The organism is Pseudomonas sp. B21-017 (assembly GCF_024749245.1).
In the GTDB taxonomy this organism is placed as follows: Bacteria; Pseudomonadota; Gammaproteobacteria; order Pseudomonadales; family Pseudomonadaceae; genus Aquipseudomonas.
On sequence record NZ_CP087194.1, the window covers coordinates 3,693,274 to 3,808,616 of the forward strand.

The following is a 115,343-nucleotide window of genomic DNA, read 5'->3' on the forward strand; positions in this document are numbered from 1 at the left end:
TATCAAAAAATCGATCAATCGTCTGGTGCCTAGGGACACAGTCGTTTGTTCGAACTTTCACATGGGTGCATGTTAGCGCGGCGAAGGCTGCCCGCCACTTCGAAAAGCGGGCAGCGTGCAAGCAGGCTGTCAATCAGTCCTGAAACTGGTGATACACCTTGGCTATCACCTTCCAGGCGCCGTCAATGCGGATCAACGTCAGGTAATCGTTATAGTCAGCGCCAATGGCGTCCTGCTCCATGTCCACGCGCACTATTGCGGTGGTTGGCGTGATGGCGAGAACGTCCAGTCGAGTGGTGATGTCCGGCGCCTTACCGTTATCACGAACGAATTCGTACAAGTTGCTGATCGAACCGCCCAAAAGCTTGCCATTGGTGAAGCCATACATCACCGCTTGTTCATGAAACGCCTCCTCCAGGCGTTCAGGACTGCCAATACGCAAGCCATCGACATATTTCTCAGCAACAGCTATGACCGCGTTATATTCACTTGTTGCGACCGCTTTAATATTTTTGCTCATGGTTATTTTACCTTCTTCAGACTTTAACGACAGGCATAAAAAATTTCAGCCTACTTGTTTTAATAAAGCGAACCGTGCAGGACTCATGACTTTCATCAGCAACGCTGCGATACACCCGACCACAAAGGAAACCATGACAATCATTTCCATGATTGATGCCGCAACAGCTGCATTGTCGCCCCCGATTAAAGCGGGCAAATTCTGAACCGCAACGATTAAACACGCGACCAATCCGATAAGACCACCAATTGGTGCTACGACAGTATTCAAGACAGGGTGAAATTCAGTGTTCCTTCTAAAAAACACCAGCACAGAAACGCAAGTCAGGGAGAGAATCACCATATATCCGAGTGTTCCCGCTGTTGCACCCCAGGCGTAAATCTGTGTGACTGGATCCATTCCAATGATTGCGCAGACGGCGACAGCCAGTAAGGACATTGTCGTTTGCAATACAGAGGAGACAAACGGTGAGCCGTGTTTCTCATGAACACTGCCAAGCTTCGAATGCAGCACCCCAAAGCGTCCCAACACGTATTGATAACGCACTACTATGTTATGCAGAGACAGCACACAGGCAAACAGGCTGGTCACCAACAACACCTGCATGACATCAACAAAAGCTTTGTTGGTATATCTTTCCACCATAGTCAAATACATATCACCAGGGTGTTCAGTTGCCTGCTGTACGACCTGTGATAGCCCAATACCGTTTACCTGGCACCACATGGATACAGCGTAAAACACGCCAATCAGGAACACCGCAATGTAGGTTGCCTTGGGGATCGTCACATTGGGGTTTCTCGCTTCCTCCCTGTAGACCACAGTCGATTCAAAACCGGTAAAACAATAAATTGCAAACATGATCCCCAGGCCCGGAGAACCTGAAAGAATGGTCGCTGATGAAAAAGGTTCCAGGGAATCCGAACCAATATTCCCACTGCCTATAATCGCCGCATCTACCACCAGCACAATCACTATCTCGAGCACCAGCGCCACGCCCAAAAACTTGCTGCTCAATTCAATTTTCTGATAACCCAAAACACCCACAACTGCCGTAATCACTAACGCAAGCAGCCACCATGAAATATTAATACCCAAGGTCGTCAGCAACAGCTGAGACAGTGCATAGCCTATATAAGCCTCCAGCGCGACCAGTATCATAAAATATGAAATCACTGCCATCGTCGCCGAACCCAACCCTATGGATCGACCCAGCCCTTTCTGGATATATGAGTAAAACGCCCCTGCATTGGTGATATACCTCGACATGTAGATAAATCCTACACTGAAGAGAAACATGATCACCGTTGCAACCATTGCATCAAACGGTGCCGCCGCCCCGTTACCCATCGAAATAATTAACGGGGTATTGGCCACCATGACCGTCAGAGGTGCGGCCGTTGCGACGACCATCAGCACTATCGAAGTCACACCCAAGGATCCGGACAGCCCCGGTTTATTATTAATAATTTCAGGTTCTGTAGTGTGCATATTCGCCCCTATGGATATCGTTTTCCATACAAATAGATCACTGAATATTCCAGACCTCCCTGCCCTGGCGGCGAGTTGGATTTCGTGGAGCGAGCAAAAGGGTTCGACGCTCTTTAAACTTATCAAATCGCCGCTTCAGTAAGTCTGCATATATCTCTATAGCGATGAGGCATTAGAGTCAGGCACTGTTGACCACCTGAAACTTTAGTTATTTGCCTGTCATCCACTTAGACTAATTGCATCGCGTTCATTCTTACGCCTGGGGCGAAGGGTTCGCTATCAAATATCGGCGCGTTTTGATTCATCGTGCCGCTCTTTTTTCAAAGCGCACTAAAATGACGCACCCATGAGCGATGTCTATCTTTTAAATGCGTTGAATGACTCCAGGTTGGAACGAAGATTGCTGCACTACGAGCAGACCTCGGAGATTGCACAATGCAGCAAAGTCAAAATACGACCTATTCGTCTTCGATCCCCGCGAGAGTGGCGTGCGTAAGGTCAAATGATCCGTTTCTACAATCGAGAATTCTTCCCGACTGGGAGCAGGATTACACCCAACTCTCATGTGGCAACTTCGAGGGAGGTGTCGCACGTGCCTCTCTCGGACGAGTCCAGGTATTCCGCGAATGGATCAATCAGGCCATTGACCAACGATCGGTTGCCGACACCGATATTCTGATGATTGGAGTCACCCTGCATCAAGGCACGTGCTCCTGGCAGAATCGAGAGATGCAAGCTGATTCGTTATTCATCATGCGCCAGGGTGAGGAAGCGCGCTTTCGTGCAACCGCTGAATCGGACATTCTCGCTGCGACCATCGACGCCTCGTTTCTCGAAACGCTTTCTCAAGGCCTCTACGGGGTTGGCACAAGCCGCCTAATTAACGGCGCGTGCATGCTCAAGGGGGATGCTCAAGGGATATCTCGATATAAATCCCTTCTGCTGTCGGCACTCGGCTCAGCAGTCCAGCACCCGGAATCGATGGACAGTGAGTCCGCACGGCTACAGCTTTCCGAGGATGTCGCCGTAGCGGCGCTTCAAGCCATAGGGAGCCTGTCGATAACCACAACACACTTACCCAGGGACCATCGAGTTCATCGAGCGATGGTGGACAGGGCGCGGTTGTTTATTTTGAGTCATCAGACAGGCAGCCCGACGGTAGAGGATCTGTGTGAACACTTGCAAATGAGCAGGCGCGGACTGCACAGCGCATTCATTCAAGTGGTCGGGGTAAATCCCTGCACCTACATTCGCCAGATCCGACTCCACGAAGCCAGAAAAGACATCATCAATGGCGCGCCCTCGGTATCCGAAGCGGCCATGCGATGGGGATTTTGGCACTTCGGAATGTTCTCTCAATATTACAAAACCCAATTTGGAGAGTTACCTTCCGAAACGCATCGCAACCCTCCAGGCGTTGCAATGGGAACTTGGCCCCCATTGTCCTGACGCACCACCAAAGCGCAAAAAAAATAAATGTATTTTAACCAAAAACACAATTAATATTTGCCAATGATCAAAGAACTGAAAACATTCATCGCCGTGGCGAGAGAAGGCACTTTTGCTGCTGCCGGTAGCAAAATAGGGCTTACACAAGCGGCGGTCAGCGCACAAATGCAGCGCCTTGAGGCCGAGCTAGGGATCGAGCTGTTTGATCGCAAAGGACGCTCGGCTCATCTGAACCGAATGGGGCATCAGGTTTTGCTGCAGGGGCAGGAACTGGTCCGTCAGTTCAGTAATCTCGGCACTACGACGGTAGGTCTCCCCGCCAGCGTTTTGGTAACTGTCGGAGCCATTGCCTCCGTGCAGCGCTCTTTTTTGCCCGACGCCCTCGCTCACTTTCATCAGCAATGTCCCGAATGCCGAACTCGCGTCATTCCTGGCCTGTCCATGGAATTGGTCAACCAGGTCGATGCTGGCGAGATCGATATGGCTGCAATCATCCGCCCTCCGTTCTCACTTCAAAGCGATTTGCGCTGGACCACACTGGCGCGCGAACCCTACCGCCTGATTGTCCCGGTCGACATGCCGGGAGATGACTGGTCCGAACTGGTTTCAAGCCAGCCTTTCATTCGCTATGACCGATCTTCTTTTGGTGGTCGGCAGGTCGACCGATTCTTGCGACAAACGCATGTGTCTTTACGTGAGGTATGCGAGCTCGATGAGCTGGATGCGATCATCAAACTGGTCGCCAATGGGGTCGGCGTAGCACTGGTCCCAGAAACAGCGACACATCAAGGATGGCCAGCAGAGGTACGCGCTGTAGACTTGAAACAACGTACCTTCCACCGAGATATAGGCCTCGTACACCGCGCACGCAGAAGCCTGACGGAACCGGTGAAGGTGCTTGTTCAATTGATTACCGAACAGGTTCAGAAAAATCAGTGAACACCGTCACGGCTAACTTGCGGTTTTTATACTGGCAGGCGTGACAGTCAAAAGTAATTCACTACTCATCAACGTTCATGAACTCTTTGGCCCACACCTGGAAACGCTCAGGTCGCGTATAAGTGTGGGTCAATTCTGTAGCGCTCAGGTCAGATGTGCTGCGAGTGACATTACGCTGTTCGCGCAAACAGTCATATGTCGCTTTGATCGAAGCAAAATAGGCGGCATGGCCAGCAACGACAATCCGTACACCCAGTGAACCTAGACGTTCGCTGTCGCAAAGTTCAGGATTTCCATAAGTCACCAGCATCAGAGGGAGCGTCATACCTTCGGCAATCTGCTCCAAATGCTCAAAATCCTTCACACCTACGAGGCAAATCGCATCTGCACCGGCATCTGTGTAGGCCTGAATACGGCTCGTCACTTGTGCGACGGATAACGAGCTTGCATTGGTACGGGCAATGATAGCGAGCTGCGAATCAACTCGAGATTCAACGGCCGCTTTGATTTTTCCGCTGCCCTCCTCAATGGATATGAGATCCGTTGATTTACGGCCAAACTGTGCCGGCAAGAGCGTATCTTCGATAGTCAGTGCGGCGACTCCAGAACGCTCCAGCTCAGCGACTGTACGCATGACATTCAGTGCATTGCCATAACCATGATCGGCATCGGCAATGATCGGTAGTTGTGCGACTCGTCCAATCCGCGTCGCCTGCTCTGCAAATTCACTCAGCGTAATAAGGGCGAAGTCGGGCGCAGCCAATACCTGCAGTGAAGCGACTGATCCGCCGAGAATGCCGACTTCAAATCCCAGGTCAGCAGCAATTCTTGCGGACATAGGGTCGAACACAGATGCAGTGTGATAACAGGCACATGATGCAAGCAACTTACGAAATTCGCACCGCAGCTCGTGATGGGAAACTCTGGACATAATCGCTCCTACTGATGACCCACTACAGTTCTGAAACGATGTACAGACTTCAGCGCTGACTGAAAAATCACTATGACCGTACTTAAGGCATAAACCGGAATATCGACGCGGCATATAGCAAAGTTACGTAATTACTCATTTTACGCAATGAAAAATCTATTAAAAAGCTGATATTTTTTTCTCTGATTATCAATTTTATCGATGAGTCAGTTCTGTGATTTTCGACCCGACTGGGCCTGTCGTGGCGAAATGGCGAGACACTGAGCCGGGGGGCTGATCGTATACCGAGCAGGCCCACCATTTGCGGGTGGGTGAAGCGAGAGGGGCAAGGCGCCAACTGATCTTGACACCGCCCCTCACGGCTCCTTATCAGATTTGATTACGGATATGAGGAAGACGTGCATATACCGCAACCATGGGTACAATTAGCAATCCAATCACCGCCTGCTGGCCTGCATAAGTCATCCCCATGCCAACCAGCAATGAACTGAGCACGGTCAGTACCAGCACACCCAAAACCGTCGCGCCGTATCCGCCCGCCCCTCCCAGAAGTGACGTGCCGCCGATGACCACTGCGGCAACGGTGCTGAATAGGTAAGGATCCCCTACACCGACATAACCGCCCCCGGAAAACCCCAGCAGCAGCACGCCCGTAAGTGCTGACATCACACCGGCGATACCGTGCACCGCGGTCCAGGTGCGTATTTCCGATATCTGCAGACGCGATGCTGCAGTCCGACTTCCACCGAGGGCGTAGATGCTCCGGCCAAACCAGGTGTTTTTCATAACCCAGATTATGGTAAGGCTAATAACTAACCAAACAATCACAACGGGTGGAATTGGCAGGCCAAAAAACTTTCCATTAAAAGCCGAGAAGTTCGTGAGCCATGCCGGAACCGGCGCGAAACTATTCCCTCCGAATGCAGAGCCAAGCGCTGTATAGATCTCAGTAGCTCCAACTACCGCGAAGCCCAGACCCAATGACATGATCAGTGCCTGGCCTTGCAATCGATAGCTAAGCAAGCCATTGATGCAACCAACCACCATCCCTAGCGCCAGAATGATGATGATTGCTGCGGCAGGCGGCAATCCGTTATTAAGCAGTCTAGGCAAAAGAATATTGGCGGCGCCGATCACAAATGGAATAGAAAGATCCAATCCACCCAACAGCGAAACCATTGTCTGCCCGATCGACGCCAAGCCCAAGAACGCAGCGAGCAACAGAATCGATCTAGCATTTTGCAATGAAAGAAATCCACTTACCGTCAATGCACCGCACCCTACAAGCATAATCAACAGCGCAGTACCGATGGCGATGGCTCGATTTTCGCGCAGGCTATCGTGCAATCGGCTCGCGGGGGCTTGCTTCAACTGCGGAAAAAGTCGGAACACAGTCATATGAGACTCCTATCGGGCTGGCACCCGGCTGACCGCAAGTACATTTACCAAGAGGGAAATAATCAGGATCAGCCCGAATGCGAGCTTGGTCGCTGACCCCGAAATAGTCCCAAAGTTAAATGTCGCCAGTAGGTTGGCAATCAGGAACATATTCAAAGCGCCAAGGATCGACCCTATCGCCCCACCACGTCCTCCCGCCAAACTTGCGCCCCCAAGAACCAAAGCCGTCACTGCCTGAAGCGAGTAGGTGCTGCCCTGGGTCGGATCTCCAGAAGAAATTAACGCGGTGTAACTCACTGCCGCCAACCCTACAAAAACGCCACTCAAGATGTGAGCACCAATACGTACGGTCTCAATCTTGACTCCCGCGGTATAGGCCATTCTTTCATCGGCCCCAGTCAAACGCAGATGGGAGTGAAAGGCCGATCTCCAGAAAAGGAACCACAGAGCAATAGCCCCTAACAGCACAAAACTCACCGGGGACAGAAGACTGATACCGCCCCCCCAACTCATCATCCAATCAGGCGCCAAACCGCCAGCCCGTTGCATGATCAGTAGATTGACGCCTGTCAATATGAGGTAGCTGGACAACGTAACGATGATTGGTGCGACGCGGACATGGATAATGATTAAGGCTTGTCCTATTTGCCATAAGACCCCAACCATCATGGCCCAGCCAAAAATTGCAATTGGATGAGTGACTCCATTCTTGGTAAGCCAGGCTATCAACGTCACGTTGATGAATCCCATTAACGGGCCCACTGACAGGTCTACGGTTCCCCGTCCTGCCATCACTGTTGGAGTAAGCGCCAGTGTACAAAGGATCAGAGGGGTCGCCACCAGTACCCCCCCCGCCAGACCAATGAACGAAAATAAGTTGGGCGTTCGAAACAACGCCAACACCGCCAAGGCAAAAAACAGTGCGCAAGGCACCGCAAGGTAGCGATACTGCACCAGCAATCGTTGTGAGTGACTCATGCGCTTACGCCCTCCCGACGGCCAGATAGCTGATGCCCGCAGGATTCCTGTCCAAACATCGCTGCCAACATTTCATCCTCATTAATAGAGTTGCCACTTAGGGATCGGAAGACCGTGTTTTTTACAAACACTTCAACCCGGTCTACGAACCCCAGGAACTCCTCCATTTCAGAAGACATGTAAATAACCGCGCCTCCTGCATCGGCAAAGCGTCGTAACTCTGCATAGAGGTCACGTTTCGTACCTAAATCGACGCCTCGGGCGGGATCGTTCAAAACAATCACCCTCGGGTTCCGCGCAAACGCACGACCAATCAACACTTTCTGTTGATTGCCTCCTGACAGCGACGTGATTTTATTCGACGCCAGGCCGATCTTGATGTGCAGACGACTCACCTCGGCCTGGTAGATCTCGTTGATACCAGACCGTCGAATGACTCCAAACGGGCCAAGGCAGCTGCGGTATATTCCGATAGCCAAGTTCTCGAAGATGCTTTGATCGGGGAAAATTCCTTCGCGTTTTCGATCACCTGATACATAGGCCACACCCAACCGCTCGGCGTCCGCGAGGCTAGACAGTCGGGAGGTACCGCCCTCAGCGTGAACCACAAATACACCGCTGTTAGCCACCTCGATTCCTGCGACTGCACGCAAGAACGCATCTTGCCCCTGCCCGTCCAAACCGGTCACACCGATAATCTGTCCTTGCAGGAGTGAAAAGCTGAAAGGTTCGGCCCCCGCCGATAACTTCAGATCATTGACCGACAGAATTCGCGGCCCCTCGATCCTCCGCGCGGTACCCGCCACGTGGCATGCCGAATTCACTTTGCGCTCGTGCGGCGTCATCATCGCCAGCAGATTCTCTTCAGTGATTTGCGACTTTTCAAGAACGCCGATGCTTTCGCCGTCACGCAAAATCGTTGCACGATCAGCAATGCGTACAAGTTCAGCGATTCGATGCGTCACGATCAAAATTGTTGCGCCGTCAGACCGCAAACGATCTATTTCCGTGTGCAACCGAGAAGTTGAATCAAGATCCAGCGCCGCGGAAGATTCATCAAGAATCAGAACTTTGGGACAACGCAAAATAGCGCGGGCAATAACAACCCACTGCTTCACACTGAGAGGCAACGTGCCAACCAGTGCATTTATGTCCACTGGCTGACCGACTAAACGCGCCATCAATTCAGCCGCTGCGCTCTCACGTTCTGCTCGGGTAGAGACTGTTCGAAAAAGCTTGTCGTGACCGACATAAAGGTTGTCAAGAACGCTTGCCTCCTGAGCGACGAGAACCTCCTGAAAAATCGTCGCCAGGCCCGCGTCACCTGCCTCAATTGGTGAACGAGGGCTTCGCCCCAGAATGCTGACCTCCCCCAGGTCCGGCAAAAGTACGCCGGACATGATTTTTGCCAGCGTGCTTTTTCCTGATCCATTCTCACCCACTATTGCATGTACCTCACCGGCACGAGCCTCCAGATCCACTTCTTTGAGTGCTCGTGTTTCTCCGAAGGACTTGGCGACACCCTTTAGGCGCACAGTGGTAATACCGACAATCTGTTCAGTACTCATAGCAGGTCCCTTCTTCCAGGCTGGCTAGTTGAGCGTTAAGCGAATTGGCTTTTGAATTAAGGCTTGGGACGCCAAGTGAGCGGATCCTCAGGGCGCAGGAAGTAACCTGCTGCCACTTCCTTCGGCCACCAACCATCATTCGCCGGCTCTAACCATGCCGTAGAGTTGGGATCACAGTTTTCCCCAAGGGCGGCGTTCACTTCATCAATGCTGTAAGTGATAACCGGGCGCGGAATAGATTGAACCTTGGGACCCTGGCCCTCTAAGGTGCGCATCATTACGTCCCAGACCATGCGAGCTTCGGCGCGAGGAGGCCAGAAATGAAAGCTTTGATCAATGAATCCTGGATTGTTGCGCCAAAAACAGGCCGCTGACGCCTCGCCGCCAAGCACGACCGGCATCAGTTCGCGACCCGACTGCCGCACGGCATTCAAAACACCATTTTCCGAGGCTGACTGCACGATAATGCCATCCACCTTGCCGGGGTTTGTGGCCAGGAATTTTTGTACCTCGACTTGAGCCACCTGATCGGTCCAATTACCCGCTACATTGCCTACAAGTTTGATATCGGGGAATTCAGCCAATACGCCCTTCGCGCCTGCATCAAAGCTGTCTGAGGATGCAAAACCCGGGATACCCGACACCAATAGTACATTACCCTTACCGCCGATTTTCTCGGCCAACCATTTGCCCGCAGCGTAACCGCCTTGGGTGTTATTTTCGGTAACGTTGATGGCATAAGGCGATGTGACATAACCCGAAAAAGAAAATACCGGGACGCCTTTCAAATGGGCATATTCGATCGTCTGGTTGATGGCCGTAACATTTGAGCAGCAGATGATGATTGCATCAACACCGCTATCAACCATTTGGCGCATTTGTTGGATTTGGACTGCGTCTTTCAAGTCGGACTGAGTGACGACCAGTTCCGATATAAGCCCTGCTTTTTGATAGGCAGGCAGAATAACATTGGTCATCTCATCCTGAATGGAGGCTCGCCAAGTGTTACCCGCATATGTCGAAGCATAGCCGATCTTCCAAGGCGGCTGTTTTTTCGCGACAAAATCGCGAAATGCACTGGGCCCCAAAGGAAGTTGAGGATCAACTCGTTGATAAAGCGCCTGTTGATCTGCGGGTAGTTCATCGACTCCCTTAGCACTAACAGCACTCGCCAGCAAAAAAATTACGGGAATTGCCGCATAAGCAAATCGCTTCATTTCATTGTCCGCCTAATATTATTATATTTATTATTGACGCCTGACCTTAATACAAAATCAGCAAACTACTGTATCGTCTATTTTTAAAAAGGCCCCGAATGCGCGCGGGCAAATGTGAGCCCATAATTACCACACCTACAACGCTAAAATTTTTTCGTGTTACTCATAAAGGGTGTTTGCAATCTGCAAACACCCTTCGATAACCTTACTGTCGCAGACCCGCCTGCTTAAGCAAAGGCATGACCCGTTCATTGAAGAAAGGAAGCTCTTCATTATAATCGACCATCGTCAACAGCGTTCCGTCGACACCCGTCTTCTTCAGGTCGATCAATCCTTGAGCGACTTGCTCAGGAGAACCTACAATTGGGAAGCCCCCCCAACCCGCGATAAAACGCTCCTTGAATTTCTGATACATTTCCGGAGAGTGATTTTGCGACTGTACTTGCAAGACCTCAGCGAGGTTATCGCACGCCACCGTGTCTCCCTTCTCTTTAACGTAATAATCATAATATTCACGTGCTTCCTTTTCTGTTTCGCGAACGATGACCGGGCACGAGGTAAACGTGCCCAACTCTCGGCCAAACTTTGAGCGAGCCAGTTCTTTAACATGCTTGACCCAGGCAGCGCCCTTTTCCATGTCTTGCATGAAACCAAAGTTGAAGTCACAGTGTTTCGCAGTGAAATCCAGTCCCTTGCCAGACGATCCCGCGCAAATCATTACCGGGCGACCGGCCTTGTTATAAGGCTTCGGTTCCATCACGGCGTCTTTGGTCTTATGGAAGTCGCCATTGTAATCGACACCATTGCGTTCCCAGAGAGCCGCCACGATGTCCATCCACTCGTCAGCGTATTCATAACGCTGATCGTGCTCCATCATTTCACGGCCAAACATTTCCATTTCCGGCGTAAACCACCCGGTGACCAGGTTGAGGCCGAAACGCCCCTTGGAAATATGATCAATCGTGGTCGCCATTTTTGCGGCAACGATCGGGTGAATGGTCGGTACGTGAGTGGTGGAGAAAAATTGTAGTTTGGTGGTCACTGCGGCCATAGCGGCCGCCCATGTGAATGTTTCCATGTTACTGCCGTTGAAGTTTGTCTCCCCGCCAAATCCACGCCAGCGAGCGATGGGCACCATACACTCCCAGCCTGCTGCTTCAAGCTGCTTGGCGATTTTGACGTTGTGTTCAAATGTGGGCTCAAACGTTGACTCGGCAGTCGTAATAGCACAGGCATTTGAACAGTTAGTTCCGAAAACACCCAATTTAAGCGCGTTATCGTTGAACATCGGATTACCCGTTTCGTGAAAACGTTCCTGCATGTCCATTTTGCATTCCTCTTTTTATTTTTTTAAACGTTGAAGTGCCGTTGGATTAAACGCCCATATCGTCGAAGACTTCCTGTGCCAAACGGAAGCCATCAATGGAAGCTGGCACGCCACAGTAAATAGCCACTTGAAGGAGCACCTCGCGGATTTCTTCTTTACTCAAGCCGTTATTAATAGCGCCGCGCACATGCAACTTCAATTCATGCGGACGATTCAGTGCAGAAATCATCCCCAGGTTCAAGAATGAACGCGTGCGGCGATCCAGGCCCGGACGATTCCAGATAGTATCCCAGCAATATTCGGTTACCAGCTCCTGAACCGGCCAGTTAAAATCAGTCGCCTTTGCAATAGAGCTATCGACATAGGCCCCACCCAACACTTCGCGACGGGTTTTAAGGCCTTCGTGAAATCGCTCAGAAAGTTGGCTTCCGTCGGGTGAAGTGATCTTGGCTTGACTGTTCATTCTATCTTCCTCGAGGTGAGTTATAACCTTCGTAACAATATGGCCACGTAAGTAGCCATCGTGCTAGAGGTTTTACGGTTTAAAAAATCATGTAGGTTTATGCAACCAGGCTAGGTCTTACATATTGAAACTGAAGAGATTTCCTTGCTTTCCATGCAATCAGGTCGGCAATCGAAATAATGATGAGTCCGTTATCACGCGCGAAGATCTCCAGATCTGCACGACGCGCCATGCTGCCGTCGTCCTTCAGGATCTCGCAGATGATGCCCACAGGCGATAGACCTGCCAGTTCAGCCAGATCTACAGCAGCCTCGGTGTGACCGGCTCGTTCCTCAACGCCACCTTGGCGAGCAATGAGCGGAAAAATATGCCCAGGCCGGGCAAGCGACTCAGCCTTGGTTTCAGGTGCGGCGAGTGCTCGGAGTGTCAACGCGCGCTCGGCAGCCGAAACGCCGGTGGTAATCCCCGCGATGAGATCAACCGACACGGTAAATGCCGTTTTCATGGAGTCGGTATTTCGTTCCACCATCAAAGGTAATTCGAGGCGGCGTGCGACAGGTTCTGGCATAGGCGCACACACAATGCCTCGGCACCGACTCACCATGAATGTCAGCGCTTCTGTCGTCGCGAACTCTGCGGCCATGACGACATCACCTTCGTTCTCACGCCCCTCATCATCGACCACGATGATCATCCCGCCAGAGGCAATCACTTTTAATGCGTTTTCAATCGTTGCAAAGACCATAACAACCTCTACTGAACGCTAATGGCATGCCGCTCAAGAGATGACACCAAAGCGCCAGACAACAGCATCATTTGATGGCCGCGGATCTTGCGAAGCCACCGTTTTCGTAAAGCAGCGGGGAGATATCCAGGCGCGTATCGACCCAAAGTACTCTGCCAAAGATCACGTCGTGCGAGCCGATAGTTGTGACCGAACTTACCTCGCACACCAGCGAGGCTTGGGCATCCACCAGCACAGGTACACCGTGCTCTTCGATCCATTGACCGTGCTCGAAACGCTCCTCGCCCTTCAGCTGGCCGCTGAAAATCGGAACGAGATCGACATGGGAGTGATGGAGCATATTGACCGCGAACCGCCCGCTCTCCTCCAACGCAGCGCTGATGGACGCCGAACGGTTAACACAGACCAGAATGGTTGCAGGATCAGTAGTCACTGATTGCACAGCGGTGGCAGCCATTCCGAAAGGCTGCCCGAGGTGGCGGGTGGTGATCAGCGAAATCGTCGAGGTCAATCGACGCATCGCTTGCTTGAAGTCGTTAACCAGCTCTATTTCTTGTTCTTGTTTTTTCATGTCTGCCTCGTCCAAGGAGTCGCATGGGTCATGTGAAACCAAACGTACAGATCGTCAGACAATCTGTCAAAACTATTTTGGCTGATTGACAGATTGTCTGACGATACTTATAAAGAATCTCGAATTTCATTCAACAAAGGACACAGACATGCCACGCACGCTGTTTGGCCACATGAAATCCAGCAATGTCATGAAAGTCGTCTGGCTTATGGACGAGCTGGGCCTCGACTACGAGCGGATCGATATCGGGAACGTCTTCGGCGGGCTTGAAGAAGACGACTATCGGAGCAAAAACCCGACCAGCCTCGTTCCTACACTGGTCGATGACGATTTCACGCTCTGGGAAAGCAATGCTGTGCTGCGCTATTTGTGCAACGCCTATGCCCCCGACAGCTCGCTCTACCCCGCTGACCCGAAAAGACGCGGAGTGATCGACCAATGGCTGGACTGCCAGCAAACTCAGTTGACCCGACCACAAACGGTGGTGTTTTTTCAGTTGATTCGCACACCACTGGAGAAGCGCGACACACAAGCGTTGGAAACAGCCATTCGGGAAGCCGGTAGAGTGTGGAACTGGATAGAAACCCGACTCGGCGAGCACGACTACATCTGTGGCAATGAGATGACCATCGCTGATATTGCCTGGGCCGTGCATGGGCACCGCTGGCTGAGCATGGACTTCGCGCGGGCAGACCTGCCCAACGTAAAGGCATGGTATGAGCGGATGCTGACGCACGATTCGTTCCGCCAGAAATGGGCCGGACCGGTGACTTGATCAGGGGATGACGACAATGGAACTAGAAAACAAGGTATGCATCGTGACTGGCGCAGCCAGCGGCATTGGCAAAGCCATCGCGACGATATTTGCGAAGAATGGCGCCTCGGTCATCGTAGCCGATGTGAACGTCGAGGCCGCACAGGCGACCGCGGATGAGATCGGTGCCACCGCTATTGGCTGCAATGTGGCGATCAATGCAGAGGTGCAAGCGCTGGTCGAAAAGACGGTTGCCCGCTTCGGCCGTATCGATGTGCTGGTCAACAACGCCGGCTTCGGTCTGACCGGAAACGTTGTCACCATTGAAGAGCAGGATTGGGACCGACTGATGTCAGTCAACCTCAAGGGCATGTTCCTGTGCGCCAAGCATGTCATACCGATCATGGCCCGGCAGAAGTCCGGCTCGATCATCAATACCACGTCGTATACGGCCACCAGTGCCATTGCTAACCGCACGGCCTATGTTGCCTCCAAAGGCGGCGTTTCAGCGCTGACGCGAGCGATGGCACTGGATCATGCGGCGGATGGCATACGCGTGAACGCCGTAGCGCCTGGCACCATCGACAGCCCTTATTTCGACCGGATCTTCGCTCAATCTGAAACACCGCAAGCATTGCGGGCCGCTTTGGAGGCACGGGCGGTGATGAATCGAATGGGAAAACCCGAGGAAATTGCAGAAGCCTTCCTGTTCCTCGCTTCTGACCGCTCTCGCTTTGCCACCGGCAGCATCCTGACCGTGGACGGCGGCTCTTCAATTGGCAACCACTTGGTCGAATGACCCTGTACCTGTGACCTTTGGCCCGGTGAGTAACCGGGCTTTTTTTGTCTGTCGAGTCCACCACCACAATAGAAAGCTGACCCGCCCGAGGGCTTAAGGTCAGCTTTCCTGCTGATATTCAGGCCCCCTTCAGCTCCGTCTTGCTTACTACATGCTCCAACCCCTGCATCAGGTACGGTCGGAAGTTATCCGGGTGCTCCGTCATGGGGAAGTGCCCCAACCCCTCCATGACCAGGTGCAAGGCACCGGGAATCAGATGGGCCAGTTTGGCTCCATCCGCCGGGGTTGCGGAATAGTCATAATTGCCTGAGAGTAGCGCGACCGGTGTGCGCGCGGCATCGATACGCGGCGCGGTCTCGGCACCATCGAACTCATCACTGTAAAACGCCAGATCGCCTGGGTAGACACCAGGTCCTCCCTGCGAATAAATCCAACTGGCGCGGCGGCGATCCTCAATGGGACTTGTCGGACTCATCAGGCCTCGAACATAAGCGCCGTTGTGTAGCCCCCCATGTACTTGCACATGGTTCTGATAGGGATTTCGGCGGCCACGGGACTGGAAAGGAGGCTCCAGCGCTACAACACCGATCAGGTGTTCAGGGTGCTCGGCCGCCAGCACCAAGGACATTGCGGCGCCCATTGAGCCCCCGACGACAATGGCGGGGGCGCCTATCACCTGCTCGATAAACGCCGTACACCATTGCTGGTAGCATTCGCTTGTCAGCAAATAAGGGGCACCGTCCCAGTCGCGGGGTGGCATCGATTTACCGTGAAATGGAAGGTCGATCGCATACATGCGAAATTGCCGAGCCATTTCGATATCGGCCATTTGTCCAAAATACTGGCGGCCGTCTGCACCGGCAGTGTGGAGGAACAAGATGGGCACGCCCTCCCCGGCTACTTCGTAATAAATCTCATATTTCTGCCCCAGTACGCTGACAGCAGCATACTGCCCTTGAATTTGCGAAATTGATCGCTGCACGGACAATGCTGGAGCCGCAGGAGTCAGGGTGATCAGTTCGAACAGGCGCTCAAGAAACGGCCGCGCCTGGGCGATCAGTTGTGCATCGCCGCTCACTTCGAAAGCAGGATTGGCAATCTGTAAAGCGGTGAAGCTATGGTAGGTCGCGACAGGCGGTACACGCAGCACATGCCCCCATTGCTCTTCGACGGCCTCGATGCGGATGGCAGGCTGGCCGGAAAAGCCTTTGAACAGATGACCTTCGGCAACACTGAGCCCAGTGCTTTGCGATCCGACGCTGAACTCAACGGTTATTGAGAGCCCCGGGGCGAGCCGGCGCAGTTCGGGGTCGGGGTAAGCGCTAACCAGCCGCTCATTCAAACTGATGAATGCAGTCATTATTTTTCTCCTGCGTCACTCTTGCAGTGACGAGTCATCACGTCAGTGTCTTACAGCCTAAATGGGGCCGTACCGATTCAACCGGTCACGCGCTCTTCCATTGCCTGTCTCGCAAGCAGCACCCGGCGCACTGGCTTACCGGCAACCGGGCAGCAGAATAGAGGCGTAACCACGTCGTGATGAATATCCAGATTTGCAGACAATCTGTCAATCAGACAGCAATGACTCTTCTTGCTCGACGCTTTCCAAATAATTGATTGCTACCCTTGCGGACAACTCGATGTGCGCTCGGCAAGCTTCTGCCGCCCTAGCACCATCTCTCGACTTGATCGCTGTCACTATTTCCTTGATCTCCTTGACTGAGTGCTGGAGGCGACCGGGCTGGGTCATGGATGTGGCGCGCAACAATGTGATCCGGTTATGTAACGTGGTCAGCATCTGGACGATGAAAATATTATTGCTACCTTCCATAAGGCAGGCGTAGAACTGGGTCTTGGCTTCAATCAACGCATCACGCGCAGCCCTCAAGCTATCGAGGTCTCGGTCAGGGTATTGCCAATACTGCTGAGCCCGAAATTCAAATCCCGCAGCGGCTTCCTCAAGGCGACGGATCTGCGCATCCGTACCCCCCACGGCGAATTCCTGTCCCGAGAAGCTTTCCAGAAGTCCGCGTACCGCGTACAGCTGGCGCGTTTCCTCCAAGGAAATTTTGTTCACGGAAGGTCCCTTGTGGGCGTTGCAGGTAATCAGCCCTTCCGCCTCAAGCTGTCTTAACGCTTCTCGAATGGACGTGCGGCCGACTCCCGTCATCTCGCAAAGCTCACGTTCGACCAGTCGTTGGCCAGGACGAAGCACACCGGACGAGATGGCTTCTCGAATCTTGTCTTCCACTAACAAGCGCAGCGTCGCGCCGCGCTTGGGGATCTGGAGGCTTGACTCACTCATCTATGCTGTCTCCCTCATGTCGTTCTCTTTCTACTCAGGGCAATCGTCAATTGAGATCTGACGCAGGTGAAAATGCCTGTCATGAATACCGGGAGCCCCCAGAATTACACATCTCACCCATCAGATTGTCTGATTGTATGCGATCAATCCGCTGTACTGCCACAAAAGACCTGATCCAGGACACGTCGATGCAGAGGGCCGACCGTTGCTCAAACATCGTCACCTGCCTGAAAGCGTTCCGCTCAGGTGCCGATTCATAGGTGAGCCTTAAGCTTAAATCCAGCCAGGAAAGAGTAATGCTCTACGAGGAAGATTGCCCCTTTGGGGACATCAGAGATACAAGGGAGGGAGTTACACTGCGCACGTAAAAAAGCGACGCAAGCCACAGGGCTTGCGTCGCCGTCGTTATTGCTTGCCGTATCAGGCTATTTTATCAACATTGTCACCCCCCTCCCCCGCGGATCTGCCACAGGTTCTGGAGTACGGCCATCGACCCGGATAGCCTGGATATCGCCATTGAAGCCCTGGTTAACCAGGTTGTAACCCTTGGCTTCAAGGTCCTTGGCTAATTGCCCAGTGATCGGGGAGTAAGGTTCCCAGAAGATGGTGTTTGCCGGCAGCAACTGGTGCTGAAAGCGCATCATACCCACCGAGTCCTTGAGGGGTAACTTGTAGTCATAGAGGTTGCTGAGCACCTGGAAGATCGAGGTGAAAATCCGCGAGCCACCGGGAGTACCGATCACCAAGGCCACTTTCCCATCCTTCAGGAAAATGCTCGGGGACATCGAGGACAACGGACGTTTATCCGGCGCAATTGAGTTGGAATCGTTGCCGACCACGCCTAATTGGTTCGGCACGCCAGCCAGCGCGGAAAAGTCGTCCATCACATCATTGAGCAAAATTCCAGTCTTGCTTGCAACCACACCGGAACCAAAGAAGCCATTCAAGCTGTAGGTGTTGGATACCGCGTTGCCCCATTTGTCGATCACCGAGTAATGGGTGGTTTCCGGTTTTTCCGGAAAAGTCACATTCAACCCCGCTTTGATACTAGCCGTGTCAGATAGTCCAGAGGGATTGACTTCAGCCGCGCGCCCCGCGATGTATTTTTCGTCCAACAGTTGTTGGACCGGCACCTTGAGGTAGTCAGGGTCCCCCATGTACTGGGCTCGGTCGGCAAAGACGCGTTTCTCGATCTCTGAGATCAGATGGATGTACTGAGGAGAGTTCACCGCAACTCCCTGAAAGTCTGCCTGACGCGCCTCTTTCATCTTTAACAGCTGAACCAATGCGATCCCGCCGGAGCTGGGAGGTGGTGCAGTGATCACATGAAACCCATTCCAAGTTGCGACTATCGGCTTACGCCAGACGGCCTTGTACTCCTTGAGATCAGCTTCGCTGATCAGGCCATCATGCTCAGCCATATCCTCAGCGATCAATTGCGCCGTTCGGCCCGTATAGAAGCCTGCGGCCCCGTGCTTTGCAATACGCTTGAGCACGGCCGCCAGCTCTGGCTGCTTGAACAATTCGCCCGCCTTCAGATTTCCGAAATACTGGGAAAAGTTAGTTTTTCCCTCGAAGTGGGCTTTGTTTTCATTGACAGCCAGCGTGGCTAGCCTCTCTTCGACCCGAAAGCCTGCCTCGGCATAGCCAATAGCCGGCTCAACCACTGCCTGCCATTTCAATCGACCGAAACGCCGTTGTGCTTCCCACATTCCGGCAACGGTTCCGGGGACGCCGACCGCCCTGCGTCCTACCACGCTGCTTCGCGGATTGTCGGGTGGCAATACCTTTCCGTGCTCGTCAACGAACATGTCACGGGTTGCCTTGAGCGGAGCGCGCTCGCGGTAATCCAGAAAATACGGTTTACCCTTGTAATAAAGGGTCATGAAACCGCCCCCGCCAATATTTCCGGCTTCGGGATAGGTCACGGCCAGGGAAAATGCAACGGCGACTGCCGCGTCAACGGCGTTACCGCCTTTGGCAAAGATGGCATTGGCGGTGTCCGCAGCAAAACGGTCAGGTACGGCAACCGCAGAATGGGTCAACTCAGTGTGTGGGCTCGCCATCACAAGCTGATGGCTACCCATCAACAGAGACGCCACCCACATCACGCATAACAAAGCACAGCGATGTGCCCGGTAGAACAACGAGTCTTTGCACATAAACCACCTGTTTGTTTTTATAAATAAAGGCAGCACATTGGCAACTTCGAGCACTCGGTTCTTTGGTTGAACCGTGTGACTCATGGCCTGAATAAACACAGCACACGAACAGTTATTATCGATATACCAGTCAAAAAAAGCCCTCGACGCGGTTAACGTGGAAGGCTTTCTTATGTCACTGCTTAAGCGTTCTGCTCGACACCTATAGCACTTTCGCGTACGAGGGGCGCTTTTTCCCACTTGGCGATGACCAATGGGGCAATTGCATTACCCAGCACGTTCAAGGTGGTGGTGCCGCTGTCGATAATCCTGAAAATACCGGCTATCAACGCGACGCCTTCCAGAGGCAGTCCGGCTGACGCCAGGGTCGCCGACAAAATAATGATGGCAAAACCAGGCACACCCGCAGCCCCCTTCGACGTCAACACCATCGTGACCACCAGCAGAATCTGCTGAGTCAGCGACAGGTCAATGCCGTATAGCTGAGCGATAAAGATCGTCGCTACGCCGAGGAAGATGGACGCACCATCCAGGTTGAACGCATACCCCACCGGCACCACGAAGCTGACGATTCGTTGAGGGACGCCGTAGTTCTCCAACTTTTTCATCAACTGCGGCATGACCGCTGCGGACGCCGCACTGGAGAACGCCAGAATCAGCTCATCCCTGAAGTACTTGATCAACTTGAAGACGTTTTCACCAATCAGATAGCAAATGCCTCCAAGGCAAATCAAGGCAAAGGCAATCAGCGCGAGGTAAACCACACCAATCAACTTGAGCAACGGTAACAATGAGGCAAAGCCAAAGGTCGCGACGGTCGCACCGATCATGCCGAATACGCCGATAGGCGCATAAGCCATGACAAACGAGACCACCTTGAACATCGCATCAGACAAGCCTTGAACAACAGCAATGACCGGAGCGCTTTTCGCTTTTGGCAGTGTGTTCAATGCCATTCCCAGGAGCACGGCAAAAAACAGCACTGACAGCAACTTCCCTTCCGACATCGCCACAATCACGTTATCGGGAACAATGTTTTGCAGGATAATCAACGCGCCTTTTGAAGGCTCCATGTTGACCGTCGATGTACTGTGCGAGATGCCAGCAATTTCAGTACCTTTACCAGGCTCGAAGAAGTTGGCGAAGCACAGTCCGAGGACAATGGCCAAACTGGTAATCGCGAAGAAGTAAGCCAGCGATTTGGCCCCCATGCGTCCGAAGGACTTGTTATCGCCGCCTCCGGCAATACCGAGGATCATGCAGCAGAAAACAATGGGAACAACAACCATCTTCATCATCTTGATGAAAATGTCGCCAAGGGGTTTAAGAATTTCGGTACTGACCCAGACCTGATTTTGTGGATGGGTATTGAAGTACCAACCGACGAGCACGCCGAGCAAAAGCCCAGCAACAATTTGCCAAACTAATGGGATACGTTTCATGTCTAGCCTTTTTGTTGGAATGAAAGGACTGCTGAGGGCAGTAGCTAGATTCATGAGCTTCCAGCTCATTAAAGTTTCCTGGCGCCATATTCGTGCGCCAGGTTATTTATTACTTAGCGAAGAGCTGGCTCATATCCTTGAATGCTTTGAACTCAAGCGCGTTACCACACGGGTCGAACAAGAACATCGTGGCTTGCTCACCGACCTGCCCTTTGAATCGAATGTAGGGTTCGATAACAAATTCAGTACCGAAGGACTTCAGGCGCTCGGCCAGTGCTTCCCATTGCGCCCATTCCAGAATGATGCCGAAGTGGGGAACCGGTACGTCGTGGCCGTCAACCGGATTGCTGTGAACGCTTTCTTGAGAAGCGGTCTTTGGATGCTCATGGATAACCAGTTGATGACCATAAAAATCGAAATCGACCCATTGAGTGCTGGAGCGCCCCTCGGAGAGTCCAAATACTTCGCCGTAGAACGTACGCGTAGCGGCCAGGTCGTAAACAGGAATTGCCAGGTGGAAAGGAGAAAGACTCATCAGGACTCCGAATGCAGTTTTTATAGGTTTATGAAGTCGGACAGCACGCTTACTGTCCGACAGCTTCTTTGAAGATGGATTTATGCTAAAGCGGCTCCACCGTAAATAAAATCAATATATATTTTTCATAAACACAAATTATTTTTATCAATTATTCAACGCAAAACACACCGCTCGTTACGGCGTATCGGAGTACTTATGCCCGGTTTAGAAGGCTCCCGACTTTCCTACTGGTCCCAACCTGCCTGAATAGCGCGGGTGATTTCGTCGACGAATACGCGAGTTTTGGTTGGAACGAGTCGCCCCGGCGGCATCAACGCGTAAATCCCGCCACTCTCCGAGCCCTGCCATTGCGGCAGGACAGGCACAAGCTCACCATTGCGAACCGCGGGCCCCGCTAGCCAATCCGGAGTAAGGATGATGCCGACGCCTTTAGCAGCCGCTTGAAGCAGTGACTCTGAATTGTCCGAAATCAACGGGCCAGTTGGCCGTACCGTCCGGTGCTGACTGCCGTTTTTCAGTACCCAGTCTGGCCAGCTTGAGTGATTGCTGAATCCCAGGCAGGCATGTTCAGCCAACGTTTCAGGCGTCTGAGGTTGACCGTGCAAAGCGATATAGCCTGGGGATGCATAAAGCAGGTTGCGAAATGGCGCGATCTGCTTGGCGACGAGCGTGCTATCGCGCAACACCCCCACGCGGATAGCCACGTCAAACCCCTCCGCCACTACGTCGACGTAGCGATCGGAAAAACGCGCATCCACTCGGATTTTTGGATGCTGTGCGATGAACGCGGGCAGTAGAGGCGCCACCCATCTGCGTCCAAAGGTGACGGGGATCGACACCCTGAGCAATCCCTGAGGACTGGCCGCGAAGTTACTCGCCTCTTGGCCGGCGCTGTCCAGTTCATCCAACAGTGCACGTACACGTTGATAGTAAAGCGTTCCAACTTCAGTCAGAGAGACGCGCCGCGTGGTGCGGGACAACAGTCGAATTCCGAGTCGCTCTTCCAGTTGCCCGATCCTTCGCGAGATGATCGTGGCGTCTCGTCCTATAACCTTGGCCGCATCTGTGAAGCTGAGGGCCTCCACTACCGCCACGAAGGCCGATAGCTCGTCCAGGGTCACGCGACCTAACAACTCCTGCATATTATTCATGACGTTTATTCATTCAGACCTGACTTCCCAACATTGTGCGTCTATTAAATTTTTTCGGAAATCAGTCGATCGAAGAGGACACACTCATGAAACGTTGAAAGAGCATTGGCGGCGACCCAGGTTTCGGATTCGCCACCGCCCGAAAATTCGCGCGCGAACGTATTCGCGTCTCGCCAAGTAAAAAATCACTAGAGGAGAACTATGTAGCTCAAGATGATGAGCTTCTTCCCCGCCAAATACAGACAGGAGTCGGTAGTGCTCTTCTCCCTGGTGCTCTATCGCAAGCCGCAGTTCTGGAAGATAGATGTCGATACGCATCCTTCCCAGCCACTTCGGGGATGCCTCTCGAAGTACCTGATTATCGGGAAAGATATCTCTGATGAAGCCGTAGAGAGCTGACTCACGTTGCCACCGACTCAAGCCAAGGATGTCGGCCCGACGCTGTGCATCGCTCTTCGAGCAAACGCACGAACATGGTCAGGCTTTGCGACACCGTCCCCCGGCGCCACACCAGCCAGGTTCGCAAATAGCGAAAGGACTCCGACAACGGCCACACACTCACCGTGATGCAGCCCGGCATGCTTTCGAGCATGCTGCGCGGCATCAGCGCCAGGCCAGCACCGGAGCTGACACAGGCCAGCATGCCGTGATAGGACTCCATTTCGAAAATCTTGCCGGGCACCGCAGCATCCTTGGCGAACCAACTTTCAAAGTGATGTCGGTAAGAGCAATTGGAGCGAAAGGCGTAGATGTTTTCGCCGTTCACATCCTGCGCACGGTGGATCGGCAAATGGTTGAGCGGCGCGATCAGTACCATCTCTTCCTCGAATGCCGGCACGCCCTCCAGTGCCGGGTGCAGCACCGGCCCGTCGACAAACGCAGCGGCCAATCGACCCGATAGCACTCCGTCGATCATGGTCCCGGAAGGACCGGTGGACAGGGCCAGTTCGACCTTGGCGTGTTTCTGGTTATAGGCGGCCAACAATTCAGGAATACGCACCGCCGCCGTGCTCTCCAGCGACCCCAGGGGAAACGATCCTTGCGGCTCTTCCCCGGCAACCGTCGCGCGCGCCTCCTGGACCAGATCGAGAATGCGTCGGGCATAGTCGAGAAAACTCCAACCGGCCGGCGACAGCCGCAGGCGGCTTTTCTCGCGGATAAACAGGTCAACGCCCAGGTCCAGTTCCAGTTGTTTGATCCGCGTCGTCAGGTTCGACGGCACACGATGGATGTGCTGAGCGGCGACGCTGATGCTGCCGTGCTCGGCGACCGCTTTGAAAATCTCCAGCTGAACCAGATCCAAGTCATTCTCCATACGTGAACGATACGGTCAGCATTATTCAGTTTTAAGAAACCAAAAGCCACCGTAGTCTGAACGCATTCCCACCCCGCAGGACGATGCCATGACCAACATTTCCAGCCTCACTCATGCCATTTCGATCAATCCCGTCAACGGCGAGCAAATCGGTAACTACCCTTTTGAATCCGAAGCGGCGCTGCAAACCGCACTGTCACGTGCCACGGCCGGGTTCCGTGTCTGGCGTGGCACACCGGTTGCGCAACGCGCGCAACGGCTGATCGCCCTGGCCAACGTCTTGCGCAACAACGCAGAAACGATGGCGAACATGATTACCCTGGAAATGGGTAAGCCGATCACTCAAGCACGTGGCGAAATCGAAAAGTGTGCGCAGCTCTGCGACTGGTACGCGGAACACGGCCCGGCCATGCTCAACGCTGAACCGACATTGGTTGAGGGCGGAAAAGCACGCATTGAATACCGCCCACTCGGCTCGATTCTCGCGGTGATGCCGTGGAACTTCCCGATCTGGCAGGTCCTGCGCGGCGCCGTTCCGGTATTGCTCGCCGGCAACACCTACGTGCTCAAACACGCGCCGAACGTGATGGGCAGCGCTTACCTGTTGCTGGACGCCTTTGAGCAAGCCGAATTTCCTGAAGGGGCTTTCGAAGTCATCAACGTCACGCCGGAAGGTGTTTCCACGGCGATCAAAGACTCACGCATTGCAGCCGTCACCCTCACCGGCAGCGTGCGAGCCGGCATGGCCATCGGCGCGCAGGCCGGTGCGGCGTTGAAAAAATGCGTCTTGGAACTGGGCGGCTCCGACCCTTTTATCGTGCTCAACGATGCCGACCTCGACGATGCGGTGAAAGCCGCCGTGATTGGCCGTTATCAGAACACCGGGCAAGTCTGCGCGGCGGCCAAGCGCCTGATTGTCGAGCAGGGCGTTGTCGAGGAATTCACGCGCAGATTCGTTGAAGCCACGCAAAAACTGGTGGTCGGTGATCCACTGGCCGCCGCCACGTACATCGGCCCGATGGCTCGCTTTGATCTGCGTGATGAACTGGATCAGCAGGTGCGCGACACTCTGGAGGAAGGTGCTACGTTGTTACTGGGTGGCAAGAAGGCCGAGGGTAGCGGTAACTTCTACGAGCCAACGGTTTTCGCTGATGTCACCGACCAGATGACCTCATTCAAGCAGGAACTGTTTGGCCCGGTCGCTTCGATCATCACCGCACGCGATGCCACCCACGCCATGGCACTGGCAAATGACAGTGAGTTCGGCCTCGCCGCAACGATTTATACAGGCGACGTGGAACGTGCCCAACAGATGGCCGCTGAACTGGAAACCGGTGGTGTATTTATCAATGGTTACTGCGCCTCCGATCCGCGTGTCACCTTCGGCGGTGTGAAGAAGAGCGGTTTTGGTCGCGAGCTTTCGCACTTCGGGGTACGCGAATTCTGCAACGCGCAGACGGTGTGGCTGGATCGGCATTAAGTGCATGGACGAAGACCGAGTGCGTTGGAATCCAAGCCTATCTCGGTTTTCAATTCGTCCAGCATGTTTTCACACACCCTGGGTCGTCTGTTGACCCTACTTGACCGTCCGCTTGTGGCCCAGAGTGTGTAAAAACGCTCATGACCTTATCTTCCTGGAGCATCGACGTTCGTTGGCTGTGCGATCGCACGGTCAATGCTGCGTGTTGCATCGGTCGCGACCTGGAACACGTCAGCGCTGTTTTTACAGCCTCTGGGGTGGGCCAAAGTCAGCCTTTCTTAGGCTGACAGCGCTTTCATCAAACCGTTGGCACCGATGATTTTTATGACCCGTTTCAAGTTGTAGGCGAGCACATTCAAGCTCATCTCCGCACTCACCCCGGCCAGCTTTCGCGTCAGGAAGTGCGTCGCACCCATCCATTGTTTGAGCGTCCCGAAGGGATGCTCAACCGTCCGTTTTCGAACTCGCATCATCTCCGGGGCTTTGCTCAGCCGAAGCTGCATGTCCTCCAGCACCGCTTCATGCTCCCAGCGTCGAACTCGTCGTTCCGTGCTCGGTGTGCACTGCGATTTCAACGCGCAGCCCTGGCATTTTGAACTCCAGTAACGGTGCAACTTCAGGCCTTTTTCAACGTAGGAATAGTGCCAGATCAGCGCCTCTCCTGCCGGGCAAATGTATTCGTTTTTAGCCGCGTCATAGATGAAGTCATCGTTGTTGAAACGCCCGTCAGCCTTGGCTCCAGAGGTCATCGGCTTGGGCACATAGGCGGTGATGCCTGCATCGTGACAAGCCAGGATTTGTTCGCTTTTGAAGTAACCTCGGTCAGCCACCACCGACAACGTATCTGACGCCATCGCCTCGCGGGCCTGCTTGGCCATCGAGCTGAGTTGATCGCGGTCGGAACCGACGTTAGTCACCTCGTGAGCAACGATCAAATGGTGCTGAGTATCGACCGCTGTCTGCACGTTGTAGCCGACGATTCCCGTGCCGCGCGTCATCATGGAGCGGCTGTCTGTATCGGTCAGTGAGACCTGTTTATCCGGCGATTCATTGAGCTGGATTTCGATCGCCTGAAGCTCTTTCATTTGAGTTTTGAGCTTGGCGATTTTCTCTTCCAGCCGCACGGTACTGGGCTCGGAAGCTGTTGGTTCTTGCCGATCGGCAGCATCGAGTGCCGTCAGGTAGCGGCCGATACTCGATTCAATTTCTTCCATTCGCCGCTTCAGTTTGGCGCTGGTGAAATTGCGGTCGCGGTTGTTGACTGCTTTGAATTTACTGCCGTCGATGGCAACCAGATGTTCTCCGAACAGTCCCAACTGCTGACACAGCACCACGAACTGGCGGCAGACGCCTCGGATAGCCTTGCTGTTGTCTTTTCGGAAGTTAGCGATGGTCTTGAAGTCCGGCATCAAACGTCCGGCCAACCACATCAGTTCGACGTTGCGTTGAGCTTCTCGTTCCAGCCGCCGGCTCGACTGAATGCGGTTGAGATAGCCGTAGATGTATATCTTTAGCAAGATCGCGGGGTGGTAAGCAGGCCGGCCAGTATCGGCTGGGATCGCACCTTCAAAACCCAGATTGACCAGGTCTAGTTCGTCGACGAAGACGTCGACTACGCGCACCGGATTGGTATCGCTGACGTAGTCGTCGAGGCTCTCAGGAAGTAAGGTGCCTTGGCCTCGATGTTCACCTTGGATAAAGCGCTTCATGGGCGATCCCTGCGATGAAATCCTCAGAAATCATAGCAAGGGTTCGCAAAAGCGTTTACACACTCTGGGCCAATGCAGTCTCTTATGAGAGGTGACTATCAACCCAAGGCTGACCCTGCTCTCGCGAAACGCTGGGTCGGAGTTATCTGATCTGGAACAGGCGGGAGATCGCGGTTATGGCCTTGTCTCCGTCAGTTTCATAGAGACCGAACAGGCGCGTTTGGTCGCTCAGACGATGAAGCCGAAAATGGTTATAGAACGCTTGGCCTAAGCGCTGATTCTCGAATGTTCCGCGTTCCCAAAGAGTTAAAAACTCTTGATACGCAACGCGCTCAATTTCCAGTCTCGGCATGTTTTCCATATACACATCCATTTATGTCAGCGATGACCGAATCCTACTGACGCCGGACAGATGCGGCAATGCGCGTTTTGCCGAGGCAATCGTTGCTGCATTCTGAAAACGTGTGGTTAGTCGACAGACCTGAATCTCACATGGAACGCGACTTTTAATCATCCGAGCTGGCTTTGGAGTTTTTACACACTCTGGGCCAAAAGGAGCCAGTCGCAAGTGTCCGAATCGGTGAGTAAACTTGATCGTCTCGTTCACGGTTTATCTGTCGAGCTTCCGCCGTCGTTGAAGAAATCGTCCACTGCGACCATGCCGAAATTGTCAGTTAATTTGTCCTTGTCGTCTTCACTGAACATCGTTTGGGTACGCCTTTCCTGCTTAAGGCTGGCAACTGCCTGGAAAAAGCAGCGTTCACACAGATGTATCTCGTAGCGCTCACCATCGTGGGCGGAACCGTATCCCCAGTGGGCCTGCAAGATGGCGTATTGGAGGCTATGACCCTCGACGCGAGTGCTTTCGAGGCAGACATCGCACAGGATGTCGCTGACGATCTCAACTTCTTTCTTTTCTTTGATCTTCATCATCACCTCCCATAGCCCTAAACAAACCGACCTACGAAAGCATAGTAGACGCTGCACAACGACAAAACACTGCCCATGGGAAGTCGCATGCGCCGCCTTCTTTCCGGCTTAGTCCCCTTGGATCGTTGTTATGGCTTAGCCAGCCGCGATCGGCCAAAAGCGGTAACTCACCACAGGCACCGGCCCACTAGCGATCACTGGGATGCGCCTGTCCCAAATGAAGGGGGAAGGAGTCTATTCCTCACATCTACATGCAAGCTCGTTAAGTACTAAGCTAATCGACGTGCATGGCCATCTGGTGTATCAACGTGCTACATCGCGTACCGGATACATCGCTATCCCAGTCAGACAGCATCGGAATGGTGCGCCTCATCTATAAAAACGGTCACAACTAGGAGGTGCTAGTGATTTCGATAGGAGACATCTACGATAAGGACGTTAATTTTCTGTTTGGTTCGGGGGCTTCATTCGGGCTTCTGCCCACACTTCAGCTACAACTACAGAGCGGTAATGGCAGGTACACACTAGAAGAACTGGCGACCAAGTTTGAGCACGACAAGGACCGACGCCTGATCCCGCTGTTCATGCACTACTACAACGAGTGCATCAGACCTGCGGAGCAGCTAACCATCCAGACTGCGACCGCTACCGACAAGGGGCGAAAGGTCATCGACAACTACCGCACCTTCCTGTCGACAGTTCTTGAGATGGTGAAGCGCCGAAAGGCGTTAGATCGTCGATGCAACGTCTTTACCACGAACTACGACGGGTGCTTTCCTCTTGTAGCAGACGAGTTGCTGAAAGAAGGCAACACAGACTTCGTACTCAATGACGGCGCACGCGGTTTCACGCGGCGTATTTTGCAGGCCAGTAATTTCGGATCCTTTCTCTGCCAAGCTGGCGTCTTTGGCCGCTACCAGAGCAGCATCCCTCAGATCAATTTGATTCATCTGCATGGGTCAGTTTACTGGAACAAGATGCAGGGGGCTATCCAGGTCCGATACGACCTGTCGGAGCGGCCTTCGCTGATAGATGCCGATGCGCTGGTTGTGCTCCAACAGTTCTCCGCGACGTTGGCCAACCCTGATGCGACGCTGACAGACTTAAAGGATCCTGGGTTCTCCGATGAAACGCTGTGGGAGTTCTGGGAGAAGTACGAGCAGGCTCCCATCGTCAATCCGACCAAGTGGAAATTCCACGAGACGGTGTATGAGGAGCACTATTACCAGATGCTCCGACTGCTGAGCTACGAACTCGAGAAGCCGAACGCCGTCCTAGTCACCTTCGGGTTTTCGTTTGCCGACGAGCACATTCTCAACTTGGTCATGCGCTCGCTATCCAATCCGGGTCTTCAGGTGTTCGTCTGCTGCTTCAGTCAGAACGGTTACGAGGCAATGCACCACAAGTTCAAAGGCAATCGCAACGTCAAGTGCATTGTTCTCGAAGACGGTGTGCTCGATTTTTCTGCATTCAACGAGAAGGTTTTGACTTGGCCTGAGACACTAGGGCCGTCGACGGCAGCAAAGCCCGCGACTGCCCTGCCTTTAACGGTTCTTGGCGACGCCGCGGGAGGCGTACCCGCAGCAGACGTAGCGAACGACCCGAAGGAACCAGCATGAGTATCCGCGTTGGTGAAGTCATCGCCGTTCATGGCACCAAGGTCATTCTGAAAATCGACGAACAGTCCAGTAAGGAGACGCTCTTTCACGATGGAGAGAAATACAAAGGGGTGTCGATCCGGGAGTATTTGTCGATCCAGCGAGGCTTTCGCGACATCATCTGCATGGTCGAGGGCGAATACCTGGATGAATCTCGGATGGAGACGCAGGGCGGTAAGCCAATTTATGTCCGGAAAGTTGAGGCCAAGCCCATAGGATTCTTTGACAGAGCAGGCTTTACACAGGGCATCAAATACTTGCCAATGATTCAGGATCCGGCATTCCTTCTATCCGAGAAGCGCATCCGATCCATCTTCGACCGCAAGGAGCAGGACGATTTCAAGATTGGCAACATGCTCAAAGAGGAGATCGCTGTTGGGCTTCCTTGGAAGCGCCTATTCAATAGTCACATTGGCATCTTCGGTAACACTGGCAGCGGCAAGTCCAATACGCTAGCAAAGCTCTACACAGTCCTGTTCGATCAGAAGCTGCAGCTCATTGCGGGTAAGAGTCGCTTCATCATCCTCGATTTCAACGGTGAGTATGGCGGTGAGCAACTGGCGCCAGCAGTCCACAAGATGGTCTATCCGCTTTCGACGATGAGCAACCCAGATGTCAACGATGTCAGCTCCAGGTTTCCATTGGCACCGTCTGAGTTCTGGGATCTTGAGACACTTTCCCTGTTGTTTCAGGCGACCCCCAACACGCAGCGACCTTTCCTCAATCGGGTCATCGTGGGCAAGCTGAAGTACGGGGCGAACCCGGCATCACTAGCGGCATATGCGAAGAGCAAGTTTCGCCAGTCGTTCTGTGCCGGAGAGGTCAAACCCGCCACGCTGGACCTAATGCGAACGGTTGCGAGACGCATGAACAACCAGGCTGTTCAAGATCTACTAGGTGACGTCACTTGGTATCGCAACGGGCGCTTCAACTATAGAGGGGCGTTCATCGATCCAAACGGCGGTGCATACACAGCACACATTGAGCAAACCGTCGACACGCTGAATATCCAAGGCCTTGACGAGTTCGACCAGCTCGTTCTTCGCGTCAATCTGCAGTTGATGTCTGACCTGAATGCCGGCCATGTGCAGTTCGAGCATATCCAACCGCTACTTAAGCGCGTCGAATCATCGCTTACCAGCCTGCGAAGGGTGTTGGTTATCACTGATGCGCCGCAAGTCGAGAAGCTGCTAACCGTCATTTCGCTTCGCCGCTGCAACAACGAGGTCAAGAAGGTCCTGCCGCTACTTTTCGCTAAACACTACTACAACGTGCACAAGTCCACTGTGGCCACTCCTCCTGATCGCACCGTTCACATCATCGTCGATGAAGCCCACAATATCCTTTCCGAACAGTCAAAGCGCGAAAGTGAAAGTTGGAAGGACTATCGACTTGAACAGTTCGAGGAGATTATCAAAGAGGGTCGCAAGTTCGGCATGTTTGTTACGATTGCCAGCCAGCGCCCCGCCGACATCTCCCCGACCATCGTCTCTCAACTCCACAACTTCTTCATCCACCGGCTAGTCAACGACAGAGATTTGTTTCTCATCGACAACACAATCTCGACGTTGGACGGCATGTCGCGCAGCCTGATCCCCGGGCTGTCTCAGGGGTGTTGCGTTGTAACGGGAACGGCTTTCGATCTCCCGATGGTGATCCAGGTAGACCGATTACCCCGTAACAAGCAACCGGCAAGTGAGGACGTCGACCTCGAAAAACTTTGGTGCGAACCAACTACTGACGGGGCGGCAGCTTCTGATTGAAAAACTGAGGGTTTTTCCTTGGACTGCACGCGTTGCATGACTCTACAGTGCGTTCACCGCCATCCCCCGTGGCAGCAAAAAGCATCAGCCGCGCTGTCGGATACCTTCTTCCTTCCTGATACCGTTGCCAGGTTCTATGGTTGGCAGTTATGGGTCGTATTGCAGTCCTCCACGACAGACAGCAATCGGCCAAAAGCAGTCGTTGAGAAGGTTGCGTTAGTACTGGTAATGGCACTGAACTATTAGCTAGGCTTTTCGCTTTTATGGAGCGCAGTAGATGCCTGTTTTTGAAATCTCACCACTCGAAGCCATTGGTCCCGTGCGGCTTGGCGTACCACGCGCTGTAGCGAGGCAAACAATGGCTGCCATTGGATTCCCACTCGAGAACTCCCACGACGGCGTTGATTATTTTTGCGAATCCTGCATGCAGTTTTCCTACGGGCCAAGCGATGAAGTCTGGTTTATTGGTGTCTGCGGAAACCCGAATTTCACGTTCGTGTTCAAGGGCATCGATGTCTTCGCGCGCTCTGCCACCGAAGTGTTTTCATTGATGGCTGCTTCAGATAATTCTGGCCCTCATGATTTCACCTCATATGAATACTGGTTTCCAAACCAAGTTCTCTCACTGTGGGATGCGGATGAACAATACGACCGCCAGGAAGGAGAAAGCCGCGAGGTCTGGGGTCAGATCGGAATCGGAAACAGCGCTTACATGGCAGCCATTCGCGCTATTAAGAAAAAGGCGTGATGGACCATACCTTTACTTTAAATGAGATGGTTTGAAGGACAGCTTTGGGTCGATTTCTACCCTTCGTGACAGGTAGAAATCGGCCAGAAGTAGACGTTGGCAGCAGGGTGCCGCAGCGCCCGCTACTGCCGTAATCCGCCTCTCCTACTTGTCGTCCCTCATGGCTCCATCAGCCGGACTTGGTCTTGCTTTTTTCCACCTTCTACGGTGCCCATGTAAAATGAGAGTTCTGGGTACAGCAGTGTCTTGTTAACTGTCAGTATGAGCATTGATGCTGCGAATGATTTGAAATGACTGAATGGATTTGTATCTGGCCATTGAAACCGAACCAGTTGACGTTGGCCTGCCACTTCAGGGTAGGCCGAATCCCTGCCTGCCTGATCAATGTATGCCAACAAGCCATCTTCAATACTGAGAACCATATTATGCTTGTGTCGCTGCTCGACGTCGGGCTCATATAACTCGTCAATGAATAAGGCAAGTCCTTCCAACTTGAAGTCGAGTTTCTGACAAATCAATATTGTGGGGATCAGATCGTGTGGGTCATGCAGTGGGTCGAAGCCAGTGTGGCTCTGCTTGTAAAGCACTCGAGGGTGCGAGATCCTTTCGCTGAGGGCCTTTGTCCTCGCGAGCTTATTCAGTGATTTGCCAAACTCAGCGCGCGACAGGGTCGATTTGACCTCGGCAACGCAGAATACGGTCTCGACTGGATAGAAGCGGTGTCGATCGCCCTCCTGAAATAGTGGGGTCATCCGCGGATCGAACACCACTACATCACATTGTGTGCTCACGTCGTTCATCGAGGTGATGAGAAATCCTGTAGAAAGATCGAGCGATCCTGGGATCAGGAACCTCAAGAAATCTTTGACAATGTTCTCGCGGTACATGCCGTACTCGCCTGAATGGCGAAGACGACCAGCCTCAGGATTGAAGAATACTTCAGTAGCCAGCGTCGAAAACGCTGACTTGAAAACACTGATCTTCTCTCGAAGCAGCGCGTCGAAGATATCGTTGCTCATGTCCCTCCCATCGAGATGCTCACATCAAACTGCTTTATATATAGCTGCTCATACGCACGCGATTGCGTGAGGGCGATGGCTCACACATTAGCTCCTTGTCGAGAATCACACCAGCCTAGGGGCATGATCGCAATGGGTCCAGGCTGTGTGAAAACGCACTGAATACGTCGAAAACGGAGAGTTGCGCGCGTTGCCTGCGAAACCAGCAGACGGAAGCGCGAATTGCCTTAGTCCGCTACATAGGCGTTCGTAAATGCGGTTTAGGCCGCGCCAGCGGCCCAAACCGCCGCTCACGGACAATCATGGGCTGGATTCACGACCTGATCGCTTCAAGCAATCCTGCGATGCCAAAGATGTTCATCATTCGCTTGAGGTTGTAGGCGAGCACGTGAAGGCTCATCTCAGTGCTCACTTTCGGCAGTGTTTTGGTCAGGAAGTGGGTGCTTCCCATCCAGAACTTGAGCGTTCCAAAAGGATGTTCAACGGTCTGTCGACGAACCCTCATCATCGCTGGATCATGTTCTAGCCGAACCTGCATTGCGTCGACTACCGCTTCATGCTCCCAGCGTTTCACACGGCGCTCCTTACCCGTCGTACATTGCTTGTGCATTGCGCAGGACTGGCAGCCCGAGAAGTAGTAACAATGCAATAACATGCCGTCTTCCACCGACGAATGCCGCCTGGTCAGTAACTGCCCCGCAGGGCATCGATACTCGTCCGATGCAGCAACGTAGATGAAGTCCTGCTTGCCAAATCGGCCTTCGGCTTTGCTGCCCGAGGTCAGGGGTTTCGGTACGAAGGTGGTGATGCCAGCCTGCTCGCAGGCAAGGATTTCCAGACCCTTGTAATAACCTCGGTCGGCTACCACCGTCAGCGACTCAGCGCCGATCTCTTCACGCGCGTGGTTCGCCATATTGCTGAGTTGCGTCCGGTCATTGCCAACATTGGTCACCTCATGGGCAATGATCAGATGGTGCTTGTCGTCGACGGCTGTTTGTACGTTATAGCCAACCGTTCCGGTGCCTCGGCCGCTCGTGGCCATTGAGCGTGCATCTGGATCGGTAAGAGAGATTTGCTGGTCCGGACTGTCATGAAGCTGCGCCTCGATGTCCTTGAGTTTCTGCATCTGCTGTTTCAGGGTTTCGATTTTTTCTTTCAGCCGCTCGGCCTTGGCCTCGGCCACTTCGGGCGTTGCCCGATCCGCCGAATCCATCGCCGCCAGATAACGGTCAATGCTCTGCTCGATCTGCTGCATGCGTGCCTTCACCTTGCCCTGGGTGAAGTTACGGTCACGATTATTGACGGCTTTGAATTTGCTGCCGTCGATGGCGATGATCGATTGAGAGCAGAGATTGAGGTTGCGACAAAGCACCACAAATTGCCGGCAGACACTGCGAATAGCCTTGCCGTTATCCTTGCGAAAGTCGGCAATGGTTTTGAAGTCTGGGGCCAAACGCCCCGTCAGCCACATCAACTCGACGTTACGCTCGGCCTCCCGTTCCAGCCGGCGGCTGGACTGAATCCGATTGAGGTAGCCGTAGATATAGATCTTCAGCAAGATCGCTGGATGGTAGGCCGGACGGCCCGTTGCAGCAGGATCAACGCCTTCAAACCCAAGTGCACCCAGGTCGAGTTCATCGACGAAAACGTCGACCACGCGCACTGGATTTTCTTCGGCTACGTAATCGTCCAGACACTCCGGCAGCAAGGTGACTTGCGTCCGAGCCTCACCCTCAATGAATCGCTTCATGATCGCCCCCTATACGATCTAGACGATCAGAAGGTTAGACAATCACTGGCGTTTTCACACAGCCTGGACCCTTAGCTGCCGGTGGCGAAAGGAAGAAAACGGCCAGGAGCAGGCTTTTTAGGCTGGGCTAATTTTGCCACATCCAACAAGCTGTTCGGCTAAACTCCGTTGTTTAACCTCGTCAAGCAAGCTCGTACTGTTCGGCCCTTGAACCTCTAAGTGATTACCATGAACACTGAACTTATAAAAAAAATCATAGACGACCTTGAGAAATCCGGGTTTAGCACAGAATTACAGGCACGAAGAATATTTCAAGATTCCGGCTGGTCAGTCAATGCAGGTTATGGATATCTTGACAAGGATGAAAACAAATCACGTGAAATCGATATCCTTGCTACTAAGGTCAAAAGCAGCAAGCATAATGGCAAGTCATTCGTGCATAGTGAGTTTCATGTTTGCGCTGAAGTAAAAAAACCGAAAAGCCTTGGGTGGTTTTTGATCAGCAAACTAATCCAGCTCTGCTTGGGTGCGCATGGAATAACTTGATATCGGCAATCAATCTACCAGCCCCCTTTCCAAAATTTGCGAGCACTCTACAAGAGTGGTCGCCAATTAAAATTAACGGCTGGGTTGCCAGTGGATTACATGAGTCTTTTAAGAATCCCGATCAACCTTCACGGTGGTACAGTTCATTTGTGTCAGCAGCCAAAGCCTCCGAATTCTTCTTTGAAAATTGCCCTGAAGGAGACAAGCAAACCGACGATATTCTTAAGAATCCATGTGAAATCCATTTCATCCAACCATTAGTAATTCTGAGCGGTCAGCTTTATCGAGCAACTATGGCGCAAGATGGCGAAATTGAAATCACAGAGATAAAAACGGCATCGTTTCGATTTGACTATCGTTCTAAAAACTATGAGCGTCAAAGTTACCGAATTGACTTGGTTACACTTAGCGGATTGGAAGTCTATCTGGAAAACTTGAAAAATCGGCAAGATATTTTTTCGAAAAAGATCGAAGATGAATCTAAGTTTACCTGAATTTATCATTTGATTGACCTCTCTACCCTTAATCTGGTTTTCCGACTTAAAAAGATTAAGGGAGGCGACGATAATAGCTCCTATCTGCATTATCTGACAGTCGCCATCTGGCCAACTGCTGGCTTCCACGAAGGGCGGTTTTCTGCCGATAGCTGACCTTTGTTAATCGGTGAGTGCAGACGGGCATTGCCATAAAGTGTCTGAAAGATTTCTGGGTTATCCCACATGCCGAATACGGAAACACAGGATGAGGCGTCGAGTACGACATCAGCGGGTTGAGGCCGCATCCTGCATCCCCCCAAGTGCATTGAGCTGGCCTCCTCCAGCCTCCTGGCCCTGTAAAAGGCTAATTTTGAAATTGTGGTTTTATCATCTGGGTAGTATTTACATCCGAATTTTTTCGACTGTATAGTTAGCTTATAAACCAATTACAAGGTCGCAAATGACTAAATTTGCCAACATTCAAACACTCATCGAGTTTGCTGAGCACGTCGCTACCACCAGCAACAACCGCAGATTCTCCAGCCACGCCTATTTCTATCTGCAGTTTCAATCACAGATTCGGACGATTGTTGGCGAGACAGCCTCCTTCAAAACGCTGTCGGTCGCTTTTGCATCCCAGGCACACCTTTTAGGTTGGGCAGCGCACAACCATTTCGACGTGCAGGATGTCTGTGCTGAGATTTCTCGAAGCGAAGCACTACGGCTAGTTGGTAGCAACAATTCCCCTCGGATTTACCGCGGTCAGGTTTTCATTTGGGTAAGGGCCAGTTCGAACAAGTACAGGCAGGCTTTTCTGGCTGAGCTTGACAGATCACGAATTGATAAAACAGCCGAAACTGCCCAGAGAAACCACGGATATGCAGCAGAGTATTGCAACGACATCATCAAGGCACTTAAACAAAAACTAATTCGAAAGTACGTCTCCGATGCGAGGAGATCGCAATTGATCAGCGGATTCGAGTCATTGTACAATGAATTTATTGAAGCATCTAAGTGTCCAGTACTTGCGATTAATGACCGATTTAAGCTTGAGCTTCTAGATCGCGTGGTTGACGCTGACCATGTGGTGAACCGAAAATCTCTCACTGAGCTTCCCGATGCATGGGTAATGCTTGCCCCGGTGAATTCAACAACAAACCGAAAATTCGGTTGGATGATCGAGCGCTATATTGAAAAAGCGGACAAATCGACCATCAGTATTAAACTTGATCCAATCATGGCTTTCAAACTCCACGCTGCCACCCTACCCAAATGCCCTGTCGAACTACAGACGGCTCTTGAAGTCCATCGGAAGCACTATATTCCAAATGATTGCTTTCCAATTAAGCAAGAATTGGCAGATGCAGAACTAATCATAAAAGAGGTTGTCGCCGGCACGAGGAAGACAATCATCCGATAAAACAGACGGGCCAGTGGCCCCTTCCTTGTGAATTAATTCCATTTTCAAAGTTTCGGACCGGACATTTTCACCAATTTTACGTTGAAGGTATAGTTCGGCGACCTTTAGCGTCGCTCTCCCTCCTCAGCTCCTTCCGCATAACGATCCAAAGCTCAAGGCATTCATCGGTGTTGCTCACCGTCCGTGCTAAGTTCAAACGCATCATGTCTTGATCCATCTCTGGGATGCTCTCAAAGCATTCTAAGATGACTGAATCGCACCTAGTTTTGTAGAAACTGAGCGACTGCTCTTGGCCGTTCTCTGCCCATCGCGAGACGCAGAAAACGCCCCGAGCGGCCTTTCATCGCAGGCAGAAATCGGCCGATTCTGTTGAAAAAGCCGGCCGTGGTTTTAACGGCAAAAAAGTACGCATCTGAGATTGAAATCCTTACTTTCGGCAGAGGCTCCGGGCTCAGATTTCACGTAGCATCATCCAAAAATGGCAACTTCACTGATCAATAGGCGAGTGATTCTGTCAACCGACTTTTTCAACACAATCGGCCAGGAGCAGGCGTTCAGAGTTGCGTACTAAAGCGGAAGCGGTTCATCTAGAAATACACATGACAATACAAGAAGAGCCCTAACGATCAACACACTTGCTCAACATTTATAGGCCCCAAACTTCGATTACGTCTTAATACAAATCAAAGAAAAGATCTGTGTGGGACCGGGGGAAAGTTTTTGCCACGTTTGGGTTGCTATTGATGCCTGAGTCTGCCCGGCCACTGCTTAGCTGAAGCTTAGTTTCAAATCAGAGCAAATTGATGATAGCAAATTAATAGATTAAAACTATCGTTAAATCGTGATTCAAAAGCGAAGCACTTCCGCCACGCTAATCTACACTTTCAGCGTCGATGGCTGTCGGACATATTAAACTCCCGTCGCGACCCTCGCCCTGGCCCCGCTGACGACGCCGACCATTGAGCATTCGGGTTCGCTGCGCAGTACCTATACTGAGCCCTGGATCCACGGCAGCAACTTGTACAGCGTTCAGTGTCTTGTTGCTCGGCAGCCCAAGTAATGGGGGGAGGAAAAAACTTCGAAAAAAAAGATAAGTGCTACTTAACTTCCAAACAATAGTAGGCAGACGAGAGATCAGGGGTAGCCATTATGACATACGCAAACGATTGGAATGTATTGGTGCCCGAGGCAAATTGCTTGATGACACCGAACAAGAACTCACGCAAGCCGGCTGTCGCGACACCCACCCATATAGTGATTCACGTAACCGGGACGAACAGTTTGCCCGCGGTGAAGAAGACATTTCTTACAGAAAACTCTGTGAGTGCCCACTACCTCATCACCAAGGAAGGAGAGATCTATCAGTTTGCCCCGGATGCTTTTCGCGCATGGCACGCCGGAATCGATTCCAATACTAGAAGGCTCTACAACCAAGGGACCGAAAAATGGATAAAATATCTGAAGTATTTCAACTGGTATAAAAACTACCCCAATGATGCGATTTACGTTGACGGCGACCTCAATCCTGTCTGGGATAAAACCGAGGCGGCATTCGTTGCCCGAGCGGATGCTCAGGCGTGGTCCGAGTACGATTATTTTAGAGCACGCTGGCCTGGCCTCGATGTTCCAATCAACTTCGCTGTGGATCCTGATCCGAACAACTACTCCATTGGCATCGAGACATTAGGTTTCGGGGCGAAGAGCGCCGATGCGGATGTCTACACCGACGCTATGTACAAAACCCTTGAGCAACTCGTCGCGGATCTGTCAGATAAATATGCGATCCCACTGGAGAAGGGCTGGATAATTGGCCATGAGGACGTCAACCCCATAGGCCGCTTCGGCTGGGATCCGGCACCAGGCTTCGACTGGTCGATCGTATATAAGTCCTAGGGTCTGTACGTAAAAATACCGAACTGCGATTAGATAAGGCAAATACAAGTGAGGAAAGGGCCGGGATCCTGCTCGATTTTACTGGCTTTAAATGAAAATTCCGATTCTGTTTTTAATGCGGTACGATCGACGCTCAGGAACTTTCCGTATAGTTTCTATCGGCTGGAGATGCCACATATGCATATATAGAAATCGTCTAACTATCGGAGATATAAGTTAAATTCATTAGTATGGCGAGAATAGGTAAGCAATACCGATTGGAGCTCTAATCACCTACCTGCTCAATTTTTCACGCTTTGACAGTGCCGTGAGGCGCTGCCGGAGCTAAAGATTGAGAGAAAAGCATACAGTTCCTCTTGCTTAGATTCTCACCAAAAACGAGCTTTAATTATATACTTAATAAATACTTACTCTGTATAAATATTATCACCAAAAAAGAAGCGGCGATTTTTATAAAAACTGGAATCTGAGAAGTCAGGATCAGTTATTTTCTGTTGTCAAGGGGCGGCATGCCCCGTAATTTCCCACCTTGGCAAAGCCGGAGCAAGAGCGACCAACTTTTGGTAATCGTCAGTAGAGCTGATCCGACGAACAGAGCCATTTTTCAACATACATTGCATATCCTCTAAAGTCCTCTCCTCTTGTGATGTATTTATCTAAAGGGATAAAACCCTTGCCTTCTACATACCGATCTTTGCATGTGCGATGGTCGCAATTGGCATTTGTGGCAGTTCTAGCAGCCATATAATCAACTTTTAGGGGGGCAATGAAATCAGTAATGCGGATAGGTACAGTTGGAATCAATTGTTGACCATCTTCGTTTTTTCGGTATTGCTCATGCCATCCATATAGCAATCCACCCACCAGAACTTTGTACGAAATATCAGGCCTCAGCGCGAGAGAAGGGTTTTTATAGAGTTTATCTCCCATGCCTATCTGCTTGCCAACCCATTTATATCGGTCAGCGTGGGTCAATTGCCCCCACCCTCGACCTTGATAGGTCATGTGTGTGACGGGGTCTTTGATCCAGTACTGAGGTAGCACTTTATTTTTATTCGGAGGGAACTCTACAGTATCAGGAGCAAGATCCTTGCTAAATGTTTCAGTCATTACAGTTGCCATAACGGTAGAAACTAAAGGAATGGATGTCAGCCGCTCATCCTTTGCAATCATCGAATACAGCAGACTAAAGTTCCCCCAGCGCCGATCACACACGGAAACATTTCGGCCACAATAGACTTTTTTAAAGTTGGCTTGCATAGCTTGTGGCAACTCAACGGGTGGATGTTTTCCTGGACAAGTCGGAAGTTGCTCGGCCGCAACCGATACTGTGATCGGAGATATGAAGGCTGCAAAAATTATTGCATTGGCACCGAATTCATAAATAAGACGCATTGAGAATGCTCCAGTTCAGGTGGAAGAAACTCGCTTATTCTTCAGTCCGAAGGTATCACTACATACGTGATGGGGTTGATTGTACACCTTGAGCGGCATTTCAAATCCACAACCTAGTGCGACCTTTCACCCCGATATTCCTATGTGACTGAATCATGCGATATGCCGCATTGAAATAGCGTATTGACTGTAAGCGGACTTAGGCTAGCGTCTACTCACACTAGCTCATATTAGTCATGGTGGTTAACATTGCAATCACAATTCGACTACTAGCAATGGTGTATATCGAACAAAAGGATCAAGTAGATTTATAAGCCCCCCCAAAAAAAGACTCGCGGTTTTTTTCACTGCGACTCATATCGAAAATACTGTAGGTATCCTCTCAGCGCCCCCTCTAAGTAACCGCAATTTCAGGTAGTCGGCTTTCTGGTATTTGATAGTGTCGGTAAAACTGCAATAGCCGCTCACGAACTCTATCGTTCTTACGTAGACCAAGAAATGTACCAGCGTTGCCAGCAAAAAGTCTATCCAGCATTGTTTGAGAGAAACCGATACGGTTTTTGAAGTATCCGTATATTTGTTCCGTGTAGCCTTCATAAGCCTTGTCTAACCCCAGCATCATCCAGTCCGTGCCGAACATTAAGTGCCGACACTGAGGATCGAATTTTCGTACCCAAGATCTGACTACTTCGTCGTATTTTTCTTGATCAGACGGCCCGCGCCCCACATTTTCCACTAAGTAACTGATATCAGCGAAAACTGGAGAGTTTGGATTGCTTTGCAAGAAGCGTCCGAGCGTCCACTCCCACGAAGCCTCAGCACCGGAAGCCCCACGAGGCTTCCCGATAGACTCAGCATTGAACGACCCGAAATGAGCTAGTGTGACGTGGAGTGTCGGCCAACGTTCAAAAACCTGTATCCAATAGTAGGGGTCAGCACGATGACTAAAATCGATGTTCGACCCATTACTGTCGTTAGTATGCGCCAAAACGACTCCATCCTCCTTTACACACTCGTCGAACAACCTGGTCATCGCCGAGTCTAACTGGTGTCCCAATGTCGGTGAGCCACGGAGTGGGCGAGGATTGCATTGTAAAGTGGTGGCGGTATCGTCGGGAGCAAGTGCAAGGAGTTGCTTAACGACTTGGTTCTTCTCACCTGGGTACGTCTGACATGGATCTGCATTACCCATAGCTCTGAAACCCATTGGAGGGTATAGCTTGACCCCCAGAAAGCCTTCCTCGCGAAGTGCCTTGCGAACTAACGCAAGCGGGTCATAATCCTTGAAAATACCTGCGTCAAAAGCGACCTGACGTAGAGGATCAAAACCAACATAACCGTGTACTGTTGGCCCCGTTTTGCGGCGAGAGATACGCCCCATCGCAATGACCTGATCGGGTAAAGGAGAGGCATACTTACCCTTCATGTGTTCACCAAGCCAATGGTCATAGTCCACCAGTGCTGGACAGATAAGCGACACAGCAAACCCTTGTTTTTCGTGATCACGCGCAAGCTGTTCAGCCAGTGAGTATCGGTACCGGGTAAAAAGGCCAAACCAGCGAAGCACCAAGCCCAAGTCATACGAGTAATAGGCGTTAGACGCTATCATAGTAGCTGCGTCCGCATCGCTTATACTTTCGCTAGATACGCTGATCTCACTAGCTTTTCCCGCTTCTTTTATCGCTTTTTTTATTTTTTCGAGGCTCTTGGAACTACCATCCTCGCTAACAGCCACACCCTGATCCTGTGTGAACATCGCAAGTGCACGGATCATTGCCTTGTCATTTTCCGAGGGATCGGCGTTAGCTGCGACCAGTCTTTGCTCACTATCCAGCACCTTCACTTCTTCAAACGCCGTCGGCGCACGAGTACTTCCTACTAAATACGTAAACAGTTGAATTAGCTGATCCATAGAGTCGGGATCATCAATATTTAAAACACTAACTGCCTGTTTAGGGTAGTGCTTTAGAAATACGATCTTGATGAACCGTACAGCTGGGAGGTCGCTTGCGTTGAACACGTGCGCGTGGACATCAATCAGCATTGGCCGCTGACGGCTTGATGTATGTGGGACCATGCGCGATATAGGATCGCAAGCAGCAATGATCGTACTGGCACTTACTAACAGCATAAGATCGCGTCGCTTCATTGCATGGGCCTCCCATGGTTCACTGGAGTTCGGTCAAAGGTGTTCGGGCGACAAGCTGGCGCACAGCAATAAGCGGCCAGTTTTGTTCGATCACTGTTTTCAGAGGTTCTATGCGGCCATCAGAAAGGATTTCATGTGTTGCCGAGAACGCCACACTGGCACTAGCCTCATCGATCACTTTGCAGGGGCTCTGTACCTTTTGAGTAAGTAGTCCACCATAGAAATATGAGACACCCTCTGTGCGCTTTAGAGCGAACATGTCCTCTACACTTTTTTCAATTTGACGTTGTTCATCCTTGCACATCAATGGCGCCATACTTCGAATCGAGCCAAGCAGTCGACGAACTGTGCCGCCATCCTCTACTTCAAGATCGTCTTGAAACCATAACAACGCACGAGGGATGTTTATTTTTACTTCAAACGCAGTTTCTCGGCGCTCGCTACTAGGAAGTAGATCTCCACTCACTACTAACCGGTTCTTCAGTGTGGCCGGACGGGCTTTTATCGCAATAGATCTCAGGAGACTGGCACCGAAGGTTATTTTGGGTGCCGCCTGCGAAGTGCCACTCATGGTCACAGTTGGTTTATCGTAGGCGATCCAGGAACTGATTCGGCAGCCTGGGGCAGCCATATCCACAGCTTGACCGCTTCGATTACTGAACTTGGTCAGATGATCGTTGCTATCAATAGCCGCTACTGTAATAACGTTGGATCTATCGATGCCACCATAGGCAGCGGGGAAGATCCCTCGATCGCGAACATCTACTCCATTATTGTTGCCCGCTGCTACGACAAAAAGGGAGTTCGTTGCCATTTCGAACAGATTTCCGTAGCTAGGACCTACCCGTCGGTCAGCACGCCCGTCATGCGCTATAGACAGATTTACGATTCGCCAAGCACCATCTGCCAGGAACCGGAACAGAAACTCATAGGCTCCTTTAACCAAAGTGCGTTTTCCGCGCCCCACATTAATTACGGTTATAGAGGCCCAAGGTTCAGACCCAAGCTTATCTAGATATTGGCTAAATGCTGGTCCACCAAGCATCAGGCCTGTGACATGAGTTCCATGACCACTGTCTAGGTTCGGTTCAACATAACCATAGTTCAGCGGATGTATGGTCTCTCCAAGCACCATAGGAGAGGCAATGGTGTAATCAGGATCAGATTTGAAATATGCGCGTTTGAATGGACTGCCTTCGAACGGATCTATGCCGGTAGAGAGAGGGTGGGCGCCGAAGAAGCCATTATCCACAACTGCAAGCTCAGCACGTCCCCCCGCTACGTTAACGTCATCTTTAATTGCTATTGACTTCGAGAATCGATATGCATGTACGATTGCCTCGGCGTCAGCCAACTCGGGAGCACCCTCACAATCTCCACCGGCCGCTGTGGCGCCATCCGACATCCCTAATATAATCTCCCCCTCTACACTCGGAGGGTTATCTCTAACCATCTTGCCCTTTGGATCAAGCCTGGTTATTTCCATCAAAAGTTCGTTTGTCTGACCATTACGGGCAGTGATCGGTACTGTTCGAGTAAACGCAGGTATTTTTAGGGTCGTACCAGGTTGTATCCATTCGAGATCACGAATTGGTGTATCAAAGAACCGTGCAATTGCCTTAGGCGAGCCACCTCCCCCTGTATACGCTTGATACAAGTCATAAGCCGTATCTCCTGACTTTACCTCGATCTGTTCCGGAGTAGAACGCACATATAAGCAGGCAGGCCACTTAAACGAATTGGCTTTCTGCCCGAGCGGTTCGTCCAAGGGTAAATTTGTCAGACCATTGGCTCGCGCAACTTCCGTTACGTAGACGTCGCGAATGCCGCCGCACAGCTGGGTTATAATATGTCTAGGAGTGCTAGTCTGATCGTCGAAGCGCTGTGAAGCGTTCAGCACCACCGGCTCTGCCAGTTCAGCAACGCGTTGTATAATTTCGTCTGTCACATGCGGTCCGACCGCCCGCAACGTAAAGAAACGATCTTCTTGCTCACCTTGAACGGCTACGGGTAATACTGCAAAAATGGCGCAGGCAACTGCGGCGTAGCCTAGTACCTGCATTGCCGTTCTCCAGCCCGAACATTCAGCCCACATATTTCGGGGTTGAATTTTGCGTTTTTTGCCAACCAGCGATCGGCCCAGTTTCGAAAAATCGTCGTACCTGTTGCGGCAATACTGGAGATGAACACATCTCCAATCACCGAAAGACTTGAGTTCACTCCACGGATACGTCGAGGGTGGTTGGCATGTTCTGCTGTGATACCGGACAGCAACGGCCCTCCGGAGTCTCCGGGGCACAAAGCAGGCTCAACATTCGCCTTCGAGCGAATGGTTACATACGCCGGAGCCCCAGGAATGGAGTCCGGTCCTTTATCAATTTCTACATCCCCTAATCGAAGTTTCCCATCTGCTTTAGTACCTTGCGGTCGACCATCCACAATCCGCAAACTTTCACAGCCGTATCCAGTCAAGAGGACCTGCGAGCCAGGTGTCAATTGAGACTGGGTGTCAACAACCTCAAACTGCATTGCTTTGAGAGCTTGTGGACGGTTGCCATTATCATCAAGAACGCAAAGTGCAAAGTCCGCACTTCCCCTCGGCGAGTACGCCATCCGAGGACGATCACGGTAGTCAGGATGCATTTCGCATCGAAAAGGAATCACACGATCACCAATACGAAGGGATGGTATCAGTGGGGTAACGTCGTTGAGATCCCCTCCCTTGGGATCTACACAGTGTGCTGCCATGAGAGCAACATTCGGCCCAACCAACGACGCTGTACAGCTCCCTTGACGCCTACCAAAGATAGTTTGCTCCTCAAACTTGGCAATGATAAGTGCCGGCCAATCGCTTGCTAGCACTTCTATCCCGTTGGCTACCTGTACGCTGGACTCGTTAAGAACTGTATTTGCCAATTCAAATGTAATAGTAGTTTCTTCCCTCTCGCTCGATGACGTTGGGCTCGCCAGTGGACCACTCAAAATGGGTAAAGGAACCAATAACAGTACCCCTGCAAGCACCCGTCCTATCACGCTGGCGCCCTCCATAACTCTCTACGTTTTTAGTTTCGTCAGGAATATTTAAGCAGAGAGCAGAAAAATGGCCATTGAACGTTCCAATTTATTAGGAAATTTTCAAGCGTGGAAACACATTCTCAAATCGCGTCTACTCTAACCTCAGGGCGTGTCGGACAAAGCCACATAGTATGCAGAGGACTGCAGCATGCAAGGCAAACGGATGCTTGTTTCATTAGGATTGATCATAGCTCTGACCAGCTGCGCTACTGTAACGGAGAGATGGGGCCCATTCCCTAACGTTGAGGAGTTGGAATCCTTCGACAGCAGATGGGAATCGGCGCCCAAAACCCCAAGCAACCAAATTACCCAGTTACAACGAGAGCTCGTCAAATACCGCGACGAGATTTTTAAGCGCGCCCTTGAGCGTAGCAAACTCGAGTATGAGTCGACTGGAGTTACCACTTATGGAGGACTCGCAGCGGTTGCGGGAGCGTTGGCAGATCAGACTGGACTTATGAACACCGGCGCAGGCTTAGCAGCTCTTGGCCTCACGAACTCAAGTCGCTACCGATTCAGCGAGCAGACTCAGATTTATAGAGTCGCTCTTACGAAACTCGCCTGCATCACCGGCAAAGTAAATTCGACAGATGACATTACCGTTGCACAGGCGAGCTACTCCAGGGATCCGGCAGCTCAGGACGCTGCAAAAAACTTCACCGCCAAGGTCGTAACCGCGGTGGATGCAGTTCGGGTGGAGTACACCAATTCATTGCTTGGGTTGACTCCGAATGCCCTAAGTCAAGATGAGCTGCGTGCCTTGATAACCAAGTACCGGCCTGCTGGGCTCGCAGTTTCGGCAGAGGATGAGGATCAGCAAGTATACGACGCAGCCGGTGTCTTGGTCTTAAACCTAGTTATGGCAATACAAACATGTGCGAAATAAGTAACCGTCCGGGCAACACACCTTCCTGATGCCATCGCTTAAGGCGATGGTGTCCACCTAATTTAAGTGGACACCATTTTTAGCCTTTTTAATCGGACGCCCATGCCACAAGAACGCCGTTCCTATTCCAAGTCCTTTAAGGCTCAGGTCATCGCCGAATGTGCGCAGGCTGACACCTCGATTGCCAATGTCGCCTTGACCCACAACCTCAATGCCAACCTCGTCCATAAATCGATTCGGGTGCATGGGCAGAAAAACCTGACACTGCAAACTGCCTTTATTCCGGTCAAGACATTGTCTTCGACAGCGGCCCCTCAAGTTCTTCCGGCCACGATTCGAATCGAAGTGACTCATTCAAAAGGCGTAGTCGTGGTGAGCTGGCCAGCAGAAAATGCAGCGACATGTTCCGCTTTCCTGCGAGACCTGCTGCGATGATCCGCATCGACACCATCTGGCTCGCCACCGAGCCCATGGACATGCGCGCCGGTACCGAAACTGCGTTGGCCCGCGTGGTTGCGGTATTCGGTGCGGCGAAGCCGCACTGTGCTTATCTGTTCGCCAATCGCCGTGCCAACCGGATCAAAGTGCTGGTGCATGATGGCGTGGGCATTTGGTTGGCTGCCCGGCGCTTGAATCAAGGTCGTTTCTTTTGGCCAGGCGTGCGGCACGGTTCTGAAGTTGAGTTGGATGCAGATCAACTTCAAGCCTTAGTGCTCGGTTTACCTTGGCAACGCGTCGGTTCCGGAGGAGCCATCACGGTGCTCTAACTCGTCTGCTATGGCGCGCTTGCCAGCGCAATTGGCCCATCAGTCTATCGCCGCCACTTGCCCTCTCTGGCAAAATCGGCGGCATGACTTCGCATCCGAATCTCGATCAATTAAACCCTGAAGAACTGCGTGCCTTGGCGGCGCAGTTGATCCAGCGCGTCGAGACGATGGACAAGCAAATCACTCATCACAAGTCGGTCAACGAGAAACTGGCCCACGAGATCGCGCTGCTCAAGCGCTTCAAGTTTGCCAAGCGCAGCGAGCAGTTGAGCCCGGATCAAGCCAGCCTGCTCGACGACTTGATCGATACGGATATCGCCGCTATCGAAGCCGAACTTGAGGCTCTGCAACCGGCACCTGTCGAAGCCAAAGTGCGCCTGCAACCCAAGCGCACGCAGCTGCCACCGCAGTTTCCTCGCACGCTGATCCATCACGAACCGGACAACAGCCACTGCCAGTGCGGCTGCGCCCTCAAGCGCATCGGCGAAGATGCCAGCGAAAAGCTCGACTACACGCCCGGCGTGTTCACCGTCGAGCGCCACATCCGTGGGAAGTGGGCCTGCGAACAGTGCGAAACGTTGATACAGGCGCCGGTACCGGCGCACGTCATCGACAAAGGCATCCCGACAGCGGGCCTGCTGGCCCACATCATGGTGGCTAAGTTCGCCGACCATCTGCCGCTGTATCGCCAAGAGAAAATCTTTGGCCGCGCCGGACTGCCCATCGCCCGTTCGACCTTGGCGCAGTGGGTGGGCAACTGCGGCGTGCAACTGCAACCGCTGGTGGATGCACTGCGCGAGGCGGTGCTCGCCCAGCGGGTCGTGCACGCCGACGAGCCCCCGGTGCAGATGCTGGCACCGGGTGAAAAGAAAACACATTGGGCTTATGTCTGGGCCTACTGCACAACACCGTTCTCGGCACTGAAGGCCGTGCCAAGCCGTGCTGGCGAACACGCCCGCAACTTCCTGGGCACGTGGAACGGCAAGCTGGTCTGCGATGACTTCGCGGGCTACAAGGCCGGCTTCGAGCAGGGCATCACCGAAATTGGCTGCATGGCTCACGCCCGGCGCAAGTTCTTCGACTTGCACGCGACCAACAAAAGCCAGATCGCCGAAAAAGCGCTGCACTACATCGCGGCCTTGTACGAAGTTGAACGAGAAGTCTGCGAGCTGGAACCGAGTGTCCGACAGCGAATACGTCAGGAAAAAGCAGCGCCGATCATCGACGCACTTCATACCTGGATGATCGCCCAGAGGCAGCTTGTACCCGAAGGCTCGGCCACGGCCAAGGCCCTGGATTACAGCCTGAAACGCTGGGTAGCGCTGACGCGCTACCTGGATGATGGTGCTGTGCCCATCGACAACAACCAAGTCGAGAACACGATTAGGCCTTGGGCACTTGGTCGCTCGAACTGGCTCTTCGCAGGATCGCTGCGCAGCGGTCAACGCGCGGCAGCGATCATGAGCCTGATCCAGTCGGCACGCATGAACGGGCATGATCCGTATGCGTATCTCAAAGATGTGCTGAAGCGCTTGCCGACGCAGAAGGCTAGTGAGATAGGGCAATTGCTACCGCATCAGTGGGTGCCGGCCTGGTTTACTCAACGAGAGTTTTGAATGGACGACATTTCGAGAATCCAATCGATTATCTCAAGTGATCCCGTTCGTTGGCGTTTACTTGAAATTGTGCACTCGCTCAAATTGCCAGATTGCTGGATCGGAGCAGGTTTCGTTCGAAACGCGGTTTGGGATTATTTGCACGGGCGCGTTTCGTCTCCAGTATCAACAGATGTTGATGTCATCTGGTTCAATGCTGAACGTTGCACCCCCGAGGAAGATGCAGCATTGGAGGCCGTCCTTAGCGGATTAGAACCGACCGTAAAGTGGTCTGTGAAAAATCAAGCACGAATGCATATTCAGAATGGTGACGAACCATACTTGTGTGCGATCGACGCAATGCGCTATTGGCCTGAAACCGCAACGGCGGTGGCAGTCAGGCTACGAGACGAAGGCTCATGCGAGATCGCTGCCCCGCTGGGAGTTGATGACCTTTTGGGGTTGGTCATCCGGCCAGCTGGTAGGTTTGTCACGGAAAAAAATACGATTTATCAAGACCGCTTCAAGTCCAAAAACTGGATGAAGATATGGCCGCAGCTCAGTCTTGCGCCCATAGCGGTACCTCCTACCCCTTCCGAAAAAGCAACTTAGCCGGACGCTACCTTTAGGAGAGAACCGCACATAGATGGATCGAGGCCAATAGCAGTCACCCACGCTTTGACTATTCGAGCGTACTGAGCGTACTGTCTGGTGGAGAGATGGGGTGAGTGGTGCAACCGAGTCGGAAACAAAAAGCTTTCGCTGCGAAGGTGGGCCTGTTGCATCCAAGCTTCTAGGACCGTTCGAGTCTGCTCAGTGATTTCAAACTGTACTGGACGTTGGGTTTTCTGCTGCATCACGATGGCCCGTGAAGACACATGGTCCCCATGAGCAATGTCCCGTACACGCAGCTTGGTTAAGTCGCAGGCACGCAGCTTGCTGTCGATGGCTAGGTTGAAGAGAGCCAGATCCCGTGTCCTTTTCGCAAGCTGGAGCCTTACCCGGATTGCCCAGATATCTCTGACTCGAAGCGGGGCTTTTTGCCCAACAAGTTTTCCCTTATTCCAAGGCTGATGGTTGTATCTAGCAATAGTGTCCATGGCTGGTCCTCACATTAAGAGAGGACAAGGGTGAGTCAGATACGGCGTTTGGTCGCTATTCGACCCAAAGCGGTCGTCAATGTGAGGGGGCTAGGTACAGCTGCGCGGCCTCGGCATCGGCATCGGTACCTACCCACCATACTGTGCGATCAAATTCTCAGAAGTTCAGCCGTGATACGCCGTTCTCACCTGCCCATAGCCCCCAAAGGGGCGCTAGCATGTTTGTGGGTCTCTGCTATACCAAACTGTAAGGCGGCCCTTCTAAAGTCGTGTAGGACCATACGCAGCGTAAACCTCGCTTTAGAGGAAATAGTTATGGCGCTTTCACGTCGCGAGATGCTGGTTCTCAGCAGTGTTGTCCTCATTGCTCCGCGGTTTAGTTTCGCTACAGGAACCAACTGGGCAGCGCTCGCCCAAGAGGACACTCAACTCCCTGAAATTCCGGAACAGCTGGCAGCATTCAAAGACCAGCCCTCCCTCAACCACGGTGTGCTCACTGGCTACATGCAGATGGGGACAAAAAAACCGACACGTGCTGAAGAATCGCTAGGGAAAATAGTATTGGATGGAGTTCCAAAAAACTGCACTCCGATTGAAATCGCGCTGTACTTCCACGATGTAGGCCAAGGGAAATACGGCAACGATCGCAAGCCCTATATCACAGCTTGGCCTGAGCGTTGGAATCCGGTGATTGTAGAGTTCTTCAACGCCACCAAATTGCAGCCGAGTGGTGATACCACATCATGGTGCGCTGCTTTCATGAACTACTGCTTGATGACGTCGGCTATTGGCAAAACCATGCCAACAGGCGCTAGCCCCAGGACTCAAAGTGCTGCCGCGCTTTCCTTCAAAAATTGGGGTAAAACTACTGATAACCCAAAGCCCGGTGATATCGTAGTTTTTAGAAACGTCAATTCACCGGGACATGGCCATGTGGGCTTTTTCCTGGCAGACCAAGGTGACAAAGTTCTAGTCATGGGAGGCAATCAATTCGAAGGTACCCCTTCACGGCATACCATTAATCGTAAACTGCTGCTCAAGGACGGGGGGTTTTGAAGCTCCACTCTTATCGGACGGAAGAACAGCTGCATGTTTAGCCGACTCGTGGTGGTGATTCTGGCACTGGCCTTATTACCGGCACACGGGGATCCCTACAGTGAGTCATGGCCCGCGGTTATACAGCTGCACGTCTATGGGACGTTAAAGGAACCAGATCCTGACACTCACACGGTCGATTTTCATGAACGAGGCACTGGATTTCTAGTGTCTCCAGATGGGCTTGTGCTTTCCGCCGGCCACATGATCCCCAGCAAGGACCTGTTTGATGAGGACGGCTTTTACGTTGAAGGCTATTTTCCTGAAAAGGACGTTGATGCGCTAAACGCCGTCGATCCGCCTGTACAACTCAAAGTCATCAACGCGAAAGAATCTCCATATGACGTAGCCCTTCTACAGATCAAAGATCTAAGAACAGTGAAACCGTTTCTTCGCTTATGCGACGCTTACCTCAAGCAAGGACGGCCGCGCTTCCAAGTGCTTGGTTATCAGGGGGGCGATCGACTGCTTACCATCAATGAAGGCCCGGTCATGTCCGGAGCTGGAGCTGTTTCAAATATTGTTGTCCAGATACCACTAAATCCGGGTAATAGTGGTGGGCCTATCTTCAACGAGCTTGGGATGGTCTTTGGAATCGCTATCGGTGAGAGGACCGTGGGGGGCCAACGGATGCAGTCATCCTCCCTCGCTGTACCAATGGCAAAGGCCATCGCCACACTCAAGGATGACGCTAAGCCATTGATAGGTGTTAGTTATGATCCGGATTGTACAAAACCTCTCAACCCAAGGATCACAACCATTCTGAGTGAGTCGGTACAGATCCGCAGGGAGGCTCCTGGTGACGTCATCTCTGCCCCAGGTGGCGTCATCTATATGCCAGGCGGCGTCGTTACGCTCCCCCCTGTAACTCGGCTGCCGATACATACCGTGGGAAGTGGTACCACGCATACCAAGGTCCCTGACGGCTATAAGGTGATACAGGCGGGAGACGTGAGGTTTGATCGACCAGGCATCAATGGCAGTGTGAGAGTTTCCAACGATGGACGCATGCTCACGATTGGAGGTACCGACATTGGTGACGAGTCGTATGTGGTGACCTCAAATGTTCCAGTCCTTCTTGAACAAGTCCCAAGTCAAAACGTTCCTTCAGTTATACAGACACGTACCTTCCCTTACTCCATGACCCTGGACGATCATGGCTTTACTGTCACCAGCAGAAATTTCCAAGAAGCGATCCCCGCGCCCGAGGGTTTCAAGTTCAAGGAAGTCATCAAGATTGAGTATGAAAGTTTGAATCATTCTCCATCGAATGGGGCAACGGTTACTGTTTCCGCCGACGGGAGCCGGCTCGACCTTAAATACACTTTGGAAAGCGGTCCCGCATTCGATCAATGGCGCGGCTGGATCGACGCATTCATCACTGCGACAGTGATTCGAAAATTATAGGACGCCCGTTAGAGTTCCCAAATTCGGTCCCATATTTTGGCTTGCCCCAAACATCAAGTAGACAAGTTGGAAGGCGATACTGGGTTAGTTGGTGGATCGCAGGCTTCGAGACGGGCAACAATCGGCCAATAGAAGTCATTCAGATATGCCGATGAAACCAAACTCGGTTCAGGTCTCCCAAGACAAGACCTGCTTTGGCAAAAAGATCTGGTAGTCATTCGATCATTTCGTACCTAGGCGCGCAGCTTACGTTGCGCGTAAAGCTTTAGGATTAAGTAAAGAAATTTTGTCATTGCTGGTGATTTATGCATTTAGAGAAAAGATTCCTTTCCCTTAGAGCTGATGTTTAAGTGCAAAGTGGAGAAACAAAACGGCGCATCAACCAGCGCGCGATGAGTCTCGTCGTCATTTGGTTTCTCGGTATCACGAGGAGTCGAAGTCGGCGCAAAAAAAATGGTGGCGACAGGCAGAAATCGGCTATCAATCTCATCTGCTCTGAGCGAATACGATAAACAGCTCTAGGTTGGCTTGGGAAGGTTGGGCTTACGGTGCATGTGGGTACACACTTTAAATTGTGCAAGGTGAGCTGGACGGACGCTTACTCCCAAGTTGCGTAGACTCGTCTTGTAGGCATCACAATCAGGCCTTGTAGAAGGAGCCATGATAAAGCTGAATCGCTTCGGCACCCTCCAACCGGCAAATTGCTCGCCCGTTCTGGGTTATGACGAAACTGTGCCCTTGGGCGACCAGAGCAATAAGGCGTCGGAGTCACCGGCGAGCCTGGCTACAGCTGACGGTTGTCAACATAACTGAGGCACCTTGTGTATGGGGTTCTAGAGCGTGGCGTCGTACAGCCCTCACGTGCGGCGCAACGAGTCGCACCTATAATCGAAACCGTTAGGCAAACACGCTCCAGCGTCCCTCCAAACGAAAAGCCGAAAATCGGTACCTGCCCATTCATTTAGCTGACGCTGCGTAAGCGGGTCTCGATGAAACTTTCGATTTTCTCTCAACACTCGACTGGCGGTGGTTGGTCGACCATGGCAATACCGACCCGTCGGATTTCCCAGGACGCATCCCGAAAGACCGGTCGCGTATTTCGTACCAGCGGGTCGTCGCCAGGTGCCATCAGGCAGCACCGCCCCACTCCAGGGCCTGAAGAATACGACGAACTTGTTTAGCTCCTATCTCGGTTTCGCAGAGCATGATCGGTGCCGTCCCACAGAGCGCTTTATTCGGTGCCGACATCCACTGTGTGGCAGTCACTTGTGTCTCAAATATCGCCACGACCAAGCGACTGAGCGTAGCAATTCTGTCCAAACGTTCGGAGACGACAGGATCAAGGTTCTTTTGCTCTCGCCGTCGTCTTTCAAGGGTCGAAATTGATGCATTGAGCAGCGTTTCCAGGTGGCGGTCTTGAAGGTCGAAGGCCAAACGAACAACCTGGATGAGGTCAGCGGGCAACCCTACTTTTATTTGGTGCAGCCTCTGCGCATCCGTCAGCGACTCTCGATGGGAACTGAATCGCCAAAAGGCAGCGATCGCCGCCTCTCGATAGACGTTTTTCTTTATTACCGGACGTCGAGCCGCAGTTGAAGTACCCATTAACACTTCCTCCAAATGCTTTCCCTTCAAACGGAATATGAGCTAAGGCCCCTTTAAGCCTGACGTGGAATCGAATCTGAACACGCAGAATCTTCTGCAAGCTCCATCAGAAAGTCTCGAGTCTGAATCAATGCGCGGGGCGGTGCACGGTCCAGACGTTTTATGCTTGATGGATTATGACGAAGGTTTGTGCCCGGCGACTCACCTACAGCCTACACCTCGCAAGACTGCACATGGAGTCTATTCGCTGAGATCGGTCCGGGCTTTTCGAGAATCCCCCCAGCCCTCCTCGGCGTACCGTCCATCAAGGTCACCGGGCAGAAAAACGCACTGAGGTTTGAGAATCTTGGTTTCTCAAACCTGTTGAATCGCTCACTTCAAGGGTAAATTGGCTTTGTTGTACAGCTGTAATAACGTAGGGCGTAGCTCAGTGCGTAATCGTCTCCACGCTGTCATTTTGACTCTTCTGCGCGACGCCGCCATTCGCCGAAGGGCGCATCGACCTCTACATAGCGCATGGCAGTGTGCACGTTGCGCCAGCCTACGTACTCCATCAAGGCTTTCGGGCTCCATTGATTACGCGTGGCCCAGGTAGTAAAGCCGCGACGCAAGCTTGACGCTACTCAATTACCTGTTCGAGGATAAGCTGCAATCCATACGCCCGCTCCTCTCAACAGTACATAACCTCCAAGACTATATATCAGTCTTGCGGTTTTCAGGATCCGTTACTTGCTTAGGGGTCCAAGGGACGCATCGCAGACATGGGAGAGGCGCGACTTTTTCTTGATAAACTAATGAGTCATTTTTGCAAAGACCCACCTTCCTCACAGCAAAGCCTTCTGAAGTCACTTTTTTCATTTTTAAGCTCACTGCTTATTTGACGCTGGAAGACTAGCATCCCATGGGCAATCTGCAATCGACGGAATGCACATCGACTACCGCCGCACAGGTACGAACCAGGGCAAATTCCAGAGAATCAATCGGCCGCGAAAATGGATAAAAACCCCGAACCCCGAATCTCTACTTCTCAGAGAGTGGGAATGGTCGTCGTGCGCGTTGCCTCAGCACTAGCAGTCACACCGTTTATTGCGGACGACCTTCAGAAGGAATTGCTATCCCGAGACGGGAAACGTCGTATTCGCCAGACGCTATCAGACCGCTGCAGTCTCTTATTTTAGAATGTAAACCATGGGTAGCTAAAACAGCTCATCGTTTACACTTTAGAATAATGAAGCCTTGAAATTCAGCTAAAAAAACGGGGGTTGGATCGGCAACCCCCCACACAATCAGCACCTTGAGTCGTTCACCGACGTGCTGGGGGCTCGATTACACTGTTGACAAGTCGGCAGAATATAAAAACGGATCTGGTGGCCATCAGTGCTCAGCTCTCAACGGGTCAATCGTGCAAAAGCGGCGATGTTAACACGCTCGCGGGGGTCTTTCAGATAGACCGTGTTACGCCGGAATCAAGCCTGCTTGTACCCGCGCACTTCATCCACGCCACGGTTGGCCAGTTGGTCGGCCCGTTCGTTGCCATGATGGCCGATGTGCCCGCGCACCCATTTCCAGGTGACGTTGTGGCGGTTGACCTGCTCGTCGAGCAGTTTCCACAGGTCGGCGTTTTTCACTGGTTCCTTCGCGGCGGTTTTCCAGCCGCGTTTCTTCCAGTTGGCCATCCACTCGTTGATGCCTTTCATCACGTACTGGGAGTCGGTCACCAGCAGCACGTCGCAAGAACGCTTGAGCTCTTCCAGGCCACGGATCGCCCCCATCAGCTCCATGCGGTTGTTGGTGGTGTTGGCTTCGCCGCCCCAGAGTTCTTTTTCGACTCCCTTGCACACCAGCAACGCGCCCCAGCCGCCTGGGCCAGGGTTGCCCTTGCAGGCGCCATCGGTGAAGAGTTCTACGCTATCGCTCATGCCAATCTATCCAGAAAATGCGCTGGCTCGCCGATCGGTGACCGACGATGCCCGAGGCCGGGGCATACCCGGCCGGGAATATAAAAAAGTGTATTACGGTTCGATGTGACGACGATTGACCTTGGCCATCGGCAACGGAATCAGCTTGCCCATCGGCTCGCGCCGTACCTGGCGCACCGGCCGCAGCCCCACCACGATCTTGCGCGCGACTAATAAATAGAAGCCGCCACCCGACAATTGCCAGTCACCGGCCTTGCGCTCCCAACCGGCCAGACGAGCTTGCCAGGCAGGTGACGCAAGCGGCGGACGATAGCACCCGAAGCGGCGTTTCTCCAGCGCGAAGCCCAGCAGGTTCAGCCAGTCGCTGACCCGCGACGGCGAAATGCAGCGCGCCTTGCGCAAGGCGTCATGGGCGAACACATGACGCAGGCCCCAACTGCTCCAGGGGTTGATCCCGATAATCAGCAGATGCCCGCCGGGGCGCACACTGCTCGCCGCTTCGCGCAACAAGCCGTGTGGCGACAGGCAGAAATCCAGCCCATGCTGCAACACCACCACATCGGCGGCATGCTCGCTCAAGGGCCAGGCCTGCTCTTCGCAGACGATCTCGACCCCCGGCAACGGCGCGCCGAGTCGCACATTGCGCTGCACCTGCGGCGCCGCCGGTGGCGTCTGTGCCGAGGGGCCGTAATGCACCAGATAGCCGCCGAAGAAGCGCCCCAACTCGTCTTCGAGCATGCGTCGTTCTTCGTCCAGCAAAAATTGCCCGATGGGACCGGACAGCCAGTCACGGGCCGCGCTGATCAATGCCAGCCAGTCAGGATCAGCCTGAGCGAACGCTTTATCGGTCATTGCATTCTCCAACGCGCCAGGAAGCTCTAAGATGCGCCAATGTTTTCCGCTTGGCGAATCCGACGATGATACAGATCAGTGCCCTGCCCGCCTTCACCGACAACTACATCTGGTTGTTACAAGACCACAGCACCCAGCGCTGCGCCGTAGTCGATCCGGGCGATGCCGCGCCCGTAGAGGCGTGGCTCACGGCGCACCCGGGTTGGGTGCTAAGCGATATTCTGATCACTCATCACCATCATGACCATGTCGGCGGCGTCGAGCGGCTGAAAAAAGCGACAGACGCAACCGTCCATGGCCCGGCCAGCGAGACCATCCCGGCACGGGACGTGGCCCTCAAGGACAGCGACCGGATCAACGTGCTGGGCTGGGACTTCGATGTCATCACAGTACCGGGCCATACCCTGGGGCATATCGCCTATTACCACCGCGGTCATCTGTTTTGCGGCGACACCCTGTTCGCTGCCGGTTGCGGACGCTTGTTCGAAGGCACGCCCGAGCAAATGCATCACTCGCTGAGCCGCCTCGCGGCGCTTCCCGAAGACACGCTGGTCTACTGCACCCACGAGTACACCCTGAGCAATCTGAAGTTTGCCGTGGCGGTCGAACCGGGCAATCCCGACACCCTCGAACGACTGGCCAAAGTCACCCGTCAACGGGAAGCCGGAATCATGACGCTGCCTTCGACCCTGGCGCTGGAAAAGCTCACCAATCCGTTTTTGCGTACCGGCGAAACATCCGTTAAAGAAAAAGTGGACGAACGGAATGGAACCGAAAACCGGGCGCCGAGTGCGGTCTTTGCTGCATTGCGGGCTTGGAAAGATACGTTCTAAGCTGCCTGCGCAATGGTACAAAAATTCTGAATGGTTGACCGCAGGGGGTGTGCTTTCTAGAATCGCCCGACATTTTCGCCCGGAACTTACTTCCAGCCAATGTCGTCACCTATTCGTAAAGCCACCAATTCAGACGCATTGACCCGCTTGGCTCAAGCCATCGCGGTGGCTGTGTCCGCCACTTTGGCGGGCTGTTCAAGCCATGTGCCGCAGACCGAAGCGACACACACACCGAATATCGCCGCGCGAGCCAAGCAAAAACCGATCTGGCTCAGCGAAAAACCAACACCGCAAGTTCCCCAGGACGTTTGGGAGCGCATGCGCCAGGGCTTCCAGTTGCAGGACAACCTGGGCGTCAACCCGCGCATCGAGCAGCAGCGCCTGTGGTTCGCCAGTAACCCGTCCTTCCTCGAAAACGCCGGCGAACGCGGCAGCCTCTACATTCACTACATCGTCGAACGCCTTGAAGAGCGCAACATGCCGCTGGAACTGGCGCTGTTGCCAGTGATTGAAAGCGCCTACAACCCGATGGCCTATTCCCGGGCCGACGCGGTGGGCCTTTGGCAATTCATTCCTTCCACCGGGCGTTACTTCAACCTGCGTCAAACCCGTTTCTATGATGGCCGTCGCGATATCACTGCCTCGACCACCGCGGCCATGGATTACCTGACCCGCCTGCACGACATGTTCAACGGTGACTGGCTATTGGCCCTGGCGGCCTACAACGCCGGCGAAGGCACGGTCAGCCGGGCCATCGAGCGCAACGAGAAACTCGGTCTTCCAACCGACTATTGGAACCTGCCGCTGCCAGCGGAAACCCAAGCCTATGTGCCGAAGCTGCTGGCTCTGTCGCAAGTGGTGTTGGCGCCCGATGCCTATGGCGTGAACCTCAAGTCGATCGCCAACGAACCGTACTTCCAGGTCGTCGAAATCAACCAGCGCATGGACCTGTCCAAGGTTGCCGCGGTGGCCAACATCGACGAAGACGAACTGTTCCAGCTCAACCCGGCCTTCAAGCAACGCACCACCATTGACGGCCCCCAGCATCTGCTGGTGCCGACGTCCAAGGCGCAACTGCTGACTGCCAGCCTGTCGACCATGCGTCCTGAAGAGCTGATCAGCCAGCGGCCGCTCAAGCCGGTGTTCGAAGGTGCCGACGACAACGAAATCGCCAGCATCAAGCGCGCCTACCGGGTCAAGCGCGGAGAAAATCTGGCCTCCATTGCCAGGGCCAACAAGGTCGACGTCAAGGACCTGCAACGCTGGAACAAGCTGAACGGCAAGAACATCAAGGTCGGCCAGACCCTTGTGATGCAGGACACCACCAAGCGCAGCGGCGGTCGCATCAACACTGTCGTGGCGGCGAACAGCAAAACCAGCGGCAAGTCAGACAAACAGAAGCCGCAGACCCAGTACAAGGTCCAGCAAGGTGACTCGTTGTACATGGTTGCCAAACGTTTCAATGTCGAAATGCAACACCTCAAGCGCTGGAACCCTCGGGTAGGCCAGGCGCTGAAACCGGGTCAGATGCTGACGGTTTCTTCCCCGCATTAATCAGCACGCCCTGCCTAGGGGCTTTTGTGGCGAGGGGGCTTGCCCCCGCTCGGCTGCGAAGCAGTCGTAAACCCAAGTACGCGGCGTGTCAGAAGTTACCGGATTTCAGGTTTTGGGGCTGCTTCGCAACCCAGCGGGAGCAAGCTCCCTCGCCACAGGTTCTGCGATCCGCAGGGCTATCGAGGCAGCGGTTAACAATGCATTAAGCCCCCGTCTTTTTCCTGTCGATACAAGCTGTTACTGTACGGCCCACAAAGCCCAAGCCGCCTGGATCGGATCTCTGACTTGAAGCGTCCCCTCCTCCTGCTCCTGATCAGCCTGGCCTTGAGCTCCCCCGCAAGCGCGACGATCAGCGAAAGCCACGGTTATGCGCAGTTCGGCACGCTCAAGTACCCGGCCAGATTTACCCACTTCGACTGGGTCAACCCGCAAGCGCCCAAGGGGGGTACGTTGCGGGTGATGGCGTTTGGCACCTTCGATACGCTCAACCCTTACACCTTCAAAGGTTCGAGCCCGGTTTCCACGGCCAACTTCCTGCAATACGGCATCAACGAACTCAACGAACCGCTGATGGTCGGCACCGGCCAGTACGCGCCGTCGGGCGATGAGCCGACGTCCAGTTATGGCCTGATCGCCCAATCGGTGGAATACAGCGAAGACCGCAGCTGGGTGGTGTTCAACCTGCGCCCCGAAGCGCGCTTCCACGATGGCACGCCGATCACCGCTTACGATGTCGCGTTTTCTTACCGTCTGCTGCTCAAGGAAGGTCATCCGCAATACCGCACCAACCTGCAGGAAGTGTCGCGGGTCGACATCCTCAACCCGCAGCGCATTCGCTTCGTCTTCAAGCGCTCCGGTAATCCGTTGCTGATCCTGCGCCTGGGCGAGTTGCCGGTGTTGCCCCAGCATTACTGGAAAGATCGCGACTTCAAGGCCACCACCTTCGAGCCGCCATTGGGCAGTGGGCCGTATCGCATCACTTCGGTAACCCCCGGGCGGCAGATCGTCTTCGAACGGGTCAAGGATTACTGGGGCAAGGACCTGCCGGTCAATCGCGGCAAATACAACGTCGATCGCATGGAAGTCGAGTTCTACCGTGACAGCGACGTGGCCTTCGAAGCGTTCAAGGCCGGCGAGTTCGACATCTACATCGAGCATCAGGCGAAAAACTGGGACAACGGCTACGACTTCCCGGCCGTGCGCCGTGGCGAGGTGATCAAGGCGCAGATCCCGCACCAGATCCCGACCCAGAGCCAGGGCCTGTTCATGAACACTCGGCGGTCGACCTTCGCCCAGATCAAGGTCCGTGAAGCGCTGGGACTGATGTTCGATTTCGAGTGGACCAACCGCACGCTGTTCAGCGGCGCCTACACACGCGCCATGAGTTACTACCCCAACAGCGAGTTCTCTGCCACGGGACTGCCGGTCGGCCACGAGTGGCTGTTGCTCAAGCCCTATCGCGATCAGTTGCCCGCCAAGCTGCTCACCGAGCCGTTCAGCCTGCCGCAGACCGAAGGCCGCGGCATTCCGCGCGAAACCATGCGCAAGGCCTTGGGCCTGCTCGCCGAAGCCGGCTGGAAGCTCAATGGCCAGCGGCTGCAGAACAGCATCGGCCAACCGCTACGCTTCGAGATCCTGCTGGTCAACCCGAACCTGGAGCGGATCCTTCAGCCTTACGTCGAGAACCTCGCCAGCATCGGTATCGACGCACGGCTGCGCACGGTCGATCGCGCCCAGTACAAACAGCGCCTCGATCAATTCGATTTCGACATGATCCTGATGACCCTCAACCAGACCCTCAGCCCGGGTCTGGAACAATGGCAGTACTTCCACTCCAGCCAGGTCGGGATCAAGGGCAGCAAGAACTACGCAGGCATCGCCGACCCGGTGGTCGACCATTTGCTCGAACAACTGCTCGGCGCCCAGACCCGGGATGAACAAGTCGCCGCCGGCAAGGCGCTCGACCGGGTGCTGCTATGGCAGCACTACATCATTCCCAACTGGTACCTCAATTATCACCGCTTGGCCTACCGCAACCGGTTCGCCTTCGTCACCACGCCGCCCTACACCCTGGGCCTGAGCGCTTGGTGGCTGAAATCTTCGGAGAAAGATCAATGACTCCCTTACGCGCCCTGCTCTTGCAGGCCAGCGGTCTGTTGTTCGCCGGGCTGGCCTGCGCCGCCCCGCAACATGCCTTGACCCTGTACAACGAGCCGCCGAAATACCCGGCCGACTTCAAACACTTCGATTACGTAAACCCCAACGCGCCGAAGGGCGGGATCTTCCGTCAGGCCGGGTTCGGTGGCTTCGACAGCCTCAATCCGTTCATCAGCAAAGGCGTGCCGGCCGACGACATCAGCATGATCTACGACACCCTGGCCAAACAGGGTCTGGATGAACCCTTCACTGAATACGGCCTGATCGCCGGCAAAATCGAGAAAGCCCCGGACAACAGCTGGGTGCGCTTCTACCTGCGTCCCGAAGCTCGTTTTCACGACGGCCACCCGGTGCGCGCCGAAGACGTGGTGTTCAGCTTCCAGACCCTGATCAAGGACGGCGCCCCGCTCTACCGCGGCTATTACAGCGACGTGGAAGAAGCGATCGCCGAAGACCCGCTCACCGTGCTGTTCAAGTTCAAGCACACCAACAACCGCGAACTGCCGCTGATCCTCGGCCAATTGCCGGTATTGCCCAAGCATTGGTGGGCCACCCGCGATTTCAACAAGGGCAACCTGGAACTGCCGCTGGGCAGCGGCCCGTACAAAGTCAGCGAAGTGAAGGCCGGGCGTTCGGTGCGCTATGAACGGGTCAAGGATTACTGGGGCAAGGACCTGCCGGTCAATCGCGGGTTCTACAACTTCGATGTGATGACCACTGACTATTACCGCGACAACACCGTCGCGCTGGAAGCGCTCAAGGCCGGTCAGTTCGACTACTGGCTGGAAATGTCCGCGAAAAACTGGGCCAAGGCCTACAACCTTCCGGCGGTGACCGAAGGGCGGCTGATCAAGGAAGAAATTCCCAACGGCAACCCCACCGGCATGCAAGGCTTCGTGTTCAACCTGCGTCGTCCGGTGTTCCAGGATGTGCGCGTGCGCCAGGCGCTGACCCTGTTGCTGGACTTCGAGTGGACCAACAAGCAACTGTTCAACGGCGCCTACGTGCGTACCCGCAGTTACTTCGAAAACTCGGAAATGGCCGCCACTGGCCTGCCGGACGCCGATCAACTGGCGATTCTCGACCCGTTCCGCGGCAAGATTCCCGAGCAAGTGTTCAGCGAGGCGTTCCAGAACCCGCTGACCGACGCCAGCGGCATGATCCGCACCCAGCAGCGCAAAGCCTATCAACTGCTGCAAGAGGCCGGCTGGCGGATCGTCGACGACAAGATGGTCGACGCCACCGGCAAACCGGTGACCATCGAGTTCCTGCTGGCCCAGACCGAGTTCGAGCGGGTGCTGCTGCCGTTCAAGCGCAACCTCAGCGACCTGGGCATCGATCTGGTGATCCGTCGGGTCGACGTCTCGCAATACATCAACCGCGTACGCTCCCGGGACTTCGACATGATCGTCGGCAGTTTCCCGCAATCCAACTCGCCGGGTAACGAACAGCGCGAGTTCTGGATGACCGCCGCCGCCGACAAACCCGGCAGCCGCAACTCCATGGGCCTTAAAGACCCAGTGGTGGACCAACTGGTCGAGCAACTGATCAACGCCGATTCGCGCAAAAGCCTGGTGGCCCACGCCCGGGCGCTGGACCGGGTGCTGCAATGGGGCTATTACGTGATCCCCAACTGGCACATCAAGACCTGGCGCGTGGCGTACTGGAACCACATCGGCCACCCGAAGGTTTCACCCAAATATGACATCGGCATCAATACCTGGTGGGTCAAACCCGACGCGACACCTGCGATAGAAGTCGAAACAAAACTGCAAGCCGACCCTGCGGGCACGGAGTAATCAGATGCTGGCGTATATTTTTCGGCGACTGCTGCTGATCATCCCGACCCTGTTTGGCATTTTGCTGATCAACTTCGTGATCATCCAGGCCGCCCCCGGTGGGCCGGTGGAACAGATGATCGCCAAACTCGAAGGCTTCGAAGGCGCCACCAGCCGCATTGCCGGCGGCGGAGCCGAAGTGTCGGTGGCAGGTTCCGCCTATCGCGGCGCCCAGGGCCTGGACCCGGCGCTGGTCAAGGAAATCGAGCACATGTACGGCTTCGACAAATCGGCGCCGGAACGCTTGTGGATCATGATCAAGAACTACGCCACCCTGGATTTCGGCGACAGCTTCTTCCGCGACGCCAAGGTCATCGACCTGATCAAGGAAAAGATGCCGGTGTCGATCTCCCTCGGGCTGTGGAGCACGCTGATCATGTACCTGGTGTCGATCCCGCTGGGGATCGCCAAGGCGACGCGACACGGCAGCCACTTCGATGTGTGGACCAGTTCGGCGATCATCGTCGGTTACGCGATCCCGGCGTTCCTGTTCGCCATCCTGCTGATTGTGGTGTTCGCCGGCGGCAGCTATTTCGACTGGTTCCCGCTACGGGGCCTGACCTCGAACAACTTTGATGAGCTCAGCACCGGCGGCAAGATCCTCGATTATTTCTGGCACCTGGCTCTGCCGGTCACCGCACTGGTGATCGGCCACTTCGCGACCATGACGCTGCTGACCAAAAACAGCTTCCTCGACGAAATCAACAAGCAATACGTGGTCACCGCCAAAGCCAAGGGCCTGACCCGTCACCGCGTGCTCTACGGCCATGTGTTTCGCAACGCGATGCTGTTGGTGATCGCTGGTTTCCCTTCAGCGCTCATCGGGATCTTCTTCACCGGCTCATTGCTGGTGGAAGTGATCTTCTCCCTCGACGGCCTCGGCCTGATGAGTTTCGAAGCAGCGATCAACCGCGACTACCCGATCGTCTTCGGCACGCTGTTCATCTTCACGCTGCTGGGGCTGGTGCTCAAGCTGATCGGCGACCTCACGTACACCCTTGTCGATCCGCGCATCGACTTCGAAAGCCGGGAGCATTGAGATGAACCTGTCCCCTCTCAATCGCCGACGTTTCGAGCTGTTCAAGGCCAACAAGCGAGGCTGGTGGTCGTTGTGGCTGTTTCTGATTCTGTTCGGCGCAAGCCTCGGCGCCGAGCTGATCGCCAACGACAAACCGCTGGTGGTGCATTACGACAACGCCTGGTACTTCCCGGCGCTCAAGCGCTATCCGGAAACCGCGTTCGGCGGCGAATTCCCGCTGGAAGCCAACTACAAGAGCCCGTACATCCGCGAACTGCTCAAGGCCAAGGACGCCTGGGTGGTGTGGGCGCCGATCCCCTACAGCTACCAGAGCATCAACTACGACCTGAAAGTCCCGGCCCCCGCGCCGCCGTCCGCCGACAACCTGCTGGGCACCGATGACCAGGGCCGCGACGTGTTGGCCCGGGTGATTTACGGTTTCCGGATTTCGGTGCTGTTCGCTTTGACGCTGACCATTCTCAGCTCGATCATCGGCGTGATCGCCGGCGCCTTGCAGGGCTTTTATGGCGGCTGGGTCGACCTGGCCGGGCAGCGTTTCCTGGAGATCTGGTCCGGGCTGCCGGTGCTGTACCTGTTGATCATCCTCGCCAGTTTCGTACAGCCGAACTTCTGGTGGCTGCTGGGGATCATGTTGCTGTTTTCGTGGATGAGCCTGGTGGATGTGGTGCGCGCGGAGTTCCTGCGCGGGCGGAATCTGGAGTACGTGCGCGCGGCCCGGGCGCTGGGCATGCAGAATGGTGCGATCATGTTCCGCCACATTTTGCCCAACGCCATGGTCTCGACCATGACCTTCATGCCGTTCATCCTGACCGGCGCCATCGGCACGCTGACCGCCCTCGACTTCCTCGGCTTCGGTTTGCCGCCGGGCGCCCCGTCGCTGGGTGAGTTGGTGGCCCAGGGCAAATCCAACCTGCAAGCGCCGTGGCTCGGTATGAGTGCGTTTGCGGTGCTGGCGTTGATGTTGAGTTTGCTGGTATTCATCGGCGAGTCCGCTCGCGATGCCTTCGACCCGAGGAAGTGAAATGAATCAGGACAATCTGATCGAAGTGCGCGACCTGGCCGTCGAATTTGTCGTTGGCGAGCACGTTCAGCGGGTGGTCGAAGGCGTCAGCTTCGACATCAAGCGCGGCGAAACCCTGGCGCTGGTGGGTGAAAGCGGCTCCGGCAAATCGGTGACTGCCCACTCGATCCTGCGGCTGCTGCCCTATCCGCTGGCCCGGCATCCGTCCGGCACCATCACCTATTCCGACCGGAACTTGTTGGAGCTGAAAGAGAAAACCATCCGCCACATCCGCGGCAACCGGATCGCGATGATCTTTCAAGAGCCGATGACCTCGCTCAACCCACTGCACTCGATCGAGAAGCAGATCAACGAGGTATTGGGCATCCACAAGGGCCTGACCGGCAAAGTCGCGACCAGGCGCACGCTGGAGCTGCTGGAGATGGTCGGCATCCCGGAACCCGAGAAGCGTCTCAAGGCCCTGCCCCACGAATTGTCCGGTGGCCAGCGCCAGCGGGTCATGATCGCCATGGCCCTGGCCAACGAGCCGGAACTGCTGATCGCCGACGAACCGACCACCGCTCTGGACGTGACTGTTCAGCTGAAAATCCTCGAATTGCTCAAGGAATTGCAGGCCCGCCTGGGCATGGCGCTGTTACTGATCAGTCACGATTTGAACCTTGTACGAAGAATTGCGCATCGCGTATGTGTCATGCAGCGCGGTTGCATCGTCGAACAGGCATCGTGCGAAGAATTGTTCCGCGCGCCGCAGCATCCGTACACCCGGGAACTGCTGGCAGCAGAGCCCAGCGGCAAGCCTGCGACCAATGTAATTGGCCCGCCCTTGCTGCAGGTCGAGGACCTGAAAGTCTGGTTCCCGATCAAGAAAGGCTTTCTGAAAAAGACCGTCGACCACATCAAGGCGGTGGACGGCATCAATTTCAGCCTGCCCCAGGGACAGACCCTGGGGATTGTGGGAGAAAGCGGTTCCGGCAAGTCGACGCTCGGTTTGGCGATTTTGCGGCTGATCGGCAGCAAAGGTGCAATCCGTTTTGAAGGCAAGCAGCTAGACTGCCTGACGCAGCAACAGGTTCGGCCGCTGCGGCGGGAAATGCAGGTGGTGTTCCAGGACCCTTTCGGCAGCCTGAGCCCACGGATGTGCGTGAGCCAGATCGTCGGCGAAGGCCTGCGGATCCACAAGATGGGCACCGAGGCCGAGCAGGAACAAGCGATTATTGCGGCACTCAAGGAGGTAGGCCTGGACCCGGAAACCCGGCACCGCTACCCCCATGAATTTTCCGGTGGGCAGCGGCAGAGAATCGCCATTGCCCGGGCTTTAGTGCTAAAACCGGCGTTGATTCTGCTGGACGAGCCGACTTCGGCCCTCGACCGCACCGTGCAACGCCAAGTGGTGGAGCTGCTACGTTCACTGCAAACCAAGTACAACCTGACGTATCTGTTTATCAGCCATGACCTGGCTGTCGTCAAAGCGCTGAGCCACCAGCTGATGGTGGTCAAGCATGGCCAAGTGGTCGAACAGGGAGACGCGCAAAGTATCTTTGCCGCCCCCCAACATCCGTATACACAGCAGTTGCTGGAAGCCGCTTTTCTGGCACCAGCCACTGCGCAATAAACCTGAAAGAGAGGAGCAACACATGGGTTTTCTCGCCGGTAAGCGCGTACTGATCGTCGGTGTCGCCAGCAAGCTGTCCATCGCATCCGGCATCGCTGCCGCCATGCATCGCGAGGGCGCTGAGCTTGCCTTCACTTATCAGAACGACAAACTCAAGGGTCGTGTCGAAGAATTCGCACAGGGCTGGGGTTCGAGCCCTGAGCTGTGCTTCCCGTGCGACGTGGCCAGCGATGCCGAAATCGCCAAGGTCTTCGAAGAGTTGAGCAAGAAGTGGGACGGCCTGGACTGCATCGTGCACTCCGTCGGCTTCGCCCCGGGCGACCAACTGGACGGCGACTTCACCGAAGCCACCACCCGTGAAGGTTTCCGCATCGCTCACGACATCAGCGCCTACAGCTTCGTGGCCCTGGCCAAGGCTGGTCGCGAAATGATGAAAGGCCGCAATGGCAGCCTGCTGACCCTGTCGTACCTGGGCGCCGAGCGCACCATGCCGAACTACAACGTAATGGGCATGGCCAAGGCTTCCCTGGAAGCTGGCGTACGTTACCTGGCCGGCTCCCTGGGCCCGGACGGCACCCGCGTCAACTGCGTATCGGCTGGCCCGATCCGCACCCTCGCCGCTTCCGGCATCAAGAACTTCCGCAAAATGCTGGCCGCCAACGAAGCGCAAACCCCGCTGCGTCGTAACGTCACCATCGAAGAAGTCGGCAACGCCGGCGCCTTCCTGTGCTCGGACCTGGCGTCCGGCATCAGCGGCGAAATCATGTATGTAGACGGTGGCTTCAACACCACCGCCATGGGCAACATCGAAGAGTGATCTTCGGTTAGCCGTTAAAAAACCCGCCTCTTCAGGCGGGTTTTTTGTGCCCTCAAATTCAAAAGATCTTCACAACAAACACTGAGCAAACAACTGCTGGATCGGCTGTGTACGCTGGCTATAACGCTGCAACAGCACGATCTCCCGGTAGAACGTCAGCTCTCCCAGCGGGATGATCCTGACCTTCGCCCCATGCTCAAGCCACAGCCCCGCCTCGGGCAATAGCGAAACACCCAGCCCGCATTCCACCATCTTGACAATGGCTTCCAGCTCATCCAGCTCCAGAGCCACCTGTACATCAATCTGCTGCTCGCGCAAAAAACGCGTCACCAATCGCCCACCGAATGAATTGCGGTCGTAGCGTACGTGGGGATGGCTGGCGAGTAACTGCAGCGGGTCATCCCCCTCAAGGTCGGCCGGCACGATCAGCACAAACGGCTCCCGGCGAATGACTTGCACCGATAATTCCTTGGGCAGTTCGAACGGTGGCTTGATCAGAATCGCCAGGTCCACTTCGCCAGTGTCCACCTGGCTCAGCAGGTTCAGGGATACCCCCGGCACCAGTTTCGCCTCCAGCAACGGCGCCTGTTGCCTGAGTCGCAACAGCGCCCGTGGCAACAAACCGGTCTGGACGGTGGCCACCGCGCCGATCTTCAATTCGCCACGAAACTCGCTGATGTCATCACTGACGGCCATGCGACTGAAGATCTCGAGCATTTCCTGAGCCATCGGCAACGCTCGCTGCCCTGCGGCATTGAGGAGTGCCTGACGCCCGGTGCGATCGAACAGACGGATGCCCAACGCCTGCTCCAGATTGCGGATCTGCGCGCTGACCGCCGACTGAGTCAGGCCAATGTGCATGCCTGCCGCTGCGAACGTGCCATGGCGCGTCACGGCAATGAAGGTTTTCAGTTCCCGCAGCATACGGCCCCCCAATTGATCGAAATAATTTGAGCTCGCTGCAAAAACTATCGTCTTTCAATCAAAAAGCACAGGACTAAACTCAGCCTCAACGCTCAACCCATCGAGGCACATCCGATGCAACTGTCCCCTTTTCATTTGGCCATCCCGGTTTACGATCTGGACGCTACCCGGCGTTTCTATGTCGAGGTGTTCGGCCTGGAAGAAGGTCGCTCCAGCGATCACTGGGTCGATTTCAACTTTTTCGGCCATCAACTGGTGATTCATCTGGCCCCGAAAAACGCTTCTCAGGAAGCCGCCCATACCAACGCCGTGGACGGCCACGACGTACCGGTGCCGCATTTCGGTGTGGTATTGCCGATGGAAGAATGGGAGGCGCTGGCCGAACGCCTGAAAGCCCTGGGTACACACTTCGTGATCGAGCCGGGCATCCGGTTTCAGGGATTGGTGGGCGAACAAGCCACGATGTTTCTTTTCGATCCCTGCGGCAATGCTCTGGAGTTCAAGGCGTTCAAAAATATCAATCAGTTGTTCGCCAAATGATCCGCCTGCCCCTTGACGCCACCACCCTCAGTGAAGCGGTGGTCAATGGCGAGACCACCGCTGCCATCGTCGTCGAAACCTTTCTTCAACGCATTCAGGCGCAAGAGCCGGATATCCGGGCTTTTGTCTCGTTCGACGCCCGGCAGGTCCGCGCCGATGCGGCGCAGCACAACGGCCAGGGTCTGCTGGCCGGCGTCCCCGTGGGTATCAAGGACATTTTCGACACTGCGACCCACCCCACGCAGTTCTATTCACCCATCTATACCGACCATCAACCCTCCCGGGACGCCCACGTCGTGACGCTGCTGCGCCAGGCCGGGGCGCTGATCATGGGCAAGACCCATACCACCGAGTTTGCGTACATGCACACCGGTCCAACCCGCAATCCCCACGACCTTACGCGAACGCCGGGCAGCTCCAGCGCTGGCTCGGCGGCCGGGATGGCTGCAGGGTTCTTTGCCCTGGCGCTGGGCACCCAGACCGCTGGCTCGTTGCTCAAGCCGGCATCCTACTGCGGCCTCTTCGCTTTCAAACCGTCGCTGGGCCTGGTGTCGCTGGAAGGGGTAAAACCGTTGGCGCCGAGCTTCGACACCGTGGGTTGGTATGGCCAGTCAGTGCGCGACCTGCACCTGGTAGCGCGCGTGTTGATTCCCGGGTTCGTGGTGCCGGACATCGAGCGGCGTCCGCTGCACTTGGGGTTCTGCCGCACATCACGCTGGGATCAAGTGGACCCCGACGTGGTCCTTGCCCTGGAACAGGCGGTGGATCAGTTGCGCAGCGCCGGCCATCACGTGAGCGATATACGGCTGCCGGATGAGTTTGCCGGTGTATTCGACGATCATCAGTTGATTAACGATTGCGAAGGTGCCCGCTCGCTGGCAAAGGAGTTTCAACAACACCGAACACAATTGAGCCCTTCGACCCTGGCCATGTTCGAGCGGGCGGCAACCACAACCTGGCAACAGGAATCCGCTGCCAAGGCGCGCCTGGCTAATCTGGCCCCACGCTTGAGCGAGCTTTGCCACCCCTTCGACGCCATGCTCGGCGCCTCTTGCGGGATGGTCGCGCCGGTCGGCCTGGAAAGCACCGGACCGTCGGATTTCATCAAGTTCTGGGGGGCGTTTGGCTGGCCGCAACTGAACATACCGCTGAGGCCCGGCCAAGCCATGTTGCCTGTCGGGCTACAGATGATCGGAAGGTTCAGAGAGGATGGTCGGCTGTTACGAACGGCCGAGCACGTTGCAGCGGTTTTGCAAGGCGCCATTCAAGAATGACGAGCTTCGAACTGTCGGGCACGCAACGCCTTATCGACCATAGCCAGCAGATCTTGCGCCGTTTGGGTTAGCTGAGCATCAAACTCGATCTGCCCGACACTGAAGCGAATGTCATAACCACGATGCACCGTGGCATTACGCTCATCGAGTATTTCTTCGAGGCGCGCCCTGATTGCGGCAATCTCCACCGTGTTGGCGCCGGTCAACAAGGCAGCAAACTCATCGCTGCCCAGCCGACCGATCACATCGCTTTCACGAAAAGCGATGCGCAGCACGTCGGCAAAGGTTTTCAGGGCGTTGTCGCCCTCGGCACGCCCATACAACCGGTTGATGCGCTTGAAGTCGTCAAGGTCGAAAAACAACAAGGTCGCAGGTTGGCCCAACTGCCGACAGGCCTCCAGCGCCAATTGGGCCAGAGCCTCGAAGCCATGACGATTGGACAGCAGCGTCAACTCATCCATGCTCGCCATCTGCACGCCCATCAGTTCTTGCTCGGCCTTGCGCGCCAGGTCGCGCAGTACATCGCGGTCCTGCACGGCGCCGTCGAGGACGTTCGGCGTGCCCACGCCGGGTTTGAGCGGTTTTTCTGGGGTTAGCATTACTCACTCCCTTGATGGATATAAACGTTAGAGTCGTTCACACCCGGTTTGACTCCCTATAAACGCGCCGCTGGTCAGCTACCCGCCACCGGACACGGCCCTCCAGCGTCCGCCCAGAGTTTGAACTGGGTGACGAAAATGTCGTGGGGCACCGGCACCGGCGTCCGTCCCTCACCTGGATGCCAGCCCCAGAGCACCAGTTTGTCCTCGCTGACATGTTTGATCAGTGCCGCAAAATCACGATCGCCATTACTGGAACGATCCTTGATCATTGCGCACAACCTGTCGGGCGGCAGGCCGATCCAGGCCATTTTGTGCGCGGCTGGCGGCAGGCTCCAATGCGGCAGGCTCCAATGCGGCGCTCCGGGCGGTGTGTGAGGCCCATAACTGGCGGGCGGATTGCTGTCGGCATGGCAACTGGCACACGGCAGACCGGCCGCCCCTTTGCCATCCATCCCGCGAACCACCCTCATCGCGTGAGGATTGCCGGCGTCGAACTGTAAAGGCGAATCGCCGGGGATATGGCAGTTCTGACAGCGCGGGCTCTGGAACACCTTCTGTACTGTGTCAAACGCCTTCAGCGCCTCTTTATCATCAGCGAACAGGTCCGAGGCATAGCCAGTCAGCCCGATCAGCACCACCGCGCCCAGCAACAGATGTCGTTTCATGTCACACCCCCGACAATTGCAGCGGCAGTTCCCGCAGACGCTGCCCGGTCAGGGCAAACATCGCGTTCGCCACGGCCGGCGCCACGGGCGGTACACCAACCTCGCCGATGCCGCCGGGTTTGTCGGTGCTGGGGACGATATGCACTTCGACCACGGGCATTTCGTTCAGGCGCAACACCTGATAGTCGTGAAAATTGGATTGCTGCACCTGGCCGTTCTTGAACGTCAGTTTGCTGTGCAAGGTAAATCCGAGACCGAAGGTGATGCCTGACTCCATCTGCGCGGCGATGCTCTGCGGGTTGACCGCAATGCCGCAATCCACCGCACATACCACCCGGTGTACGCGAATCGCCAGGTTGTCCTGCGACACCTCCGCCACATGGGCGACGTAGCTGCCGAAAGACTCATGCACCGCCACGCCCAATGCGTGGCCGTCCGGCAATGGGGCTTTCCAGTCGGCTTTCTCCACCGCCAGATTCAGCACCCCCAGATGCCGTGGATGCGCCTTGAGCAAGGTTCGTCGGTATTCCACCGGATCCTTGCCGGCCGCCTCTGCCAGCTCATCGATCAACGACTCCATGACGAATGCCGTATGGGTATGCCCCACCGACCGCAACCACAGCACGCTGATGCCGGTTTGCGGGGAATGCAGGTCGATCAGGTGATTGGCCAGCCCCTCAAAATAAGGACTGTCGGCCACACCTTCGACGGAGGTTTTGTCGACACCGTCCTTGACCATGGTCGCCTCGAACGACGTGCCGGCCATGATCGACTGCCCGACCAGCATATGCTTCCAGGCGATCGGCATACCGTCGGCGTCCAACCCGATGCGTGCCTGATGCAGGAATGCCGAGCGATAGTAACCGCCGCGAATGTCATCCTCTCGGGACCAGACGGTTTTCACCGGTTCGCCCGCCGCTTTGGCGACGTACACCGCCTCGCTGACAAAGTCCGAGGTCGGGTTGGCCCGACGCCCGAAGCCGCCACCGAGGAATTGGGTATGGATCTCGACCTGTTCGGGTTTGAGCCCGGTGATCTTCCCCGCGATCATCTGATCCAGGGTCTGGAACTGCGTGCCGGTCCAGATTTCGCATTTGTCCTTGGTGATTTTCACCGTGCAATTGAGCGGTTCCATCGGTGCGTGGGCCAGGTACGGCACGCTGTATTCGGCCTCGATAGTCTTCGCCGCCCTGCCCAACATGACCGTCGCGTCCCCGGCCTGGCTGACCGAGGTCCCGGGGGTGGCGGCGAGTTTACGGAAGCTTTCCAGCAGTTGCTGGCTGTCGAGCCCGGCGTTCGGCCCCGGTTCCCATACAACCTTCAGCGCATCGCGCCCCAGCTTCGCCGCCCAATAATGATCGGCAATCACCGCGACTCCCGTGGGCACCTGCACCACTTTGTGCACGCCAGGCACCGCCAGCGCCTCGGCGCCTTCGAAGGATTTGACGCTACCACCGAACACTGGCGGCCGAGCGACCACCGCAGTCATGAGCCCGTCGAATTGCACGTCCATGCCGAACTTGGCCTGCCCGGTGATTTTCTCCGGGGTATCGAGGCGCTTGGTGGGTTTGCCGATGACCTTCCAGTCCTTGGCTTCCTTGAACTTGATCGAGGCTGGATCCGGCACCGGCAACTTGCCGGCGTCATCCGCCAGTTCGCCGTAAGTGGCGCGTTTGTCGCCGGCAATGACCACGCCCGATTCGGTATGGATCTGCGAAGGCGCCATGTCGAAGCGCTTGGCCGCCGCGTCGATCAGCATCAAGCGCGCCGCTGCGCCGGCCTGGCGATAGCGATCGAACTCCATCCAGGTCGAGGTCGAACCGCCGGTGATTTGCATCCCGCCAAACGCCGGCAGGCCATACTCGGCGGCCGAGGCTGGCGCGTGTTCGACGCGTATTTTCGACCAATCGGCGTCCAGTTCTTCGGCGATCAACATGGTCAGGCCGGTCCAGATGCCCTGGCCCATTTCCGAATGGCCGAGCAGCACAGTGACGCTGTTGTCGTTGCCGATGCGTAAAAAGGCATTGGGCGCGAACACCTCTCCTTGATTCTCGGCACCGAAGGCGAAGCGATGGCCGCCAGGAATGACAAACGCCACCACCAGACCGCCACCCAACACGGCACTGCCCTTGAGAAAACCGCGACGCGAAACAGGGTTGATGCTGTTCATTGCTCAGACTCCCTTCAACGTGGCTTCAACGTCGCCTCACCTGATCTCGGCGGCGCGTTTGACCGCGGCGCGGATTCTTGGGTAGGTGCCGCAGCGGCAAATGTTGCCGGACAACGCCTGGTCGATGTCGCTGTCGGTAGGCTTGGGGATCTTCGCCAGCAACGCGGCCGCCGACATGATCTGCCCGGACTGGCAATAACCGCACTGAACCACATCGAGTTCGGCCCAGGCCTGTTGCACCGGGTGCGAGCCGTCGCTGGACAGGCCTTCGATGGTGAGAATTTTCTGCCCGTGGGCCACCGCCGTGGCGGGCGTGATGCAAGAGCGCAGCGGCGCGCCGTCGACGTGGACGGTGCAGGCGCCACACTGGGCCATGCCGCAACCGAATTTGGTGCCCGTCAGGTGCGCGACATCGCGCAGAACCCAGAGCAACGGCATGTCCGCGGGGACATCCAGTTCCTGGTCCTTGCCATTGATATTCAGGGTCAGCATGGCTGATTTCCTCAGACTCACGGTGTTCTGAAGGGGCGCCGTTGTGGCAGCGAAATACCTACGCGGCGCCTTGGGTCATCCCTACAGCTAAGCGCAATTTGACCCACAAGCCATGTTCATCGACCACCGGTCGCTCCCGTCCCGTAGCAGCAGCCTCGCACAGCTCGGCAGCTGCTACGGACTTGTCGATCTACGGCGCCACCCGTCTACTGCGGACTGGCTAATCTGATAATCCAGTGTGTTCAACCTGCCGAGGACAACCGCCATGCAACGCTTTCCAAAAATCACGCCCTGCCTGTGGTTTGACGATCAGGCCGAAACGGCGGCGAAATTCTATTGCTCGATCTTCGATCACTCGAAAATCACCGCCATCACCCATTACGGCAAGGCCGGTCAGGAAATCCACGGCCGCCCGGAAGGTTCGGTGATGACGGTCAGCTTCGAGCTTGATGGCCAGACCTTCACCGGTCTCAATGGCGGGCCAGTGTTCACCTTCAACGAAGCGGTGTCGTTCCAGGTCAATTGTCAGAATCAGGAGGAAGTCGACCACTTCTGGGGCAACCTGTCCGCCGGTGGGCCTGTGCAGGCGCAGCAATGTGGTTGGCTCAAGGATAAATTCGGCGTGTCATGGCAGATCGTGCCGATCGCGCTGATGCACATGATGCAAGACCCCGATACGCACAAGTCCCAGCGCGCGATGCAAGCGATGCTGCAAATGAAAAAGCTCGACATCGCCGAACTGGAACGAGCCTTTGCGGGCCAGAGCTAATACACTCAGGCACTGGCCCGCCAAGGACATCGAGATGAAGCACACCGTCGCCAAAGATGCAGACAAAGCCCCGCGTTTCTGGCGCGACGACGCCCTGCCCTTCATCGAAGCCCGCTCCATCGCCGACGGCCGCGAGGTCTGCTACGCCCGGCATTCCCACGAACACTTTTCCATCGGTGCTATCACCGCTGGGCGCAGCACCTACATCCACGAGCAATCGGAGTTTCAGGTCAGCGCCGGTACCGTGGTGTTGATGAACCCCGGCGATGTGCATGCCTGCAATCCGATCGATGACCAGCCTTGGTCGTACCTGATGCTGTACGTCGAGACGCCTTGGCTGACTGACTTGCAGCATCAGCTCGGCTTCAGCCAGGATTCGGCGTTTCGCCGGTTTTCCATCACCCACAATCGCGATCTCGAGCTGTTCGCCGGCCTGAGGAGCGTGTACGAGGTGTTGATCGATCAGCAGCAAGACGTGCTGCGCAAACACAGCGCGGCGGTGGAGTTTTTCACCGAGGTGCAACAGCGGCTCAACCCGGTCGATCAACCGCTGCGCGAACCCAATTTCAAGCTCGAACGGGCCGCCGACTACATCCGCGATAACTGCACGCATCAGCTCAAGCTCGAAGACATTTGCGAAGCGGCGCAACTGTCGCCGTCCTACCTTATCCGCGCCTTCAAACAGCATTACGGCATGACGCCCCATGCATTTCTGGTCAACCGGCGCATCCAGTTCGCCCGGGATCGCCTGCGTAGCGGCAGGCTGATCGCCGATGTCGCATTGGAGGCCGGATTTGCTGATCAGGCGCATTTTCAGCGGGCGTTCAAGCAACATCTGGCGGCGACACCAGGGCAATATCGCGGGTAAGTTAATATGTCGACATGCGCCCCTATCAAAAACAGGTTAGTTAATATAAACCCACGAGCCATGCCGGTAAAATTCATACAAAGTCATATAACTAATATGACAACACTCCAAACTCTTATTTAAGCTCCCTCCCCACGCTACAACCCAATATCAGAAGATGGAGCTTCTTACTTGAACACGCCGAACAACAACGTATTTCATTCCAGCAACCAACGCGAAAAACAATTAGTCATTGAAGCCATCGCCAACTTCCTCAGCGATGAAGACGTCATGGCAACCGTTGGATGGTCGTGGGATCGTGTATCAGTTACCTGTGACCCGAATTCCGACTTCTCCCAACTACATCGTCCAGCTACTAGCTGCCTGGCGAGGCTCAGCCGGCAACCCGACTTCAAAAAAATCGCGGTCGAACAAGGCATCTCCCGAACAAACATCTTTCATGTCAATGAACACGGCCAACTCTTTTATTCCTATGACAACATCAGTACCCGTGAAACCAACGGTGAGCTGATCACTGTCAGCTTCTTCTCCGAGCGTAACGATATCGCCCATCACTTCACTGGCGTTGCCGATATCGATGAACAACTACGCCTCCTTTCAGGCAGTGCCAAGCTGACTGGCGGATGGGTGACGTCCGCCGAAAAAATCACAATAAGCCAGTGGTTGCGTTTTCACGGCTTGCCACTTCCGGCCAGCGTGGAAAGTGCAAAAGAGTTAATTGACTTACTGAATGTCACCCCCCTTCCAGCACCATCGCCCTATGGGAACTACTGGGAGTTGCTGAGCCCTCCCAAAGACTCACCGTTCGAACTCACGGAGAAAAATCGCGCCCTCATTCGCGATGTGATCGAGGAAGAAACCGGAGGCGAACTTCCTTTGGTTTCGCTTTATGGCCATGCGCTGAAACTTGAAAGCTTTTCCGCCGACAAACTGCCCACCAGCCAAGGTTACCGTCTGACACGGCTGATCGATATTGCAGTGTCGAGCGCGAATAATGGGCATGCGTTCATGACGGCATTAGGCTGGTTCGCTGATGAAAACGGCCCCAAGCCCACCGAGCAGTTCATCGAACAGCTGATGATTGCGGTGATGCTGCTTGACCTTGATCCGGAATTGGACAGCGCCAATACCTCGTTTGCAGGTTTTGACCTCTACTCGAAACGTCATTTGCTGCTTTCCCCCTCAGCGGTCCGCACGCAACTTGAACAGCATCTGGTCAGCCAATTCAAGCTCGACGCCATGATTGCCCCGCTCGTCGCGGAATGGGTCCTGAGTGGCATGGCGCCGGAATATCTTGCCGATGAACTGCCGTCCAATCTGCGTATCGGCACACCGGCGTGGGTCGTCTTCACCCAGGCCGTACACTTTGCCGAAGCGATCACCCCCGGTGTTTCCCGGAGCATGGCCTACCAACACCTGCTGGGGTTCGCCCGCGCATCGCAATTGACACCCGAGCTCAAAGCAGTGTTTGCCGCACACTCGGCTGACCCGGTGATCACTTGGGCGCTGATGAACGACCTGATCTCCCGGGATTCAGAGGGCAACCTCAATCAGCAAGCCGTTACGGTGGCGATGGATGAGTACAAGCAACATGCGGACATGATGACGAGCGCCTTGATTGATCTGGGCAAACCGCCGCCCCATCGCAAGGCGCTCGCGCTTAAAGAACTGAAATCCCAGGTGCCGGATTGTGACCCCGAGGAACTGTTGGTCAAACATCGCGGAACGGGCGGCGGCGCAGGAAGGCGGGTATCGGTTGTCGATCTTTACCTGGGCGATGAGCTTCACACCCGGGATTGGGATCGAGCCAAAGGCACCAGCATTTACGAGTCCTTTCCTGATCTGGCTGACATGTACCCCGTTGCGGATCTATTTCAGCAAGCGATCCACAATCATCACAACTCAATGACCGAAGCATTGGCGGCCATTATCAGCGTTACCTTCTCGCAACTAAGCCCGACGGACAGGTCGTTCATCGAGGACGGCCACCTGGGTATCTATAGTGTTCAGGAATACACAACCACCCGATTTACCAATATTCCCAACCCGACGGGCGTAGTCAGACCAGCGACGCCCGTTCCAGGGAAGACGGGCCGTTATGGCGTTCTCATTTGTGCGGTACTTGATTCAGAGCTTCGTTGTTATCAACTGTTTCCAATGAGGACGGAATGCGTATACAGCGAGGAACTTGGCGAAGTGTTTCGCCCTCTCTTCATGGCCAGTGGGTCCGCTGTAGCGACGTTTGTGAACCACAAACACCATTTGGAAGGCCGTCTGGATATACAGGCTTATCGAGCGAACACGGCCCCCCGCAGCTATTCCCGGTCCGCCTTTTTTATCCGCAAGATCGGAGAATTCAACCCATCGTCGGCCAGTGCAGGCCCCCCCTCGCCGAACCGTTACTTTCGTTCCACGCGAAAAGAAGCAATCAGCGACCTTATTGCAAAAGAGAACCCCTATTTCACTGTAGATGAACTGATGCAACTGGGCCTCGATCAGACACGACGGGAAAAAGCGATTGAAAAGACCGACGCCATCTTCACATTCATTCTGAACCTGATCATTCCGTTCAAGGAGTGCGTCGAGGAGCTTTCCTCGGGGGTTCCTGCCCGACAAAACCGCGCTATTCACGGCTGTGTCATGGACGCGGCGGCCCTCGCTGTTTCCTTTGCCATCGTCGGCATTAAAGTTACCGCTATCAGCGCCAAGGCCACGACCCTGGTCTCCAAACTCCTTTCCACGTCCAAAGTTGTTGGCAGTACTGTCATCAGCCTTTTCAACCCCATTGACGGAGTGCCTCAACTGCTCAAGGGTGGCGGACAACTATTGGCTCGGGGCGTGAAGAAACTAGGCGCTCATGCGCTCTCCACCCCGTATCTGGCTCGGCGGCAGTTGCGCTATCTGACGGGCGCGAACAGCTATGATCTGCTCCGGGCCATCAACCATACCGGCGCAGGCCCCCGGATTCGAATGTCGCTGGACACGGTTGCCCATGGTCGAGCGCTGTTCAAGGACGACAGCATTCAAACCGTTGAACAGATTGTGACCCGCCTGGGCAACAAGAACAGTCGACTGCCAGATGGCGCTCTGCCGTCCGAACTGGAGCATCTGTTCAACAATGCGCTTGTTGAATCGGCGCTCGGACTCAAGCAAGCGCAAGATCTGCAGGGATTGATCGGTCGAACGCCTGTTGAAGATCTTTTCAAGGCAGTCCTGGAAAAAGCTCAATACAGCTACACCAACGCCCGCTCCGCATCCGGTGCTCAAGGTTACGCCGATACACTGGCAACCTTTGCCCAGGTCGAAGCGAAAAACGTCACCTACATGAAGAATTACCAACAAAATCTATTAGAGAAAAACCTGGGCAAGGCTCCATTCAATCAAGTCATGCCAGAGTCAGCCTTCAATCCAATGGGTTTTACCGATAACTCGCAAAGGGCCGGTGCCTGGATCGTCAATGGTTCTACCTCCCCTGGCAACGACCTCGACAGCATCGTTGCGGTACTGCGCGAGTACGCCGGCAATCAAAAAGCACTGACTGATCCAACCGTGATCAAACAGCTGCATGCCCGTATCGCGCCAGCCACCTCGGACGTCGTGCGCGTGGGCGTCAATGACAAGAAATACGCTAGCAACATCAGTGGATTCGCCGCGATGGAACAGCATCTGAAAACACTGAACTCCAGTCATGAGCATTTCGACAAACAGTTGCTGGCGACCGTCGTAGGTTTCCACGGTCTAGGCGACGGCAATGGCCGTACGGGTCGTGCCCTGTATGCCATCAGCCAGCTTCGAAACAACCGGTTCACACCGCTGACAAAACAAGAGTTCAGTTTGCTGCACGGACTCGATTAAGGTGAATGACTGAGGGTATGTTGCTTAGGAAAGCAACAAATACACCGCACTCAGCCCTAGCAACAATGCCATGAGCCGGTTGAACCATCGCATGCCTACAGGATTATTCAGATAACCCTGCAGGCATGTCCCGGCATACGCCCAACAGCCGACTGACACATAGCAGATCACCAGATACACCGCCGCAAACTGCCAGACCAGCCGCGCCTCACCGTCCGCGACGAACGCGCCCATGCCCGCTACACAGGCCAGCCAGGCTTTCGGATTGAGCCATTGCATCATCGCGCCATATAACATCGACGGCGCCCGGCGCGATTTATCCGCATCGATGCGGCCATCGTCCGCCGCCAGTTTCCAGGCCATGAACAACAGAAACGCAACACCCGCCAGTTGCACCACTTGCGTCAGCGCCGGCCACAACCGCAATACCTCATGCAACCCCAATCCCATCAATACCAGCAATAAAACGAAACCCAGCGTTGCTCCGGCGACATGTCGCTGACTGGCGCGAAAACCGAACTGCGCCCCCGAACTCAACGCCACAATGTTCACCGGCCCCGGTGTAATGGAAGCGACCAAGGCAAACGCCGCCATGGAAAGAATCAGACTCATTGCATACCTTCTTCAATTCAGTTGAACCAGGGCTCAAGGTAAAGAGCCAGGGGAATGCTGTATTGAAGAAAACAACCCTTGCCTGTCCCGCGACGCATGTCACTTCCTGTAGGTTGCAAGACCGTCACGAGGCACCTTATGGCGGGCCTATACTTCAAGAGTCGGCACACTCGATGCGGGGCGCGTCGAGTGATCGTTCACGCAGGCCACAGCCTGCCTTCATCGTAGGGAGGAGAAGATCATGGCGCGTAAATACATCGACTGCCGCGAGTTCCCAAGCGCGTCCAAATGCTCGGTCGCCCTGTCCGCAGACTCTGAAAACGAACTGCTGGAGGCCGCGGCACAGCATGCGGTCAGTGTTCACAAGCACACCGATTCACCAGAACTGCGTGCTCAACTGAAGACAATGTTCCATGACGGCACCCCGCCCGTAGAAGCACCGCGTCCGGCGTAGGAACGCAAAAAGAACGCGCAAAAGACGCAAAAAGGGACAGACCACGATTCAAGGCAAATGCCGAACAATCGTGGTCTGTCCCGTGTTTTTCTCTGTACGGCTATTTGCATCCACCGCTGTATGGGCCAAATCACCAACCACCCATGATAAAAATACCGCTCTCGTTCCTGGAGCCCCGTTCATGGACCTCGCCACCCTCCTCCTGTTTTTGCCGGCCTGCTTCGCCCTGAACATGGCCCCCGGCCCAAACAATCTGTTGTCGGTCAGCAACGCCACCCGTTATGGCTATCGTCGCGCCTGTGTGGCCGGCGTCGGGCGTTTGCTGGCGTTTGCCGGGATGATTGGCCTGGCCGCCGCCGGATTGTCGGTGGTGCTGAAAACCTCGGAATGGCTGTTCTACGCGATCAAGATCATCGGTGCCGCTTACCTGTTGTACCTGGCGTGGCAACTGTGGCGTGCCAATCCCGAGGCCGAGCAGCACGTCACCGGCACGCCGGTGGGGATCCTGGCCCTGGCGCGGCAGGAGTTTCTGGTGGCAGCGGGTAATCCCAAGGCCATTTTGCTGTTCACCGCCTTCCTGCCGCAGTTCGTCGACCCGACCCAGGCGGTGGCTCCGCAATTCGCGGTGCTCGGCGCGTTGTTCCTGCTGCTGGAATGGATTGCCATCAGCGCCTACGCCTACATGGGCCTGCACATGCGCCGCTGGTTTGCAGAACCACGGGGCAAGCGGATGTTCAACCGTTGCTGCGCGGGGTTGCTGTCGGCGGCAGCTTCGGTGCTGTTGATGGCGAAACGGGCCTGACCTTTACGCTTGGGACGGTCCTTTCAGTTCGACCTGGTTGCCGTCCGGATCGAAGCAATAGATCGACAGCCCGTTGCCTTCGGCACCAAAACGCACCGCAGCTTTCTCGGGTTTCAGGCCGAAGGACTGCAAGTGACTGACCAGCGCTTCCTCGTCAAACGGTTCGATGCGCAGGCAGAAGTGGTCGACGTTGCGCCGTTCGCGACCAGCGGCAGCCCCGCCCGTGCGGCCGAGTTCGCCCTGGATATCGACGAGGTCGATCATCGAGGTGCCCGCACGCAAATGCACCAGGCCCAGATCGTCGCGGCGCTTGACCAGTTCGGCGCCAAGTACCTCGCCGTAAAACGCGATGCTGCGTTCGAGGTCCTCGACGCGCAGGACGATATGATCGATGTGCTTAATCGTGAATGCTTGCATTGGGATGGATTCCTGAAAATATCGTTTACAGCATTGCCAGTGACCCGATGACTGTAGCTCAGGGCACAAAAATTCTCTGTCGATTTTCCGGTGGAGGCGCCAGGCAACGCGGCTTATGCTCAGCCCATGAACCTACAAAACGCTGTGCTTCCGCCCCACGCCGAGATGGTTCGCGCCATGCTCGAACGCGACACCGCCTACGAGGGGGTGTTCTTTACCGCGGTCAAAACCACCGGCATCTTCTGCCGCCCCAGTTGCACGGCGCGCAAACCGAAGCCGGAAAACGTCGAGTTCTTCGCCCATGCCGATGAGGCGATGTCGGCGGGTTATCGGGCCTGCCTGCGGTGCAAGCCGCTGGACGCCGCGGCCATTGCGCCGGACTGGGTGCAACGACTGCTGAAATCCGTCGACGCCGACCCCGACCTGCGCTGGACTGATGCCCAATTGCTCGCCGAGGGCATCGAGCCGCTGAAACTGCGGCGCTGGTTCAAGCAGCATTTCGGCATGACCTTTCACGCCTGGCTGCGCAGCCGACGCCTGGGCATCGCCCTCGGTGGCATCAAGCAAGGCGAATCCATCGACAACGCGGCGTTCGATTCCGGCTACGAATCCTTGAGCGGTTTTCGCGATGCGTTTCAAAAGTCATTCCACATCACCCCCGGTCGCGCCGCCCACAGCGAGCCGTTGCTGTTCACCCGATTGACCACGCCACTGGGACCGATGATCGCCATGGCCGAACGGCGTGGGCTGGTGCTATTGGAGTTTCTCGACCGACCGGCACTGACCAAGGAAATCGAAGAACTGCAGAACCATTATGACTACGCCGTGGCCCCCGGACACAACGGGCATTTGCAGCAGATCGAAGAGGAACTGGCGCAATACTTCGCCGGCAAACGGAGCGAATTCAACGTGCCCCTGCACCTGCCCGGCAGCGCGTTCGCCAAGCAGGTGTGGAACGAATTGATGAAGATCCCCTACGGCCAGACCAGCACCTATGGCGCGATTGCCGCGCAACTGGGCAAGCCCGGCGCCAGTCGCGCCGTGGGCATGGCCAACGGGCAAAACCGTCTGGCGATTGTGCTGCCCTGTCATCGGGTGATCGGCGCAGACGGTTCGTTGACCGGCTATGGTGGTGGACAACCGCGTAAAGCGTTTCTGCTCAGGCTGGAAAGCGCCGCGGTGCAAATCACCCAACAACTGGCATTCTGATCACTCCATTGTTTTTCAATAAAAAGTCATAAGGAGGGACATTCAATGGACACACTCGACACTCAATTCCATCAACTGCACCAGAGCGGGCTGTTGATTCTGACCAACGTCGCCGACGCCACCGGGGCGCGACTGGTGGAACAGCTGGGCAGCAAAGCCGTGGCCACCAGCAGCGCAGCGGTGGCCTGGGTGCATGGTTATCCGGATGGCAACACCTTGCCGCTTGAGCGGCTGGTTTCCACCGTCGAATCCATCGCTCGGGTCATCAGCGTGCCGTTGAGCGTGGACATTGAGGCGGGTTATTCCGATGACCTGGGGCGAGTTGCGCAAGTGGTCGACGCGGTGATCGCCGCCGGTGCCGTGGGGATCAATATCGAGGACGGTGCTGCCTCGCCCGACCTGCTGGCCCGCAAGATCGAAATCGCGCGCCAGGTTGCCAATCGCCGGGATGTGAAGCTGTTCATCAATGCCCGCACTGACGTGTACCTCAGGGGCCTGGTGCCGGCCGAAGATCGCGTCGCCGAGACGCTCAAACGCGCCGCGTTGTATCAGGCGGCCGGCGCCGACGGACTGTTCGCCGCTGGCGTCACGGCGGCGTACGAGATCGACGCCCTGTGCCACGGCACGACGCTGCCACTGAACGTGCTCGGCTTCCCGGGCCTGCCTTCACCTGAAGAACTGCAAGCCCTTGGCGTGCGCCGTTTGAGCGCCGGCTCGGGCATCGCCGAATTCCTCTACGGCGCCATGGCCGGCCTGGCCAAAAGCTTTCTGCAAACCGGCACGCTCGACAGCAGTCACCTCAAGGCCTTCACCTACAGCCAAGTGAACGCCCTGCTGGCCCCGACCGGCAAAGTTTGACCGCAAGCAATGGAGTGCGGCGCTGCGGGGAGACGACTAGTCTTCCCGCAGCCACCCGCCCCTCAGGATGCTCCATGCCCGACACCTATCAACTGGCCAGCGAATTTCTCTCGGCCCTCGATACCGACTGGCAGCGCCACATCAGCGCAATCGGCCCCTGCCTGCATCAACCCCATGCGGCGCGCGATCCTTATGAGTCGCTGGTGCGGGCGATTGCCTATCAGCAACTGCATACAAAGGCTGGCGATGCGATTGTCGGCCGGCTGCTGGCGTTGTTTCCCGCGAGCACCTTCCCCAGACCCGAGCAGATCCTGGCGACCGACTTCGAGCAGATGCGCGGTTGCGGCTTTTCCGCCAGCAAGATCGCAACCATTCAGGGCATCGCCCAGGCGGCTCTGGACGGCGTGGTGCCGGACTACGCCACGGCGCTGGCGATGGACGATGAAGCGTTGATCGAGCGCCTGATCACCTTGCGCGGAGTGGGCCGCTGGACCGTGGAAATGCTGCTGATCTACAGCCTGGAGCGGCCAGACGTTTTGCCGGCCGATGACTTCGGGGTGCGTGAGGGATATCGCCGGCTAAAGGGGCTGGAACAACAGCCAAGTCGCAAGCAGATGATTGATATCGGGTTGGCATGGAGCCCTTATAGGACGGTGGCGTCGTGGTATTTGTGGCGGGTGCCTAACCGGTAGACGGCGCTATCGTTCATCGCGGGCAAGCCCGGCGGCTACAGAGCGCTTAGAGCAACAGCCGCGAAAAATCGCAACACTGCAACGCCAGTTGCGCGACATCCTGGTTCAGACCGAATTGACGATCGGTGCGGTGCAACGCGGCGTAGCGAATCCGTGGCAGGCCCGGCGTCGTCACCAAGGCGCGCAATGCGCCTCGTTCGATCAAGTGTGACAGGCAAGCCTTGGGCAAATAACTCACGCCAACTCCGGACAAGGTCAATCCGACCTGCACCAGCAAGTTATGGCTGGTGATGGTTTTAGGCATCTGCACGTTGTGGGAGGCCATCCAGCGCTCGTAGATCAAGCCAGTCCCGGACTGCGAACCCTGGGTCAGCACCGTGCAACCGGCCAGGCGCTCGATACTCACCGGATCCGGGTCGGTAATCAGACCTGGTGCGCACATCCAGGCGTTTTCGACGGACTTCAGTGGGGTGCTGACGAACCGCGCATCGTTGTAGACATCCGGGACGATGACCAGATCGAGTTGATCGTTTTCCAGTTTGCGAAACAGTTCGCTACTCAGTTCCACCGAAGGCTCGATTTGCACCTTGGGGTAAGCCTGCCGCAGCGACTCGACCAGCGCCGGCAACCAGGTCAACGCCGTCAGTTCGGTGACCCCGAGGCGAAACCTGCGCACCAATACTTCACGGGCGCTGACCCGCTCCAGCAAATAGTCACGGCGTTCCAGCAAATCCTTGGCGTAATCCAGCAGTTCGCCGCCCTTCTCGGTCAGCCGTGCGTTGCGCTTGCTGCGGTCGAAAATCTCCACGTCGAAGGTTTCTTCCAGCTCCTGGATACGTTTGGAAATCGCCGACTGAGACATGTTCAGCTTGTTCGCTGCCGCTTCGAAGCTGCCCAACTCGGCAATCCAGAACAACGCGTCAATCTGCTTGAAGGTGATCATTGCAAACACCACATGAAAAAAAGCGATACTACCGCATAATAAAATATCGCTAAAACTGTTTGTTTATCACTCCTAAGATCGAGCCTCAGCCCTGATCGGCTGCTAACTCATTCTTCAGGAGATCAGCCATGTCCTTGCCCGGTTCACGCATTCTTCCCAACCCACCGCTGGCCGCTGCCGAAGTGCTCGAAGCGTTCGCCAATGTGGTCACGCCGCACATCAGCGACAACCTCGGCCGGCACATTGGTGCTCGCGGCCTGACCCGCTACAACCGCAGCGGCAAATTGGTCGGCACCGCCCTGACCGTCAAAACCCGTCCGGGCGACAACCTGCTGATCTACAAGGCCATGAGCATGCTGCAACCCGGCCATGTGTTGGTGGTGGACGCCCAGGGCGATACCAACAACGCGGTGATCGGCGAACTGGTCAAGCTCTACGCCCAGCAGCGTGGCTGCGTCGGTTTCGTGATTGACGGCGCGATTCGCGATGTCGCCAGTTTCGACGATACCCCCTGCTACGCCCGCGGCGTCGTGCACTGCGGCCCTTACAAGAGCGGTCCGGGCGAGATCAACGTACCGGTGTCGATTGGCGGCATGCTGGTTCAACCGGGCGATTTGCTGGTCGGCGACGAAGACGGCCTGGTGGCGTTTTCCCAGGCCGATGCTGCCGAAGTACTGCGTCGCGCGGCACAACATGCGGCCCACGAAGAACAAGTCAAAGCCGAAATCGCCACCGGTGCCCTGCGCCAGAGCTGGATGGACAAGGTCTTGCAGCAGGCCGGCCTGGTCGATTAAGGGGAACACAATGAGCACTTCATTCTTGTCTGATCGGGTGCTGGGCATTCAGCCTTCGCCGAGCATCGCCGCCAACGCACTGGTGACCGAGTTGCGCGCCCAGGGTCGGGACATCGTCAACTTCACCATGGGCGAACCGGATTTCGACACCCCGGCACATATCCTCGACGCCGCCAGCACCGCGATGCACAGCGGTGACACGCACTACACGGCCACCCACGGCACACTCGCCTTGCGAAAAGCGATCTGCCTCAAGCTTGAGCGCGATAACGGTCTGAATTACGGGCTCGACGAAGTGGTTACCGGCTGCGGCGGCAAGCACATCATCTACCACGCCCTGGCCGCAACACTGAACCTGGGCGATGAAGTGATCGTGCACACGCCGTACTGGGTGTCTTACCCGGACATCGCCCGGTTGAACGACGCCACTCCAGTCATCATTCCCGGCGATGAATCCAACGGTTTCAAGCTCTCGCCAGCGGCGCTGGAGCAGGCAATCACCCCGCGCAGCAAATGGGTGATCCTCAACACGCCGAACAACCCGAGTGGCGCGGTCTACAGCGAAACCGAGCTGTTGGCACTGGCAGACGTCCTGCGTCGGCATCCTCACGTATTGATCATGGCCGACGAAATCTACGAGCAGTTCGTTTATGGCGACGCCCGGCATGTGTCGCTGACCCTGCTCGCCCCAGACCTGAAACCGCGCACGCTGATCGTCAACGGCGCGTCCAAGGGTTACGCCATGACCGGTTGGCGTCTTGGGTTTGGTGCAGGTCCGGCGTGGTTGATCGGTGCCATCGGCAAACTGCTGTCGCAGACCACCACGTGTCCGAGTTCGGTCAGCCAGGCGGCAGCGGTCGCGGCTTTCGCCGGAGATCAGGCACCGATTGCCGGCATGCGCGAGGTTTACCAACAACGCCGTGACCGCATGCTCGAACTGTTGCAACCGATCAACGGCCTGAGCTTCACCCCACCGGACGGGGCGTTCTATGTGTTCGCCAACGTCAGCGGGTTGATGGGCAAAACCACCACCAGCGGCGAGCGCATCGACAGCGATACGCAACTGGTTGCCTACCTGCTCAGGGAGCACGGCCTGGCCACGGTCAGCGGCGCGGCATACGGCATGTCGCCGTATATCCGCCTGTCATTCGCCAGTTCGCTGGACGTGATCGAAGAAGGTTGCCGTCGACTTGAACAAGCGTGCCAACGCTTGCGCTGACGGCTGATCGCAACACCCGACAGCCATCGGACGGCTGCTCATTGACTGCCTAGAACAACACTCATAATCATGTCATCAAATGAGGCATCCCCCATGCACAAGCCCCGTATCGCGCTGGTCTGGCAAATCATGATCGGCCTGCTCGCCGGCATTGCCATCGGCGCCCTGCTGCACAGCTTTCCCGAGTCTCGTCCATGGCTGGTGAACAACCTGCTGCAACCGGCCGGCGACATTTTCATCAAGCTGATGAAGATGATCGTCGTACCCATTGTGTTTTCCTGCATGGTGGTCGGCATTGCCGGTCATGGCGACGGCAAATCCCTGGGCCGCATCGGGGTCAAGTCGCTGACGTATTTCTTCAGCATCACCACCCTGGCAATCATCGTCGGACTGGTAATCGGCAACCTGCTCAAACCCGGTGCCGGCACTGATCTGGCGAGCCTCAAGGCGGCCGCCGTTACCCTGCCGACCAGCAGCGCAGCCGGAGGGCACAGCCTGGGGCAAATCATCGTCGGCATTATTCCGGACAACGTCATCAACGCGATGGCCCAAGGCAGTCTGCTGTCGGTGCTGTTCTTCGCCGTGATGTTCGGCCTCGGCGTTTCGAAGCTGGGCAACGAACGCAAGGAGCCGTTGATCGCGTTGCTGCGCGGTGTCTCGGAAGCGATGTTCAAGGTCACATCGATGATCATGGCCTACTCGCCGATCGGTGTGTTCGGGATGATTGCCGTGACCGTGGCAAACTTCGGTTTCAGCTCTTTGCTGCCACTGGCCAAGCTGATCATGGTCAGCTACGTGGCGATCGCGTTCTTCGTGCTGGTGGTGCTCAACCTGGTGGCGCGACTGTGCGGGATCAACCTGTTCGCGCTGATGCGCCACATCAAGGATGAACTGGTCCTGGCCTTCTCCAGCGCCAGCTCGGCGGCGGTGATGCCGCAACTGATGAAGAAACTCGAGACCTATGGCGTGCCGCCGTCGCTGGTCAGTTTCGTGGTGCCGGTGGGTTATTCCTTCAACCTTGACGGTGCGTCGCTGTTTCTCGGTATCGGCACCTTGTTCGTCGCCCAGTTGTACGGCATCGACCTGAGCCTGGGCGATCAGGCGTTGCTGGTGGTGACCATGGTCCTGACGTCCAAAGGGGCTGCCGGCGTGCCGGGGTTCATGTTCGTGATTCTCTCGGCCACCCTGGCCAGTGCCGGATTACCGCTGGAAGGCATCGCGTTCATTGCCGGGGTTTATCGGTTGATGGAGATGCCGACCACCGCCCTGAATGTGCTTGGCAATGCACTGGCGCCACTGGTGATCGCCAAGTGGGAGGGTCGCGAGGCTCATTGCCTGAGGGTGCCGCAGGGGCAGTGCTCGTAGCGCAGACCGCGTCATCGTTCTTCGCGAGCAAGCCCGCTTGTGTCTTGCCCGCGAAGGCGCCTGAACGGCCACCATAAATTCAACTGTCCAGAAACGCTTACGGTCTAGTCTGTCTTGAGTCATCCCAACCCCGTCGGAGGCTCCCATGCAGCTCGAAGGCTCCTGCCATTGCGGCGCGGTGTCGTTCAGCCTGACCAGCGCCCACCCCTACCCTTATCAGCGTTGCTACTGCTCCATCTGTCGCAAGACCCAGGGCGGTGGCGGTTATGCGATCAACCTGGCGGGCGACGCCCAGAGCCTCAAGGTGCGTGGTCGCAAGCACATCTCGATTTACCATGCGCGGCTCAAGGACGAAGGCGATAAGCGCGCCCGGCGCAGCACCGCCGAGCGGCATTTCTGTTCCCTGTGCGGCTCGGGATTATGGCTGTTCAGCCCTGAATGGCCGGAGCTGATTCACCCGTTTGCCTCGGCCATCGACACCCCGTTGCCGGTGCCGCCCGAGCACACGCACCTGATGCTCGGCTCCAAGGCGCCGTGGGTGGAAGTCGAGGTGTATCCGGGGGACCAGCAATTCGAGGTCTACCCGGTAGAATCCATTGCCCAGTGGCATGAACGCCTGGGCTTGAGCCGCTAATCCAAATGCGCCCAGGTCATGCGAAACGACGCCCCGCCCCACGGCGAATCCGCCACTTCCACTTGCCCGCCATGGGATTGAGACACCCGCCGCACCAGCGCCAGGCCCAGGCCGAAACCACCGGTGCGGCGGTCGCGGCTGGCATCGAGGCGCGAGAACGGTTCGAAGATTTTCTCCCGCCCGTCCAGCGGCACGCCCGGCCCATCATCGTTGACCTGCACCTCGTAGTGATCACCGGTGCGCACCAACGACACTTCCACCCGCTGGTCGGCATAACGAATGGCGTTGCGCAGCAAATTGATCACTGCCCGGGCCATGAAGCGCGGTTCGATACGAATTTCGTCAACCTGACATTCGACAATCAGCAGTTGCACCCCGGCGGCTTCAGCCTCCAGCGTCACGCTGCCCACCACGCTGTCTAACCAATGGCTGGCCTGAATGTTCTCCCGGGTAATCACCGTGGCGCCGCGTTCAAGGCTGGCGTACGTCAGCAACTCGGAAACCATTTCTTCCAGCTCGCCAAGGTCGGCGTGCATGTCGGCGATCAACTCGCGGCTCTGGGTTGGGTCGGGCTGTTGCTTGAGTTGGTCGAGTTCGAACGACAACCGCGCGATGGGTGTGCGCAGCTCATGGGACACCGCGTTGGTCAGCTCGCGCTGGTTGGCGATCAGCCCCTCGATGCGCGCGGCCATCAGGTTGAAGTGTTCGGCCAGGTCACGAATATTCGAGCGCTTGGACAGCTGGATACGCGCCGACAGGTCGTTATCGCCAAAGCGTTCGGCGGCCAGGCGCAGTGTCTCCAGATCGCGCCAGTGCGGGCGCACCCAGAAAAACAACACAAAACCGATCATCACCGCGATCATCAGATAGGCCGCGGCAATGTAGAACGGCATCAGACTCGGCTCGGCCGGCAGCTTGATGCTGAGCAACTGCGAACCGTCGTCAATGCGCGAGATGAACTGCGTGTACTTGTCGCGCATCACCAGCAGGCCCTGGGTCAACTCGGCTTGTTCCTGATCGGTCAGAGACAATTGATCGGTCTCGACCAGAGCCAGGCCCAAACCGTAGTGAGGGCGTATGGCTTCCAACTGTCGCTCCCGGGCCGGACTGTCCAGGCCGCGCAATTGCTCGACCAGCGACCAGGCCTGACCACGCACCGCCTCTTGGTTGTAGCTGCGCATCTGACCGTCGAGCAGCGCATCGAACGTGCGCTCGACGGTTTGCAGCCCCAGTACCAGGCCAACCGTCATCACCAGAAACAGTCCCAAAAATAACCGCAGCATTTACAGCTCCCACGCAAACGGATTGAACAGATAACCCTTGCCCCACACGGTCTTGATGCACACCGGTTCGCGCGGGTTGTCCTTGAGCTTGCCGCGCAGTTTGCTGATGTACACGTCGACGCTGCGGTTGAGGCCGTCGAAGGCGATACCGCGCATGCGGTTGAGGATGTCGTCGCGGGACAGCGTCTTGCCGGCAGCGCTGGCCAGCAACCACAGCAGTTCGAATTCCATGGTGGTGAGCTCGATGCCCTCGCCCGCCAGGCGCACTTCGCGGCAACTGCGATCGATGCTCAGATGACCGAATTCCAGTGAGCTGCACACACTGCTGTCCGGCATCTGACGGCGTTGCAAGGCACGCAGACGAGCGAGCAACACAGGGGGCTTGATGGGTTTGATCACGTAGTCGTCGGCACCGGATTCCAGGCCGAGAATGTGATCGAGGTCGTCTTCCTTGGCGGTGAGAATGACGATGGGGGTGTCGGATACGCTGCGGATTTCGCGGCACACGTGCAGGCCGCTCTGGCCCGGCAACATCAGGTCGAGTACGACGATTTTCGGTTTGAATTCAAGGAAAGCGGCTACCGCGAGGTCTCCGCGGTGCACCTCGCGGACTTCAAAACCGTGTTGGGACAGGAAATGCGCAATCAGCCCGGCGAGCTTCTCGTCGTCTTCCACCAGCAATACTTTGCCAAAACCCAGACTCTCCATGATGACCGTCTGCCAACCCTTGAATGAAATGGCCGGCATTATGGCGCCAATCGGTGAAGGGACGGTTATCGCAGACAGCAAAAACCGGCCATGGAAGCCGGTTTTTGGCGATGTTTCATTCTTTTAAGAGTTTTTTACAATTATTGAAGATTACACGTTGTCACGCCGCGACCGGCACACCACTGTGAAACCTGAACTCCACATCCGGCGACTCGATCAACGCCTGTTCGGCGTCGCGCACCTTGTCGATCACCTGGGCGATGTCCTTGGCGTCACCGTATTGATAGGCCAGTTTCAGATACCCCTGGAAATGCCGGGCCTCGCTTTTCAGCAGGCCGAAATAGAACTTGCCCAGCTCCTCATCCAGATGCGGCACCAACGCCTCGAAACGCTCGCAACTGCGGGCTTCGATGAACGCGCCGACCACCAGCGTATCCACCAGCTTCACCGGCTCGTGGCTGCGCACCACTTTGCGCAGCCCCGAGGCGTAACGCCCGGCGGACAGCTGGCGCAGTTCAATCTTGCGCTTTTTCATCAGGCGCATGACCTGCTCGTGGTGCACCAGCTCTTCCCGGGCCAGACGCGACATCAGGTTGATCAGATCGACGTGGGAGTGATACTTGGCAATCAGGCTCAACGCCGTGCTGGCCGCCTTGAATTCGCAGTTTTTGTGGTCGATCAGCAGCGTTTCCTGATCGGCCAGCGCGGCCTGGACCCAACCGTCGGGCGTGCGGCAGCCGAGGAACTCGTGAATTTCGGGAAGGATCATGGGGCTCACGGATAAAAGGTTCAAAACGAAGGGCGCCGATTATACCGGCCTGCCGACAGACCACCAGTCGCCACCGTTGATATGCATCAAGTCGCGAATGCCCGACCAGCAACTATAGTTGTCCAACGCAGTGTTTTTACCTTCCTGGAGATCCCGATCATGCAAGCCATTCGCAGCATTCTGGTGGTCATCGAACCCGAACACTCGGAAAGCCTGGCGCTCAAACGGGCCAAATTGATCGCTGGCGTGACCCAGGCTCATCTGCACCTGCTGGTCTGCGATAAAAAGCATGATCACAGCGCGATGCTCGGCGTGCTCAAGGCGGCTCTGCTGGCGGACGGGTACAACGTCACCACCGAGCAAGCCTGGAACGAAAGCCTGCACGACACCATTATCGATGTGCAGCAGGCTGAAGGTTGCGGGCTGGTGGTCAAGCAGCATTATCCCGACAGCCCACTGAAAAAGGCCCTGCTGACTCCGGCGGACTGGAAACTGCTGCGCTACTGCCCGACTCCGGTGCTGCTGGTGAAAACCGCCAAACCCTGGACCGGTGGAGTGATCCTGGCGGCCATCGATGTCGGCAACATGGACGGCGAACACCGCACCTTGCATGCCAGCATCATCGATCATGGCTACGACATTGCCAGCCTGGCCAAAGCCCACTTGCATGTCATCAGCGCCCATCCGTCGCCGATGCTGTCGGCGGCCGACCCGACGATGCAGCTCAAGGAAACCATCGAGGCCCGTTACCGCGAGCAGTGCCAGGCGTTCCAGGCCGAGTTCGACATCGACGACGACCACCTGCACATCGAGGAAGGCCCGGCGGATGTATTGATTCCATTCATGGCCCATAAGCTGGGGGCCTCCGTGACGGTGATCGGCACGGTGGCGCGGACCGGGTTGTCCGGGGCGTTGATCGGCAATACGGCGGAAGTGGTGCTCGATGCGCTGGAAAGCGATGTGCTGGTGCTCAAGCCGGACGACATCATGGATCACCTGGAAGAGATCGTGACCCGGCATTGAGGCTACGAAGACTTGTGGCGAGGGAGCTTGCTCCCGTTGGGTTGCGAAGCGACCCCAATTCGGTCAGCGCAGTGTGTCAGACAAAAATCATTGGCCGATTGACGACTGCTGCGCAGCCGAACGGGACGGTGCGGCGTTCCGACAAGCTCCCTCGCCACAGGTTAAGCAATCAGCCGCCAAAGGCGTCTTTTAGGAACCCCGGCGCAATGTAGCGCTGGTAATGCGCTTCCGAGAGCAGGAAAAATTCCCGATCAATGGCATCGCGCAATTCCGGCAGGTTCCAGTCGCGGAACTCCGGCAGCAGCACCATCCCGTAGGCTTCCAGATTATTGATGACCCGCGCGCCCCGGGCGATCAGCTGATAAGCCCAGCAATACTCCGACTGATGCGGCACAAAGCGGATCTTGCGCTGTTCCAGCTGCATTCTCAGCAGCGCGGGATCGAAAATTTCTACCTTGGCAGCCATCACCTGCGACAACAGCTGCTCAAGCCGCAACCACACCGCGCGTTTTTCTTCCTCGTTGTAACCGTTCCAATGGATCACTTCGTGGTGGAAACGCTTGCAGCCACGGCACACCAAATCACCGTAAACAGTGGAGCAGAGGCCGACGCAGGGGGTCTTGATGGTCTGATTGGGCATAGGTAGACAAAACACGGGAAAGCAGAACAGGTCGGCATGTTAGCCCTTTGTCTAACATTCATCACCCCTCAAAGTTTTGGACCTAACTTACCTTTCAAATTTTTTTGCCGTAGAATCAGCCAGCCTTTTAAGGCGCCAATGTCCGTTAAGAAGCTGTTTTCAAAGCGTCACGAGCACAGTCGTTCCTTCAGAGCGGTGTTGGCGAAGGGTTTTTCCAGCGGGGAAAAGCCCAACGCCAACCCTCATCAGCTCCCCGTTCTGCAGGCGTAAAACTTTGAAAGCAGCTTCTGTAAGGAATTGCCGGTAATTCTGGCTAAGCGGCCCACAACGCCACGCAGCGCATGAGTACGGCAATTTCGGGATGAGCGTCCCGGACACCCATTTGGGACCACTGATGAGGGTAATAACTGTGCTTGAAGCCTACCGCAAACATATCGAAGAGCGCGCAGCACTGGGTATCGTTCCCCAGCCGCTTAACGCCGAACAAACTGCAGGCCTGGTCGAGCTGCTGAAGAATCCCCCGGCTGGCGAAGAAGCTTTCCTCGTTGACCTGATCACCAATCGCGTTCCGCCAGGAGTGGACGAAGCCGCCTATGTAAAGGCCGGTTTCCTGTCTGCCCTCGCCAAGGGCGAAGCCAAATCCCCTCTGATCGACAAGAAGCGCGCTGTTGAACTGCTCGGCACCATGCAGGGCGGCTACAACATCGTGACCCTGGTAAACCTGCTGGACGACGCCGAACTGGCGCCAGTGGCTGCCGAAGAACTCAAGCACACCCTGCTGATGTTCGATGCCTTCCACGACGTGGCTGAAAAAGCCAAGAACGGCAACGTTCACGCCAAGGCCGTGCTGCAGTCCTGGGCTGACGGCGAGTGGTTCAAGAAGCGCCCGGTGCTGGCCGACAAGATCAGCCTGCGCGTCTTCAAGGTGACCGGCGAAACCAACACCGACGACCTGTCCCCTGCTCCAGACGCCTGGTCGCGTCCAGACATCCCGCTGCACGCCCTGGCCATGCTGAAAATGGCCCGTGACGGCATCGTTCCGGACGAGCAAGGCAAGACCGGCCCGATGAAGCAGATCGAAGAAATGCGCGGCCAGGGCTTCCCTATCGCCTACGTCGGTGACGTGGTCGGTACCGGTTCCTCGCGTAAATCCGCTACCAACTCGGTACTGTGGTTCTTCGGCGACGACATTCCTTACGTGCCGAACAAGCGCGCTGGCGGTTTCTGCTTCGGCAGCAAAATCGCTCCGATCTTCTACAACACCATGGAAGATGCCGGCGCACTGCCAATCGAGTTCGACGTTTCCAACATGAACATGGGCGATGTGATCGACCTGTACCCGCATGCTGGCAAAGTCACCAAGCACAACAGCGACGAAGTCCTGACCACCTTCGAAATGAAGACCCCGGTTCTGCTGGACGAAGTCCGCGCTGGCGGCCGTATTCCGCTGATCATCGGCCGTGGCCTGACCGAGAAGGCTCGCGCCGAACTGGGTCTGCCACCGTTCGACCTGTTCAAGAAGCCTGAAGCACCGGCCGAAAGCACCAAGGGTTTCACCCTGGCGCAGAAAATGGTCGGCAAGGCTTGCGGCCTGGCAGAAGGCAAAGGCGTTCGTCCTGGCACCTACTGCGAACCGAAGATGACCACCGTGGGTTCCCAGGACACCACCGGTCCTATGACCCGTGACGAACTGAAAGACCTGGCGTGCCTGGGCTTCTCCGCTGATCTGGTGATGCAGTCCTTCTGCCACACCGCGGCTTATCCAAAGCCGATCGACGTGACCACCCACCACACCCTGCCTGACTTCATCATGACCCGCGGCGGCGTTTCCCTGCGTCCGGGCGACGGCATCATCCACTCGTGGCTGAACCGCATGCTGCTGCCAGACACCGTGGGTACCGGTGGCGACTCGCACACCCGTTTCCCGATGGGCATCTCGTTCCCGGCCGGTTCCGGTCTGGTCGCGTTCGCCGCAGCCACCGGCGTCATGCCGCTGGACATGCCGGAATCGATCCTGGTGCGCTTCAAAGGCAAAATGAAACCTGGCATCACCCTGCGTGACCTGGTTCATGCCATTCCTTACTTCGCCATCCAGAACGGTCTGCTGACCGTCGAGAAGAAAGGCAAGAAAAACGCCTTCTCCGGCCGCATCCTGGAAATCGAAGGCCTGGAAGGCCTGACGCTGGAACAGGCTTTCGAGCTGTCCGACGCGTCGGCCGAACGTTCGGCTGCCGGTTGCACCATCAAGCTGTCGAAAGAGTCGATCACCGAGTACCTGCAATCCAACATCACCCTGCTGCGCTGGATGATCGGCGAAGGCTACGGCGATGCACGTACCCTGGAGCGTCGCGCTCAAGCGATGGAAGCCTGGATCGCCAACCCGCAACTGATGGAAGCCGATGCCGACGCCGAATACGCCGAAGTCATCGAAATCGATCTGGCGGACATCAATGAGCCTGTGCTCTGCGCACCGAACGATCCGGACGACGCCCGTCTGCTCTCCAGCGTTGCTGGCGAGAAGATCGACGAAGTGTTCATCGGTTCGTGCATGACCAACATCGGTCACTTCCGCGCTGCCGGCAAGTTGCTGGAACAGGTCAAAGGTCAGCTGCCAACCCGTCTGTGGCTGTCGCCGCCGACCAAAATGGACGCTCACCAGCTGACCGAAGAAGGCTACTACGGCATCTACGGCAAGGCCGGCGCACGCATGGAAATGCCGGGCTGCTCGCTGTGCATGGGTAACCAGGCACGTGTAGAGCCGAACTCCACCGTGGTGTCGACGTCGACCCGTAACTTCCCGAACCGTCTGGGTGACGGCGCGAACGTCTACCTGGCTTCGGCCGAGCTGGCGTCCGTTGCGTCCATCCTGGGTCGCCTGCCGACCGTCGAGGAGTACATGGAATACGCTGGCAAGATCGACAGCATGGCGGCCGACGTTTACCGCTACCTGTCCTTCGACCAGATCGCCGAGTTCCGTGAAGCTGCTGCGAACGCCAACATCCCGGTCGTTCAAGCCTAACGCTACAAAGCCATAAAAAACGCCGCCCATCGTGAGATGAGCGGCGTTTTTTTATACCTGACGCCGATTACCCAGCTATCTTTGCCTGATGTCGGCACCAGGACGGCGTGCCACGAGGCCCCACGGGCCTTATCTCAAGGAGGAGTCATGCGGGTCATCCTGATCGCCATCGGTTCGCCCGGTGACGTTTTCCCCTTCATTGGCCTGGCCAATGCGCTGAACCTGCGCGGTCATCGCGCGACCTTGTGCAGCCTGCCGGCGTTCAAAGCCACCGTCGAACAGTACGGGCTGGAATTCGAGCCGTTAGGCCAGCAAACCTGCGACGACGCGCCCCGCCCGCGAGACTCGAAAAGCGCTTTGGCAGAGCAGTGGAACGCAGTCTCGCACCTGCTCGAACCGACCTATGACTACATCGCAGCGCGGCGCCATGAGGATATCGTGGTGGTGGGCTCGTTTTGGGCGTTGGGCGCACGTGTGGCCCAGGAGACGTTCGGCATTGCCTACCTTTCGGTACAGATTTCACCGTTCTTGCGCGAGGTCCATCGGCTGGCGCTGGACCAGCTCTGTGCGCCATCACTTAACGCCTTGCGCGCCAGAAAGGGCCTGAGCGGGACGGTTCAACACGTTATGAGCCAATGGATGCATTCGCCGGACGGCGTGATCAGCTTCTGCCCCGAGTGGTTCGCACCGCAGCAAGCTTCTGCGCCGGCCACGCTGTGCAAGGCCTGCGAAAAAGCCGTTGCGGCTATCGAGCATTGCCGCCAGCGAACCAAAGGTCGTCTGGCCGGGCATTCGAAGGGGGCGATCAACCGGGGCAGCTCCGATTGATCGCCCGCTGTTTCAGGCGCTGAGCGAGTAGATCAACGCCGAAATTGCCACCAGGCCCACCAGCGTCACGAAGACGTTGGAGGCTTGGCCACGGTAACGCGCCATCGCCGGTACTTTGCGGATCGCGTACATCGGCATCAGGAACAGAATCGCCGCGATGACCGGGCCACCGAGGGTTTCGATCATGCCGAGAATGCTCGGATTCAGGGTCGCGACGACCCAGCAGACCACCAGCATGAACGCTGCGGTCATGCGGTCCAGGGTCTTCGGCGCCGGGCGTTTGCCGCTCTTGACGATCAAGCCCTTCAAGCCTTCGCTGGCGCCGATGTAGTGGCCCAGGAATGACTTGGAAATGGCCACGAAGGCAATCAACGGCGCCGCGAAGGCGATGGTCGGGTTGCTGAAGTGGTTGGCCAGGTACGACAGGATCGACAGGTTCTGTGCCTTGGCTTCCGCCAGTTGCGCCGGCGACAGGGTCAACACGCAGCTGAAGACGAAGAACAGCACCATCACCACCATCAAGAGGTGGGCGCGGGACAGGATCTGCGAACTGCGCTCTTGGGCATGCGTGCCGTAGCGACGTTTCTGGTCCACCGCGAACGCCGAAATGATCGGCGAATGGTTGAACGAGAACACCATCACCGGAATCGCCAGCCACAGGGTGTGCAGCAGCGCCGACGACTCAGGCAGCGTGGACGCGGTGCTGAGGATGCCGCCATTCCAGTGAGGAATCAGGAACACCGCCAGGAACAGCAGCGCGACGATGAACGGATACACCATCAGGCTCATGGCCTTGACGATCACCTGCTCACCGCAACGCACCACCGCCAGCAGGCCGAGAATCAGCACGAACGACAGCACGGCGCGCGGTGGCGGCATGATGTGCAGCTGATGTTCGAGGAAACTGCCCACGGTGTTGGTCAGGGCCACGCTGTAGATCAGCAGGATCGGGAAGATCGCGAAGAAATACAACAAGGTGATCAGCGCGCCGGCCTTAATGCCGAAATGTTCTTCCACCACTTCGGTGATGTCTGCACCTTCACGACCGGACAGCACAAAGCGGGTCAGGCCACGGTGCGCGTAAAACGTCATGGGGAACGCCAGCAACGCCAGGATCAGCAACGGCCAAAAGCCGCCCAGCCCCGCGTTGATGGGTAAAAACAGGGTACCGGCCCCGATTGCCGTGCCAAACAGGCCCAGCATCCAGGTGGTGTCATGGCGATTCCAGCTTTCGAGGCTCGCTGGTGTCGCCGCTACATAGCGTTCGTCGACGCTATTGGCCTGATCATTCATCCGGTCGGATCTCCGCTTTCCGGTCACTTGCCACTCGGTCAGGACGCGTCGGAAAAAACCGACAGACATGCTCCGGCCGAAACAGGGGCGGGATTCTCCGCGATAAACGAGCAGAAGCAAAGGCTTAGCTGAGCAATGGTTGTGCGGAGCAGATCAAAGGCCTGTCGCTTTTAGAAAAATAACTGTCGGCAGTGGGTATGCGATGTGTCGTTTTCTGACACGCTTTAGTAAACCCTAATGTACGGTGTGCCTGACGAACCGCAGCGCCTGACTTTACGACTGCTGCGCAGCCGAACGCAGGCTCGACAACTGCTGCGGCAATTTCATCGCGGACAAATCCTCTCCACCTGCCGCGCACTGATCTAGTGTTGTATCTAAGAAGCTCGCCGGTATCGCCAACGCCTGCACAGGTGCTTGCCAACCAATAGCCTATGATCTCGGACCATTGCCAATCTGCTCTGGAGTCAGCAATCTGACGCGACGTTCGAGCCCCACACTCCGCTGCCCACAGGAGCCCAGCATGACCGCAACCGTTCTGGTACTGGTTGAAACCATCAATGAATACCTGCCGATTCTCGAACATCAGGGGTTTCATTTGATCCTGGCCCCAACCCCGGCCGAGCGCGCTGCCGCCATTGCCCGGCAGGGCAGCCAGATCGATGCGGTGCTGACGCGTGGCCCGTTGGGCCTGTATGCCAATGAAATCGCCGCCCTGCCCAACCTCAAGATCATCTGCGTGATCGGCGCCGGTTACGAACACGTCGACCTGCAGGCCGCCGTCAACCGGGGCATCACTGTCACCAACGGCGCCGGCGTCAATGCCTCCTCCGTTGCCGATCACGCCATGGCGTTGCTGCTGGCACTGGTTCGTGACATCCCTCGGGCAGATGCTGCCGTCCGTCGGGGCGAGTGGCCGAAGATCATGCGTCCTTCGCTGGCCGGCAAACACATAGGCATCCTCGGCCTCGGTGCCGTTGGCCTCGCTATCGCCAAACGTGCCGCCAACGGCTTCGATATGAGAGTGAGTTACCACAACCGCCAGCATCGCAGCGATGTGCCGTACAGCTATTGCTCGACGCCTACCGAGCTGGCACGCCAATCAGACTTTCTGATAGTTGCCACCCCGGGCGGGATCGGCACCCAACACCTGATCAACCGGCAAGTGCTCGACGCCCTGGGGCCTAACGGTTTCCTCGTCAACATCGCCCGAGCCAGCGTGGTCGTCACGGCAGACCTGATCACCGCGCTCGAACAGCGGCGGATCGCCGGTGCCGCGCTGGATGTCTTCGACCACGAACCCCAGGTACCGGACGCCCTCAAGGGGTTGGCCAACGTGATTCTGACTCCGCATGTCGCCGGATTGTCCCCGGAGGCCACCCAAGGCACCGTCGAGCTGGCCGGCAAAAACCTGACGGCGTTTTTTTCCGGTCAACCGGTACTGACGCCCATTGCGTTACCGCCGCCGTCGACAACCACCCGGCTCAATCACTAAAGAACGCCTAACAGTGTCCAGAGTCGTCGGGATTCGGCATCGGCGCTGATCAGTTCGCCCAGCAGCTCGCTCAGGGGCTTATTGCCCCACTCCACACCCCGCTTGATCAGATAGGGCACCGGGCTGTGGGGTTCGGTGCGCGCCAGGTACTCGGCGATCAGCAGCAATTGCCGGTACGCCTCTTCACGATTCGCCGGTTCGCTGAACACCTGGGGCACTGCAAGGACTTCAGGCGCGGCGGTCGGGCTGGGGCTCGATGCAGCCACCACTGGCGTTTCGACCGGAGGCGCCGGGGTCGGTTTTCGTGGATGCATGGCGATAAACTCCTGAACCAGGGTCAACAACGCGTCGATCACGTCCTGCAGCGCCTTGAAGCCTGGGGCCTGATTCCCGAGAAAAGCGTCGCTCCACACCTCCAGGCGCTGCAAGTGCTGCTGACTGAGCAGCAGACTGCCCTGGCTGCGCAACCAGAATGACAACGGTGTGGCACGAATCTGTTCGGTGATTTTTTTCTGTTCGTTGCGCGCGTTCTCGGCCGAGGTCTTGGCCGCTTTACTGTCGCTGCCCTGCACCTGTTGCAACTGCAACCGGCGCCAGGCGTCCAGACAGAAGCCGTCGAATTCGTGGTTGTGCGGTTCGAACAGCGGCACTCGGGTCAGCAACACTTCAGCGTAGCGTCGAGCCAACCATTCCAGCGGTATCACTCGCCACGACAGGTCGCCATCCTCAGCCTGTGGGTGCAGGTGTTCGGGATAGCGTTCGCACAACCCGGCCACCAGCGCCAGGCTGCCCGGCAACCCATCGAGCCCGTCCTGATGCAGCCAGGCCTCCCCCAGCCAAGCGCTGAGCATCAAATCCTTGCTGCGCTCGAGCAGCAGGCTCGTGGCCAGTTTTTCCAGCTCCGGCCACTGTGCGCGCTTGATCGACGACTGCCACACCCCCGTCGGCAAACTGGTGTCATCCTCGCGGCGCAGTTCGCGCAACCGGTCGAACTCGGGTTCATAACGCAAATCCTGACCACAAGGCGCCTCCTTGCTGATCGGTTCGAGCAGTTGCGTAATCAGTTCCGGCAACGGTGTTGATGGTTGATTCACAGGCCCTCCTCCTCATGGGATTCAATCGCCGCGGTCGAGCGCGTCACCAGGAACGGTGAACGCGGAGCCCGGGTCGGCAAGGGCTGAATGGACAACGGCAATTTCGAGCCCTGGGTCATCAACGACAGGCGCACAAACATCAGGGTTTGCTCCGCTGCGCTGGCCTGCGTGGTCACGGGCAGGCGCAAGGTCAACGGAAAATCCGTGTAGTCCAGGTTCGGCTGGCGCTGCACCGACACGTGCGAACGCATCAAGCGCAACAGCGACCATGGACCGCTGTACTCCCAACCCGCTTCCAGATCACGCACCACCAGGCTCGGCTGTAACGGATCGTTGGCCGGACGCTGATAGCCATTTCTGGCCCAACGCAAGGTCAGCCGGACTGGTTGGCCGACCATCCAGCGCAGGTTCTGCTGAGCCTCGCCGGGGTAGTTGATCTGTTGATTCCCGGCATTCAAGCCCCAGGCAATCACCTGGTCGGCACCGCGCTCTTCCTCCCGATCGGTGCGCCAGCGCACATCCATCTCCAACCCCAGCACGCCGCTCTTGTCGCGCACGAACATCGGCCCCAGCCAGGTGCTGGCTTGCTTCAGACGATTGAGAAAGTCCTCGGCGGCCAGGCGTTCCGGGGTCTGGCTCAGAGCCAATCCGGCCTGCGCCACCGGCAAACGCTTGTCGATCAGCTCCAGCAAATGCTGGACCCGGGCCGGGTCGGCGTCGCTGGCCTGCAAGCCATTGGCAAACGGAAAGCGCTCTGCCAGGTACTGGTTGAAATAATTGGCCAACTCATTCCAGGCCGCCGCAGCCTGCTGCTGTTGCAGGAACTGGCAGCGTTGCATGGCGGTTTGTTGCAGATCCACGGCGCGCAATGCCAACGTTCCGCGCCCGCCGGACAGGTTGGCGGTTTGCAGGATCTGGCCACAGGACGCGACGTCCATTTCGATGAAGTCGCGGCTCACCAACTGCTCGATCTGCGCTGGCGAACTGGCGGGGTTCTGTTCTTTGTATTTGAGCAGTTCATCGTTGAGCGCACTGAACTGCGTCACCCGTTCGTAATCCAGCGCCGAGAGGTTCTGTTGCTGGACTTTCAGCCATTCCAGCGCCGAAGTGCGGCGTTCGGTGATGCCGAGCATGGTATTGAACTGCTGCTTGAGGCTCAGTTTCAGATCCTGAACGTCATTGGCGCCATACAGTTGCAGGCCGAAGTTTTTCGAGCCGTCCCACTGGCTGATTTCGGTGCGCCCGCTGAACAGCGGCTGGGCGACGATTTCATCGAGGCCACTGACGATGTCGGCCAGGGCGCGGCGGTTCAAAGCGGTTTGCAAACGCGTAGCCAGATCGCTGCGGCGCACTTCGACAAAAGCCTTTTGCAAGGCAATCGCCTGAGAGGCCTGCACATTGAAGACACCACTTTGGACCTGCGCATTGTGCTCGCGCAGGCTCGACAACATGGCCTTGACCACCGCGCCTTCGGCCGCTTGCAGCAACGCGCCGCGATACGCCGGGGGGATGCGCGGCAGCTCTTCGGCGGCATAACTCTTGTAACTGGCGAAGTAGTTCAGCGCACTGTCGAGGTCGTCGCCATCAACACCGCGCCCCTGTCCATCCGGGACGTCGGACTGATCCGCCTGCAAGGCGATGGCGACGAAATCACGCTTGAACAGTGCCTGCACCGCGTTGTTCAACTGCACCACATGCTCCTGCAAGACCAGTTGCCCGCTGCCTTGCTGAATCAGCAAATTGTCCCTGGCCCCGGCCTGGGTGATCCACTGGTCACGAAAGCTCTGCTGCAACTTCGACGCCTGTTGATCCAGTTGCTGTTCGACCTGCGGACCAAGCAATGTGCTTTGGCGCACCTTGTCCATCATCGCCCGGTAACCGGGCACCAGATCCTGTCCCTTGCCCCGGCTCCACGCCGAGTTGGTCAAGCCGACCAGCGCTTGCAGGTCGTCGATCAACGCCCGCAGATCTTCCAGTTCGGTGAGGGAATTGCCGCTGCCGGCCTCCAGTCGCTCCAGGTGCAATCTCAGATAACCGGCCTGACGCACGAAGTTATCGGCAAGGAAATACTGGTCCAGCCAGCGCTCCATGAGCCCGAGGAAGTTTTCCTCGATCTGCGCGCGCTCGACGGTCAGGTCCAGCGGCTTCAACTCACTGTTGTCGGCATCCAGCAGCGCCCGGTTGTAAAAGCCGGCGCGGTGCAGAGTGCCTGCGTTGAGGTTCAGCGACAGGGCGTTGTTGCTCAGCAACACCAGGTCTTCGAGCGGTGCCTTGGTGTTGTTCAGCGCTTGACTGAACCACTGGTTCTGCTGCTCCAGACTCACCGCACGCTCGACCAGCTCCGTGGCCTTGACGTAGTTTTGCCATTGGGCCGGGTCTTCGCTTTCGACGTTGCCCCGTCGTTCGGTGTTGCGAATGGTCTTGAGTTGCGCCAGATCCGCGCTCAACAGATCGCGCAGCGGCAACAACAAGTGACTTTGTGCGGTCAGGCGCAATTCGTTCTCCAACTGCGCATCCAGCGAGGAGAACCAGGAGGTCGGAAACACCACCGAGGTGAAGCGCCAGCGCTGCGCCTTCTCCAGCACCCGCCAGAAACCCTGGACGTTGCGCCGGGTCGCCTCCCGCCGATGAGATTCATCCGTGACCGCCACGTAATTTTTCTGCGCCCCTTGCATCAGGCGCGACAACTCATGGGCATCCTTTTCCGAGTCCTGCCACACCCACAGCATGCCAGCGCCCCAGAGCAGCGCGACCACCAGCGCCACCCCACCGGTCACGCGCTGCCAGCGCTGACGCAGGCGTAACAGACGCGGCACCACCTGAGCCAGACCGCGCTCGGCGACCACCCGCCGCTGCCACAGTTGCCGGGCGAAAGCGCTCTGCTGCAAGCCGGTGTCGTAGGCCGAAAACCCGTCGGCGCTGTCATCCGAGGGCTGGTTGGCGGTGAAATAAACCCCGCGAAAACGCGGTGCTTCGCCTTGCGCATTACCCTGGAAAACCGGTTCCAGCAAGGATTGCAGATTGCGCCGCAAGGCTTCGAAGCGTTCCGGCAAGCCGTACAGGTCGACGCTCAATTGCCCGGACAAGGCGCCGATTTCGATGATCGATTCCGCCAGGGCCCGGTTGACCTGATCCAGCGCCTGATCGCTCCATTGCGCCTGCCACACCGCATCGGGCCCGTGGGGCGAGGACCAGCCGAGCGTACGTTCGCGAGCCTCGACCGGCAGCGCGCTAATCAACTCCTGAAAACCCGGCAACTCTTCCATGCCGGTAACGACCACGTACACCGGCAGACTCAAACCGAAGCGCTGCAATAGATCGATAAAACGTCGACGCGCCGCCAGGCCGAGGGCCGCCGCCTGCTCGGCATTGCCCAGCCGACTGATCGGCACCGTCCAGATCACGCCGTCCAGCGGACGCTGACTGCGCAAGCGCAGGATCAAACCCAGCAAGCGCCACCAGCCACCCCGTTGCAGGTGCATGCCTTCATCCGGCAAAAACAGCGCCTGGGGCACCACCAATACGGCACCTTCGGGGTCCGACCACCAGCGACCGAACCAGCCCGGTTTGTCGGTGGGCTGCAAGCGCCACTGGGTGCACAACTGCGTGCCCTGAGTCTCGTTGCCGAGCATCAGCAGCCAGGGAATCTGGTAGCGATCCTGGGTGCCCTGCTCCTGCTCCATCTGCCGCACCGCCAGGTAAAAACTGCGGATCGCCGCGCCGCTTTGCGTGCGCAACCACCAGACTGCCACGGCGACAATCGCCAGCACCAACAGCACGACGATGATCAGGCCGATAATCCCCAGCGTGCTCATGAGTCTTGCTCCGAGGTGGCCACCGAATCGGTCAGTTGCAAGACCGGTTCGAGCTCCTGGCGAATGTCACGCCAGAACAACTGCCCCAACCCGGTCAGCAGCAGGACCACGGCAAGAATTCCCAACCCCAGGCGAAAGCCATCGGGCAACGAAAGACGCACCGGCAATTGCAGCGGCGTCACCGCCGAAGGTTGTTCGAGCCGGGCGCTGACATCGGCATAATCCGCCTCGTGCTGCCAGGCAAAGGTGAACAGCGCCAGGCGCCATTTTTCATGCTGGGCCTGATTCTGTTCACCCCGCAGACGCCCCTGAAAGCCCAGTACCAGGCACTGCAAATAGACATTGGCCAGATCGCGAGTGGTAGGGATTTGCTCATCCAGCAGTTCCTTGATCGCCAACGGTATCCGCTCGCCGGCCTGACGACTGGAGTACATCCGCGATTCCAGGGGTTTATCCTGCCAGGCCGACTGGCCCGGCCACGGCGTGAACAGCAAGGTTTCATCGACCAGCGCGACAAAGGCATAAACCAGCGCTTTGACTTGTTCGGTGGCGGCATCACCGACTTTGGCAAAAGCCGTTCGCCAGAGTCGCTGGGAGATTTGCGTGGAGAGTTCGACCACCGCTTCCACCAGCGCTTCGTCTTCGCTGTCCTTGGGCAACTGGCTCCAGTCCTGGGACCATTGCTGCCAGGCCTGGCGAAAAGCACTGCTCAGCGGCGCTTCGTTGAGGCCTCGTGTACCTGTCCCGGCATTCCCCTCAGACATATGACGTTCCTTCCTCGATCAAGCACTTTCACTCGCCTGGGCCACAAACAACACCACTTGCCATGGACTGCTGGCCAGCCTGGAAGCCGGTGCGGCAATCAGCAACGGCAACTGCCCGTCGAACCATTGGCCTTCGGCCGTCACCACGAACAACCGCGTATCGTCACCGACGCCGTAGGCCACTTGCTCATTGCGACTCATGGCCTGATGGGACAAACCGCTCATGCGCTGGCGGCTGAGCAACGGGATGTGCGGCTGCGAGGCGATGATCGCGCCGCTCAACCATTCGCTGGCGGCCTGCTCGCTGGCGCCATTGGGCATGCGCAAACCGATGACCAGCCGTTGGCTCGGCTGGTCGTCGGGCAATTGAATCGAGAAGGATTGTTCGTTGCGCTCGAACGCCAGGCTGCGATAGCCGGCGCGGATCAGTTCGAGGGTCTTTTCCAGCCAGTCGAGCACCGTTTCATAGCCGCGCTGCAACTCCAGAAAATCCAGCGGGGCGAACGCCGGAACACCCGCCAATGGATCGAGCGCCGACCAGGCGCCGGTCAGCCCGAGCAGCGAGCCATACAGCGCCTGCGGCGTGGCCACGCGACTGTTCAGCAGACCTTCGACTTCCGGCAACCGCGCCCACAGCGCGGTCAACTGACGCCGGATTTCCATCGAATCATCCTGATTGCCGGCCTGCTGCGCCTGGCGCAAGCGACCGGCGAGGAACATGCATTTCTCCCGCGCCCTGGCACACAGTCCCGCCACGCGCCGGCCCACCACCGATTCGGGTAACAGGCACGGCGTCGGCGGTGTGTAAGGCAACGCAAGAAAACCGCCGCCTTCCTTGCGAATTCTCAGCAGCGGCAGGCAGACCGAATCGGCCTTGTTCAGTTGCGTGCACAAACGCGGATTCGGGCGCCACACCGTGATCGATTCGGGGTACTCGCCGCTGGTGAGATCCGGCAGCGCATCGCCGACCACCGACTGCAATCGCCCCTTGAGCGGCAGTAACTGACCGGCACGCCACAGCGGACTGACCGCCAGGTAAACGGTGACAGTGGCGTTGTCCGTGGCGTCGATCGCTTCACTGACGTCGAGCTCCAGCATCGGCCCGACACCGGCCTGCAAATTGACCGGCAAACCGTCCGGCAACGTCGCCTGCAAATTGAGCAGGCGCACCAGCCCGGCGCTCAGTGCCGAGGGATCGAATTCAACGCGGGTCACGCCCCAGAACCACGGATTACATGCTTGGGCGAAATGCGCTACCAACGCCTCGGCCCGCAGCCCTTGCAACTGAAAATGCTGGGGCAGCAACTGCATGCCCTCATGCCAGCAAACCGCGTCAGGAAGCAGACTCATACGATTCCCTTCGACCTCTTGTGGTGCCTGACTTGAACATCAGCCCTTGTGGGAGCAATCCTGCGTTCAGTTCGGGTGGTCGCTGACCAGTGTCATCTCGCGACTGTCGAACTTGAGCCAGGCGTTGCTTTGATCGTCCAGCCGCAACCGGTGTGCTCCGGGAGTGGTATAGCTGGCGAAGACTAAAAGTCCAGCCGCCCGCTTGCCCCCCAGCGGGAAGGGTTGTTTGTCGATGAATTGACCCGGAACCAGCTCCAGTCCCCAGACCGTCATCAGCTGTCGGTAGTCGCGCTGATATTGCTCACGCTCGGCGAACCACTGGCGGGCGGTGATACCCGACAATTGCTTGAGCAGATCTGCGTCGTTCACCGCAATGAAGTCCACCGCAATCGGGGTGTCGTCGTTGGCGCGGGGCGCGACGTCCAGCGTCAGGTTATCGAGATCGACGCGAGGCCCGAACAACGAACACCCGGCGAGTGAGAGGAGCAGAACCAAAGAAAAGAGACGTGCGTACAAAATGAATTTTCCTTTTCTCGACACGGTCCAAAAACGTTTTTCGTTTGCTTTTTTATAGACCTGTTCTAGCGTCTTGGGTAGTTCGGTCGGCACGACGAATTCGGAAGGTTCGTCAAAGGAATGACAGGTCCTCTGCCCTCCCTTTCTAACCTACGGTCCAGTAAGGGAATGCGATGAAACGGGCCTCCCGATGCATTGCTCCCGCCTCATGCATCGGAGTCAGCCACCATGGCAGAAAGTACTCAGCACAAGCTAGACAGGGTTCGCCCACCCCGGGTGCAAATCACCTACGACGTCGAAATCGGCAACGCGATCGAGAAGAAAGAATTGCCATTGGTTGTCGGTATTCTTGCCGACCTCTCCGGCAAGCCTCTCGAACCACTCCCGAAATTGAATGAACGGCGTTTCACCGAAATCGACCGCGACAACTTCAATGAAGTCCTCGCCTCGATCGGCCCGCGCGCCACCTTGCAGGTCAACAACACCCTCAGCGGCGACGACAGCAAGCTCAACATCGAGCTCAACTTCAAACACATCGATGACTTCGACCCGGTCAAGGTGGTCGAGCAAGTCACGCCGCTGCGGCGCCTGTTCGAAGCTCGCCAGCGTCTGCGCGACCTGCTGACCAAACTCGACGGCAACGACGATCTGGACAAGCTGTTGCGTGACGTCATTGCCAACACCGAGGGACTGCAAGAGATCAAGTCGGCTCGTCCGGACACCGCCGCTCCCGCTCCTGCTGGCGACAGCGAAGCACCGGCTGAACCGCAAGCCTGATCGCTCATCCACCCAGGGAGATTTTTGCCATGCCCGCCTCATCCGCCGCCCAGACCCAAGCCAGTGACAGTGCAAGCGAGACCTTGTCCTTGCTCGATGAAATAATCGCCAAAGGCCGCATGGCCCATGACGACAGCCAACAAGATTACGCCCGCGACATGCTCGCGGAATTCGCCACTCAGGTCCTCGATGAAGGCATGGCCGTCGACAAGGACACCGTGGCGATGATCAACGACCGCATCAGCCAGATCGACGAGCTGATCAGCGCTCAACTGAACGAAGTGCTGCACCACCCGGACCTGCAGAAACTTGAAGCCTCCTGGCGCGGCCTGCACTTGTTGGTTAAGAACACCGAGACCAGTTCCCGGCTGAAATTGCGCCTGCTCAACGTGACCCAGAAAGAGCTGCAGAACGACCTGGAAAAAGCCGTCGAGTTCGACCAGAGCGCGCTGTTCAAGAAGATCTACGAAGAGGAATACGGCACCTTCGGCGGCCACCCGTTCAGCCTGTTGGTGGGTGACTACACCTTCGGCCGGCACCCGCAGGACATCGGCCTGCTGGAGAAACTGTCGAACGTCGCGGCGGCCGCCCATGCGCCATTCATTGCCGCCGCCAGCCCTCGGTTGTTCGACATGAACAGCTTCACCGAACTGGCCGTGCCACGGGATCTGTCGAAAGTGTTCGAGAGCCAGGAGCTGATCAAGTGGCGCTCGTTCCGTGAAAGCGAAGATTCGCGCTACGTGTCGCTGGTGCTGCCGCACTTCCTGCTGCGCCTGCCTTACGGTCCCGACACGTCGCCGGTGGAAGGCATCAACTACGTCGAAGACGTCAATGGCAGTGACCACGGCAAATACCTGTGGGGCAATGCCGCGTGGGCCTTGTCGCAACGGATCACCGAGGCCTTCGCCAAATACGGCTGGTGCGCGGCGATTCGCGGTGCCGAAGGCGGTGGTGCGGTGGAAGGCTTGCCGGCCCATACCTTCCGCACCACCTCCGGCGACCTGTCGCTCAAATGCCCGACCGAAGTGGCGATCACCGACCGTCGCGAGAAAGAGCTCAACGACCTCGGATTCATCGCCCTGTGCCACAAGAAAAACAGCGACGTGGCGGTGTTCTTCGGCGGCCAGACCACCAACAAGTCCAAGCTCTACAACACCAACGAGGCGAATGCCAACGCGCGGATTTCGGCGATGCTGCCGTACGTGCTCGCGGCCTCGCGTTTCGCGCACTACCTGAAGGTGATCATGCGCGACAAAGTCGGCAGCTTCATGACCCGCGACAACGTGCAGACCTACCTCAACAACTGGATCGCCGACTACGTGCTGATCAACGACAACGCGCCGCAAGAGATCAAGGCGCAGTACCCGTTGCGTGAAGCCCGAGTGGATGTGACCGAGGTCGCCGGCAAGCCCGGAGCCTACAAGGCCACGGTGTTCCTGCGGCCGCACTTCCAGCTTGAGGAACTGACCGCGTCGATCCGCCTGGTCGCGACCCTGCCGCCACCGGTAGCCGCCTGACCTGCCTCCCGTCGGGGTCAACCCGGCGGGATTCCCCCGCTTATCTAGCACGATTACTTTCAGGAGTTTCATGCGATGGATGCAATCATTCTCGACCTCGGCGGCGACATCAAAGGCGATAGCTTGCTCGAGGGTTACAAGGACAAGATCGAAGTCATGTCCTACAGCCACAACGTGGCCATGCAGGTGACCAACGACGTCAGCAACTCGGAGCGCACCTCCGGCAAGCCGCACATCGGCGAGTTCACCCTGACCAAGTTCGTCGACAGCTCGACGCCTTCCCTCAACGAGTATTGCTGCGCCGGCAAACCGATCCCCGAAGCCAAGATCACCATCGGCCGTAACGCCGCCGAAGGCAGCGGTCAGCTGATGCCGTTCATTATCTACACCCTGACCAACGTGGTGCTGTCCAACGTCAGCGTCAGCGGCGGCACGGGTGGCAAACCGGTGGAAACCATTTCCCTGAACTTCACCAAGATCAAGTGGGAGCTCACCGCCCAGAAAGACGACGGCACCAAGGAAGGCACGGCCGCCTCGACCTGGGACATGGCCGCCAACAAGCTCGTCAAGTAAGCGGACGCGTCGGCCATGGCAGGCACCGGCATGCTCCCACCGTTGTTCGAGCGCCTCGCCGCCAGCGAGGTCGACACCGTGCAGGTGTTCGATCGCCAGGGGCTGCTCGACTCGGTGCACACGGAGTTGCTGCGCCTGTTCAACACCCGACGCGGCTCACGTCCGCTGACCTCTCCGCCGAGCATTCTCGACTACGGCATCGCTGACTGGACGGCCTTGCAACAGCAGCGCAGCGATGACCGTCGTCAGTTGGCGCGGGAAGTGCGCGAGGCCATCAGCCATTTCGAACCGCGCCTGCAACTGGGCGAGGTCCAGGTCAATCCGGTCCCCGGCCATCCGCAGCAATTGAGCATTCGGCTGGTGGGCGAGTTACGCAGCGGCCAGCAGCACTGGCCCGTGGCCTTTGTCATCGAGAAGGCCAGCCATGGTCTTGAGGTGCGTCATGAGCGACTCGATTGACCCGCAACTGCTCGATTACTACCAACGCGAACTGACCTGGCTGCGCCACGCCGGGAGCATTTTTGCCGAGCGTTATCCCAAGGTCGCCAGACGCCTGGAACTGTCCCCCGGTGAATGCCCCGACCCACATGTCGAACGACTGCTCGAAGGTTTCGCCCTGCTCGCCGCACGCTTGCAACGGCGGCTCGATGACGATTACGCCGAGTTCAGCGACGCCTTGCTCGAACAGCTTTACCCGTTGGCCATGCGGCCGCTGCCGTCCTGCGCGATCGTGCAGTTCGAGCCGGATCCGAGCAAGGGCAACCTGAACGATGGTTATCCGTTGCCGCGCGATACACCGCTATTCGTCACCACCAGCAAAGGCGAGAGCATCCACTTTCGCACCAGCGCTGCGGTTCGATTGTGGCCGGTGGAAATCAACGAAGCGCTGCTGCTGGGCAGCGATGAAGCACAGGCCCTGACCGGTGTGGCGCAGGCGCGTTCGGCCCTGCGCCTGAGCCTGCGTTGCCTGGGTGAGAGCCAGTGGTCGACGCTGGCCATCAAACAATTGCGCGTGCACCTGGCCGCCTCACCGGTGATCAACGCCTGCCTGTATGACCTGCTCGGCGCCCACGCGGTGAAGGTGCTGGCCGGACCGGTCGGCAGCGTGCCGGTCATGCTGGCCGGGTTGCCGCAAATCGTCGGTTTTGCCAGCGACGAAGTGCTGTTGCCGGACGAGGATGGTGTGCATCCGGGCATGCGCCTGCTCGCCGAGTACTTTGCATTCCCGGACAAATTCAACTTCTTCGACATTCCATTGGCCGGCGCCGCCAGCGACAGCCAGACGCTGTACCTATACATCGTGTTCGACCGCGCCCCGGCCAACCGCCTGCACCTTCAGGCCAGCGACTTCGCCCTGGGCTGCGCACCGGTGATCAACTTGTTTCCGCGAACCTCGGAGCCACTGCGCCCGGACGGCACCCGCAGCGAGTATCGCCTGGTCGCCGACAGTCACCGGGAAAACAGCGTCGAGATCCATAGCATCCGCGCCATGCGCGCCAGCTCAAGCCAGGGCGTGCAACGGGTGCCGGCGTATTACGGCAGCCAGCATATCGGCGGCGACAAACAGTGCTATTGGCATGCGCGACGGGTCAGCGGCATGACCCCGAATCGGCTGGGCACCGACCTGATGGTGAGCCTGGTGGACACCCGGCTCGATCCGCTGACCGAGGCCAGCGAATACAGCCTCACCGGGGAACTGCTGTGCACCAACCGGCATCTGGCCCAGAGCCTGCCGGCCGGCACGCCCCTGGGTTTCGAACGACCGGGGCCGGTGGCCTGGGCCCGTTTGCGTAACCCGCCGAGCCCGCAGAGTTTGCCGCGACTGGATGGCGAATCCCGTTGGCGGCTGGTGTCGCAACTGACCCTCAATCATTTGTCACTGGTCGAGGGGCCGCAAGCGCTGGATGCCCTCAAGGAAATCCTCCAGTTGCACAACCTGCGTGACGAGGCCAGCGCCTTGCGGCAAATCGACGGTTTGTTAAGCCTCGGCTGCAAACGGGTGATCGCCCATGTTGGTGAAGACGCGTGGCGCGGCTGGCGCAATGGGCTGGAGGTCCGGCTGCAACTCGATCCGCAGCATTTCGTCGGCAGCAGCGCGGTGTTGTTTTCCGCGGTGCTGGCGCAGTTCTTTTCACTCTATGCCACGGCCAATCGCTTCGTACGCACGGTTCTGGTCCAGTCAGACAAGGAGGTCAAGACATGGCAACCCCAAGCCGGCATGCCGCTGTCCCTCTGAGTCTGAGTCAGAAGCTGCGGCGCGATCCGCAGGCGTTCGAGTTGTTGCAGGCGTTGTTGCTGCTGGAACGCGAACACCCGCAAGCCGAATCCCTGGGCAGCGGCACCGCCCCTCAAGCAGAAGCCTTGCGCCTGCGCGGGCCGTTGACGCCGCTGTTTTCCGCCAGTGAAATTGAAAGTCTGACTCAGGAAGCTGACCAGCCACCGACGCTCACGACACCAGTGTTTGGCCTCGGCGGGCCGGACGGCCCCCTGCCCTACGCCTATCAGGAATGGCTGCAACAACGGGCCCGGGCCAAGGACCACGCTCCGGCCGAATTCCTCGACCTGTTCCAGCATCGCTTGCTCAGCCTGCTGTACAAGGTGATGCGCAAACACCGGATCGCCGTCGGCTTCACGACCCCCGGCGCGTCGCCGGTGCAAGCGCAACTGCGAGCCCTGACCGGGCTGTTGCCCAAAGCCTTGCAGGAACGCCAGGCTGTACCCGACTCTGCGGTACTGGCGTGCAGCGCGCTATTTGCCGACGGTCGTCGTTCTCTGGCCGGCTTCGCCGCGATCGTACGCGAGCACTTCGAACTGCCAGTAGAACTCAGCGCCTATGAAGGTGCCTGGCGGGAAATCCCACCGGCCAGTCGCAGTCGACTGCAACCGGGCGGGCGCAACCTGCAACTGGGTCGTAACGCGGTGGCCGGCACTCGGGTCTGGGATGAACACGCCGGCATCCGCCTGACCCTTGGCCCACTGACCTCGGCGCAGGCGGCGCGGTTTCTGCCGGACGGTGAAGCCCATCCGGCACTGGCCAGTCTCAGCGCGCTGTATTTCGGCCCCGACCTGGATTGCACACTGGTGCTGTTGGTGCGCGGTGCCAGTCCGATGAAACTCGGTCGTCAGGCACCGCCCTTTCTCAGTTGGAACGGCGGCCTGCAACGCCAGACCAGCCTTGCCGTGCAACGGATCGAAACCCGCCTTCGTCAGCTGGAGATCACCTGAACATGGAACTGGCCAGTCTGATCGGACGCCTCAACCCGGACAACCGCCGCGCCCTCGAACGGGCCGCGCAGCGCTGCCTGCAACGGGGTCATCATTACGTCGAAATCGAACACTTGCTGCTGGAGTTGCTGGACATCGAGGGCGGCGACTTCGCCTGGCTGCTGCCGCGTTTCGGACTGGAGCGCGATGCCCTGACGGCGGAAATCAACAAGGCCCTGGAACTGTTCAAATCCGGCAGCACCCGCACCCCGGCGCTCTCGGCGCACACCATCGGCCTGCTTGAAGACGCGGTGGTTCAGGCCAGTGTGCTTGGCCTGGAGAGCATCCG

The 115,343-nt window shown here is 56.4% G+C and carries 101 protein-coding genes and 1 pseudogene (1 of these 102 running past the window's edge); 53 read left to right on the forward strand and 49 right to left on the reverse strand.

The features are described from left to right. Positions 1–133: 133 nt before the first annotated feature. Both LOY28_RS16595 and LOY28_RS16600 read right to left on the reverse strand, forming a co-directional pair. Positions 134–520, reverse strand: a complete 387-nt coding sequence (locus tag LOY28_RS16595; protein ID WP_258612172.1) for a nuclear transport factor 2 family protein — start codon at positions 518–520, stop codon at positions 134–136. Between the two features lie 45 nt (positions 521–565). Continuing rightward, positions 566–2,011, reverse strand: coding sequence for an APC family permease (locus LOY28_RS16600; RefSeq protein ID WP_258612173.1), 1,446 nt, complete (start codon positions 2,009–2,011; stop codon positions 566–568). A 435-nt stretch (positions 2,012–2,446) separates the two neighbouring features. On the opposite strand from LOY28_RS16600, the gene LOY28_RS16605 reads away from it, so the two are divergent. Beyond that, the gene (locus LOY28_RS16605; RefSeq protein ID WP_258612174.1) at positions 2,447–3,460 is read left to right on the forward strand and encodes a helix-turn-helix domain-containing protein; all 1,014 of its coding nucleotides are present in this window, start codon (positions 2,447–2,449) and stop codon (positions 3,458–3,460) included. Positions 3,461–3,523: 63 nt separating this feature from the next. Beyond that, complete coding sequence (locus LOY28_RS16610; RefSeq protein WP_007988534.1) at positions 3,524–4,399, forward strand: LysR family transcriptional regulator; 876 nt, start codon at positions 3,524–3,526, stop codon at positions 4,397–4,399. 61 nt (positions 4,400–4,460) lie between these two features. Here the strand turns inward: LOY28_RS16610 and LOY28_RS16615 are convergent, their stop codons facing one another. The 9 genes from LOY28_RS16615 to LOY28_RS16655 form a co-directional block, all read right to left on the reverse strand. Beyond that, positions 4,461–5,330, reverse strand: a complete 870-nt coding sequence (locus tag LOY28_RS16615; protein ID WP_258612175.1) for an oxaloacetate decarboxylase — start codon at positions 5,328–5,330, stop codon at positions 4,461–4,463. 369 nt (positions 5,331–5,699) lie between these two features. Then, positions 5,700–6,728: an ABC transporter permease gene (locus LOY28_RS16620; protein WP_258612176.1), complete on the reverse strand. Its 1,029-nt coding sequence runs from the start codon at positions 6,726–6,728 to the stop codon at positions 5,700–5,702. Positions 6,729–6,737: 9 nt separating this feature from the next. Further along, the gene (locus tag LOY28_RS16625) at positions 6,738–7,706 is read right to left on the reverse strand and encodes an ABC transporter permease (protein WP_258612177.1); all 969 of its coding nucleotides are present in this window, start codon (positions 7,704–7,706) and stop codon (positions 6,738–6,740) included. Then, complete coding sequence (locus LOY28_RS16630; protein WP_258612178.1) at positions 7,703–9,274, reverse strand: sugar ABC transporter ATP-binding protein; 1,572 nt, start codon at positions 9,272–9,274, stop codon at positions 7,703–7,705. Before LOY28_RS16630 ends, LOY28_RS16625 begins: the two co-directional genes overlap by 4 nt. Before the next feature lie 56 nt (positions 9,275–9,330). Continuing rightward, the gene (locus LOY28_RS16635; protein ID WP_258612179.1) at positions 9,331–10,491 is read right to left on the reverse strand and encodes an ABC transporter substrate-binding protein; all 1,161 of its coding nucleotides are present in this window, start codon (positions 10,489–10,491) and stop codon (positions 9,331–9,333) included. A 205-nt stretch (positions 10,492–10,696) separates the two neighbouring features. After that, on the reverse strand, positions 10,697–11,818 hold the full coding sequence (locus LOY28_RS16640) for an LLM class flavin-dependent oxidoreductase (RefSeq protein WP_007988518.1): 1,122 nt from the start codon (positions 11,816–11,818) through the stop codon (positions 10,697–10,699). Between the two features lie 46 nt (positions 11,819–11,864). Continuing rightward, positions 11,865–12,281, reverse strand: coding sequence for a carboxymuconolactone decarboxylase family protein (locus LOY28_RS16645; protein ID WP_258612180.1), 417 nt, complete (start codon positions 12,279–12,281; stop codon positions 11,865–11,867). 97 nt (positions 12,282–12,378) lie between these two features. Then, positions 12,379–13,026 carry a 3,4-dihydroxy-2-butanone-4-phosphate synthase gene (gene ribB, locus LOY28_RS16650; protein ID WP_258612181.1) on the reverse strand — a complete coding sequence of 216 codons (648 nt, stop codon included), beginning with the start codon at positions 13,024–13,026 and terminating at the stop codon, positions 12,379–12,381. A gap of 67 nt (positions 13,027–13,093) precedes the next feature. Continuing rightward, positions 13,094–13,597, reverse strand: coding sequence for a flavin reductase family protein (locus tag LOY28_RS16655; protein ID WP_008145430.1), 504 nt, complete (start codon positions 13,595–13,597; stop codon positions 13,094–13,096). 148 nt (positions 13,598–13,745) lie between these two features. Here LOY28_RS16655 and LOY28_RS16660 point away from each other — a divergent pair, with 148 nt between their 5' ends. Together LOY28_RS16660 and LOY28_RS16665 are read left to right on the forward strand one after the other, a co-directional pair. Further along, the gene (locus tag LOY28_RS16660; protein WP_258612182.1) at positions 13,746–14,372 is read left to right on the forward strand and encodes a glutathione S-transferase family protein; all 627 of its coding nucleotides are present in this window, start codon (positions 13,746–13,748) and stop codon (positions 14,370–14,372) included. A gap of 16 nt (positions 14,373–14,388) precedes the next feature. Then, entirely contained in the window at positions 14,389–15,150 is a 762-nt protein-coding gene (locus tag LOY28_RS16665) for an SDR family oxidoreductase (protein WP_258612183.1), read from the forward strand. A gap of 118 nt (positions 15,151–15,268) precedes the next feature. On the opposite strand, the gene LOY28_RS16670 is transcribed toward LOY28_RS16665, so the two are convergent. The 6 genes from LOY28_RS16670 to LOY28_RS16695 form a co-directional block, all read right to left on the reverse strand. Then, positions 15,269–16,510: an alpha/beta fold hydrolase gene (locus tag LOY28_RS16670; RefSeq protein ID WP_258612184.1), complete on the reverse strand. Its 1,242-nt coding sequence runs from the start codon at positions 16,508–16,510 to the stop codon at positions 15,269–15,271. A gap of 207 nt (positions 16,511–16,717) precedes the next feature. Further along, positions 16,718–17,455 carry a GntR family transcriptional regulator gene (locus LOY28_RS16675; RefSeq protein ID WP_258612185.1) on the reverse strand — a complete coding sequence of 246 codons (738 nt, stop codon included), beginning with the start codon at positions 17,453–17,455 and terminating at the stop codon, positions 16,718–16,720. A gap of 425 nt (positions 17,456–17,880) precedes the next feature. Beyond that, positions 17,881–19,542, reverse strand: a complete 1,662-nt coding sequence (gene ggt, locus LOY28_RS16680) for a gamma-glutamyltransferase (protein ID WP_258614469.1) — start codon at positions 19,540–19,542, stop codon at positions 17,881–17,883. Positions 19,543–19,799: 257 nt separating this feature from the next. Further along, positions 19,800–21,059, reverse strand: a complete 1,260-nt coding sequence (locus LOY28_RS16685) for a cation:dicarboxylate symporter family transporter (protein ID WP_258614470.1) — start codon at positions 21,057–21,059, stop codon at positions 19,800–19,802. Between the two features lie 109 nt (positions 21,060–21,168). Then, the gene (locus LOY28_RS16690) at positions 21,169–21,594 is read right to left on the reverse strand and encodes a VOC family protein (RefSeq protein WP_154863206.1); all 426 of its coding nucleotides are present in this window, start codon (positions 21,592–21,594) and stop codon (positions 21,169–21,171) included. Positions 21,595–21,821: 227 nt separating this feature from the next. After that, entirely contained in the window at positions 21,822–22,748 is a 927-nt protein-coding gene (locus LOY28_RS16695) for a LysR family transcriptional regulator (protein WP_258612186.1), read from the reverse strand. Positions 22,749–23,003: 255 nt separating this feature from the next. Here LOY28_RS16695 and LOY28_RS16700 point away from each other — a divergent pair, with 255 nt between their 5' ends. After that, on the forward strand, positions 23,004–23,147 hold the full coding sequence (locus LOY28_RS16700) for a hypothetical protein (protein WP_258612187.1): 144 nt from the start codon (positions 23,004–23,006) through the stop codon (positions 23,145–23,147). Position 23,148: 1 nt separating this feature from the next. Here the strand turns inward: LOY28_RS16700 and ptrR are convergent, their stop codons facing one another. Continuing rightward, positions 23,149–24,051 (reverse strand): putrescine utilization regulator PtrR, encoded by a 903-nt coding sequence (ptrR, locus tag LOY28_RS16705; RefSeq protein WP_258612188.1) that lies wholly within the window; start codon positions 24,049–24,051, stop codon positions 23,149–23,151. Positions 24,052–24,151: 100 nt separating this feature from the next. Here ptrR and LOY28_RS16710 point away from each other — a divergent pair, with 100 nt between their 5' ends. Continuing rightward, entirely contained in the window at positions 24,152–25,543 is a 1,392-nt protein-coding gene (locus LOY28_RS16710; protein ID WP_258612189.1) for an aldehyde dehydrogenase family protein, read from the forward strand. 278 nt (positions 25,544–25,821) lie between these two features. Here the strand turns inward: LOY28_RS16710 and LOY28_RS16715 are convergent, their stop codons facing one another. The 3 genes from LOY28_RS16715 to LOY28_RS16725 form a co-directional block, all read right to left on the reverse strand. Further along, positions 25,822–27,252, reverse strand: coding sequence for an IS1182 family transposase (locus LOY28_RS16715; RefSeq protein ID WP_258612190.1), 1,431 nt, complete (start codon positions 27,250–27,252; stop codon positions 25,822–25,824). A 142-nt stretch (positions 27,253–27,394) separates the two neighbouring features. After that, positions 27,395–27,613, reverse strand: coding sequence for a hypothetical protein (locus tag LOY28_RS16720; protein ID WP_258612191.1), 219 nt, complete (start codon positions 27,611–27,613; stop codon positions 27,395–27,397). A gap of 242 nt (positions 27,614–27,855) precedes the next feature. Continuing rightward, a complete protein-coding gene (locus LOY28_RS16725; RefSeq protein WP_258612192.1) occupies positions 27,856–28,182 on the reverse strand; it encodes a hypothetical protein in 327 nt (108 codons plus the stop codon). 404 nt (positions 28,183–28,586) lie between these two features. Here LOY28_RS16725 and LOY28_RS16730 point away from each other — a divergent pair, with 404 nt between their 5' ends. From LOY28_RS16730 to LOY28_RS16740, 3 genes are all read left to right on the forward strand, one after another. Next, positions 28,587–29,801, forward strand: coding sequence for an SIR2 family protein (locus LOY28_RS16730; RefSeq protein ID WP_258612193.1), 1,215 nt, complete (start codon positions 28,587–28,589; stop codon positions 29,799–29,801). Then, positions 29,798–31,603: an ATP-binding protein gene (locus LOY28_RS16735; protein WP_258612194.1), complete on the forward strand. Its 1,806-nt coding sequence runs from the start codon at positions 29,798–29,800 to the stop codon at positions 31,601–31,603. Before LOY28_RS16730 ends, LOY28_RS16735 begins: the two co-directional genes overlap by 4 nt. A 277-nt stretch (positions 31,604–31,880) precedes the next feature. Next, positions 31,881–32,351 (forward strand): hypothetical protein, encoded by a 471-nt coding sequence (locus LOY28_RS16740; protein WP_018930309.1) that lies wholly within the window; start codon positions 31,881–31,883, stop codon positions 32,349–32,351. 158 nt (positions 32,352–32,509) lie between these two features. Here the strand turns inward: LOY28_RS16740 and LOY28_RS16745 are convergent, their stop codons facing one another. Both LOY28_RS16745 and LOY28_RS16750 read right to left on the reverse strand, forming a co-directional pair. Next, a complete protein-coding gene (locus tag LOY28_RS16745) occupies positions 32,510–33,370 on the reverse strand; it encodes a DUF6602 domain-containing protein (RefSeq protein WP_258612195.1) in 861 nt (286 codons plus the stop codon). Between the two features lie 313 nt (positions 33,371–33,683). Then, positions 33,684–35,120, reverse strand: a complete 1,437-nt coding sequence (locus tag LOY28_RS16750; protein ID WP_258612196.1) for an IS1182 family transposase — start codon at positions 35,118–35,120, stop codon at positions 33,684–33,686. A 228-nt stretch (positions 35,121–35,348) separates the two neighbouring features. Here LOY28_RS16750 and LOY28_RS16755 point away from each other — a divergent pair, with 228 nt between their 5' ends. The 4 genes from LOY28_RS16755 (at position 35,349) to LOY28_RS16770 (ending at position 39,455) form a co-directional block, all read left to right on the forward strand. Next, positions 35,349–35,666: a hypothetical protein gene (locus LOY28_RS16755; RefSeq protein ID WP_258612197.1), complete on the forward strand. Its 318-nt coding sequence runs from the start codon at positions 35,349–35,351 to the stop codon at positions 35,664–35,666. Further along, positions 35,663–36,160, forward strand: coding sequence for a hypothetical protein (locus LOY28_RS16760; RefSeq protein ID WP_258612198.1), 498 nt, complete (start codon positions 35,663–35,665; stop codon positions 36,158–36,160). Before LOY28_RS16755 ends, LOY28_RS16760 begins: the two co-directional genes overlap by 4 nt. A gap of 442 nt (positions 36,161–36,602) precedes the next feature. After that, complete coding sequence (locus LOY28_RS16765; RefSeq protein ID WP_258612199.1) at positions 36,603–37,562, forward strand: hypothetical protein; 960 nt, start codon at positions 36,603–36,605, stop codon at positions 37,560–37,562. Between the two features lie 1,149 nt (positions 37,563–38,711). Next, on the forward strand, positions 38,712–39,455 hold the full coding sequence (locus LOY28_RS16770) for an N-acetylmuramoyl-L-alanine amidase (protein ID WP_258612200.1): 744 nt from the start codon (positions 38,712–38,714) through the stop codon (positions 39,453–39,455). Positions 39,456–40,025: 570 nt separating this feature from the next. Here the strand turns inward: LOY28_RS16770 and LOY28_RS16775 are convergent. The 4 genes from LOY28_RS16775 to LOY28_RS16790 all read right to left on the reverse strand — a co-directional run bounded on the left by LOY28_RS16775 (position 40,026) and on the right by LOY28_RS16790 (position 46,032). Next, positions 40,026–40,850 carry a hypothetical protein gene (locus LOY28_RS16775; protein ID WP_258612201.1) on the reverse strand — a complete coding sequence of 275 codons (825 nt, stop codon included), beginning with the start codon at positions 40,848–40,850 and terminating at the stop codon, positions 40,026–40,028. 394 nt (positions 40,851–41,244) lie between these two features. Continuing rightward, entirely contained in the window at positions 41,245–42,999 is a 1,755-nt protein-coding gene (locus LOY28_RS16780; RefSeq protein WP_258612202.1) for an amidohydrolase, read from the reverse strand. A gap of 19 nt (positions 43,000–43,018) precedes the next feature. Continuing rightward, complete coding sequence (locus LOY28_RS16785) at positions 43,019–45,061, reverse strand: S8 family serine peptidase (protein ID WP_258612203.1); 2,043 nt, start codon at positions 45,059–45,061, stop codon at positions 43,019–43,021. Beyond that, positions 45,049–46,032, reverse strand: a complete 984-nt coding sequence (locus tag LOY28_RS16790; RefSeq protein ID WP_258612204.1) for a trypsin-like serine protease — start codon at positions 46,030–46,032, stop codon at positions 45,049–45,051. The genes LOY28_RS16785 and LOY28_RS16790 overlap by 13 nt, the downstream gene beginning before the upstream one ends. A 190-nt stretch (positions 46,033–46,222) precedes the next feature. Here LOY28_RS16790 and LOY28_RS16795 point away from each other — a divergent pair, with 190 nt between their 5' ends. From LOY28_RS16795 to LOY28_RS16815, 5 genes are all read left to right on the forward strand, one after another. Then, positions 46,223–46,960, forward strand: coding sequence for a hypothetical protein (locus LOY28_RS16795; protein WP_258612205.1), 738 nt, complete (start codon positions 46,223–46,225; stop codon positions 46,958–46,960). A gap of 102 nt (positions 46,961–47,062) precedes the next feature. Further along, on the forward strand, positions 47,063–47,395 hold the full coding sequence (locus LOY28_RS16800; protein ID WP_258612206.1) for a transposase: 333 nt from the start codon (positions 47,063–47,065) through the stop codon (positions 47,393–47,395). Next, positions 47,392–47,727 (forward strand): IS66 family insertion sequence element accessory protein TnpB, encoded by a 336-nt coding sequence (gene tnpB, locus LOY28_RS16805; protein ID WP_258612207.1) that lies wholly within the window; start codon positions 47,392–47,394, stop codon positions 47,725–47,727. Before LOY28_RS16800 ends, tnpB begins: the two co-directional genes overlap by 4 nt. An 83-nt stretch (positions 47,728–47,810) precedes the next feature. Next, a complete protein-coding gene (gene tnpC, locus LOY28_RS16810) occupies positions 47,811–49,343 on the forward strand; it encodes an IS66 family transposase (RefSeq protein WP_258612208.1) in 1,533 nt (510 codons plus the stop codon). Further along, a complete protein-coding gene (locus LOY28_RS16815; protein ID WP_065348873.1) occupies positions 49,344–49,934 on the forward strand; it encodes a nucleotidyltransferase family protein in 591 nt (196 codons plus the stop codon). It abuts the gene before it with no gap. 20 nt (positions 49,935–49,954) lie between these two features. Here LOY28_RS16815 and LOY28_RS16820 read toward each other — a convergent pair. Further along, a pseudogene (locus LOY28_RS16820) lies at positions 49,955–50,422 on the reverse strand (tyrosine-type recombinase/integrase); the annotation flags it as partial. A gap of 315 nt (positions 50,423–50,737) precedes the next feature. Here LOY28_RS16820 and LOY28_RS16825 point away from each other — a divergent pair. Further along, positions 50,738–51,478, forward strand: a complete 741-nt coding sequence (locus LOY28_RS16825; RefSeq protein WP_258612209.1) for a CHAP domain-containing protein — start codon at positions 50,738–50,740, stop codon at positions 51,476–51,478. Positions 51,479–51,511: 33 nt separating this feature from the next. Next, a complete protein-coding gene (locus tag LOY28_RS16830) occupies positions 51,512–52,924 on the forward strand; it encodes a serine protease (RefSeq protein ID WP_258612210.1) in 1,413 nt (470 codons plus the stop codon). A 1,128-nt stretch (positions 52,925–54,052) separates the two neighbouring features. Here LOY28_RS16830 and LOY28_RS16835 read toward each other — a convergent pair. The 3 genes from LOY28_RS16835 to LOY28_RS16845 all read right to left on the reverse strand — a co-directional run bounded on the left by LOY28_RS16835 (position 54,053) and on the right by LOY28_RS16845 (position 57,300). Further along, positions 54,053–54,529: an antitoxin Xre/MbcA/ParS toxin-binding domain-containing protein gene (locus LOY28_RS16835; RefSeq protein WP_258612211.1), complete on the reverse strand. Its 477-nt coding sequence runs from the start codon at positions 54,527–54,529 to the stop codon at positions 54,053–54,055. 1,466 nt (positions 54,530–55,995) lie between these two features. After that, entirely contained in the window at positions 55,996–56,448 is a 453-nt protein-coding gene (rnhA, locus tag LOY28_RS16840) for a ribonuclease HI (protein ID WP_003180633.1), read from the reverse strand. Positions 56,449–56,541: 93 nt separating this feature from the next. Beyond that, positions 56,542–57,300: a methyltransferase domain-containing protein gene (locus tag LOY28_RS16845; protein WP_018929621.1), complete on the reverse strand. Its 759-nt coding sequence runs from the start codon at positions 57,298–57,300 to the stop codon at positions 56,542–56,544. A gap of 65 nt (positions 57,301–57,365) precedes the next feature. Here LOY28_RS16845 and gloB point away from each other — a divergent pair, with 65 nt between their 5' ends. The 8 genes from gloB to fabI all read left to right on the forward strand — a co-directional run bounded on the left by gloB (position 57,366) and on the right by fabI (position 68,171). Then, positions 57,366–58,133: a hydroxyacylglutathione hydrolase gene (gene gloB / locus LOY28_RS16850; RefSeq protein ID WP_258612212.1), complete on the forward strand. Its 768-nt coding sequence runs from the start codon at positions 57,366–57,368 to the stop codon at positions 58,131–58,133. A 99-nt stretch (positions 58,134–58,232) separates the two neighbouring features. Next, positions 58,233–59,687, forward strand: coding sequence for a transglycosylase SLT domain-containing protein (locus LOY28_RS16855; RefSeq protein ID WP_204123763.1), 1,455 nt, complete (start codon positions 58,233–58,235; stop codon positions 59,685–59,687). A gap of 285 nt (positions 59,688–59,972) precedes the next feature. Continuing rightward, entirely contained in the window at positions 59,973–61,805 is a 1,833-nt protein-coding gene (locus LOY28_RS16860; protein ID WP_018929624.1) for an extracellular solute-binding protein, read from the forward strand. Beyond that, positions 61,802–63,643, forward strand: coding sequence for an extracellular solute-binding protein (locus LOY28_RS16865; RefSeq protein ID WP_258612213.1), 1,842 nt, complete (start codon positions 61,802–61,804; stop codon positions 63,641–63,643). The genes LOY28_RS16860 and LOY28_RS16865 overlap by 4 nt, the downstream gene beginning before the upstream one ends. Positions 63,644–63,647: 4 nt before the next feature. Further along, positions 63,648–64,721 (forward strand): microcin C ABC transporter permease YejB, encoded by a 1,074-nt coding sequence (locus tag LOY28_RS16870; RefSeq protein WP_018929626.1) that lies wholly within the window; start codon positions 63,648–63,650, stop codon positions 64,719–64,721. A 1-nt stretch (position 64,722) separates the two neighbouring features. After that, positions 64,723–65,742 carry an ABC transporter permease gene (locus LOY28_RS16875; RefSeq protein ID WP_007906755.1) on the forward strand — a complete coding sequence of 340 codons (1,020 nt, stop codon included), beginning with the start codon at positions 64,723–64,725 and terminating at the stop codon, positions 65,740–65,742. Between the two features lies 1 nt (position 65,743). Continuing rightward, positions 65,744–67,354 (forward strand): ABC transporter ATP-binding protein, encoded by a 1,611-nt coding sequence (locus LOY28_RS16880; RefSeq protein WP_018929627.1) that lies wholly within the window; start codon positions 65,744–65,746, stop codon positions 67,352–67,354. A 22-nt stretch (positions 67,355–67,376) separates the two neighbouring features. Next, positions 67,377–68,171, forward strand: a complete 795-nt coding sequence (gene fabI / locus LOY28_RS16885) for an enoyl-ACP reductase FabI (RefSeq protein WP_007937760.1) — start codon at positions 67,377–67,379, stop codon at positions 68,169–68,171. A gap of 69 nt (positions 68,172–68,240) precedes the next feature. Here fabI and LOY28_RS16890 read toward each other — a convergent pair whose 3' ends face one another. Further along, positions 68,241–69,095: a LysR family transcriptional regulator gene (locus LOY28_RS16890; RefSeq protein ID WP_018929628.1), complete on the reverse strand. Its 855-nt coding sequence runs from the start codon at positions 69,093–69,095 to the stop codon at positions 68,241–68,243. 114 nt (positions 69,096–69,209) lie between these two features. Here LOY28_RS16890 and LOY28_RS16895 point away from each other — a divergent pair, with 114 nt between their 5' ends. After that, the gene (locus LOY28_RS16895) at positions 69,210–69,635 is read left to right on the forward strand and encodes a VOC family protein (RefSeq protein WP_258612214.1); all 426 of its coding nucleotides are present in this window, start codon (positions 69,210–69,212) and stop codon (positions 69,633–69,635) included. Then, complete coding sequence (locus LOY28_RS16900) at positions 69,632–70,909, forward strand: amidase (RefSeq protein ID WP_258612215.1); 1,278 nt, start codon at positions 69,632–69,634, stop codon at positions 70,907–70,909. The genes LOY28_RS16895 and LOY28_RS16900 overlap by 4 nt, the downstream gene beginning before the upstream one ends. On the opposite strand, the gene LOY28_RS16905 is transcribed toward LOY28_RS16900, so the two are convergent. The 4 genes from LOY28_RS16905 to LOY28_RS16920 form a co-directional block, all read right to left on the reverse strand. Continuing rightward, entirely contained in the window at positions 70,900–71,508 is a 609-nt protein-coding gene (locus LOY28_RS16905; RefSeq protein WP_258612216.1) for a GGDEF domain-containing protein, read from the reverse strand. The two genes, LOY28_RS16900 and LOY28_RS16905, sit on opposite strands and share 10 nt — an antisense overlap. Positions 71,509–71,582: 74 nt before the next feature. Next, positions 71,583–72,176 carry a hypothetical protein gene (locus tag LOY28_RS16910; protein WP_258612217.1) on the reverse strand — a complete coding sequence of 198 codons (594 nt, stop codon included), beginning with the start codon at positions 72,174–72,176 and terminating at the stop codon, positions 71,583–71,585. Position 72,177: 1 nt separating this feature from the next. Next, positions 72,178–74,346 carry a xanthine dehydrogenase family protein molybdopterin-binding subunit gene (locus LOY28_RS16915; RefSeq protein ID WP_258612218.1) on the reverse strand — a complete coding sequence of 723 codons (2,169 nt, stop codon included), beginning with the start codon at positions 74,344–74,346 and terminating at the stop codon, positions 72,178–72,180. A gap of 36 nt (positions 74,347–74,382) precedes the next feature. Next, complete coding sequence (locus LOY28_RS16920) at positions 74,383–74,838, reverse strand: (2Fe-2S)-binding protein (protein ID WP_018929634.1); 456 nt, start codon at positions 74,836–74,838, stop codon at positions 74,383–74,385. A 265-nt stretch (positions 74,839–75,103) separates the two neighbouring features. Here LOY28_RS16920 and LOY28_RS16925 point away from each other — a divergent pair, with 265 nt between their 5' ends. The 3 genes from LOY28_RS16925 (at position 75,104) to LOY28_RS16935 (ending at position 80,330) form a co-directional block, all read left to right on the forward strand. Continuing rightward, entirely contained in the window at positions 75,104–75,607 is a 504-nt protein-coding gene (locus LOY28_RS16925; RefSeq protein ID WP_018929635.1) for a VOC family protein, read from the forward strand. Positions 75,608–75,641: 34 nt separating this feature from the next. Next, positions 75,642–76,475, forward strand: coding sequence for an AraC family transcriptional regulator (locus LOY28_RS16930; protein WP_018929636.1), 834 nt, complete (start codon positions 75,642–75,644; stop codon positions 76,473–76,475). A 171-nt stretch (positions 76,476–76,646) separates the two neighbouring features. After that, the gene (locus LOY28_RS16935; protein ID WP_258612219.1) at positions 76,647–80,330 is read left to right on the forward strand and encodes a hypothetical protein; all 3,684 of its coding nucleotides are present in this window, start codon (positions 76,647–76,649) and stop codon (positions 80,328–80,330) included. A gap of 24 nt (positions 80,331–80,354) precedes the next feature. On the opposite strand, the gene LOY28_RS16940 is transcribed toward LOY28_RS16935, so the two are convergent. Next, the gene (locus LOY28_RS16940; protein WP_018929638.1) at positions 80,355–80,942 is read right to left on the reverse strand and encodes a LysE family translocator; all 588 of its coding nucleotides are present in this window, start codon (positions 80,940–80,942) and stop codon (positions 80,355–80,357) included. A gap of 241 nt (positions 80,943–81,183) precedes the next feature. On the opposite strand from LOY28_RS16940, the gene LOY28_RS16945 reads away from it, so the two are divergent. Next, complete coding sequence (locus LOY28_RS16945; protein ID WP_007937743.1) at positions 81,184–81,396, forward strand: DUF1059 domain-containing protein; 213 nt, start codon at positions 81,184–81,186, stop codon at positions 81,394–81,396. 181 nt (positions 81,397–81,577) lie between these two features. Beyond that, positions 81,578–82,198 carry a LysE family translocator gene (locus tag LOY28_RS16950; RefSeq protein ID WP_096480084.1) on the forward strand — a complete coding sequence of 207 codons (621 nt, stop codon included), beginning with the start codon at positions 81,578–81,580 and terminating at the stop codon, positions 82,196–82,198. Between the two features lie 3 nt (positions 82,199–82,201). On the opposite strand, the gene LOY28_RS16955 is transcribed toward LOY28_RS16950, so the two are convergent. Then, the gene (locus LOY28_RS16955; RefSeq protein ID WP_086946053.1) at positions 82,202–82,615 is read right to left on the reverse strand and encodes a VOC family protein; all 414 of its coding nucleotides are present in this window, start codon (positions 82,613–82,615) and stop codon (positions 82,202–82,204) included. 126 nt (positions 82,616–82,741) lie between these two features. On the opposite strand from LOY28_RS16955, the gene LOY28_RS16960 reads away from it, so the two are divergent. The 3 genes from LOY28_RS16960 (at position 82,742) to LOY28_RS16970 (ending at position 85,374) form a co-directional block, all read left to right on the forward strand. Continuing rightward, complete coding sequence (locus LOY28_RS16960; protein ID WP_258612220.1) at positions 82,742–83,824, forward strand: bifunctional transcriptional activator/DNA repair enzyme AdaA; 1,083 nt, start codon at positions 82,742–82,744, stop codon at positions 83,822–83,824. Positions 83,825–83,869: 45 nt separating this feature from the next. Continuing rightward, positions 83,870–84,682, forward strand: coding sequence for an isocitrate lyase/phosphoenolpyruvate mutase family protein (locus LOY28_RS16965; protein ID WP_258612221.1), 813 nt, complete (start codon positions 83,870–83,872; stop codon positions 84,680–84,682). 74 nt (positions 84,683–84,756) lie between these two features. Continuing rightward, positions 84,757–85,374, forward strand: a complete 618-nt coding sequence (locus LOY28_RS16970) for a DNA-3-methyladenine glycosylase (protein WP_258612222.1) — start codon at positions 84,757–84,759, stop codon at positions 85,372–85,374. Positions 85,375–85,420: 46 nt separating this feature from the next. Here the strand turns inward: LOY28_RS16970 and LOY28_RS16975 are convergent, their stop codons facing one another. Then, positions 85,421–86,317, reverse strand: a complete 897-nt coding sequence (locus LOY28_RS16975; protein WP_018929644.1) for a LysR family transcriptional regulator — start codon at positions 86,315–86,317, stop codon at positions 85,421–85,423. Positions 86,318–86,445: 128 nt separating this feature from the next. Here LOY28_RS16975 and LOY28_RS16980 point away from each other — a divergent pair, with 128 nt between their 5' ends. From LOY28_RS16980 to LOY28_RS16995, 4 genes are all read left to right on the forward strand, one after another. Continuing rightward, a complete protein-coding gene (locus LOY28_RS16980; RefSeq protein WP_258612223.1) occupies positions 86,446–87,111 on the forward strand; it encodes an RraA family protein in 666 nt (221 codons plus the stop codon). Between the two features lie 10 nt (positions 87,112–87,121). Beyond that, positions 87,122–88,330 carry a pyridoxal phosphate-dependent aminotransferase gene (locus LOY28_RS16985; RefSeq protein WP_138867731.1) on the forward strand — a complete coding sequence of 403 codons (1,209 nt, stop codon included), beginning with the start codon at positions 87,122–87,124 and terminating at the stop codon, positions 88,328–88,330. Positions 88,331–88,423: 93 nt separating this feature from the next. Next, positions 88,424–89,695 carry a cation:dicarboxylate symporter family transporter gene (locus tag LOY28_RS16990; RefSeq protein WP_018929647.1) on the forward strand — a complete coding sequence of 424 codons (1,272 nt, stop codon included), beginning with the start codon at positions 88,424–88,426 and terminating at the stop codon, positions 89,693–89,695. A 145-nt stretch (positions 89,696–89,840) separates the two neighbouring features. Then, the gene (locus LOY28_RS16995) at positions 89,841–90,329 is read left to right on the forward strand and encodes a GFA family protein (RefSeq protein ID WP_019648936.1); all 489 of its coding nucleotides are present in this window, start codon (positions 89,841–89,843) and stop codon (positions 90,327–90,329) included. On the opposite strand, the gene LOY28_RS17000 is transcribed toward LOY28_RS16995, so the two are convergent. From LOY28_RS17000 to LOY28_RS17010, 3 genes are all read right to left on the reverse strand, one after another. After that, positions 90,326–91,612 carry an ATP-binding protein gene (locus tag LOY28_RS17000; protein WP_258612224.1) on the reverse strand — a complete coding sequence of 429 codons (1,287 nt, stop codon included), beginning with the start codon at positions 91,610–91,612 and terminating at the stop codon, positions 90,326–90,328. The genes LOY28_RS16995 and LOY28_RS17000 overlap by 4 nt on opposite strands. Then, on the reverse strand, positions 91,613–92,320 hold the full coding sequence (locus LOY28_RS17005; RefSeq protein WP_064621290.1) for a winged helix-turn-helix domain-containing protein: 708 nt from the start codon (positions 92,318–92,320) through the stop codon (positions 91,613–91,615). It lies immediately after the preceding gene. Positions 92,321–92,480: 160 nt separating this feature from the next. Next, positions 92,481–93,089, reverse strand: a complete 609-nt coding sequence (locus LOY28_RS17010) for a tRNA-(ms[2]io[6]A)-hydroxylase (protein ID WP_008010271.1) — start codon at positions 93,087–93,089, stop codon at positions 92,481–92,483. Between the two features lie 159 nt (positions 93,090–93,248). Between LOY28_RS17010 and LOY28_RS17015 the strand changes: the two genes are divergently transcribed. Continuing rightward, positions 93,249–94,112 (forward strand): universal stress protein, encoded by an 864-nt coding sequence (locus LOY28_RS17015; protein ID WP_018929653.1) that lies wholly within the window; start codon positions 93,249–93,251, stop codon positions 94,110–94,112. 169 nt (positions 94,113–94,281) lie between these two features. On the opposite strand, the gene LOY28_RS17020 is transcribed toward LOY28_RS17015, so the two are convergent. Next, the gene (locus LOY28_RS17020) at positions 94,282–94,752 is read right to left on the reverse strand and encodes a DUF1289 domain-containing protein (protein WP_007937731.1); all 471 of its coding nucleotides are present in this window, start codon (positions 94,750–94,752) and stop codon (positions 94,282–94,284) included. A 409-nt stretch (positions 94,753–95,161) separates the two neighbouring features. On the opposite strand from LOY28_RS17020, the gene acnB reads away from it, so the two are divergent. Continuing rightward, complete coding sequence (acnB, locus tag LOY28_RS17025) at positions 95,162–97,771, forward strand: bifunctional aconitate hydratase 2/2-methylisocitrate dehydratase (protein WP_018929654.1); 2,610 nt, start codon at positions 95,162–95,164, stop codon at positions 97,769–97,771. 147 nt (positions 97,772–97,918) lie between these two features. Beyond that, a complete protein-coding gene (locus tag LOY28_RS17030; protein WP_258612225.1) occupies positions 97,919–98,599 on the forward strand; it encodes a glycosyltransferase in 681 nt (226 codons plus the stop codon). A 12-nt stretch (positions 98,600–98,611) separates the two neighbouring features. Here LOY28_RS17030 and LOY28_RS17035 read toward each other — a convergent pair whose 3' ends face one another. Beyond that, entirely contained in the window at positions 98,612–99,892 is a 1,281-nt protein-coding gene (locus LOY28_RS17035; RefSeq protein WP_064618247.1) for a serine/threonine transporter, read from the reverse strand. Between the two features lie 520 nt (positions 99,893–100,412). Between LOY28_RS17035 and LOY28_RS17040 the strand changes: the two genes are divergently transcribed. After that, positions 100,413–101,384 carry a 2-hydroxyacid dehydrogenase gene (locus LOY28_RS17040; protein WP_018929656.1) on the forward strand — a complete coding sequence of 324 codons (972 nt, stop codon included), beginning with the start codon at positions 100,413–100,415 and terminating at the stop codon, positions 101,382–101,384. Here LOY28_RS17040 and tssA read toward each other — a convergent pair. From tssA to LOY28_RS17065, 5 genes are all read right to left on the reverse strand, one after another. Then, positions 101,381–102,478: a type VI secretion system protein TssA gene (tssA, locus tag LOY28_RS17045; protein ID WP_064618248.1), complete on the reverse strand. Its 1,098-nt coding sequence runs from the start codon at positions 102,476–102,478 to the stop codon at positions 101,381–101,383. The two genes, LOY28_RS17040 and tssA, sit on opposite strands and share 4 nt — an antisense overlap. Beyond that, positions 102,475–106,293: a type VI secretion protein IcmF/TssM N-terminal domain-containing protein gene (locus tag LOY28_RS17050; protein WP_258612226.1), complete on the reverse strand. Its 3,819-nt coding sequence runs from the start codon at positions 106,291–106,293 to the stop codon at positions 102,475–102,477. Before LOY28_RS17050 ends, tssA begins: the two co-directional genes overlap by 4 nt. Beyond that, on the reverse strand, positions 106,290–107,057 hold the full coding sequence (locus LOY28_RS17055; RefSeq protein WP_258612227.1) for a DotU family type IV/VI secretion system protein: 768 nt from the start codon (positions 107,055–107,057) through the stop codon (positions 106,290–106,292). Before LOY28_RS17055 ends, LOY28_RS17050 begins: the two co-directional genes overlap by 4 nt. 18 nt (positions 107,058–107,075) lie before the next feature. Further along, complete coding sequence (tssK, locus tag LOY28_RS17060) at positions 107,076–108,407, reverse strand: type VI secretion system baseplate subunit TssK (protein WP_064618253.1); 1,332 nt, start codon at positions 108,405–108,407, stop codon at positions 107,076–107,078. A 66-nt stretch (positions 108,408–108,473) separates the two neighbouring features. Further along, the gene (locus LOY28_RS17065; protein ID WP_007937709.1) at positions 108,474–108,923 is read right to left on the reverse strand and encodes a hypothetical protein; all 450 of its coding nucleotides are present in this window, start codon (positions 108,921–108,923) and stop codon (positions 108,474–108,476) included. Positions 108,924–109,151: 228 nt separating this feature from the next. Here LOY28_RS17065 and tssB point away from each other — a divergent pair, with 228 nt between their 5' ends. From tssB to tssH, 7 genes are all read left to right on the forward strand, one after another. After that, on the forward strand, positions 109,152–109,700 hold the full coding sequence (tssB, locus tag LOY28_RS17070; RefSeq protein WP_026331704.1) for a type VI secretion system contractile sheath small subunit: 549 nt from the start codon (positions 109,152–109,154) through the stop codon (positions 109,698–109,700). Positions 109,701–109,729: 29 nt separating this feature from the next. After that, positions 109,730–111,217, forward strand: coding sequence for a type VI secretion system contractile sheath large subunit (gene tssC / locus LOY28_RS17075; protein ID WP_018929663.1), 1,488 nt, complete (start codon positions 109,730–109,732; stop codon positions 111,215–111,217). 75 nt (positions 111,218–111,292) lie between these two features. Continuing rightward, a complete protein-coding gene (locus LOY28_RS17080) occupies positions 111,293–111,790 on the forward strand; it encodes an Hcp family type VI secretion system effector (RefSeq protein ID WP_007937704.1) in 498 nt (165 codons plus the stop codon). 15 nt (positions 111,791–111,805) lie between these two features. Next, positions 111,806–112,249: a type VI secretion system baseplate subunit TssE gene (gene tssE, locus LOY28_RS17085; RefSeq protein ID WP_019648923.1), complete on the forward strand. Its 444-nt coding sequence runs from the start codon at positions 111,806–111,808 to the stop codon at positions 112,247–112,249. After that, complete coding sequence (gene tssF, locus LOY28_RS17090; RefSeq protein ID WP_258612228.1) at positions 112,233–114,026, forward strand: type VI secretion system baseplate subunit TssF; 1,794 nt, start codon at positions 112,233–112,235, stop codon at positions 114,024–114,026. Before tssE ends, tssF begins: the two co-directional genes overlap by 17 nt. Beyond that, positions 113,990–115,015 carry a type VI secretion system baseplate subunit TssG gene (gene tssG / locus LOY28_RS17095; protein WP_258612229.1) on the forward strand — a complete coding sequence of 342 codons (1,026 nt, stop codon included), beginning with the start codon at positions 113,990–113,992 and terminating at the stop codon, positions 115,013–115,015. The genes tssF and tssG overlap by 37 nt, the downstream gene beginning before the upstream one ends. A gap of 2 nt (positions 115,016–115,017) precedes the next feature. Further along, a protein-coding gene (gene tssH, locus LOY28_RS17100; protein ID WP_258612230.1) for a type VI secretion system ATPase TssH crosses the window boundary here: on the forward strand, positions 115,018–115,343 show its 5' portion. 2,218 nt of this gene lie beyond the right edge of the window; 326 of the gene's 2,544 nt are visible here — the first part of the coding sequence; its start codon is at positions 115,018–115,020; its stop codon lies beyond the right edge, outside the window.

Bases quoted from the DNA above. Each gene is read 5' to 3' on its own strand.
- LOY28_RS17050 (WP_258612226.1), bottom strand. From the start codon at position 106,293: ATGAGCACGCTGGGGATTATCGGCCTGATCATCGTCGTGCTGTTGGTG.
- LOY28_RS16945 (WP_007937743.1), top strand. From the start codon at position 81,184: ATGGCGCGTAAATACATCGACTGCCGCGAGTTCCCAAGCGCGTCCAAA.
- LOY28_RS17055 (WP_258612227.1), bottom strand. From the start codon at position 107,057: ATGTCTGAGGGGAATGCCGGGACAGGTACACGAGGCCTCAACGAAGCG.
- LOY28_RS16710 (WP_258612189.1), top strand. From the start codon at position 24,152: ATGACCAACATTTCCAGCCTCACTCATGCCATTTCGATCAATCCCGTC.
- LOY28_RS16980 (WP_258612223.1), top strand. From the start codon at position 86,446: ATGTCCTTGCCCGGTTCACGCATTCTTCCCAACCCACCGCTGGCCGCT.
- LOY28_RS16855 (WP_204123763.1), top strand. From the start codon at position 58,233: ATGTCGTCACCTATTCGTAAAGCCACCAATTCAGACGCATTGACCCGC.
- ribB (WP_258612181.1), bottom strand. From the start codon at position 13,026: ATGGTCTTTGCAACGATTGAAAACGCATTAAAAGTGATTGCCTCTGGC.
- LOY28_RS16625 (WP_258612177.1), bottom strand. From the start codon at position 7,706: ATGAGTCACTCACAACGATTGCTGGTGCAGTATCGCTACCTTGCGGTG.
- LOY28_RS16880 (WP_018929627.1), top strand. From the start codon at position 65,744: ATGAATCAGGACAATCTGATCGAAGTGCGCGACCTGGCCGTCGAATTT.
- tssE (WP_019648923.1), top strand. From the start codon at position 111,806: ATGGCAGGCACCGGCATGCTCCCACCGTTGTTCGAGCGCCTCGCCGCC.
- LOY28_RS16905 (WP_258612216.1), bottom strand. From the start codon at position 71,508: ATGCTAACCCCAGAAAAACCGCTCAAACCCGGCGTGGGCACGCCGAAC.
- LOY28_RS16975 (WP_018929644.1), bottom strand. From the start codon at position 86,317: ATGATCACCTTCAAGCAGATTGACGCGTTGTTCTGGATTGCCGAGTTG.
- LOY28_RS16685 (WP_258614470.1), bottom strand. From the start codon at position 21,059: ATGAAACGTATCCCATTAGTTTGGCAAATTGTTGCTGGGCTTTTGCTC.
- LOY28_RS16780 (WP_258612202.1), bottom strand. From the start codon at position 42,999: ATGAAGCGACGCGATCTTATGCTGTTAGTAAGTGCCAGTACGATCATT.
- LOY28_RS17015 (WP_018929653.1), top strand. From the start codon at position 93,249: ATGCAAGCCATTCGCAGCATTCTGGTGGTCATCGAACCCGAACACTCG.
- LOY28_RS16865 (WP_258612213.1), top strand. From the start codon at position 61,802: ATGACTCCCTTACGCGCCCTGCTCTTGCAGGCCAGCGGTCTGTTGTTC.
- LOY28_RS16605 (WP_258612174.1), top strand. From the start codon at position 2,447: ATGCAGCAAAGTCAAAATACGACCTATTCGTCTTCGATCCCCGCGAGA.
- LOY28_RS16690 (WP_154863206.1), bottom strand. From the start codon at position 21,594: ATGAGTCTTTCTCCTTTCCACCTGGCAATTCCTGTTTACGACCTGGCC.
- tnpB (WP_258612207.1), top strand. From the start codon at position 47,392: ATGATCCGCATCGACACCATCTGGCTCGCCACCGAGCCCATGGACATG.
- tssF (WP_258612228.1), top strand. From the start codon at position 112,233: ATGAGCGACTCGATTGACCCGCAACTGCTCGATTACTACCAACGCGAA.
- LOY28_RS16925 (WP_018929635.1), top strand. From the start codon at position 75,104: ATGCAACGCTTTCCAAAAATCACGCCCTGCCTGTGGTTTGACGATCAG.
- LOY28_RS16615 (WP_258612175.1), bottom strand. From the start codon at position 5,330: ATGTCCAGAGTTTCCCATCACGAGCTGCGGTGCGAATTTCGTAAGTTG.
- LOY28_RS17080 (WP_007937704.1), top strand. From the start codon at position 111,293: ATGGATGCAATCATTCTCGACCTCGGCGGCGACATCAAAGGCGATAGC.
- LOY28_RS16740 (WP_018930309.1), top strand. From the start codon at position 31,881: ATGCCTGTTTTTGAAATCTCACCACTCGAAGCCATTGGTCCCGTGCGG.
- LOY28_RS16775 (WP_258612201.1), bottom strand. From the start codon at position 40,850: ATGCGTCTTATTTATGAATTCGGTGCCAATGCAATAATTTTTGCAGCC.
- LOY28_RS17030 (WP_258612225.1), top strand. From the start codon at position 97,919: ATGCGGGTCATCCTGATCGCCATCGGTTCGCCCGGTGACGTTTTCCCC.
- LOY28_RS17020 (WP_007937731.1), bottom strand. From the start codon at position 94,752: ATGCCCAATCAGACCATCAAGACCCCCTGCGTCGGCCTCTGCTCCACT.
- LOY28_RS16610 (WP_007988534.1), top strand. From the start codon at position 3,524: ATGATCAAAGAACTGAAAACATTCATCGCCGTGGCGAGAGAAGGCACT.
- rnhA (WP_003180633.1), bottom strand. From the start codon at position 56,448: ATGAGCGATAGCGTAGAACTCTTCACCGATGGCGCCTGCAAGGGCAAC.
- LOY28_RS16910 (WP_258612217.1), bottom strand. From the start codon at position 72,176: ATGAAACGACATCTGTTGCTGGGCGCGGTGGTGCTGATCGGGCTGACT.
- LOY28_RS16635 (WP_258612179.1), bottom strand. From the start codon at position 10,491: ATGAAGCGATTTGCTTATGCGGCAATTCCCGTAATTTTTTTGCTGGCG.
- LOY28_RS16665 (WP_258612183.1), top strand. From the start codon at position 14,389: ATGGAACTAGAAAACAAGGTATGCATCGTGACTGGCGCAGCCAGCGGC.
- LOY28_RS16990 (WP_018929647.1), top strand. From the start codon at position 88,424: ATGCACAAGCCCCGTATCGCGCTGGTCTGGCAAATCATGATCGGCCTG.
- tssB (WP_026331704.1), top strand. From the start codon at position 109,152: ATGGCAGAAAGTACTCAGCACAAGCTAGACAGGGTTCGCCCACCCCGG.
- LOY28_RS16765 (WP_258612199.1), top strand. From the start codon at position 36,603: ATGACTAAATTTGCCAACATTCAAACACTCATCGAGTTTGCTGAGCAC.
- LOY28_RS16735 (WP_258612194.1), top strand. From the start codon at position 29,798: ATGAGTATCCGCGTTGGTGAAGTCATCGCCGTTCATGGCACCAAGGTC.
- LOY28_RS16720 (WP_258612191.1), bottom strand. From the start codon at position 27,613: ATGGAAAACATGCCGAGACTGGAAATTGAGCGCGTTGCGTATCAAGAG.
- LOY28_RS16640 (WP_007988518.1), bottom strand. From the start codon at position 11,818: ATGGACATGCAGGAACGTTTTCACGAAACGGGTAATCCGATGTTCAAC.
- LOY28_RS16655 (WP_008145430.1), bottom strand. From the start codon at position 13,597: ATGAAAAAACAAGAACAAGAAATAGAGCTGGTTAACGACTTCAAGCAA.
- LOY28_RS16815 (WP_065348873.1), top strand. From the start codon at position 49,344: ATGGACGACATTTCGAGAATCCAATCGATTATCTCAAGTGATCCCGTT.
- LOY28_RS16770 (WP_258612200.1), top strand. From the start codon at position 38,712: ATGACATACGCAAACGATTGGAATGTATTGGTGCCCGAGGCAAATTGC.
- LOY28_RS16965 (WP_258612221.1), top strand. From the start codon at position 83,870: ATGGACACACTCGACACTCAATTCCATCAACTGCACCAGAGCGGGCTG.
- ggt (WP_258614469.1), bottom strand. From the start codon at position 19,542: ATGGGTAGCCATCAGCTTGTGATGGCGAGCCCACACACTGAGTTGACC.
- LOY28_RS16795 (WP_258612205.1), top strand. From the start codon at position 46,223: ATGCAAGGCAAACGGATGCTTGTTTCATTAGGATTGATCATAGCTCTG.
- LOY28_RS16715 (WP_258612190.1), bottom strand. From the start codon at position 27,252: ATGAAGCGCTTTATCCAAGGTGAACATCGAGGCCAAGGCACCTTACTT.
- LOY28_RS16995 (WP_019648936.1), top strand. From the start codon at position 89,841: ATGCAGCTCGAAGGCTCCTGCCATTGCGGCGCGGTGTCGTTCAGCCTG.
- LOY28_RS16675 (WP_258612185.1), bottom strand. From the start codon at position 17,455: ATGAGTGAGTCAAGCCTCCAGATCCCCAAGCGCGGCGCGACGCTGCGC.
- LOY28_RS16830 (WP_258612210.1), top strand. From the start codon at position 51,512: ATGTTTAGCCGACTCGTGGTGGTGATTCTGGCACTGGCCTTATTACCG.
- LOY28_RS16825 (WP_258612209.1), top strand. From the start codon at position 50,738: ATGGCGCTTTCACGTCGCGAGATGCTGGTTCTCAGCAGTGTTGTCCTC.
- LOY28_RS16970 (WP_258612222.1), top strand. From the start codon at position 84,757: ATGCCCGACACCTATCAACTGGCCAGCGAATTTCTCTCGGCCCTCGAT.
- LOY28_RS16985 (WP_138867731.1), top strand. From the start codon at position 87,122: ATGAGCACTTCATTCTTGTCTGATCGGGTGCTGGGCATTCAGCCTTCG.
- LOY28_RS16895 (WP_258612214.1), top strand. From the start codon at position 69,210: ATGCAACTGTCCCCTTTTCATTTGGCCATCCCGGTTTACGATCTGGAC.
- LOY28_RS17010 (WP_008010271.1), bottom strand. From the start codon at position 93,089: ATGATCCTTCCCGAAATTCACGAGTTCCTCGGCTGCCGCACGCCCGAC.
- LOY28_RS16875 (WP_007906755.1), top strand. From the start codon at position 64,723: ATGAACCTGTCCCCTCTCAATCGCCGACGTTTCGAGCTGTTCAAGGCC.
- LOY28_RS16900 (WP_258612215.1), top strand. From the start codon at position 69,632: ATGATCCGCCTGCCCCTTGACGCCACCACCCTCAGTGAAGCGGTGGTC.
- LOY28_RS16785 (WP_258612203.1), bottom strand. From the start codon at position 45,061: ATGCAGGTACTAGGCTACGCCGCAGTTGCCTGCGCCATTTTTGCAGTA.
- LOY28_RS16600 (WP_258612173.1), bottom strand. From the start codon at position 2,011: ATGCACACTACAGAACCTGAAATTATTAATAATAAACCGGGGCTGTCC.
- LOY28_RS16745 (WP_258612195.1), bottom strand. From the start codon at position 33,370: ATGAGCAACGATATCTTCGACGCGCTGCTTCGAGAGAAGATCAGTGTT.
- LOY28_RS17040 (WP_018929656.1), top strand. From the start codon at position 100,413: ATGACCGCAACCGTTCTGGTACTGGTTGAAACCATCAATGAATACCTG.
- tssG (WP_258612229.1), top strand. From the start codon at position 113,990: ATGGCAACCCCAAGCCGGCATGCCGCTGTCCCTCTGAGTCTGAGTCAG.
- tssC (WP_018929663.1), top strand. From the start codon at position 109,730: ATGCCCGCCTCATCCGCCGCCCAGACCCAAGCCAGTGACAGTGCAAGC.
- LOY28_RS16915 (WP_258612218.1), bottom strand. From the start codon at position 74,346: ATGAACAGCATCAACCCTGTTTCGCGTCGCGGTTTTCTCAAGGGCAGT.
- LOY28_RS16670 (WP_258612184.1), bottom strand. From the start codon at position 16,510: ATGACTGCATTCATCAGTTTGAATGAGCGGCTGGTTAGCGCTTACCCC.
- LOY28_RS16835 (WP_258612211.1), bottom strand. From the start codon at position 54,529: ATGGGTACTTCAACTGCGGCTCGACGTCCGGTAATAAAGAAAAACGTC.
- LOY28_RS16870 (WP_018929626.1), top strand. From the start codon at position 63,648: ATGCTGGCGTATATTTTTCGGCGACTGCTGCTGATCATCCCGACCCTG.
- gloB (WP_258612212.1), top strand. From the start codon at position 57,366: ATGATACAGATCAGTGCCCTGCCCGCCTTCACCGACAACTACATCTGG.
- LOY28_RS16695 (WP_258612186.1), bottom strand. From the start codon at position 22,748: ATGAATAATATGCAGGAGTTGTTAGGTCGCGTGACCCTGGACGAGCTA.
- LOY28_RS16595 (WP_258612172.1), bottom strand. From the start codon at position 520: ATGAGCAAAAATATTAAAGCGGTCGCAACAAGTGAATATAACGCGGTC.
- LOY28_RS17000 (WP_258612224.1), bottom strand. From the start codon at position 91,612: ATGCTGCGGTTATTTTTGGGACTGTTTCTGGTGATGACGGTTGGCCTG.
- LOY28_RS16755 (WP_258612197.1), top strand. From the start codon at position 35,349: ATGAACACTGAACTTATAAAAAAAATCATAGACGACCTTGAGAAATCC.
- LOY28_RS16800 (WP_258612206.1), top strand. From the start codon at position 47,063: ATGCCACAAGAACGCCGTTCCTATTCCAAGTCCTTTAAGGCTCAGGTC.
- LOY28_RS16645 (WP_258612180.1), bottom strand. From the start codon at position 12,281: ATGAACAGTCAAGCCAAGATCACTTCACCCGACGGAAGCCAACTTTCT.
- LOY28_RS16750 (WP_258612196.1), bottom strand. From the start codon at position 35,120: ATGAAGCGATTCATTGAGGGTGAGGCTCGGACGCAAGTCACCTTGCTG.
- LOY28_RS16725 (WP_258612192.1), bottom strand. From the start codon at position 28,182: ATGAAGATCAAAGAAAAGAAAGAAGTTGAGATCGTCAGCGACATCCTG.
- LOY28_RS16930 (WP_018929636.1), top strand. From the start codon at position 75,642: ATGAAGCACACCGTCGCCAAAGATGCAGACAAAGCCCCGCGTTTCTGG.
- LOY28_RS16950 (WP_096480084.1), top strand. From the start codon at position 81,578: ATGGACCTCGCCACCCTCCTCCTGTTTTTGCCGGCCTGCTTCGCCCTG.
- tssK (WP_064618253.1), bottom strand. From the start codon at position 108,407: ATGAGTCTGCTTCCTGACGCGGTTTGCTGGCATGAGGGCATGCAGTTG.
- LOY28_RS16890 (WP_018929628.1), bottom strand. From the start codon at position 69,095: ATGCTGCGGGAACTGAAAACCTTCATTGCCGTGACGCGCCATGGCACG.
- LOY28_RS16955 (WP_086946053.1), bottom strand. From the start codon at position 82,615: ATGCAAGCATTCACGATTAAGCACATCGATCATATCGTCCTGCGCGTC.
- LOY28_RS16620 (WP_258612176.1), bottom strand. From the start codon at position 6,728: ATGACTGTGTTCCGACTTTTTCCGCAGTTGAAGCAAGCCCCCGCGAGC.
- LOY28_RS16940 (WP_018929638.1), bottom strand. From the start codon at position 80,942: ATGAGTCTGATTCTTTCCATGGCGGCGTTTGCCTTGGTCGCTTCCATT.
- LOY28_RS16660 (WP_258612182.1), top strand. From the start codon at position 13,746: ATGCCACGCACGCTGTTTGGCCACATGAAATCCAGCAATGTCATGAAA.
- fabI (WP_007937760.1), top strand. From the start codon at position 67,377: ATGGGTTTTCTCGCCGGTAAGCGCGTACTGATCGTCGGTGTCGCCAGC.
- LOY28_RS16960 (WP_258612220.1), top strand. From the start codon at position 82,742: ATGAACCTACAAAACGCTGTGCTTCCGCCCCACGCCGAGATGGTTCGC.
- LOY28_RS16845 (WP_018929621.1), bottom strand. From the start codon at position 57,300: ATGACCGATAAAGCGTTCGCTCAGGCTGATCCTGACTGGCTGGCATTG.
- LOY28_RS16920 (WP_018929634.1), bottom strand. From the start codon at position 74,838: ATGCTGACCCTGAATATCAATGGCAAGGACCAGGAACTGGATGTCCCC.
- LOY28_RS16630 (WP_258612178.1), bottom strand. From the start codon at position 9,274: ATGAGTACTGAACAGATTGTCGGTATTACCACTGTGCGCCTAAAGGGT.
- LOY28_RS17005 (WP_064621290.1), bottom strand. From the start codon at position 92,320: ATGGAGAGTCTGGGTTTTGGCAAAGTATTGCTGGTGGAAGACGACGAG.
- tnpC (WP_258612208.1), top strand. From the start codon at position 47,811: ATGACTTCGCATCCGAATCTCGATCAATTAAACCCTGAAGAACTGCGT.
- LOY28_RS17035 (WP_064618247.1), bottom strand. From the start codon at position 99,892: ATGAATGATCAGGCCAATAGCGTCGACGAACGCTATGTAGCGGCGACA.